Source organism: Rhodopirellula sp. MGV (genome assembly GCF_002251265.1).
GTDB classification, from domain to species: domain Bacteria; phylum Planctomycetota; class Planctomycetia; order Pirellulales; family Pirellulaceae; genus Stieleria; species Stieleria baltica_A.
Genome location: NZ_NPDI01000012.1, coordinates 1 through 115343 on the forward strand (window position 1 = coordinate 1; position 115343 = coordinate 115343).

General features: G+C 55.4%; 88 protein-coding genes, 2 pseudogenes and 1 riboswitch (1 of these 91 running past the window's edge). Of the genes and pseudogenes, 56 read left to right on the plus strand and 34 right to left on the minus strand.

Annotation, left to right across the window (positions count from 1 at the left end):
- From CGZ80_RS28475 to CGZ80_RS04850, 4 genes and pseudogenes are all read right to left on the minus strand, one after another.
- Positions 1-340, minus strand: a pseudogene (locus tag CGZ80_RS28475) (hypothetical protein); the annotation flags it as partial.
- A 368-nt stretch (positions 341-708) separates the two neighbouring features.
- A complete protein-coding gene (locus CGZ80_RS04840; RefSeq protein WP_094411934.1) occupies positions 709-1374 on the minus strand; it encodes a hypothetical protein in 666 nt (221 codons plus the stop codon).
- A gap of 543 nt (positions 1375-1917) precedes the next feature.
- Positions 1918-3765, minus strand: coding sequence for an ABC transporter ATP-binding protein (locus CGZ80_RS04845; RefSeq protein WP_094411936.1), 1848 nt, complete (start codon positions 3763-3765; stop codon positions 1918-1920).
- A gap of 83 nt (positions 3766-3848) precedes the next feature.
- Positions 3849-5630, minus strand: coding sequence for an ABC transporter permease (locus tag CGZ80_RS04850; RefSeq protein ID WP_094412113.1), 1782 nt, complete (start codon positions 5628-5630; stop codon positions 3849-3851).
- Between the two features lie 585 nt (positions 5631-6215).
- Here CGZ80_RS04850 and CGZ80_RS04855 point away from each other — a divergent pair.
- The 8 genes from CGZ80_RS04855 (at position 6216) to CGZ80_RS04890 (ending at position 18889) form a co-directional block, all read left to right on the plus strand.
- Positions 6216-6611, plus strand: coding sequence for an STAS domain-containing protein (locus tag CGZ80_RS04855; RefSeq protein ID WP_094411938.1), 396 nt, complete (start codon positions 6216-6218; stop codon positions 6609-6611).
- A 204-nt stretch (positions 6612-6815) separates the two neighbouring features.
- A complete protein-coding gene (locus CGZ80_RS04860) occupies positions 6816-7262 on the plus strand; it encodes an ATP-binding protein (RefSeq protein WP_143543745.1) in 447 nt (148 codons plus the stop codon).
- A 715-nt stretch (positions 7263-7977) separates the two neighbouring features.
- Positions 7978-9249, plus strand: coding sequence for a DUF1559 domain-containing protein (locus CGZ80_RS04865; RefSeq protein WP_094411943.1), 1272 nt, complete (start codon positions 7978-7980; stop codon positions 9247-9249).
- 206 nt (positions 9250-9455) lie between these two features.
- Complete coding sequence (locus tag CGZ80_RS04870; RefSeq protein ID WP_094411945.1) at positions 9456-10622, plus strand: DUF1573 domain-containing protein; 1167 nt, start codon at positions 9456-9458, stop codon at positions 10620-10622.
- A gap of 86 nt (positions 10623-10708) precedes the next feature.
- A complete protein-coding gene (locus tag CGZ80_RS04875; RefSeq protein WP_094411947.1) occupies positions 10709-12892 on the plus strand; it encodes a DUF1559 domain-containing protein in 2184 nt (727 codons plus the stop codon).
- A gap of 77 nt (positions 12893-12969) precedes the next feature.
- Positions 12970-15189 carry a pilus assembly protein PilM gene (gene pilM, locus CGZ80_RS04880; RefSeq protein WP_094411949.1) on the plus strand — a complete coding sequence of 740 codons (2220 nt, stop codon included), beginning with the start codon at positions 12970-12972 and terminating at the stop codon, positions 15187-15189.
- Positions 15190-15215: 26 nt separating this feature from the next.
- A complete protein-coding gene (locus CGZ80_RS04885) occupies positions 15216-16601 on the plus strand; it encodes a PQQ-binding-like beta-propeller repeat protein (RefSeq protein WP_094411951.1) in 1386 nt (461 codons plus the stop codon).
- Complete coding sequence (locus tag CGZ80_RS04890; RefSeq protein ID WP_094411953.1) at positions 16598-18889, plus strand: tetratricopeptide repeat protein; 2292 nt, start codon at positions 16598-16600, stop codon at positions 18887-18889. The genes CGZ80_RS04885 and CGZ80_RS04890 overlap by 4 nt, the downstream gene beginning before the upstream one ends.
- Here CGZ80_RS04890 and CGZ80_RS04895 read toward each other — a convergent pair.
- Positions 18869-21349: a tetratricopeptide repeat protein gene (locus CGZ80_RS04895; RefSeq protein ID WP_094411955.1), complete on the minus strand. Its 2481-nt coding sequence runs from the start codon at positions 21347-21349 to the stop codon at positions 18869-18871. The two genes, CGZ80_RS04890 and CGZ80_RS04895, sit on opposite strands and share 21 nt — an antisense overlap.
- Positions 21350-21896: 547 nt before the next feature.
- Between CGZ80_RS04895 and CGZ80_RS04905 the strand changes: the two genes are divergently transcribed.
- Genes CGZ80_RS04905 through CGZ80_RS04925 form a run of 5 tightly spaced genes read left to right on the plus strand, consistent with a single transcriptional unit; the run spans position 21897 to position 26194 of the window.
- Positions 21897-22616 carry a glycosyltransferase family 2 protein gene (locus CGZ80_RS04905; RefSeq protein ID WP_094411959.1) on the plus strand — a complete coding sequence of 240 codons (720 nt, stop codon included), beginning with the start codon at positions 21897-21899 and terminating at the stop codon, positions 22614-22616.
- On the plus strand, positions 22613-22984 hold the full coding sequence (locus CGZ80_RS04910; protein WP_094411961.1) for a DUF2304 domain-containing protein: 372 nt from the start codon (positions 22613-22615) through the stop codon (positions 22982-22984). The genes CGZ80_RS04905 and CGZ80_RS04910 overlap by 4 nt, the downstream gene beginning before the upstream one ends.
- Positions 22938-24248, plus strand: coding sequence for a glycosyltransferase (locus CGZ80_RS04915; protein ID WP_094411963.1), 1311 nt, complete (start codon positions 22938-22940; stop codon positions 24246-24248). Before CGZ80_RS04910 ends, CGZ80_RS04915 begins: the two co-directional genes overlap by 47 nt.
- Positions 24249-24255: 7 nt before the next feature.
- Entirely contained in the window at positions 24256-25359 is a 1104-nt protein-coding gene (locus CGZ80_RS04920) for a glycosyltransferase family 4 protein (RefSeq protein WP_094411965.1), read from the plus strand.
- Positions 25360-25384: 25 nt separating this feature from the next.
- On the plus strand, positions 25385-26194 hold the full coding sequence (locus tag CGZ80_RS04925) for a glycosyltransferase family 2 protein (RefSeq protein ID WP_094411967.1): 810 nt from the start codon (positions 25385-25387) through the stop codon (positions 26192-26194).
- 3 nt (positions 26195-26197) lie between these two features.
- Here CGZ80_RS04925 and CGZ80_RS04930 read toward each other — a convergent pair whose 3' ends face one another.
- On the minus strand, positions 26198-27013 hold the full coding sequence (locus tag CGZ80_RS04930; protein WP_094411969.1) for a glycosyltransferase: 816 nt from the start codon (positions 27011-27013) through the stop codon (positions 26198-26200).
- Between the two features lie 148 nt (positions 27014-27161).
- On the opposite strand from CGZ80_RS04930, the gene CGZ80_RS04935 reads away from it, so the two are divergent.
- From CGZ80_RS04935 to CGZ80_RS04950, 4 genes are all read left to right on the plus strand, one after another.
- Positions 27162-28109 carry a hypothetical protein gene (locus CGZ80_RS04935; protein ID WP_094411971.1) on the plus strand — a complete coding sequence of 316 codons (948 nt, stop codon included), beginning with the start codon at positions 27162-27164 and terminating at the stop codon, positions 28107-28109.
- A gap of 7 nt (positions 28110-28116) precedes the next feature.
- A complete protein-coding gene (locus CGZ80_RS04940; protein ID WP_094411973.1) occupies positions 28117-28929 on the plus strand; it encodes an FkbM family methyltransferase in 813 nt (270 codons plus the stop codon).
- Positions 28930-29174: 245 nt separating this feature from the next.
- Positions 29175-30896 carry a hypothetical protein gene (locus tag CGZ80_RS04945; RefSeq protein ID WP_143543747.1) on the plus strand — a complete coding sequence of 574 codons (1722 nt, stop codon included), beginning with the start codon at positions 29175-29177 and terminating at the stop codon, positions 30894-30896.
- Positions 30897-31030: 134 nt separating this feature from the next.
- Complete coding sequence (locus CGZ80_RS04950) at positions 31031-32194, plus strand: aminotransferase class V-fold PLP-dependent enzyme (RefSeq protein WP_094412115.1); 1164 nt, start codon at positions 31031-31033, stop codon at positions 32192-32194.
- 16 nt (positions 32195-32210) lie between these two features.
- On the opposite strand, the gene CGZ80_RS04955 is transcribed toward CGZ80_RS04950, so the two are convergent.
- The 3 genes from CGZ80_RS04955 to CGZ80_RS04970 form a co-directional block, all read right to left on the minus strand.
- A complete protein-coding gene (locus tag CGZ80_RS04955; protein ID WP_094411977.1) occupies positions 32211-33266 on the minus strand; it encodes a ferrochelatase in 1056 nt (351 codons plus the stop codon).
- 125 nt (positions 33267-33391) lie between these two features.
- On the minus strand, positions 33392-33943 hold the full coding sequence (locus tag CGZ80_RS04960) for a hypothetical protein (protein WP_094411980.1): 552 nt from the start codon (positions 33941-33943) through the stop codon (positions 33392-33394).
- A gap of 395 nt (positions 33944-34338) precedes the next feature.
- Positions 34339-35706 carry a sulfatase-like hydrolase/transferase gene (locus tag CGZ80_RS04970; protein WP_158222559.1) on the minus strand — a complete coding sequence of 456 codons (1368 nt, stop codon included), beginning with the start codon at positions 35704-35706 and terminating at the stop codon, positions 34339-34341.
- A 135-nt stretch (positions 35707-35841) separates the two neighbouring features.
- Here CGZ80_RS04970 and CGZ80_RS04975 point away from each other — a divergent pair, with 135 nt between their 5' ends.
- Genes CGZ80_RS04975 through CGZ80_RS04985 form a run of 3 tightly spaced genes read left to right on the plus strand, consistent with a single transcriptional unit; the run spans position 35842 to position 38657 of the window.
- Positions 35842-36579, plus strand: a complete 738-nt coding sequence (locus CGZ80_RS04975) for a TVP38/TMEM64 family protein (RefSeq protein ID WP_094411985.1) — start codon at positions 35842-35844, stop codon at positions 36577-36579.
- A complete protein-coding gene (locus CGZ80_RS04980) occupies positions 36576-38114 on the plus strand; it encodes a mercuric reductase (protein WP_094411987.1) in 1539 nt (512 codons plus the stop codon). The genes CGZ80_RS04975 and CGZ80_RS04980 overlap by 4 nt, the downstream gene beginning before the upstream one ends.
- Before the next feature lie 51 nt (positions 38115-38165).
- Positions 38166-38657: a DinB family protein gene (locus CGZ80_RS04985; protein ID WP_094411989.1), complete on the plus strand. Its 492-nt coding sequence runs from the start codon at positions 38166-38168 to the stop codon at positions 38655-38657.
- A 93-nt stretch (positions 38658-38750) separates the two neighbouring features.
- Here CGZ80_RS04985 and CGZ80_RS04990 read toward each other — a convergent pair whose 3' ends face one another.
- Positions 38751-39626 (minus strand): alpha/beta hydrolase, encoded by an 876-nt coding sequence (locus CGZ80_RS04990; protein WP_143543748.1) that lies wholly within the window; start codon positions 39624-39626, stop codon positions 38751-38753.
- 145 nt (positions 39627-39771) lie between these two features.
- On the opposite strand from CGZ80_RS04990, the gene CGZ80_RS04995 reads away from it, so the two are divergent.
- The 11 genes from CGZ80_RS04995 (at position 39772) to CGZ80_RS05045 (ending at position 56092) form a co-directional block, all read left to right on the plus strand.
- Positions 39772-40902 (plus strand): hypothetical protein, encoded by a 1131-nt coding sequence (locus CGZ80_RS04995; RefSeq protein ID WP_094411993.1) that lies wholly within the window; start codon positions 39772-39774, stop codon positions 40900-40902.
- Between the two features lie 139 nt (positions 40903-41041).
- Positions 41042-44332: a DUF5724 domain-containing protein gene (locus CGZ80_RS05000; RefSeq protein ID WP_094411995.1), complete on the plus strand. Its 3291-nt coding sequence runs from the start codon at positions 41042-41044 to the stop codon at positions 44330-44332.
- 83 nt (positions 44333-44415) lie between these two features.
- Positions 44416-44838, plus strand: a complete 423-nt coding sequence (locus CGZ80_RS05005; protein WP_094411998.1) for a hypothetical protein — start codon at positions 44416-44418, stop codon at positions 44836-44838.
- 3 nt (positions 44839-44841) lie between these two features.
- Positions 44842-49980 (plus strand): DUF5724 domain-containing protein, encoded by a 5139-nt coding sequence (locus CGZ80_RS05010; protein ID WP_094412000.1) that lies wholly within the window; start codon positions 44842-44844, stop codon positions 49978-49980.
- The gene (locus tag CGZ80_RS05015) at positions 49964-51391 is read left to right on the plus strand and encodes a hypothetical protein (protein WP_094412002.1); all 1428 of its coding nucleotides are present in this window, start codon (positions 49964-49966) and stop codon (positions 51389-51391) included. Before CGZ80_RS05010 ends, CGZ80_RS05015 begins: the two co-directional genes overlap by 17 nt.
- Positions 51388-52260 carry a DUF1559 domain-containing protein gene (locus CGZ80_RS05020; RefSeq protein WP_094412004.1) on the plus strand — a complete coding sequence of 291 codons (873 nt, stop codon included), beginning with the start codon at positions 51388-51390 and terminating at the stop codon, positions 52258-52260. The genes CGZ80_RS05015 and CGZ80_RS05020 overlap by 4 nt, the downstream gene beginning before the upstream one ends.
- The gene (locus tag CGZ80_RS05025) at positions 52257-52676 is read left to right on the plus strand and encodes a DUF1559 domain-containing protein (protein ID WP_094412006.1); all 420 of its coding nucleotides are present in this window, start codon (positions 52257-52259) and stop codon (positions 52674-52676) included. Before CGZ80_RS05020 ends, CGZ80_RS05025 begins: the two co-directional genes overlap by 4 nt.
- A 131-nt stretch (positions 52677-52807) precedes the next feature.
- Positions 52808-53164, plus strand: a complete 357-nt coding sequence (locus CGZ80_RS05030) for an ArsR/SmtB family transcription factor (RefSeq protein WP_094412008.1) — start codon at positions 52808-52810, stop codon at positions 53162-53164.
- Between the two features lie 74 nt (positions 53165-53238).
- On the plus strand, positions 53239-53793 hold the full coding sequence (locus CGZ80_RS05035) for a rhodanese-like domain-containing protein (protein ID WP_094412011.1): 555 nt from the start codon (positions 53239-53241) through the stop codon (positions 53791-53793).
- On the plus strand, positions 53781-54611 hold the full coding sequence (locus CGZ80_RS05040) for a sulfite exporter TauE/SafE family protein (RefSeq protein WP_094412013.1): 831 nt from the start codon (positions 53781-53783) through the stop codon (positions 54609-54611). Before CGZ80_RS05035 ends, CGZ80_RS05040 begins: the two co-directional genes overlap by 13 nt.
- Positions 54612-54640: 29 nt before the next feature.
- On the plus strand, positions 54641-56092 hold the full coding sequence (locus tag CGZ80_RS05045) for an MBL fold metallo-hydrolase (protein WP_094412117.1): 1452 nt from the start codon (positions 54641-54643) through the stop codon (positions 56090-56092).
- Positions 56093-56160: 68 nt separating this feature from the next.
- Here CGZ80_RS05045 and tsaE read toward each other — a convergent pair whose 3' ends face one another.
- The 5 genes from tsaE to CGZ80_RS05070 form a co-directional block, all read right to left on the minus strand.
- Positions 56161-56808, minus strand: a complete 648-nt coding sequence (gene tsaE, locus CGZ80_RS05050; protein ID WP_094412015.1) for a tRNA (adenosine(37)-N6)-threonylcarbamoyltransferase complex ATPase subunit type 1 TsaE — start codon at positions 56806-56808, stop codon at positions 56161-56163.
- Between the two features lie 86 nt (positions 56809-56894).
- A complete protein-coding gene (locus CGZ80_RS05055; RefSeq protein ID WP_143543750.1) occupies positions 56895-58757 on the minus strand; it encodes a hypothetical protein in 1863 nt (620 codons plus the stop codon).
- Positions 58732-60216, minus strand: coding sequence for an IMP dehydrogenase (guaB, locus tag CGZ80_RS05060; RefSeq protein ID WP_094412019.1), 1485 nt, complete (start codon positions 60214-60216; stop codon positions 58732-58734). Before guaB ends, CGZ80_RS05055 begins: the two co-directional genes overlap by 26 nt.
- Before the next feature lie 167 nt (positions 60217-60383).
- Entirely contained in the window at positions 60384-61955 is a 1572-nt protein-coding gene (locus tag CGZ80_RS05065) for a hypothetical protein (protein WP_233148235.1), read from the minus strand.
- A 129-nt stretch (positions 61956-62084) separates the two neighbouring features.
- Positions 62085-62723, minus strand: coding sequence for a hypothetical protein (locus CGZ80_RS05070; protein ID WP_094412021.1), 639 nt, complete (start codon positions 62721-62723; stop codon positions 62085-62087).
- A 92-nt stretch (positions 62724-62815) separates the two neighbouring features.
- Here CGZ80_RS05070 and aroB point away from each other — a divergent pair, with 92 nt between their 5' ends.
- Positions 62816-63931 carry a 3-dehydroquinate synthase gene (gene aroB / locus CGZ80_RS05075; RefSeq protein ID WP_094412023.1) on the plus strand — a complete coding sequence of 372 codons (1116 nt, stop codon included), beginning with the start codon at positions 62816-62818 and terminating at the stop codon, positions 63929-63931.
- 129 nt (positions 63932-64060) lie between these two features.
- A complete protein-coding gene (locus CGZ80_RS05080) occupies positions 64061-65545 on the plus strand; it encodes a sulfatase (RefSeq protein WP_094412025.1) in 1485 nt (494 codons plus the stop codon).
- Positions 65546-65558: 13 nt separating this feature from the next.
- Here the strand turns inward: CGZ80_RS05080 and lptE are convergent, their stop codons facing one another.
- Genes lptE through CGZ80_RS05105 form a run of 5 tightly spaced genes read right to left on the minus strand, consistent with a single transcriptional unit; the run spans position 65559 to position 69400 of the window.
- Positions 65559-66116 (minus strand): LPS assembly lipoprotein LptE, encoded by a 558-nt coding sequence (gene lptE / locus CGZ80_RS05085; protein ID WP_094412027.1) that lies wholly within the window; start codon positions 66114-66116, stop codon positions 65559-65561.
- Between the two features lie 9 nt (positions 66117-66125).
- On the minus strand, positions 66126-67484 hold the full coding sequence (locus tag CGZ80_RS05090; protein ID WP_233148236.1) for a tetratricopeptide repeat protein: 1359 nt from the start codon (positions 67482-67484) through the stop codon (positions 66126-66128).
- Positions 67481-68239, minus strand: coding sequence for a DNA repair protein RecO (recO, locus tag CGZ80_RS05095; protein ID WP_094412029.1), 759 nt, complete (start codon positions 68237-68239; stop codon positions 67481-67483). The genes CGZ80_RS05090 and recO overlap by 4 nt, the downstream gene beginning before the upstream one ends.
- Positions 68240-68572 carry a tetratricopeptide repeat protein gene (locus CGZ80_RS05100; protein WP_094412031.1) on the minus strand — a complete coding sequence of 111 codons (333 nt, stop codon included), beginning with the start codon at positions 68570-68572 and terminating at the stop codon, positions 68240-68242. It lies immediately after the preceding gene.
- Between the two features lie 6 nt (positions 68573-68578).
- The gene (locus CGZ80_RS05105; protein ID WP_094412033.1) at positions 68579-69400 is read right to left on the minus strand and encodes a hypothetical protein; all 822 of its coding nucleotides are present in this window, start codon (positions 69398-69400) and stop codon (positions 68579-68581) included.
- A 335-nt stretch (positions 69401-69735) separates the two neighbouring features.
- Here CGZ80_RS05105 and CGZ80_RS05110 point away from each other — a divergent pair, with 335 nt between their 5' ends.
- From CGZ80_RS05110 to CGZ80_RS05125, 4 genes are all read left to right on the plus strand, one after another.
- A complete protein-coding gene (locus CGZ80_RS05110) occupies positions 69736-70371 on the plus strand; it encodes a cytochrome c oxidase subunit 3 (RefSeq protein WP_094412035.1) in 636 nt (211 codons plus the stop codon).
- A gap of 158 nt (positions 70372-70529) precedes the next feature.
- On the plus strand, positions 70530-72119 hold the full coding sequence (locus CGZ80_RS05115) for an ABC transporter permease (RefSeq protein ID WP_094412037.1): 1590 nt from the start codon (positions 70530-70532) through the stop codon (positions 72117-72119).
- Positions 72120-72237: 118 nt separating this feature from the next.
- Complete coding sequence (locus tag CGZ80_RS05120) at positions 72238-72978, plus strand: ABC transporter ATP-binding protein (RefSeq protein ID WP_094412039.1); 741 nt, start codon at positions 72238-72240, stop codon at positions 72976-72978.
- Between the two features lie 38 nt (positions 72979-73016).
- Positions 73017-73892: a hypothetical protein gene (locus CGZ80_RS05125; RefSeq protein ID WP_094412041.1), complete on the plus strand. Its 876-nt coding sequence runs from the start codon at positions 73017-73019 to the stop codon at positions 73890-73892.
- Here the strand turns inward: CGZ80_RS05125 and CGZ80_RS05130 are convergent.
- A complete protein-coding gene (locus tag CGZ80_RS05130) occupies positions 73875-75791 on the minus strand; it encodes a sulfatase (RefSeq protein ID WP_094412044.1) in 1917 nt (638 codons plus the stop codon). The two genes, CGZ80_RS05125 and CGZ80_RS05130, sit on opposite strands and share 18 nt — an antisense overlap.
- A gap of 227 nt (positions 75792-76018) precedes the next feature.
- Between CGZ80_RS05130 and rpmG the strand changes: the two genes are divergently transcribed.
- Together rpmG and recJ are read left to right on the plus strand one after the other, a co-directional pair.
- Positions 76019-76183, plus strand: coding sequence for a 50S ribosomal protein L33 (gene rpmG, locus CGZ80_RS05135; protein WP_094412046.1), 165 nt, complete (start codon positions 76019-76021; stop codon positions 76181-76183).
- Between the two features lie 128 nt (positions 76184-76311).
- Positions 76312-78074: pseudogene (gene recJ, locus CGZ80_RS05140) on the plus strand (single-stranded-DNA-specific exonuclease RecJ).
- A 98-nt stretch (positions 78075-78172) separates the two neighbouring features.
- On the opposite strand, the gene CGZ80_RS05145 reads toward recJ, so the two are convergent.
- Entirely contained in the window at positions 78173-79267 is a 1095-nt protein-coding gene (locus CGZ80_RS05145) for a thiamine phosphate synthase (RefSeq protein ID WP_094412048.1), read from the minus strand.
- Between the two features lie 32 nt (positions 79268-79299).
- Here CGZ80_RS05145 and CGZ80_RS28480 point away from each other — a divergent pair, with 32 nt between their 5' ends.
- From CGZ80_RS28480 to CGZ80_RS05190, 10 genes are all read left to right on the plus strand, one after another.
- Complete coding sequence (locus tag CGZ80_RS28480) at positions 79300-79590, plus strand: hypothetical protein (RefSeq protein ID WP_233148237.1); 291 nt, start codon at positions 79300-79302, stop codon at positions 79588-79590.
- Positions 79587-80000: an SGNH/GDSL hydrolase family protein gene (locus CGZ80_RS28485; RefSeq protein ID WP_409994533.1), complete on the plus strand. Its 414-nt coding sequence runs from the start codon at positions 79587-79589 to the stop codon at positions 79998-80000. Before CGZ80_RS28480 ends, CGZ80_RS28485 begins: the two co-directional genes overlap by 4 nt.
- 311 nt (positions 80001-80311) lie before the next feature.
- On the plus strand, positions 80312-80491 hold the full coding sequence (locus tag CGZ80_RS05155) for a Flp family type IVb pilin (protein ID WP_094412123.1): 180 nt from the start codon (positions 80312-80314) through the stop codon (positions 80489-80491).
- 303 nt (positions 80492-80794) lie between these two features.
- Positions 80795-80872, plus strand: a riboswitch (cyclic di-GMP riboswitch).
- 145 nt (positions 80873-81017) lie between these two features.
- Complete coding sequence (locus tag CGZ80_RS05160; protein ID WP_094412050.1) at positions 81018-81197, plus strand: Flp family type IVb pilin; 180 nt, start codon at positions 81018-81020, stop codon at positions 81195-81197.
- Positions 81198-81516: 319 nt separating this feature from the next.
- Entirely contained in the window at positions 81517-82074 is a 558-nt protein-coding gene (locus CGZ80_RS05165) for a prepilin peptidase (protein ID WP_094412052.1), read from the plus strand.
- 278 nt (positions 82075-82352) lie between these two features.
- Positions 82353-83390 (plus strand): Flp pilus assembly protein CpaB, encoded by a 1038-nt coding sequence (gene cpaB, locus CGZ80_RS05170; RefSeq protein WP_094412055.1) that lies wholly within the window; start codon positions 82353-82355, stop codon positions 83388-83390.
- Positions 83391-83500: 110 nt separating this feature from the next.
- The gene (locus CGZ80_RS05175; protein ID WP_233148239.1) at positions 83501-85147 is read left to right on the plus strand and encodes a type II and III secretion system protein family protein; all 1647 of its coding nucleotides are present in this window, start codon (positions 83501-83503) and stop codon (positions 85145-85147) included.
- A 128-nt stretch (positions 85148-85275) separates the two neighbouring features.
- Positions 85276-86490, plus strand: a complete 1215-nt coding sequence (locus CGZ80_RS05180) for an AAA family ATPase (RefSeq protein ID WP_094412057.1) — start codon at positions 85276-85278, stop codon at positions 86488-86490.
- A gap of 190 nt (positions 86491-86680) precedes the next feature.
- On the plus strand, positions 86681-90703 hold the full coding sequence (locus CGZ80_RS05185; RefSeq protein WP_094412059.1) for a DUF6797 domain-containing protein: 4023 nt from the start codon (positions 86681-86683) through the stop codon (positions 90701-90703).
- Between the two features lie 172 nt (positions 90704-90875).
- On the plus strand, positions 90876-94034 hold the full coding sequence (locus tag CGZ80_RS05190; protein ID WP_094412061.1) for an Ig-like domain-containing protein: 3159 nt from the start codon (positions 90876-90878) through the stop codon (positions 94032-94034).
- Positions 94035-94058: 24 nt separating this feature from the next.
- On the opposite strand, the gene CGZ80_RS05195 is transcribed toward CGZ80_RS05190, so the two are convergent.
- The 5 genes from CGZ80_RS05195 to CGZ80_RS05220 form a co-directional block, all read right to left on the minus strand.
- Complete coding sequence (locus tag CGZ80_RS05195) at positions 94059-94598, minus strand: hypothetical protein (RefSeq protein WP_094412063.1); 540 nt, start codon at positions 94596-94598, stop codon at positions 94059-94061.
- A gap of 390 nt (positions 94599-94988) precedes the next feature.
- Positions 94989-95771, minus strand: coding sequence for a hypothetical protein (locus CGZ80_RS05205; protein ID WP_143543751.1), 783 nt, complete (start codon positions 95769-95771; stop codon positions 94989-94991).
- Positions 95772-95896: 125 nt separating this feature from the next.
- Complete coding sequence (locus tag CGZ80_RS05210; RefSeq protein WP_158222560.1) at positions 95897-97219, minus strand: glycosyltransferase family 4 protein; 1323 nt, start codon at positions 97217-97219, stop codon at positions 95897-95899.
- Entirely contained in the window at positions 97188-98156 is a 969-nt protein-coding gene (locus CGZ80_RS05215) for an NAD-dependent epimerase/dehydratase family protein (RefSeq protein WP_094412071.1), read from the minus strand. Before CGZ80_RS05215 ends, CGZ80_RS05210 begins: the two co-directional genes overlap by 32 nt.
- Positions 98157-98160: 4 nt before the next feature.
- Positions 98161-98958 carry a class I SAM-dependent methyltransferase gene (locus tag CGZ80_RS05220; RefSeq protein WP_094412073.1) on the minus strand — a complete coding sequence of 266 codons (798 nt, stop codon included), beginning with the start codon at positions 98956-98958 and terminating at the stop codon, positions 98161-98163.
- 181 nt (positions 98959-99139) lie between these two features.
- Between CGZ80_RS05220 and CGZ80_RS05225 the strand changes: the two genes are divergently transcribed.
- Complete coding sequence (locus CGZ80_RS05225; protein ID WP_094412075.1) at positions 99140-99484, plus strand: MotA/TolQ/ExbB proton channel family protein; 345 nt, start codon at positions 99140-99142, stop codon at positions 99482-99484.
- Between the two features lie 128 nt (positions 99485-99612).
- Complete coding sequence (locus tag CGZ80_RS05230; protein ID WP_094412127.1) at positions 99613-100104, plus strand: DUF1579 family protein; 492 nt, start codon at positions 99613-99615, stop codon at positions 100102-100104.
- 11 nt (positions 100105-100115) lie between these two features.
- Here CGZ80_RS05230 and CGZ80_RS05235 read toward each other — a convergent pair whose 3' ends face one another.
- From CGZ80_RS05235 to CGZ80_RS05255, 4 genes are all read right to left on the minus strand, one after another.
- Positions 100116-102014, minus strand: a complete 1899-nt coding sequence (locus CGZ80_RS05235) for a hypothetical protein (RefSeq protein WP_094412077.1) — start codon at positions 102012-102014, stop codon at positions 100116-100118.
- 227 nt (positions 102015-102241) lie between these two features.
- A complete protein-coding gene (locus tag CGZ80_RS05240; RefSeq protein ID WP_143543752.1) occupies positions 102242-103156 on the minus strand; it encodes a hypothetical protein in 915 nt (304 codons plus the stop codon).
- 141 nt (positions 103157-103297) lie between these two features.
- Positions 103298-104203 carry a UDP-N-acetylmuramate dehydrogenase gene (locus tag CGZ80_RS05250; protein ID WP_233148240.1) on the minus strand — a complete coding sequence of 302 codons (906 nt, stop codon included), beginning with the start codon at positions 104201-104203 and terminating at the stop codon, positions 103298-103300.
- Between the two features lie 80 nt (positions 104204-104283).
- Positions 104284-104682, minus strand: coding sequence for a thioredoxin family protein (locus CGZ80_RS05255; RefSeq protein WP_094412083.1), 399 nt, complete (start codon positions 104680-104682; stop codon positions 104284-104286).
- 638 nt (positions 104683-105320) lie between these two features.
- Here CGZ80_RS05255 and CGZ80_RS05260 point away from each other — a divergent pair.
- Positions 105321-106331 (plus strand): Gfo/Idh/MocA family protein, encoded by a 1011-nt coding sequence (locus CGZ80_RS05260; RefSeq protein WP_094412085.1) that lies wholly within the window; start codon positions 105321-105323, stop codon positions 106329-106331.
- Positions 106332-106423: 92 nt separating this feature from the next.
- Here CGZ80_RS05260 and CGZ80_RS05265 read toward each other — a convergent pair whose 3' ends face one another.
- Entirely contained in the window at positions 106424-106678 is a 255-nt protein-coding gene (locus CGZ80_RS05265; RefSeq protein ID WP_094412087.1) for a hypothetical protein, read from the minus strand.
- 212 nt (positions 106679-106890) lie between these two features.
- Here CGZ80_RS05265 and CGZ80_RS05270 point away from each other — a divergent pair, with 212 nt between their 5' ends.
- From CGZ80_RS05270 to CGZ80_RS05280, 3 genes are all read left to right on the plus strand, one after another.
- Entirely contained in the window at positions 106891-108207 is a 1317-nt protein-coding gene (locus CGZ80_RS05270; protein ID WP_094412089.1) for a CpaF family protein, read from the plus strand.
- Positions 108208-108285: 78 nt separating this feature from the next.
- Positions 108286-109263 (plus strand): type II secretion system F family protein, encoded by a 978-nt coding sequence (locus CGZ80_RS05275; protein ID WP_094412091.1) that lies wholly within the window; start codon positions 108286-108288, stop codon positions 109261-109263.
- Positions 109264-109348: 85 nt separating this feature from the next.
- Positions 109349-110320, plus strand: a complete 972-nt coding sequence (locus CGZ80_RS05280) for a type II secretion system F family protein (protein ID WP_094412131.1) — start codon at positions 109349-109351, stop codon at positions 110318-110320.
- A 24-nt stretch (positions 110321-110344) separates the two neighbouring features.
- Here CGZ80_RS05280 and CGZ80_RS05285 read toward each other — a convergent pair whose 3' ends face one another.
- Complete coding sequence (locus CGZ80_RS05285) at positions 110345-113143, minus strand: hypothetical protein (protein ID WP_094412093.1); 2799 nt, start codon at positions 113141-113143, stop codon at positions 110345-110347.
- Positions 113144-113292: 149 nt separating this feature from the next.
- On the opposite strand from CGZ80_RS05285, the gene argH reads away from it, so the two are divergent.
- Positions 113293-114675, plus strand: coding sequence for an argininosuccinate lyase (gene argH, locus CGZ80_RS05290; RefSeq protein WP_094412095.1), 1383 nt, complete (start codon positions 113293-113295; stop codon positions 114673-114675).
- A gap of 75 nt (positions 114676-114750) precedes the next feature.
- Here argH and CGZ80_RS27525 read toward each other — a convergent pair whose 3' ends face one another.
- Positions 114751-115343, minus strand: partial view of a DUF1186 domain-containing protein gene (locus CGZ80_RS27525; RefSeq protein WP_103296287.1) — the 3' portion only. 463 nt of this gene lie beyond the right edge of the window; the window shows 593 of its 1056 coding nt (coding positions 464-1056); the start codon falls outside the window, past its right edge — the gene reads right to left on this strand; the stop codon is at positions 114751-114753.

The window sequence follows — 115343 nt, forward strand, 5'->3', positions numbered from 1 at the left end:
CACTTCTTCGCGTGCTTACGGAATAGACTTCGGCGTCATCAGAAAGCTTGTCAAGTTTCAGTCTCGGGGGCTGAGCCAAACGTCGCACCAGATGCATTCCCCGGTCGAATCCTTTACGGCCTTGCTTGCGTTTTCCTTGCAGTCCATCGACTGGTGTTTCGCGATTCGCCATCCCCGCCTCTTTCGTGCTCACTGGCTTGAGATCAAACGCGGCCGATGGGATCTGCTCACCACGCGTTGATTTCGTTTGATCACAAGCACTTGCGTGGAGACATTGGCCGGGGCTCTTTGCCATCGCGGCGCGGACCAGATTGAGATCAACGTACAAGGCGCAGGCCAACAATCCAGCCTCATCCACAATCCGCTTCGCTTTGCAGCGTCCTTCCAAAAATTGCCCCGTGCGATCGGTTCTGACAAGGCACGCATGAACCACGAGAGATCCGATAGGTTACTTTCCCGCAGCACCAAGAACCGCTTTGCGTTTCGCACCATTATGATTGCCCGAGTCCAACGCCTGCCAGCCAAAACGACCGTGGTCGTCGTGGCTGCATCGTGCCGAGACACGGCGTTCTTCGTCGTTGCCAAAAGAATCAATCAGAGAAGCAAAACACCCCTTTGGTTGCGGCGGCAGGCGATCGAATTCTGCAGTCAAAATGCGCGTCTGCCGCTTGAGCCCCCTTTAAGAGTCCTGACACCTTTTCCTGCGACTCATACCCGTTTAAGAACCTGCTCGAGATAACTGCTCTGGGTCGGCTCCACTACGTTTCCGTCAAAGAAGAAAACTACACTATTTTCAATGTGTTCGACGCGTGATTTGACCGGCAGGGCAAGATATGGCAAAACTCTGGGTTCTTTGCATACCACCTCATAAATGGACTTTCTTAGCAAATTCCCGGGGTCGCTATAGTCGAGTTTGTGGTCTTGTGTGCCCAGGAACCAACCAGTGTCGTTTACATTCATACGGGAAGTCCTTTCCATTACCATGCCTCCATCGGCGTTTTCAAAGTCCGCTCCGACGATGCAGCTTTCTCGTACACTACAATAGTCAGGTTCTATCGCATGTAAAAAACTTGCTACGGTGTCTTTCTGCTGACGAAGAATTCTCAGCGATCTTGTTACGCCATCTGTCCATTTGATCGGGATCTCCGAAAAATCTGGTTCGGCCAATCTAATGCTGTCTGCGGCCTTATTCGCAATCAAGAGGATAGAGTCGAAGGCAATAGTTTCGCCATCGTCGAAGCTGTCTCCGTCAATGACACAGTCCTCCAATATCCCCAGAAGCCATTCGGCATCGCATGGTGGTATTGATGAATCGACCGAAAATTCAAACTCCGGGTGACCGAATTTCGCGCATCTCTTGGATCTATATTCCATTGTTGCTCTGCTCGATAAAACCGTTTATTTGTTTTTGTAACTTCTGTTCTATTTCCCGCTGCATTCTTGAAAGCTCGCTCGCGTATTCTGTATCCAACGGTTTCCCCCGATAAGCAATCTCGGGGCTGCCACCCCGAGCTACCGACGCGGACTCCTCCGGAGTCAAACCTGCCGACGCTGAATGAGCCCGCTTCAGGTAATGCGGAAACGATTGGGCAGCTCGATGCGCGGACGGTTCGGAGCACCGAGCGACATTGTCGCTCAGCTCTCCGAGCTGATTGCGTGCCCAGCAACTGGAGCAGGAAAAGGTGTCGCAACTCTTAAAGCAGCCTCCGGCTAATTTGCGGATGATGCCACCCGCAAAACACGACGGGGTCTAGTCAAATCGCGATTGTTTACCGCACCGTGATGGGCTGAGGTGGCGGCAATGCCGTCGGACTTGCCAATTATGGATGCGGGAACGTGAATCGACCAGCCAGTCGCTACACGCTCGATGACGATCGGCTGGGCGTTTGCGATCGCGTCGCCTGGTCAGGTCCACGGCTACTCGGCACGAGAGATTGGGTTGCTCCCATGTGCCGATCGGTATGGGTTGAACAGCAGGTAGTTCATGTGGCGATACAGATCGCTGTCACTCAGCAAGTCCGCGTGGCGACCTTCACCTGCCAAGTCTGCGCCGTTGAGCAGGATCACTCGATCGGCCGAACGCAATGTTTGCAAACGACGTGGTAAAACGACGACCAAGCTGCCTTGTGACACCAGTTTATTAAGTGCCCTCAAGCATGGATCATCATCCAACTGCGTGCTGATCGATGGCGGTTCGCTGACCAACAAAATCGGCGGTCGATGCAGTAACGCTCGCGCCAAGCCGATGCCATAGGTCGCTTCGGTCGACAACGATTTGTCTTCGACCGATGCGTACGTCGACAAGCCTTCTGGTAAACGTGAGATTTGCTCATACACGTCAACCTCTCGCAACGCTTCGACGATGTCAGAACTGTTGAGAGTGCTGTCGCCACCGGCGAGGTTCTCTTCGATCGTTCCGTCCCAAAGCGGCCCCGAAGGATCGATCCACATGACGTTTTTGGAAAGCGAAGCGGGATGGACGTCAAGCAGCTTCAATCCGTCAATCCGCACTTCGCCGGTGGCCGGCCGGCCAAAGCCCATCAGCATTTCGGCCATCGCTTGCGTCGAGACCGAATCCGTCCCCAGCAACACGGCCAAGGACCTTGGCTTAAAACCGGTCGTGATGTGATTGAGGATCGGCTGGCCATGCGAACCGAACAACGAAACGTCGCGGAATTCCACACCGTCGCGCAACCCGGCCAGACCGACACGTTGTTCCGAAGGCGTCGCTTCATCGCTCGTCTTTAGATAGGCATACACGAAATCGCACGCCGGTCCACTGACCGTACGCAGATGACGACCGAGCGAAAGAATCCGCCAGACCGCCGAAAAGGCGCCTGCAAGCGCAAGCCCTAGCACAATCGCCGACGACAGGCTGAGCCCCAAGTCTGTTTCCAACAAGTTCAGCCCAAGCCCGATCACCATGATCGCGATCGCTGCCGAAGCGGCCAAGAAAAGCGTCGGCCAAATACGACCTCGACGTGATTCGTTGTCGTCGAGCGAATGGTACAGCTGGTCGACTTCGTGGCGAAACGACTCTTCGGCAATCCCTTTCGCCTGCAGCCGTGCCATCTGTGGCGCGCGGGCGACCAAACTGGCGATCTGATCTCGCAATTGCGGCTGCTCCCACTTCCCGGCGTCTTCGACATCCGTGCCGCGGACCTTCGTATACAGCCGCCACATCATCACACCACTGATCACCGCAATGATCGCCAAGTAAATGTGGACAACCAATGCGACGGTGACGCATCCGAGCAGCAACAACACGCTACGTGGGACAACGCGATACCAAAGCGACAAGCCACGGCCAAGGGAAGGCAAGTGTCGGCCGATCAACGCCCGCGCACTTGCCGATTGTGCCGCCGCGCCTTCGAGTTCCGCTCGACGGACACTCTGTTTCAAAATCTGATAGTGCAGCGATTTGGTAATCGCCATCGCACGCCGGTCCGCGACTCGCCGATGACGCCAAACGGCGAAACAAAACATCACCGAGATCGCAAATGCGAGCGACGTCAGTTGCGTCAACTGCATCAGGGGCGCCTGATCGATGAACGCTTCAGGCAGCGGGACCGACAAGTTCACGCCTAGGCGTACTGGCGATTGCTCAATTGATTTCGTCTCTAACAAAAACGAAATCAGACCAAAAACCAGCACAAGGACCGGGACCAAGATGCCGGCCAGCAAAGCCCACAAGACAAAGGTCAATGAACCGAATGATGCGTCCGGTTCGTGTCGCGCCGCCGAGAGAGTTCGGAATCGATTCAAAGCTGCAAGTCCCCGCTAGTTGGGCGCCCCCGCCAATACGACGGGGCGTCCGAGTGTCTCTGCGGGGTCAACAGCGACCCCGCCTAGGCCAAATCGCGGTCTTCAAACAACAGCATGGCAACCATCCAGATCGCGACCGCGAATACAACAAGATAGTTAAAGGAGGCCGCCAGGTAGATCCAGGGCACCTGATTTCCGCTGTCCATCGCACTTTGGACGTTAAAAATATTCAGGTTGGGAACCACGATGGCGATCAGGTTACCGACAAAACCCACCAGCGGATTTTCACCGCGGGCTGAAGCCACCAATGGCTGGGTCAAGTTACCGATGACGTAGATCACCAAGCACGTTATCAGATTGCTCAGCAGTGGCAAGCGTGTCGCCAAAGCGACAGCGATTGCGGCAATCGACATCGTCTGCATGAAGTACAGCCCCAGTACCGGGATCGTTGACATGATCTCCTCGAATCCCATTTGCCAAGCCGGCAAAGCACGAGCGGTTTCACGAGCGTCATAAATTGGCTTGTACGACATTAGCAACAACAACACCGTTCCAATGATCAGGAACATGACCGCGATGCTCATCATGATGCCGGCGTACTTACCCAACAGGAACGATCGTCGCGAAACCGGTTTACTCAACACGGTCAACGCAGTCCGCCCTTCGATTTCCTCGCTGACGCTCGTTCCCGCACTCCAAACAGCCTGCAACATCGCCAATACCATGATCAGCGTGACGCTACTGTCCTTGAACATGCGAATGTCGTCGCCGAGCGTATTAAACGGATAGATCGAAAACACGACCACGCCGAAAATGCCGATCGCCAACAAGATCAGATACAACGTTTGTGCCATCTCATTCTTGGCCGTTGACAAGGCGAGCGCCCAAACACGCGGGGCCGCTTGACGGAACGCGACCAATGCGCTGATCAAGAAAAAGATCACGACACCGATCGCAACCGCTTGCGTTGCTTGCGGAACCTTAGGAACCGTCGTGATCGTAAACGTCACGGTCGCCGGATCGAGTTCGCGGTTTTGAATGTGCAATTGTGATGGGTCTGCTGGCAACGGCGGAACGTCGCGATCCTCGTAGCGATAGACCATCCGTTCTCCCGCATCGATCCGAGTCGGCTTTCGCGAAAACTCGGCGATGCTCGAACCATCCCCGAGCATGATCGTCTTGTTCGTTTCGATGATCAATTCCGACATCGAACGCAAGTCATAGTCCAACTTTTGCGGATGGAAGATCGCTTCGTCGGGGCCGACCGAGGCATCCGCCCCGGGCACCGTCAACGGAGTAACCACAGTGCCGTCACTAAAGACATGGACTTGTCGCAGCGACTGGACGAACTGCAACGGGTCGGTGACATAGTACGTCCCCAGCATGCCGATCAAGGCAAAGACACCGAGCGTCGAGAGGATGTATGGCACGATCCCTTCGCCGAGAATGTCAAACCACTCCTGCCGCGTGCGGTACCACATCCCGTAGACAATCGCATAACCCAAGATCACACCCGCAATCAGCAGCGGCAGATAAAGCGACTGGGCATACTCTTCACTCGACGGCGCGAAACGCGTGCAAAGCAACACGCCGATTCCGCCACCGAGAATTAACGAGACGACCGAGCCTCGCGTCGGGTTGCTAGCGAGCGTTCCCAGCGGTGGCAGGAACGACAACAGTGCGAGCACGCCATAAAAGACGGCTGCGACGATCGCCCCGAGCAGCAAGCCAACCGAAATCGCATAGATCGGCGTGGCCCAACTCGGCATCCAATCACCAATTTGCCCAACAAGCAGGCCGCTCGACACCGTGGAAGCGGCATCGAAAAGTAGTCCAGACGAAGCGGCAGTTAGATTCGCAAGCACGGAAGGGATCACCGGGATGGCGTAGCAAAGATGAGGAACCGGAAACAGGGGGTGACACGATGGAATCCCATCGAATCAAACGCTACGCATCCATTTGCAAAATGGTTGTCCCCTTCGTTTTGGATTTTGCAGAGAAAACCAATTTTCGAGATCCGCCGCCGCGTCTAAGCCGCGTCCACCACGAGGTTGCCGACGAGGGCCCCCGCCACTTCATGCTGAATTTTCGGTCATTCTGGCCTGAAAATCGTACCAACCCGACCCTAGCCACGCGCTCGTGAAACCTGATCATTACCGACACAGTCACGGATTAACGTCCACAATCGCCAGTTAGCGTCCGCGATCACAGCCATGCGGTACAAAACGGCTGCTTTGCGCTCTAGCCCGCCATTACGCAAGAGGGCTAACAGCGAAATTTCTTGCTAAATTGACGCCCCTTTGATATCATGCAAACCGATAATACATGCGGGATTGACGTAGATTTCATACGGTGAAACGTATGGAGAACGAATCTCCAGCGTCAGGCGTCATGATCGCCGCTACTCGCCCCGCTATGCGAAAGATCGCCCCTTTAGATCAGGTGTCATCATGGTGCCCAGTCGTCGCGAGAAAACCGATATCCGTCTCGACGACTCCGTTTTGGTCGTGGCCCCGACCACCAAAAGCATCAGCACGCGGAAACATGCGAAGTATTTTTCGGCCGATGTTGCGGAGCATTTGACCCCCACCGCCGTTTCGCGGCTCCGCCGCGTGGTCATCGACCTTTCCGGAGTCCAGTGGGTCAGCAGTGCTGGCCTAAATGAGTTGATTCACTTGCACTCGCTCGCCCGTTCGGCGGGAACAGAAATGCATCTTCTTGGGGTTTGCGAAGCGATTCGAGACGTTCTTCGCATTACTCGACTTGAACGCATTTTTGACGTCGAACTGAGCAGCTGGGAATCCGCAAGTCGCTCCGCCGAAGAATTGAACCCTTCGGCCTCTTAGAATGAAGCGTGCCCGCGAGCTGAAACGACGCGAGACCGCATCTTCGGGCGAGGCAATTGCCCCTGCCTCCGCAAACGCTCTTCCATCTCGAATGCATTGCCCCACAATCGTTAATTCAACGGTATGATGAGGAAGTGGAGTTCACTTGAGCTCACCGCCATTCGAATTCTGTTCCGCAAGCCCTTCTCATGACCGGCACCCGTGATGCCCGCTGACAACGCCGCTTGGACGCTGCGCCGAGAGATTCCCAGTGAAACGACTATCGGCAGCGAGCTTGTCGAGGAACTGATCGCCGCAATGACGGAGCGTGACTGGCCGCCGGCAGATCTATTTCGAACCCAGCTTGCCTACCAAGAGGCGATCGTTAATGCGATCCGACACGGCAATCGCTGTGATCCCAACAAGACCGTGCTGGTCGAAATGAGCTGCGATGATGATCGCGCCGTCATCACGATTACCGACCAAGGCGACGGCTTTGATCCCACGGCCGTTCCCGACCCACGAAGCGACGAATTGTTGGAAGTCCCCGGTGGTCGCGGCGTCTTGTTGATTGGGGAATTGATGAACGAAGTTGCCTACAACGATCGTGGCAACCAAATCACGATGACAAAAATCAAAGGCGAAAACCCTCCAAGCGACGGCAACGAGTAAGCGAGACTGCTCGTCGACCGCCACCTCAGCCTTCCCTGATTCGCCAATCTAACGGAGCGATCCGCAAATCGAATTAGAAGATTCGATGAAGGCAAAATGGGAGAACCATGATCGTCCCCCCACCGCCCCGTGAATCACGGGGATTTCTGCAAGGGCAAGCATGACGCCTTTTCGCCCAATGCGAAGGAACGATGAAGTCTGATTCTTTGCAATTGCGAGAATTCTTTCGCTCGCTTGAATTGTCGTCCGTAACGCGGGCAGAGTCTGCGTGAAAAGCTTTGGCACGGCGGACCAATCGCCGCGAATCAAGCAGATTCGGTTTCATCGAATTCTCATCTTGGTTCCATCAAGGCTTCGCACGCTTCTGCTGAAATGTTGCTCGACGCTGAAAGGACGTCGCTGAACGAGACCCAGTCAAGTCAGCAATCCCTCAGCGGACGCAACTCCGCTCACCGGAGCAAAACCACTCGGCGTGTTGCCGAGACTCCGGGAATAGAAACACAGGCAGTTTCGCGTCGCGTGAATCGCTGCCGTGTCATTGGAGTAATCAAAAAGGGAGGAGCCGGCCGGCGAAAACAGGAGAATGCAGCGCGAGACTTTGCGAGGATCACGCCAAATTCAACTGCCGATTGCCAGCCGACTACCTCAGGTCGTTTTCCCAATTGTGGGCCGGGCAAGACACCCTGTCCATACAAGTCCAGACAAGGATCTCGAAATGTCGCGTATGCGAAAATCAGGTTTCACCCTGATCGAACTCTTGGTGGTTATCGCCATCATTTCTCTGCTGGCCGCCTTGGCTTTGCCAGCTTTGACGAAAGCACGTGAAGCTGCTCGTCGTGCAACTTGCTCGAACAACCTGCGTCAGTTCGGCATCGGACTGTACACCTTTGCCGACCGCGACCCTTTGACCCGCATGTGCTCGGGTGCATCGGACTGGAAGCGTGACGGCGACATGGACACCTACGGGTGGGCCGCCGACTTGGTCAACATCGGATCGGCTTTGACCGGCGACATGTTGTGCCCCAGCAACCCAGCAAAGGGCCTGGAAAAAGTGAATGACTTGATGGGTGGCCAAACCACGGCTACCGCTGGTGCTTCGAGCGGCAACACGACCTCACGTATGACCGAAGGTGCAGGCTCGGTCCTGTTCACCCCAACGTCGGCCACCGCTGGTACCTACAACGCTGCTCTGTCGTACAACTACCAAGGTAAGACCTTGAGCAACGGCGGATACGTCGGTGTGTTCTACGTCGAAAAAGGCTACATGACCAACTACGCATCGGGTTACCACCTGGTCCGTACCGCTCCAGTGATCGCGCAAGCTGGTAGCGACCCGTTCTACTTGGCTGCTGCTACTGGTGGTAAGTTCAAAGAGCGTCAAGACACCGTCGGTTCGCTGACTTCGAGCCTGATCGACACCTCGCGTGTTTCGGCTCAGAACATCGGCCTGTTGGGTGACGCTGGTCCTGGCGACATCGACGAAGCTGTTCTGTTGGCTGACGTTACCAACGCTGAAGGCGACGTTCTGCTGCCAAAGGGCATGCTGTTGGCTGAATCGTTCAACGATGGTCCTGCTTACTACGACAGCAGCACCAACCGCCTGCACTTGCTCGACGCCAGCGTTTCGCTGCAATCGCAAGCAGATTGCGAACGCGGTCAAGCAACCACCATCGAATGCATCCTGCCTGTTTCAAGCGGCACCCGTGCTGCTGGCACTGGCGGAACCTACCTGCAAGACACCCGTGACTGGTTCGCCATTCACACCGACGCTTGCAACATCCTGATGGCTGACGGTTCGGTTCGCTTGTTCTACGACGAATCGGGCGACGGATACCTGAACCCAGGTTTCCCTGTCACCACCGCTGATGGCACTGACTACACCCGCATCGGATACAACTCGGACAAAGTCGAGTTGGCTCCTTCGCAAATGTACAACGGCCTGTGGCTGAACGACACGTACTTCAAGAACGCTTTCGAAGAAGATTGATCGTCTGATGCTCAGGCTTGATCTTGCTTGATTAAACAACGGGTCTCAGTGGCAATTTTGTCACTGAGACCTTCGTTTATTTGCCGCGGATGTAAAGACAAAAACGAATTCTTACCCGCGTCCCTTTCCACGATGTCGTTGCAAACACCAAGCCCCGGTGATCCGCCACGACAAAACTCCAACTGGCGTAGCCACCTAGCTTTCCGATGAGCATGCTAGCGAAACGACTATTGATTTCCATATGTGTCGTGCTCGGACTGTCCGCAGCCGTCTTCGCGCTCTCCCAAAACGTGACTTACAAGCCCTGGGGCGTCCCCGACAGCCGGCGGGCAGAGTACGAAGCCAAGCTGGACGAGATCGACCGTACCGCACAGCTCGACGCGATTCCAACAGCACTCGTGATTCCCCGTGCCGTTGACCACGATTTCAAGTGGGTTACGTCCGATGCCGTCAGCCAGCACGAGTTTCAGATTATCAATCGTGGTGATCGCGAACTAGAACTCACCATCCTTGATTCCACGTGCGATTGCCTCGTCGCGAAACTCGAGTCGGATCGTGTCGCGCCCGGCGAAACCACACAGTGCCAGATCGAATGGACGGTCCCCCAAGGTGAAACCCTTGATACGAATGCGGACCTTTTTATTGCGACCAACGATCCGCGAACGCCGAAGATTCGCTACTCGTGCAAGGGCATGCGGCGGCAAGTCATCGTGGGTCCCCAATCGATCCAACTCGACAAAAACGATCTCGACGAACCCGCAAACAAATCATTCTTTGTCTTCAGTCAACTACATGATCACGTCACGATTGAATCAGTGACTGCAGACGGTTACGACGTCGAATGGTCAAGCGAGCCAGCTGAGATGACAGAAGCCCAACTGGTCAATCACTCTGCAACATCGGCCGCCGTCTTGAACGTCAACCTAAGTCCGCATGACTTCGGCCGATTTGAAGGCGTATTGCAAATCGCCGCCCAAACGTCGGCGGGTGAACATCAGCTGACCGTGCCTTTTTCCGGCAAGGTTCGTCCGCCTATTGGTTTTTATGGTCCTGACATCCATAAAGACACCGGACTGGACATGGGAACGCTTGACGGCGGGAAACGCACTGACTTTTTCGTTTCGGTGCGATCAAGAGTCGATCAGGAACGCAACATCGAAGTCTTACAAACCGTTCCCGACGCACTCGAAACCGAACTGACTTCGACCGCACAGCCAGGCGTCTTCCGATTGCGAATCACAGTCCCCAAAGGCTGCCCTGACTTGCAGTTCAACCTGCCGCAAAACCGTGGGTTCGTCAAAGTTGGCGACCCCAAGTCTGAAACGTATTCAAGTTGGTTGCCCATTTGGGTTTCGGTTTCCAACATCAAATAGCCATAGGCACCAACCGCATTGACGAGTGCCAAGCCGAACTCAGTGTCGGCCGTATCAATGAGATTCTTATCAAAAGAAACAGTTTGATGGACATTAGAAAATCGAATCAACCTGCCCGGCTCTTCGCGTTGGGCTTTCTGCTCGTTCTCGGCACGGCATCCGGTTGTTCCGATGGCAAAGAAGATCTGTTCATGAAAGCGGCCGCAAGACCACGCGGGAATCCCGATGACGTCGCCGCTGCGCCAGCCGCACCACCGCCCGCTGCCGCTGCCGCTGCCGCTGCTGCTGCTGCTGCTGCTGCTGCTGCCCCAGAAAAGAACACCCCGCCCAAAGCCGCAACCAAGCCCGTCGCCCAAGTCGCTTCGGTTCCCAAGAGCGTTGAGCAAGCCGCTGCGGAAACGGCGGTTCCTGATCTTGCAAAAATCGAAGTCAAGCCGATCTCCGAACGTGCGATCAATAACGAACTTTCCGATGAAGAAAGCCGTCGCGCGACAGTCCGGAAAATGCTCAAAATCTTTGATGCGTTGACTGCCTATCAAAAGGACCACGGTGGAAAATTCCCAACTCCATTTACCGTCAACGAAGCGGGCATCCAATGCCTTTCGTGGCGTGTTGAATTGCTACCTTACCTGGGATACCCCGAACTCTATTCCCAATTTGACCATTCGGTTCCTTGGAATTTCGGTGCCAACAAAGAATTGCTCGACCGAATCCCCGATGAGTTCCTCACACACGGCGACACCAAGACCAATATCGTTGCAGTCGCAGGCGAGTTCTCCCCATTTCTTGTCTCGCCTAGCCATATCGGTATCGCCCCCAGCAGCATCCGAGATGGTGCGGCGAACACGCTGGTGTTGATCGAAGTCAACGACGATGTCACCCCGAACTGGACGGAACCGGCTGACTTTCCCGCGACTCGTCGTGTGGCAGCAGAAATCCCCAAACACCTGTTCCGAAAACGCGGCGACGGCGTGATCGCCATGTGGGCCACCGGCTTGCCAACCTTTATCCACAAGGACGTTCAAACCAACCTGTTGATTGATGCCTTTTTCATCAAAGACGAACAGGATTTCAAAGCGTCACAAATCCACCAAACGATTGCCTTTGAAGAGCCCGGCGAAGAAAACACCGCCGGTGACGAAATCATGGCCAGTCAAACGGACGCTATCACCGAGATTGACCTCGCGGTCTCGGCCGATGACTTTGTCGTCGATCGTGTCTTGATCGAAGAAGAAGACTACACCCGCGAACCCGAGCCGTCCGTCGTACAAATCCGTACGGCCCAAACGAAGCTTCGATCGATGTTCTCCACTCGCATCAAAGAAGCGACCACGAATAGCGATCGCAGCAAACTCGGCAAAGAGTTCCTCGAACTGTCGTCCAACATGGAAAGCGATCCGGGCGGCGCATTCGCGCTGCAACAAGCCGCGATGCGATTTGCGATCGAAGCGGAAGACGCAGATCTGTTGCTTCAAGCGGTTGACCAACGCGTGGCTCGATTCGACATCAACGCACTCGAAGAGAACTTGAAGTGGTTCTTGGAGTTCGGCGAAGGCACGGCATCACGAAACGATCGTGTCATCGAAGGCGCACCGCTTTTGAAACGCACCGTTCCGATCGTCTTGACCGCGATACGCGATGACGAATACATGCGAGCCGCTTCGATTTGTCGAATCGCTAGCCGCTACACCGGCGGATCGCGATTCGATGAAGTCTCGCGGATTCTAACACGTATGCGAACCCAGCTCGGTTTGGCAAAAAATGAATACGAAGACGCGAAGCAATACTTAGAAGACTTCCGTTTGAATCCAGAAAACGTCGCCGCCGGTGCCGCCTTCGGTCGCTTCGTGTGCTTTATCAAGGGCGACTGGAAAACCGGATTGCAATTGATTGTTGATGGCCCAGCCGGCGATCTTCGTGACGTCGCAAGGATGGACATCAAAGGTGCGGGAACCGCCCAGGGCCAAGTCGCAATCGGCGACGCATGGTGGGATTTGAGCCGCCGTGCGTCCGGCCCCTATCGTCAAGGTGCACAGGACCGTGCGGTCAAATGGTACGAAAAGGCAATTGAACGATTGCCCGATTCACTCGACAAAATACACGTCAACAATCGCTTGCAAGACGCGCGTGATTCCTCTGGAACGAGCCCGATCGCGCAGTGCTTGCAGCTTGCCGACTTGCTGAACGTCGATGTCTCGCAGAGCCTGACTTCGATCGCCATGGAAGGATCCAGATCGTCAGCTGGCAGACTGCAAAATGACGAGGATTGATCGAAACAGACATAGCGTGGTACGCGATTGACGCGCCGCCCCTTTGCCTGTCTCCGCAAACATTCGGTTTATGATTTATGTCGACTGACAACATCCAAGTTCAACCACAAATTGCTGCCACATCCGGCTCCGTGACCTGCGGAAAGTGCAGCGCCGCGAACACCGCGGCGAGCCAATTCTGTGCCGGTTGCGGGCATTCTCTTTATGAAAAATGCAAGGGATGCGACCGCCCGGTCTTGCTGACGCAGGCATTCTGCGGCAACTGTGGTGAAGACCTTCGCGCATCGATCGAAAAGCAACGCCAACAGCTCGAGCAAAAACTTTCCGACGCCGTCGCGGCGACGAAGCGTGCCGATTACGAAACGGCGAGATCCTTGTTGTCTGCCGTGATCAACAAAAAATCTGACTATCGTTACATCGATATCGCCCGAAACGCCCAAGTCGCACTCGACAAAATCGAACAGATCGCCAGCCAACTGACGAGCAATGCGACCAACGCGATTTCATCGGCACAAGAGGCTTTCGAACAAGAAGATTACAAACGCGTGATCGCCCTTCTTGAACCCGTTCCGGAACGCCTGCTAAATGACGACGCACGTCGGATCCTCGACAACTCACGCTTGGTCATTCGCCAGTCGGAAACATCGACGAACGAATTGCGTAAAGCAATCGAAGCTCGCGATTACGCAACCGCTGGTCAACACCTCGATGTCCTTCTTGACCAACAACCGGCAAACGAAAAGTACCAACGCTTGGCGAAGCAAATCGGCGACAAACTGCAACAAAAAGCGACACGTCGGCTGGAGCAAAATCGCTATCGAGCGGCTATCGATTTATTGCACAGTGTTCCGGGAATCGCCAAAGACGAACCCTATTCGGAACTGCTCGACCGTGTCGAAAAGTTAGTCTGGGTCTCCAACCAGTTCACCGGCGAACCGTTTGCGACGCCCTCACTCGGACGACTTGCGAAACGATGGAACGAACTCGCCCCGGCCGACACCAAGGCGAAAGAAGCGTTATCGATCATTGCCAAACGCATTAAAGCTGATCGAGAAGACCCACGGGCGATGTTCGCGACACGCGGCCCCAAAGCCCACAGTTGGATTGGCGGAAACCTAAATGTCCTCGCGTTTCCGTCACTAATCCGCGGTTTCGACCCTGTCGAAATTCAACGCGGATCTGCGGAGTTCAATGTCGCATTCGGCCTAGCATTACAAGGGCTCGATGAAGTCCCGATCAAGGACCAGTTTCATCAGCCGAAACAAAGTCTACTCGGGCGGCTACGACGAAAGAAATTGTCCTCGTGCTGGGGTTTCGACATTGGATCAAGTGCAATCCATGCAGTGTGTCTGCAACGAAACGAAGAGGACGGCACATTCTCGATCACTGACTGTTTCGTAAAACGGTTCAGCGATGTTGGCGCACAACTGAAAGACCGAGATTTGAATCAGGAATGGCTGAAAGAGGCTATCGCGGAGTTCAGTGCCGACCGAGACCTCTCGGAAGTTCCCGTTTGGGTCAGTTTACGAGGCCGCGAACTGGTCACACGTTTTGTGCAACTTCCGCCCGTTGCCGACAAACAAGCCAAAGCTCTGTTCGAGCGTGAAATCAAAGATCGCATCCCGGTCGAACTCGATGAAGTCGTTTTGGTGAAATGGCTTTGTGAACTGCCAAGCGAAGACGAAGACCACGGTTTCGGCCGTCCATCATTTGTCGCCGCCGCCAAGAAGTCACACCTCGAACCATTCGTCGCGACGCTCGAGGAAGCAGGCCTTCCAGTCAGCGGAATTCAAGCCGCTCCAATTGCTCTCGTCAATTTTGCCGCACTGGAATTCCGAGACCTGCTAGGTGGCAACGACAAAGAAAACGAGGACGAGCAACGCCCACTCGATCCAGATGATCGAAGCGAACAAAAGATCCCCGGTGTTGCCATCGTTGATAGCGGCGCAGAAACAACGACGGTCTGCTTCGTTTCCAAACGCGCGTACTGGTTCTGGACAATCGAATCAGGAGGCGGTGAGTTCACGCGGATGATCGCACGTTCCAGCCAGCAGACACATGCCGAAGCAGAACAACTTAAGCGTGACGTCGCGAGTATCGATCGACCACACCATGTAATGGCCCCCGTCGAACAACGACTCGATGAACTTCGATCTCGTTTGGACAAGATTGTGACTGACGCGAAAAAAACGTCAGCACCATTCGAGATCGTACAAACGTGGTGCTGCGGTGGCGGTTGCAAGATGCACGGCTGGGTCAAGACAATCCTGTCTGATCAAGCATCGATTGACGGTTAGCCACACCCACACGCGAAGCCAACACGATGAACCATCTGCGCTCGCTGTTAGGAATTGTGTCCTGGGTCGGCCTGCTTGGCATCGTCGCAGGTCTGACCATCGTGCTCACCGCACGACAAACCGACAGGAACGATCGGTCGCCGGAACTGCCGCTCGCTGCCGCCGAAAACGTCGATCCGAGCGACGCAATTCACACGGACGTTGACAGCTCACCCCCGTCCACCGCGGTTCCTGATTGGCCGCAGCGGTATGGTGCTAATCGCCGGGCGACGATTGATTGGTCGCTTGGCGATCCACAACTTGAAGTGCATGGTCCACGAATCTTCTGGGAAGCGAACGTTGGAACAGGGTATGGATCACCGGTAACCAGCCAAGGAAACGTGATCCAATTGCACCGAGTCGAAGACTCCGAAGTGCTGACCTGCTATGACGCCCTGTCCGGGCAGATACGCTGGGAATATCGTTACGCGACCACTTTTCGTTGCCAATTCGATTACAGCAGTGGTCCATCCGGAAGCCCCGTCATCGATGGCAACTACGTTTATGTGGTCGGCGGTCAGCATCAAGTATTCTGCCTCGGATTGACCGATGGCAAACTTTGTTGGCAACGTGACCTCGGTGCAGAATACTCGCTCGACGATCTCGATTTCGCCGTTGGGGCCTGCCCGCTGATCGTTGACCAAATGCTGATCTACAACCTCGGCGCCGAAATCAAACAGGCTGGGATCGTCGCGCTCGACTGTGCAACTGGCGAAACGATTTGGACGGCGACCGATCATTCGGCCGGCTATTGCTCGCCGATCGCTGCCAACATTCATGGCCAACCGTTCGTGTTTGTGATGACCAATCGCGGACTCGTCTCGCTCGATCCGTTGTCTGGAATTGTCGATTGGGAACTTGAACATCATCCGCACTCGGACTTGTCCTACAACAGTGTCTCACCGACCGTTGTGGACGACTTGGTCCTTGCCATCACTGGCCCCGGTCCTGGCGCCCTATGCGTACGCGTCAACGCTGACCGGAGTTATTCCGTGAACTGGAAAGACCGCCGCGTTTTAGATTCACAGTTCAACACGTTGATCACCCACGGAAACGACGTGATCGGCTTTACCGCAAAGCGTCAAGGCGGCTCGCGGTTGCGGTGCATCGATATACGCAGCGGCGACCTTCGCTGGGAAAGCGACTGTGACTTGGGCCGTGGCCAGGGATTGCGTTTTAATTCAACTTTATTGCTGACCGGCGAAAACGGTCACTTGGCGACTATCAAACTGGGTGCCGACGGACCGACCAAAACGGTCGTGACAGACACTCCCGTCCTAGATTCCCCGCTCTACACCTCTCCCGCCGTCTTTGATCGATTCATATACGTCAAAAACGAGCATCGACTTGTTTGTTTCGAAATCATCCCATGACCGAAGACCTAGCAAAGGTTCCGATCGATACGGCCCACGCCGACTCGAATCCCACTCCGACAACCGAGACGACGCGAATCCTTTCTCGTCGCAACATCGTTGCGTTCCTGACGCTGGTGATCGTGACCGGAATCGTTTATCTCCCTTCACTTGATGGATGCTTTCTGCTGGACGATTTCCCTAGTATCGTTTCCAACAATCGGATTCAAACCGGAGTGACCGACCTATCGCTATGGACCAGCATCCGTGGCTTAACGATGGGATCATTCGCGGTCAATTACCAAATGACCGGCCTGTCTCCACGAGGGTTCCACTTGGTGAATCATGCGATTCATCTCACAAGCGTCGCACTGCTGTTTGTATTTTTGCTGCGGCTGTTCCGTCACACATTGCTCTCGAATCGGTCTGCCGGATGGGCCGCATTCTGCACCGCTTTGATCTGGGGTGTCCATCCGTTATGCACCCAGGCCGTTAGCTATCTCGTCCAGCGTGCCGAGATTCTGATGGCTATGGCGATGCTGACATTCTTGATCGCGCTCGACCAATCTGCGGTTACAAAACGAAAACGCCTTTGGCACACGATTACGATCTTTGCCTTCGTAGCCGGGATGGCGAGTAAAGAAGTGATGGTGATGGCGATCCCAATTGGGTTGATCTACGACCGCTGTTTCTTGTCCGATTCTTGGAAGCAAACGCTCACAAGACGCGGATTGGTCTGGGGAACTTGCATCGGGTTGATCTGTATTGCCGCGGTCATCAGGGGGCCCAGCGTTTTCGAAACGAACCGCAGCGTTGGCTTTACGATGGATTCCATTTCACCGTGGCAGTACATCGCGACGCAACCGCTAGTCATTCTGCACTATTTGCGTCTTGTCCTATGGCCGGATCCACTTGTGTTTGACTATGGCTGGCCCCCCGAAACCCAACTCGGAAAGATCGCCTTGGGTTTCGCCGCGATGGCAGGAATCATCGGCATTGCGATTGCCGACCTTCGACGCCGACCGGTTCGAGGCTTTTGTGTCTTGGCAGCAATCTTGTTGTTCTTGCCAACCAGCATCATTCCGCTTCAAGATTTAGCGGTCGAACATCGCGTTTACCTTTCATGCGGCTTACTTCTTGCGGCAATCCTTTCCAGCTTATTCCACTGGGCCGAGAATGCCTCGGACGACAACGCAAAACGTTTAGCGATCGGGATGAGTTGTGGCGTGGCACTCGTGTTCTCGCTCCTCACCCTCAACCGAAATGCGATCTACACTTCTCGCGTCACGATGTGGCAGGATGTCATCGAGAAGACGGCGGGACGCGGCCATAAAAATCTTTATCTAGCGCGAGCCTATACCAATCTAGGTGAAGCTCATGCGGAAGACGAAAACTGGGCAGAGTCCATCGAAGCGCTCAGCCAAGCGGTTTCATTAAAAGCCTATCCCAAACAGGTCCACGGCAACTTGGCTCGCGCCTATCTTGAACTCAATCAACTCGATCAAGCAGCCGAACACATCGCCAAAGCAGTCGAAGCGAATCCGAAAGACGCTCGAATTCGGCAACAGGCAGGCCTGTTAGCGACACGGCGTGGTGACTATGAAACCGCAGAAACGATGTTCGCATCGGCCCACGAACAATCGCCTCGTGATGAAGTTGTTTTGTACAACCTAGGCAAAGCACAACTCGCGCTCAACAAACTCGAGCTTGCTGAAACCAATTTCCGAAAAGCAATCTTGCTTCGCCCTTCCGAACCGGCGCCCTACCATAGCCTCATCGCGATACTCGCCCGACAAGGAAAGTTCCAAGACGCCAAGGCGATCGCGTCGGAGTTCATTCAGATGCATCCAGATGATGGGCGTGTGAACGTGCTGTTGGGCAGCATTCATGCGGCAGAGGGCAACTTGAAAGACGCCGTCATATATTGGCAACACGCTACCGAACAGACACCTCCGACGAAACAGGCAAACTTTCTACTCGGCAATCATTTCTTACAAACCGGCGACACACAGCGCGCCCTAGTCCATTTTCGTGCCGAGACAGAAATCGATCCGAAAAACATCGAAGCGCTCGTGAATCTTGGCGGACTGGCCGCGCCGGACCAACCTCTCGAAGCCAAGCGGTACTTTCAACGCGCCCTGTTACTGAACCCGGATTATTTGAGGGCTGACTTCAATGTTGCGGCAATCGACGCAAGACTCGGAAATCATGACGCCGCGATCGAACGCCTTCGCCGCATCATCGGTTCGTCGCCGGATTTTTTGCCTGCTCAACAGTTACTTGACGCCTTAGTCTCCCGAGCGAACTGAGACCTTTGACAACTGCTTTAACATCGTTTCTGAAGGCTGAAACCCTGGACGGACTGCCAAAGCGTTTTGGTAACATTGACGAGCTTCATCATTCCGCCCCTGGCGTACGAGAGCATTTCCTAAGCTATGCCATGCATTGAAATTGGATCGATCAATTTCAATCGCGCGGCGCAGCAGGCGTTCTGCTTCTGATGGATCGGTTGCTGATATCAAAGCTCCCAAGTTATTCAGCGTTGCGCTACTCGGAGTCCCTTGCTTGAGAGCTTTTTGGTAATAGTCGATCGCAGTTTCCGTGTTGCCGATCCAACGATTGACATCGCCAATCGCGGCAAACAAATGCTGGTCCGCAATCCCTGCTTGGGACAGCTTCATTAAGCCTGCCAACCCTTTTTGTAATTCACCTTGCCGTGCCACCAACAACGCGGCCTCCACGCTCCAGTATTGCTGTTGCTCACCTTCTGATAAATCCAACTGCCGCTGAATGATGGCCGAAGCTTCTGGCAGGTTTCCCCTTTCGATTGCGAGTTTGTATTGCTGAACGATCACATCGAAATTGTTGTCAAGAGACTCGCCGATCGTTGCGAGAATCTCCCGACTTTCATCGACCCGGGATGCCTCCATCAACCAACGACTGAGCTGTCGTAGCGATTCTTTCACCGCATCAATCTGCCGCATCGAATCGAACGTTTTTTTCGCCTCGGTAGCCCGTCCCTCCATCCATGCCAATTGTGCTTGACGGAGACGCATCGCCTCATTCGGTGGCTGGATACGTTCAAACGCCGTTTCCATCCATTGCGATGCTTCGCCGAAACGTTTCTGAGCAGCAAGCACCGTGGTCAAGTGCAAGTACAGCTGAGAGCGCGTTGGACGATTTTGGATCGCCATTTTAAGAGCGTTTTCTGCTTCGCCCCAATGACCATGCTCTAGATGGACATCGGCCAAACGGATGAGGTGCTCGCTGCCTCCGGGAGTGAGGGCGATCGCCTGCTCGGCGGATTCGACGGCAGCTTCCCACTGCCCCGTCGCCGACAAGGCACCGGCATAGCCGGAAAGAACATTCGCCTTTTCGTAGTCTGGCTGCCAAACCAAGCCCTCTGCGTCGAGAGCTCTCTTAAAGTACTCCAACGCTTGCTCGGGATCTTCGTCTTCCAATGAATGCCCACCCAAATTAAACAACGCTCGGTAGTTCCATGGTGCTTTGGCTGCGACGTCCTGCCAAAGCGACTCAGGCGACGTGTAAATCGCGGACCGTTGATAAGTTAAAACGCCAAGCAGAACCGCCACGATCGACACGGGAATCCGTAACTGCTTGATACCGATTTGAAAGAATCGGCAGATCGCTAAAACTGCCCATGCAATTAACCAAGCACTGGCAAGATAAACGCGGTGCTCCACCACAATGTCTAACAGTGGCACGATTGCCGTAGTCGCGATGCACAAGAAAAACACAAGAGGAAAAACGCTCCACCACCGTTTTCGCCACCAGGCGGTCAAGCTCACTCCTAAGGCTCCCAAAACAATCGCGTTGGCAACCAAAATGACAACCGGATTGGCCTCTGGTGGCCAAAGGTAGTCAAAGTTCTGCCCGACAGGAAAGAAGATCAACCGCACATACAACAGCGTCGCTTCTGACTGAGTCAACCAATACTGAAGTGGTGTCAGATGCTCGATCGCAAACCCGGAACTTGCCGAATCATCGGCAACCCAAAGCAACGGCCCAACAACAAAGACGCCACCGATCACGACGGGCGCAACCAAGATCGCAAAGTAACGCCATCGCTGACGCAACCATTCACGCAAGGTAAGCGGGCTGATCAGATGATCCAAAATCGGCAGCGCGACCAACGCCACAACCGCAGGTTCTTTTGACCCGATCGCCAACCAGAAGAACAGGATTGATGCGGCCATCCAGACTCGCCGCTCGTCGGCTTTTAGATACAGCCACCATCCCGCCAAGAAAAACAGACTCCAAAGTGACTCAGCCCGCTGAATCGAATAGGCAACCGCCTGTGTTGTGATCGGGTGAAGCCCCCAAATCAACGCAATGGCATACGAAGTCCACAACGTGTTCCCACAGTCATCGACCGGTGATCCACGAACACCGTCCTCAGATGACTTTGCGAACGCCGACTGCAATCGTGAAAGGACTTCAAACAGGACCGCCCATAGCACCACGGTGGAAAGGACATGAATCAACAAATTGAAAATGTGGTAACCAATTGGATCGGTGCCACCGATCCAACGATTGATGCGTAACGTCAGGTAGGTGACCGCTCGTGGCTGTGCAAGCTGTGACAACGATGGCAGGCCATTGAGTGACGAATTCTCAACGATCTGAGACTTATCATCGAATACAAAGGCACCTCCAAGTCCAGAACTGTGGGCTGCTCCGACCAACAAGATGAGCCCCATCCCGGCAAGCAAAATTGACGTCTTCACGTCTCGTTTTTGGGTCTTCATCCGTCGTTGATTAGCTGGTAGTCGGGAGTTCTAAAGTGGCGTCTCGAGCACTTCTTTATTCACAGCGAAAATTGGTACTACTGAACAGGCCATTTTGTTGCCGAAATGCTGTTGAAGTTTGCGTTAACTTTTAAGCATCGAGTCGGGATCACGATCGCTCACGCGGCAGCATTCGGTGCATACAAATCTGCGTCAAACACGGCAAATAACGACGACGCGAGCGTCACCACGCTCGATTTATACGATCGGGACGCCTCTCGCTGCATCGTCGCCTCCCGCTGCCGGGGACTTGATGAAGAGAGGGTACCGAGGTCATCCTGGCTGGCCCTTCAAGCGTAGGTTTAAGGCTCACACTTTACCGGATGACATCGCGTCAACGCCACCGATTCGAACCAGGGTTTAGTGACCTTTAAAACGCGTTATCAAAGCGTCCTCGATCCGGCCAATCCCAGCTTTCATTTTGTTGTGCGGTTCAGTGAACCTGTTAATCGATGCAAGATCAAGTTCGACAACCACAACTTGTCATTCATCGCTGCCTGAAAGCGGCGTGAACACGCAAGTTGCGTCGGCAGAGCCCTCGCTCGATGCGTTTGCGTCGCTGTTTGTTGTGATCCCTGCCTACAACGAATCAGGCCGAATTGGTGCTGTGATCGAAGACCTGCGTCACTGCGGCGTCAAGCATATCGTGGTCGTCGATGACGGATCTGCAGACGAGACCGCTGATCTGGCGGCGCGTACCAACGTTTGGGTGTTGCAACACATCGTCAATCGGGGACAAGGCGCCGCACTTCAAACAGGTATCGACTTTGCGGTCGCCAGCGGTGCAAAAATCATTTTGACGTTCGATGCGGATGGGCAACATGCCGCGGCTGACTTGAAACGCATGATCGCCCCAATCGTCAATCGTACTTGCGACGTCACCTTGGGCAGCCGCTTTTTGGGGCGAGCCGAAAACGTACCGCTTACCCGACGTCTTCTGCTGAAAGCCGCTGTTTGGCTTACACGGCTGACGAGCGGACTCCCACTCACCGACACCCACAACGGTTTTCGCGCGATGACATCGAAAGCCGCGTCGATGTTGCGGATGAGCGAAGACGGCATGGCGCATGCAAGTGAGTTCCTCGATCGACTTGCCGTCTCGAAACTCAATTGGCAAGAAATCCCCGTTACCATTCGATACACTGACGGCACACTCGCCAAAGGGCAGCGTAACTCGGCAGCATTTCGAATCCTCTTTCGGATCTTTCTTTCCAAGGTGCTGCGATGATTCCTTTTCAGTGGCTTTTCGGCGGTCTCCTGTCCGCGGCGCTGGCGATCGAACTCATCCTGCAAATCCGGCACCAAAGCCGACGCTCAATCGGCTTGCTACGCGGCAGCGTTTGGGCGACCGCACTGGTGCTGGTACTCTATCCAAATATCCTGCAAACCATCGCGGTAAAGCTGAGTATCGGCCGTGGCGCCGATTTCCTGCTCTACATGCTCGCCGTCAGCTTTCCGACCGTTTGTTTTTACCTGCTGCACTCGATTGAAAAGCAGCGACAACAGATCACCCAATTGGTTCGTGCGTTAGCACAGAAAACGCCATACCATGAACCTCGCGACGCTTCGAGATCGGATGCAGGTCACGCTGGTTAGCACTCACGATGTGACCGGTGGTGCCGCAAAAGCAGCCTTTCGGTTGCACCAATGTCTGCGTTCCGCTGGCTGCCAGTCCCGGCTACTCACACGCTTCAACCGCAGCCATGCCGCCGGTGTCGAAAGCGTTTGTGATCGGGGCAATTGGATCAGCGCGAAAGCACTTGCCGCGAAGAGCCTGTTGCTGCGTGCCCCCACCTTTCGTTACAAGCTGGGGCGAAACTGCGATCTTTTCTCCACCAGTCGTGGCCCTGTAAAGCATCTCAAACGCTTCTATCAGCCCGCGGATGTCTTGCACTTGCACTGGACAACCTCAATGGTTGATCTGGCGTCGCTGGTAAAGACGCTGCCTGAGAACCTACCAATCGTGTGGACACTGCACGATATGAATTTGATGACTGGCGGTTGTCACTACAACGGCGGATGCCAACGCTTCGAATCTGAATGTGGCAGTTGCCCAGAGCTACACTCAAGAAACGAACGTGACCTCGCCAATCAAAACTTCGTCGCCAAGCAATCTATCTTCGCAAGCCTCGACACTCGACGCCTAATCATCGTCGCACCGTCACGTTGGATGCAACAGAATGCCGAACGCAGCAAATTGCTTTCGCGATTCGAAACAAGGGTGATTCCCTACGGTATCGACACCGACACATTTCGGCCCGATGGACGTATCCAGACGCGAAAACGACTCGGCCTAAAAGATGACGAAATTGCGGTTCTGTTTGTTTCCGACAATGTTGGAAACTATCGCAAAGGATTTGATCTGTTGCGTGAGGCGCTCGGGACGCTTGCGACAAGGAGCCCTATCGCGTTGTTGGTTGCCGGCTCAAACGAAGGCTCAAACCAATTGCCCGAGCTTGGCCCACAAGTTCGTTGCATCCCGCTGGGTTACATCACTGATGAATCCCGGATGGCGGAATCCTACGCAGCGGCTGACCTCTTCGTAATTCCTTCGCGGCAAGACAACTTGCCCAATACCGTTCTCGAAAGCCTTGCCTGCGGAACTCCCGTCGTCGGATTCCGGCAAGGCGGAATGACAGACATGGTGGTCGATGGTGAAACCGGATTGCTTGCCAATGAAATCACTGCCCCATCCCTGAGAAACGCATTGCAGTCCTTGCTGGAAGACGCGAAGCTCCGGCAACGAATGGCATCAAACACTCGCGAATTCGTGATGCGTCATTTCACGATGGATCAATGTGCCAAACGGCATATGGCACTCTATCGCGAACGCATCAACCAACTGACAGCGAGCAACTGAAGACGCCATGCGAATCGCAATCGTCGCACCTTTGATTCACCCCGCACGTATCGGTGGAGCCGAAACGTACGCTCGTGCAATTGTCCGCCGATTGCCAAACATGGGCACCAATCATGAATTCACGATCGTCTTGGCTGAAGGCCATAACGCCGAACTTGCCGATGTTCGGGCTGAGACGCTTAACTTGCCAATCCCCGTTAAGAGCGTTTGGCGACGGGTTGTTTGGGAGCACACCCGACTTGCAATGCTTCTTCGAAAGCACCGTTTCGATCTAATTCACTTTTTGGGGTCGACGGCATCGATCGGCGTCTCAGGCCCGGCCGTCGTTACGATTCACGAAACGTTGCGTTTTCAAGCCCCTGAAAGCACAGGAAAGGCAATCCGACACTACTACTCGATGAATCAAAAATCGATTGTCCGCCGTGGATTTCATGCCATTGGCGTCTCGGAATACGATAGCACTGTCATGCGTGAGAAACTGTCTTGCCCAAGTGATCGCACGCATGTCGTACCATTGGGCGGGCATGAACGGTTTTCGAACGTCGACGATTCCCCGCATGCCAAAGATTTGCTCTGGGTTGGTTTCCCTTATCCCCACAAATCGGTCGAGCTACTTCTAAAAAGTTTTTCGATCGCGACAGATCGATTGAGTGAAGGCACGCGACTGCGGCTTGTCGGAATTCCTCAAGAGAAACACCAACACTACCGCGACCTAGCCATCGCACTGGGCATTGGCGACCGCGTGGACCTATCGGCTCCGTTGCCCGGCGACGGATTGATCGAAAGTTTGCTGCGGACGGCAGTGGTTTGCCTGCCCTCGACTTGTGAAAGTTTTGGCCTACCAATTCTGGAGGGACTCAGTTGTGGGCGAAGTGTGGTGTGCAGTTCGCACCCGGCACTCACTTCACTCTATGGCGACCATGTCCATGCGGCCCCGTCACTGACACCTCAAGACCTTGCCGAATGCATGGTTGCCGCCCAACGGGAATACATTCAAGGCGATCGCCGTCAATCGCATCGTGACTTCGCAAGGAGATACAGCTGGGACGCATGCGCCCGCCAAACGCTGGACGTTTACAACAAGATCCTTCGCTCGACGAAATCTCACTGAACCTCGTGGCAGCTTAACCGAACCGATGGTCAAAGTTTCTTATATTATTCCAACATTGAACCAAGCAGGATTCCTGCAGCGCTGCTTGGACAGCTGCTTCGGACAACAAATCGACGACTGCGAAATCTTGGTACAAGATGGCGGGTCGACCGACGGAACGCTGGACATCCTACACCGCAATCGTGATCGCATTGACGCAGTTTCGAAACCGGACAAGGGACAATCCGATGCGATCAACCAGTGCATCGACCGTGCGAAAGGTGAAATCATCGCCTGGATCAATTCCGACGACTACTACCCCAATCACGACGTCCTGCGAACCATCTGCGAGACGTTTGATTCAGCCCCTGAGCTGGATATCGTTTACGGCGATGGGATGTATGTCGATGAACACGGTAACCCACTACGTCGATTTGCCAGTTTTCCGATTGACAATCCGAGACGAACGCTCATCAATCACCCGACCAGCCCATGTGCACAACCCGCACTGTTCTTTAAGCGAGAACTGTACCAGCGCGTTGGCGGATTACGCCAAGACCTGCACTGGGCGATGGATCATGAACTGTGGTTTCGCATGTTCCTTGCGGCAAAAGGCTGGCAGTACATCCCTCAGGAATTTGCACACCTGACGTTGCATGCCGATGCTAAAAGCGTACGAGCGATTGGGAAACAGATGCGCGAAGTCGCTGAAATCAAACGCCAATTCCTTCACGCCAATCGCGGCGGCTGGAACGAACACCTGCAAGTGGTGCGTGGCACAATGATGGTTCGTCTTTACCGAGTCGCCTATTCAACTGGGCTACTCGACCACTATTGGCGACTGCTGCGTCGCTGAGAATCAGTGGTTGTTGTGATAGAGGAACCTGAACAAACGCGTGATAAGTCGTGGTGGAAACGCCATCAACACCTGCTCACCAGCCAACCGCAATCTTCCCTTTGGCCCCATCGAATCTTTCCAATAAGCTCGCTTGACCCCAATCGTGCCGGCAATTTGGGCACGCAGTTTTTGGCTTTTGATTTGGCCGTTGTGAACACGATACTGCAACAACGTTTCCGGGACGTTATGAAGCTCAACGCCAGCCTTGTGAACACGGCTCCAAAGATCGTAATCCTCTGCGTACGGAAATGCGTCGCGATATCCTCCCAACGACTCCACCAGGCTTTTGCGGAACATTGCACCAGGATGAGCGATTGCATTGCGAAGCCGCATCGTTTGTACGATACGAGCCGCGCCAACCGGGTATGGCCGTTGGGCAACGACATCACCCGCCTCGTCAATGATTTCGAGTTGACACCCCACAACACCGCACTTCGCGTGGCCATCCAGGTAGGCGAGTTGCTGCTCCAACCGTTGCGGCTGACAACGGTCGTCTGCGTCAAGGCGCGCGACATAGGCAGCCTGACAGAGATCAAGCCCACGATTAAGTTGACTCACCAACGACGTTCGCGATTCGTTACCGACATAGCGGATTCTTGGATCCGCGAAGGTGCGAATCAACTCGCGGGCGTTTTGCTCCGACGGGTCTTCCACCACCACCAGTTCCCAATCCCGGATCGTTTGGCGCGCCAAGCTTTCGACTGCTTCGAAAACGTAGTCGTGCCGCGTATTCCAAATCGGCATCAAGACAGAAACGCGAGGCCGACTGGACGACATGAAAACAAATCCGATGATGGAATTCGGGGAAGCCGACTGGCGGACGCGGACGAACAACGTGGGCGCACGTTAGCGCGGACAGCGTCCTCCGAAAAGGGGCTTTCACAAGAAGATTGAATGAAGTTCAGTGCACGCAATTTCGAATCGAATGCAAGTTCCCATCCTCTTCCTGATTTTCAACCGGCCCAGCGTTACAGCCGAGGTTTTTCAACAAATCCGCGACGTTCGGCCACGGCAACTATTTGTCGCCGCTGACGGCCCACGTCCATGGAAACCTAGCGACCGCGAGCAATGCCAAGCTGCTCGCGAGATCACAGAATCAGTCGACTGGGACTGCGAGGTCAAACGGCTGTACCGCGACGAAAACCTTGGCTGCCAGGAGAATGTCCACACCGCGATCAACTGGTTCTTCCAATACGTTGACTTTGGGATCATCTTGGAAGACGACTGCCTGCCGGACCCTAGCTTCTTCAGATTCTGCGAAGAACTCGGTATCCGGTACGCTGACGATGCGCGGATCGGCGTGATCACCGGGAATAACTTCCAACGCGGTCAATCCCGGGGTTCAGCGAGCTACTACTATTCCAAGTACAACCACTGCTGGGGCTGGGCCACATGGCGGCGTGCGTGGCAAGCGTATGACCACGCGTTAATTTGCCCGAGGGGCAGGGTCGATGCAGACATCATCCGAGACTTTGCCGTCGGCCCGATGGAGGTTCGGTATTGGCAACGTATCTTCAAAGGGTGCCGTCGCGGACGAATCAATAGCTGGGCTTACCGGTGGACTTTTTCGGTCTGGAAAAACCAACTGCTAACCATCACACCACAAAAAAATCTGGTGCAAAACATTGGGTTTGGCAGCGCGGCAACTCACACCAAAGGAGACGACGCCGGCACACCTCGGCGTCATCCCATCGCCTTTCCGCTTGTTCATCCGCAAGAACTCGTCCAACATGCCGAAGCCGACCGCTTCTGTGCATACCACTGGTTTGGTATCGGTAATCCCATACGAATGCTTTGGGCGTGCGTTTATGGGGTATCGTCAATGATGCGATCGGTCCTGCGACGCTTCGGAATCGGTTGCCAAGGAGTCTGATACCTAAATGATTGATTTTTGGATTAATGCGATTCGCCAACGAAATCTTGAAGCGTTAGGCGTCGAAAGTTTTCGCATGCATCGATTGCGGCGAAAGCCACGCTGGACCGCCGGTGTGGTCAAGATGCGAGACGGAGAACTGCACTATGTTGACGGGGCTTCGGCTCAATCAGCTTGGCATGCGATCTACCAAGAACACCTCTATGATTTTCCGACCGCATCCCAATCGCCAGTGATCATCGACTGCGGTGCCAACATTGGACTGGCCGTCCGATACTGGCTTTCGCGATTCAACTCCCCAGTAATTACCGCAATCGAACCTGACCCGGCAATTTTTGCCGTCCTTGAACAGAACTGCGGGATGCGTCAGGGCGTAAAGTTGCTCCAAGCTGCCGTAGCAGAAACGGCCGGCACCGCCACCTTTCGCTCCAGCGGCGACGACGCCGGCCACCTTAACTTGGAACGAAAAGACGCGATTGGACCGAACGAAGTGACCGTGGAGACGATCCGGCTATCGGAGCTGATCCGGGAAATCGATCGTCCCATCGACTTTCTCAAGATCGACATCGAAGGTGCCGAAACGCTTGTGCTTAAAGAAGCTTCGCATGAACTAGGCCGCGTTCAAAATTTGTTCGTTGAATATCATGGGTATGAACATTCGTTGCCAACTCTACACGACCTTCTAACGACGATCTCGGACTGCGGCTTCCGCTATCACTTGGTTCCTGAACTTTGGTCGCGATCTCCGTTCCGCCAAATCCAGCCAGACGCCGGAATGGATCAACGAATCAATCTATGTGCGACGAGGGTTCGAAAATAACGACTCGCAATGCGGCCGGTCCACTGAAACGGCTGACGATCGTAAGACTGTCAGCTATTTTTATTTCTTACGACGCGAATCTCTTGAACTTGTTCCCCAGGTGGTCCGTAGTCAGTTCATTGCGGTTTGATTGTCCACCTTGAATTCTTTTCCGCGGGCGGTGGATGAATGCCAACTCCGATTTTCGTAGCGGCGACTACTCGCTGTGGCTATCGGTCTACTCATCTTTTCGCGGGAAAGTGGTTATGGACAATGAAACGGATCCAGCTGAGCCAAACGGTGGCGAGATACCCAAACCCGAATCGACGAGCGTCTCTTTTGCTCGTTTTCTTTACAACCAAAACCCGTTTTATCTGATCAGCTGCTTGTTGGTCATCTACGGCTGCCAAAGCTTCGCTGTTTCCGAAGGTGGGCTCACCGAAAAGACAACCACCATGGTCGGCGGACTGCTCGGATACAGCTTGCTGATGTCTGTCGTCTGTATCGGTGTCGTCAGACTGGCCAAGGTTTGGGATGACGCACGCTCGATTTTCATCGTCGTGATCATCAGCTTGATCGCAATGACGACCGGCTTCGATGAACTGTGTATCGGCTATCAATCGATCGCCCAACAGTTTGCCGGGGTGACCGCTTTTGCAATCCTGATCATTACCGAACTGACGCTTCGGCTTAGTCGGTTACGTTTGGGATTGTGGTACCGCTTGGCATATTACACGTACTTCAGTGCCTTGATCGCCGCGCCACTGTTGCTTGGCGATGCGGTTGCCAATCGCAACGACCCGCTGGCCAACTGGGGTTCAATGCTTTTCTCGATCGCGATCGGAATCAGCATGCTGGTGTTGCTGCCAGCTGTTCGAAACGGCGCAGCGTCGGCCAGGGACAGCGGAACGCCCTGGTCGTGGCCGCTGTATCCGCTGTCCGCATTCTTGGTCATGTATGTCTTGGCCGGAGTCCGTTCCCATGCGATCTGGATGTCATTTGGGTTCTATGGACGGGCCGGCACCTTCGAGCCGATTCTGCTGTTGCCTCTTTTCGCATCAGCACTGATCTTGATCACCGAATACGGATTGGCAACGAAACAAGAGTTCGTGCAACATTATGCGTTGGCGGCAACAACCGCTCTCATCGGCATTGGGCACTTCAACGAAGGACGCACCCTGCTGCCGATCCAAAGTGACTTGCATCACTATGTCGGTTCTGCGGCAACGCTGACAGGCCTGACTGTGTTTCTGATGTTTGGCTACTTTGCCGTTCGCCGTGTGCAGGGCGCAGGAATCGGGCTCCCGCTGGTACTCACGTGGATTGGAATGATGGCGCCGCTTCCACAAGTCGCCGTCAATGCCGGGCTCGAACGCTGGATGCTATTCGCGATGACAGGACTTTGGTGGGCGGTCTTGGCGTTACGATCATCTCGTCCAGATTGGATGTGGTTGCTGCATTCCGCGTCAATGACTGCGACCATCGTCTTGGCAGGACAGAGTGCCGGTTACCTTGATGAAGCCGCTGTCGCAGGTGTGGGTTACGCTACGATCGCACTGCTATGGATCGGCGGGTGCTACAGAACTCAACTGGCGCATAACCTGCGTTATGTGAGCGCAATCCTGGTTTCGTCGGAAGGCGTGGTCGCGATGTATCTAGCAACCATGGAACATCGGCCGGCGCTCACCTACGCAACACTTGCGATCGCGATTTTAGCGTTTGGCTATGCAATCTGGGTCCATCGCCAAGGCTGGGTACTGGTCTCGATCGCGAACCTTGCCCTATTCATCACTGTCGCCTCTTACCAGGGACACCAAAGCGGGCGTCTGTACCGAATCAACTGGCCAATCGCTGCCGGCATCTTGTCGCTTGGGGTGGGGCTCGCGATCACAACGGGAAAGACGGGTGCATATTCAACCCTTTCAACCAGACTCCGCGTTTCTCGTAGCGAAACATCGTCCGCTGGCAAGTTGCTGCCGGGATTTTGAGTCGCTGCAACGACGATCGCATTTAGTCAATACGAATCGAATCAGACTTTCCACAAGCTTGGTCGATTGGCAAGATAGTGTCGCAAGAGGCGATTCCATTGACGAGCGATCTCACCCGACGGGCCCACGATTCGATGCGACAACACTGGCAACTGAACCCGGAAATCGACTACCTCAACCACGGATCGTTTGGGGCCACTCCGACGATCGTTCAACAGGCTCGTATCGAACTGATCGAGCAACTTGAATGCGATCCCATCCGCTTCCTGGCCCCCGAACGCGAACTCGAACCAAAACTCGATTTGGTGCGTGACCGGCTCAGCGATCTGATCGGTTGTGATAGCGATTCACTGGTCTTCGTTCGCAATGCGACCGACGGAGTCAATGCTGTCGTACGTTCGCTGCCGCTGAAAGCCGGAGACGAGATCGTCATCACGGACCACGGATACAACGCATGCAATAACGCCGTCCGATTTGTGGCGGAACGCGCTGGCGTGACAGTTCGAGTCGCAAAGGTTCCTTTCCCAATCGAATCGCCAGAACAGGTCGTCGCTAGCATCGAGTCGGAACTGACAGATCGAACGCGGCTGCTGGTCGTCGACCATGTCACCAGCCCCACCGGACTCGTTTTTCCGCTGCAACGCCTGGTCCGGCTTGCACATTCCCGTGGGGCCAGAATCCTTGTAGACGGTGCACACGCCCCCGGCATGATTCCGCTGGACATGCAACATATTGGCGCCGACTATTACACCGCCAACCACCACAAATGGTTGTGTGCCCCCAAAGCTTCAGGCCTGATGTATGTGGATCGTAAGTGGCACGACGAAGTTCGCCCAACGGTGATCAGCCACGGTGCCAACAAACAAAATGACGGACGCAGCCGCTTGCTGGCCGAGTTCGACTGGCCGGGGACTTATGACGTGACGCCGATCCTGGCCGTTTCGAACGCCATCGATTTTCTGCAGTCGCTGTTGCCGGGTGGCCTGTCCGAATTGATGGCCCAGAACCGAGAAAATGCCCTCCAAGCTCGAACGATCCTTAACGATGCCTTGGACAGTGATCCCGCTGCTCCAGAGTCAATGATCGGCTCGCTCGCCGCAGTCACCCTGCCCCGCGAACGGTTCGCATCAGCGGGCGACCTCACGGTGTTTCAAAAGTACCTTTACGAAAAGCACAAGATCGAAGTACCAACATTCATGGGCCCGAATTCGACACCGATCTTGCGTGTCTCGATGCAGGCGTATAACGATCTGTCACAAATCGAACGCCTGGCAAATATCCTGAAGTCAACGTTCTAACGTGACGGTGCTCGCACTAACGTGACGGTGGTCCGGGACGGCGTGGAGTGTAAGTACAACAGTCCTGCGGACAGACATCATGCCAAGGGCCCAGTCCCCCGACGCATTCCTTTTCAACGCTCCCATCCAATCGCTCCTGAACCAACTTTCGAATCATGGAAACAAAACTTGGATGAACACCGGCCGTAGCGGCACGCTTCATTGAGATTCCACGCTCGTTGCAAAGCGTCGCCGCTTCATCGTCCAAGTCATAGAGAACTTCCATGTGATCGCTAATGAAACCGATCGGCACGATAACCAGATGCCGGATCTTTTTCTCACTGTCCATCGATTCGATTTCGTCACAAATGTCCGGCTCCAACCAAGGTTGCTGTGGGGGCCCACTACGACTTTGGTAAACCAGTTTCCAGTCGACCACTCCGGCCGAATCGGCGACCAATTGGCAAGCCTCCTTCAACTGCTTGACGTAGTCGCAATTGTCAGCCATCGACATCGGGATGCTATGCGCTGTGAATAGCACGGTTGTCTCGGATGCGTCCGAATTCAGTTCATTGATCGATTGCTTCACGCCATCGGCGACCGCATCGATAAAGCCGGGATGGTTGAATCCCATACGAACTTTCTCGACAACCGGCGCACCGCCACCGACCTGCTGCTGCGCATCGATGATGTTCTCGCGATACTGGCGACATCCGCTGTAGCTGCTGAACATGCTGGTAAAGAAAGCCAACGCCCGCTTTCGACCGTCGGCCTTCATTTGCTGGAGCACGTCAGGCAGCAACGGATTCCAGTTTCGATTCCCCCAGTAGATTGGCAAATCGACATCGTTCTGAGCGAATTCAGCTTTCAATGCGTCCAACAATTCCCGATTTTGGTCATTGATTGGACTCACACCGCCAAAGGTCTTGTAGTGTTCGGCGACTTCGAGCATCCGTTCACGCGGAACGTTCTTCCCGCGCAAGACATTCTCAAGAAATGGCATCACGTCCTCGGGTCCTTCGGGACCACCGAAGGACACGAGGAGAAACGAATCGTAGGGAAGTTCGTTGCCGGCTGGGGGCTGATCGGTCATAAGCGGATGTGGAGGCGTACGTGAGCATTTGGATCTTGCAGCCCTATTTTTAACAAGCGTCAATCTCGTCAAAAGGGGGCTCGGCAAGAACTCACCTCCGGCTGCCGACCTGAAACCGGGCCAACTTAGAACAACTGGACGCTACCTGCGGCTGCGGAGGCAGCCTGAGGCAACTTTCGCCATCGATGATCGTAGCCGACCTGCAACACAAACGTGACCCAAATGTTCCCCGCGGCGGTTTCCACTTTCAGATCAAGCTGATCTCCAGGCGAAGTCGTGCTATTGAGCAGGATTCCGCGAGAAGTCAAAGGAATCCCCAGATCAGTGCTGACGCCATAGTCCAAGAGGTTGTTTTTGAACCGCCCCAGCAATTGATTTCCGAGCTCCCCGATCCAATCCGAAGCCAGCTCCATATCCTGACCGCCCAGTTTTGCGATCACACACGCATGCGAGGTCAAACTGAGTGATCCAGACACACCGGGTCCGTCCAATCGCGTAAACGAAGCGATCGTTTCACAACCAGACGTTGGGCATTCGATGGTCTCGTTGAACACCGCTGCCAAGCTATCGCAGTTCGCGTGCTTGATCGTTACCTCGTCGCCCGAGTAGTACTCCAGTACCTCGGCGAGGGCGCTAAAGAGGCCCTCCGTGCAAACGTCTTTTGCCAGCTGATTCATGAAAGCCCCTGCCGCAGCATGTTGATGATTCGAGCTGTCGGGGCAAACAGCTTTGTAAGTGTCTTTGCGGCTGTTCGATCCGTTCCGGATGTCACTTCCGCCTGATAGCCGACCCTGGCCAACCGTCGCGCTCCTGAACGCAAAGCGGAGGCCGCTTTGCACGGGATATCAACTGACATCCCGGGTATCGGAGATAACAATGTTTGAATCTCGTCGTTGCTACAGTTTCCAAAATCATTGTTGCCCAACCAATCGACGCGAACGTCCGCTGACGAATGAAGGAACAACATCTGGAAAGTAGCCTATCTCACTCGGGCGATGCCTGAGAAATCTGGATTGGATGCAAACCCTTGGACGCCCGAGGCAGCGTCCAAAACAACTGACCGACACGGCGACTAAAGTTCCGTCCCATCGTCAACGGCGTAATACGCTGACATCTCCGACCACCACAATTGCAAGCGACGACGCATCTGCTCGACCACTTCCGGGTGCTCCTCAAACAAGTTCTTCGCCTCGCCGACATCGTCATCGAGGTCAAATAATTTCGCGGACGATCCGTCAACGTTCATCAGCAGTTTCCACTTTCCCTCACGCATGGCCAGATCAGGACTGATGTGCGATTCTTTCCCAGGCTTGATGCTGCCGTAAACGCCATATTCCCAGAAAATCGGTGAATCCCGTTGTATCGGTTTTCCGAGCCAAGCGGTCGACAGATCCTGGCCATCGACCGATTCGGGAGATTCCACGCCAACGATCGAAGCGATTGTTGGCAACACATCGATCGCGGCGACCACGGTCGAATCGTCAGTTTGACCAGCCGGTATCGTTCCGTTCCAGCGAACTAGAAATGGCATCCGAATCCCGCCCTCGAACAAACTCCATTTACGACCAAACAATGGCCCGGTAAATCCTGGCGGCTGATGCCCTGCTTTGTAGTAACGTGGCCAATCGGTCGGCCCATTGTCGCTGGTGAATACGACCAGCGTTTCCTTCTCAAGTCCAAGATCATCGATCTTGTCGAGTAGTCGCCCAACCTGGCGATCCATCTCGTCCAGCACAGCAAAAAAATCGATGTCAGGCGGATTGTCAGAACGTCCTTCCCACTTTGCCCGCTGCTCCTCGGCGGGCAGATGCACGTCATGAACATCATTTGGAAAGACGCGGACATAGAACGGACCGTCACGATGCTGATCAATAAACTCGATCGCGCGATCAACATACGTTTCGGTCGTTTTGTGCTTTGGCAAATCCAAAACTTCGCCGCGTCCGTGTTTCCAACTCAGCTCTTGATTCCCCGTTTTACTCCATAAGATCCGGTCCCCGAGCCCCTCGAATGCCACCAAGGACTCGTCAAATCCATAGGCTTGTGGGAGAGGAGCGTCTTTCACATCACGCCCACCGCCCATGTGCCACTTCCCGAAATGCGCCGTCGCGTAGCCTTTTTGTTTCAGCAACTTGGCGAGCGTTGTCACTTCGGGGTTCAACCAATCCGGCATCTTGCGCCGTTCGTTGGCAGCATGAGCAGCAAGGAACGAATGGATGCGGTGACGCTGCGGGTACTGGCCGGTGGTGAGTGCGACACGTGAGGCCGAACAAATTGGCGAGTTGACATAAAAGTTCGTGAACTTGGTCCCTTCCGCAGCCAACCGGTCGATATTCGGCGTCTTCATCGCAGGATTGCCGAAACAACTGGGGTCGGCAAAGCCCATGTCGTCAATGAAAATGACCACAACATTCGGCGGCTTTTTTGTTTCCGCAGACACGGCCGTGCCCACAATGAAGCTCACAAGCAACGTGGCAATAAGAGTGCGTGCAGAGCCCTGCATTACCGAGTTCAGTGCAAATCGAAGTGGCATACCAATGGTCGTGCTGTCGGAATGAAACGTTTCAGGTGACGAATGAACTATCAAAAACAAATCGTCTTCGTCTTTCTTGCCATCACCATCGCCGCCGCTTGGATCGCGGTCGGCGATCAGATCAGTTTGTCTAGTTTAGCCGAACGCGAAACACAACTACGCAACTTTCAAACCGACCACCCCCTGTTGGTGTATGGCGGCACGTTTCTTGTCTACGTCGTTGCCACAGGACTTTCGATCCCGGGTGCGGCACTGATGACGCTGGCGATCGGCTGGTATTTCGAGTTATTGGAAAGCGTCGTACTGGTCAGCTTCGCATCGACGGCGGGTGCCACCATCGCGTTCACCCTCAGCCGTTACTTGTTTCGTCAGTCGATCGAAGACCGCTTCGGTGAGCGACTCAAATCATTCAACGAATCGCTCGAACGCGAAGGCCCGTTTTATCTGTTCTCGCTGCGTCTGATCCCTGCCGTGCCGTTCTTTGTGATCAATGCAGTGATGGGCTTAACGCCGATCCGAACGCGAACATTCTGGTGGGTCAGTCAAATTGGGATGCTGCCCGGTACGATCGTCTATGTTTATGCCGGTTGGAGTGTTCCTGATTTGCAACAATTGGCTGACGAAGGTGTCTCGGCTGCGTTCGGTCCCGGTCAAATGACACAAATCGCGATCGCGTTCACATTGCTGGGGCTATTCCCACTGCTGGCACGCTGGCTGATCAAACGCCTCCATCGCACCACCTCACCGACGCAAGACCAGCCTAGCGAGGACGCCACATGAACGATCACGATAGCGAATTCGACCGAGAACTTCGCGACCAAGTTCATCCGCCGGATTGGCGCAACCCAACGCCCAAGGGTCCCTATCAATTGGTCGTCATTGGCGCCGGCACGGCCGGCCTAGTCGCCGCGGCCGGGGCAGCCGGACTTGGCGCGCGTGTCGCCCTGATCGAAAACGCGTTCATGGGCGGCGACTGCCTGAACTTCGGTTGCGTCCCGTCCAAAGCCCTCATCCGTTCGGCGCGAGTCGCGGCGACGGTTCGTGATGCAGATCGGTTTGGAATTCACGCTGCAGATTGGCAGACCGACTTTGCCGGTGTCATGCGGCGGATGCGAAAGTTGCGTGCGCAAATCAGTCCACATGATTCGGCCACAAGGTTCAGCAAACTTGGTGTCGACGTGTTCTTCGGCCAAGGGTCGTTTGTCGATGACGAATCGATCCATGTCCACACCGATGGTGGCGTCAACCGAGACGCCACATTGACGTTTCGCAGGGCCGTGATCGCCACCGGCGCTCGCGCCGCAGTGCCAAGCATCCCCGGCTTAAACACGATCGACTACTTGACCAACGAAACGCTGTTCTCGCTGACCGAGCTGCCGAATCGTCTTGGAATCATTGGCGCCGGTCCCATCGGATGCGAGATGTCACAAACCTTTTCTCGACTGGGATGCCAAGTTTCTTTGTTCGACCGCAATGATCGGGTCCTTCATCGTGAGGACGCTGCGGCCGCCGAAACGTTGACCGAACAATTGAAGCGTGATGGCATCCAACTGTGTCTTGGATCACGCGATCTTCGGGTCCAATCCCGCGGTGATGAAACGCATGTCGTCTCGGGATGCCCGGGTGGTCAAGAAACGGTGTCCGTCGATCGATTGTTGATCGCGTCAGGACGCACTCCGAATATCGAACGTTTGAACCTGAGTTCCGCTGGAATCACCAGCACTAAACATGGCATCAACACTAATGATTTCCTACAGACCACCAACCCGAACGTTTACGCTGCCGGTGATGTGTGCTCGAAATTGAAATTCACGCACGCTGCCGATTTCCAAGCACGCATCGTGATTCAAAATGCGTTGTTCGCGTTAGGGCCTTTCGGCAGGAAAAAGGCAAGTCAACTTTTGATCCCACGCGTCACGTACACGTCACCCGAAATCGCACAGGTCGGCATCACTGCGAAAGAAGCCGAAGCATCCGGCATTGGCATACAAACGTTTCATCAATCGCTCTCGGAAGTCGACCGCGCAATTTTAGATGGTGAATGTGAGGGATTCGTCACGATTCACGTTGCCAGAAAAAGCGATCAAATCTTGGGCGCTTCAGTTGTTGCCCAAAACGCTGGCGAGATGATTTCCGAAATCACCTTGGCAATGAACACCAAGGTCGGACTGTCTAAACTCGCTAATAATATCCACCCTTATCCGACGCAGTCAGACGCGATCCGAAAGCTGGGTGATCAGTGCAATCGCACCAAGCTCACGCCGCTGAACAAACGCCTCCTGTCATACTTGATGCGATGGAATGTTGGTCGCTAAGCTGACCATCAAGTCTTATCCCATCACAATGCTTTAGGAGCCTACTCTGCGATGTCGACACGTGCCGAAATCATGTTGCCCGAATTTGATCGTGAGATGCCACGGACTCGCAAAATCCTTGCCGCGATCCCGGCCGACAAAATGGACTGGCAACCCGACGACAAGCTGCACACGATCGGTTGGAACGCCAACCATATCGCCGACTGCGCTGGATGGACGAGTCACGTGATCGACTACCCCGAGTTCGACATCCAACCCAAGGATTGCGAGCAGCCAGCAACACCCGAGATGACCGATCCCGCCGAAGTGCTGGCGTTGTTCGACAAAAATATCGCGTCGGCTCGGGAAGCGATTGCAGGGGTATCGGACGAAGAATTGGCAAAGCCTTGGTCATTGTTGATGGGCGGGCAAACGCTGTTCACGATCACCAAAGAAGACTGCCTGCGAACCTGGGTTTTCAACCACCTTGTCCATCACCGCGGCATCCTCTCGATCTACCTAAGAATGGCCGGCATCGACTCAGTCTCCGTCTACGAAGCTTAAAAAAACTTCAGCGACAGGAAGGCAAGCGGCAAGGAATTCCACCAACCGCTATCACACTCCATCGCGAGCCGGGGACCTAATCGAAAAGCCACTTCAGTTCTGCTTGATAAACTCAATTAGCATCGCGGCGACTTCGTCATCCGGCTCGCTCATCAAGTTTGCGACGGTTCCATGGTCACGACCTTGAACCTCGACAAAGCGAATGTGTTGGTGGCCAGCGGCTTTCATTGCCGCGACGAAAAAGCGGTTCTCTTCCGACCGTACCGGTAAATCATTGCTGCCCGCGATACACAAAAACGGTGACGTGTCAGCCGTCACATGGTACGCCGGTGCCGCGTCATCGATCACTTGTCGTGGCCGTGGCACCTTTCGCTCCGAACGCACCGTCGAGTGCGTGACCATCTGGCCTGCGACCGGCATGTACCCGGCGATATCGGTTCGCTTGACACCGTGCCGCGACAACAGCTCTGGATTCAAACCAACCATCGCTGTCAAATAGCCGCCGGCCGAATGCCCCGAGACAAAGACTCGTTGACTCGCGCCGCCCAACGCTTCGACTTCACGGTAAACGAACGCGACTGCTGCGGCTGCATCTTCCACATACGCCGGATAGGTCGCCGCCGGAGAAAGCCGATAGTTGACCGAAGCGACCGCGATTCCGTCGGCTGCAAACCGCTTCGCAATCGCCACGTCGTGCTCACCGGCCTTGTGCCCGTTCTTCAGTCCCCCGCCATGGAACCAAACGATCGTTGGAAAATCCTTGCTGCCCACCGGCAAGTACCAATCCAGCTTGCAACGACTTTGCTCGGCGTCACTGACCGACCCGGTCTTGTACGGAACGTCTGACACGATCCGCACTTCGCTGGCTTTGCTGAGTTCATCCGCAAACGATGAGGGCACCGCGAAACACGGAATGACGGCAAGCAAGAGCACTGGCAAAAGCACAAATCGTATCTGGCGGTTGGTCATTGGTGGGATACTCTGAGGACGGAGAGGAACGGTCTGATCACCCGATAACTTAATGGATCGGACCGTCGCTTGCCCTTGCTTTTTGGTAGCCGGAAAGACAAGTTCTGAAACGCGATTTTCGACACGGCGACAATCCGGGGACGCGATGACCAAGTTCAGCTTAAAAGACCACCTCTTCAATCACGACAAAGTCTGCTATTTGGCAGATCTGTTCGTTGTCGCCGACGCGTCGTTCGATCGAGATCGCTTTGTCGAACAAGTCATGGCCAAGCTGACGGAGCTGGAACTGAAACAGCGGATCGCGCACATCGCAGAAGTCTTGAACGATTACTTGTCGCCCGATTTCAAAACGGCGGCCAAGCAAATCACTGCGGCACTGCCACCGCCATTGGACGAAACCCTGACCGACGACGACTTTGGCGATTTCATCTTCGCGCCGCTGGGTGAGTACGTTGTCCGCAACGGCGTCAGCAAAAAGCACTTGCGAGTTTCGCTGCGAACGTTGAAGGAAATCACGCAACGGTTTTCGATGGAAGACGCGATTCGTGCGTTCATCCGCGCCTACCCCGAAGAAACACTGACCGAACTCGAAAAGTGGTCGACCGATCGGAATTACCATGTGCGCCGGTTGGTCAGCGAAGGCACACGGCCATCGCTCCCTTGGTCAGGCAAGGTGCCCTTGGAGATCAGCACGGCAGTTCCACTGTTGGACACGCTGCACGCCGATGCGACACGCTACGTCACACGCAGTGTCGCCAACCACATGAACGACATCTCCAAAAAAGATCCGGAACTCGTTTTAGAAACGTTGGGACGGTGGAAGGACCAGCAGCGGCAGACCGCCAAAGAGCTAACCTGGATGGCCAAGCACTCGCTGCGAACGTTGGTCAAACAAGGGCACTCGCCGACGCTGCGTTTCTTGGGATACCGCCCCAGTCCCCAAATCGAAGTCCATCCGATCGAGTTGTCTCGACCGCAGTGGCGGCCTGGCGAGACGATGGAGTTTTCGTTCACGATCGAAGCGTCTCGCAAGGAACCGCTGATCGTTGACTATGTGATCGACTTTGTGAAATCCCACGGCGGCACCGCGGGAAAGGTTTTCAAAATCGGTGTGACAACGCTTGATCGTGGCAAATCAAAAACCTTCGCCAAACGGCACAAACTGCACGCGAATGCCACCACCTTCACGCTGTATCCGGGCACCCATCGCATCTCGGTTCAGGTCAACGGCAAAGTCTATCAGACGGTCGAATTCGAACTGGTCGCGTTCGAGTGATTGCGTGATTTGGGCGATGGCGGATGCGTTAAAAAATCGATCCGCTAAGATGTCGCATCTTTTCGCAAGCGACATTTTGAAACTCGCCGTCCGCCCCCAGCGGGGACTCCACGGCGAACTCGGCAGGAAGAATTGAACCGTGGCCTTATCTCCCGAAGAAGCACAGCAGCAAGCGACCCAGTGGATCCTTCGCCCCTCCGAGCAAGACGGCGGTGGCTTGACGTTTGACGAACGCGTGCAAGCGGAGCTGGCCAAGCGACTGGAGCAGGTTCCCGCACGGCTTCGCAAAATTTGCTTCGGGATGTTCGGACGCGATGCGAAAGGCCAGTACATCCATGACTGGGACAAGATCAACGAAGCCGAAGAGGCAGCACACCTGGCACTCGAAGAGTTGCCTGACAAAGACATCTACAAGCTAATTCGTGCGACCGCCGGCAATGCGGCTCCCTTGATCGAGACCGCTTGGCAGTGGCTCGAAACGACTTGCGAAAGCTATCACTACGAAAAGAAAACGATCCGTTCGTCCTCGCTTGGCCCGGCCGTTCAAATCCGCCGTGTGCTGTGGCTGAAAGCGATGATCGAATTGTGCGTCAGCTTCGAAGACGAAGTGTTGACGTTGCCGATGCTGGCCGTCTGGGCACCGTACCTGCAAACAGGTTACATCTCGCGAGAACAGCAACTCGGCCAAGTCATCGCCGCGAACTTGTCTGACGGCCACGAACAGTCTGAAGAAACACTCGAAGTCCTGCGCCAGATCGTTCACGAAGAACACGAAATCGGCGTGCTTGGCGATCACGTGTTTTATGGACTTTGGGCCGGCAATTGCGAAGAAGGCTGGGAACTGATCGAGCGTTTGCTGCTGACGACCGACGAGTCACACGAATCGCTTCGACAAGCGATTTTGGTCGCCGCGTTTGACGCTCACCCCGATGCCTTGGCTCGCCTGTTCGGCATGCTACACGAACAAGGCATGTCGCGTTACACCGCCGTCGTTCATGCGATGGACGAATGGTTGGGTTGGCACTGGTCGTTGCTGGCCCGGCAAAAGATCGTCGCCGGTCTGGAAACGCTCGCACGTTTCGTCGGCGACCCCGAAGACGCCACCGAATTTTTGACCGATCCGGGCCTGGACGCTGACCATGCGTCAGATGTTTACCTGGCACTGTGGGCGATCGGAGTTCGTTTGGTCGAAGACGCGTTGTCGGTCGCACAAACGCTGATTCAACACCCCAGTGCCGAAGTCCGCTATGCAACCGTTTGTTACTTGGCCTGGCTGGAATTCGCACCGGCGATCCCGCTGCTTGCCAGCGTCGTCAATGACGAAGACGAACGTGTCGCTTTGAAAGCCCTGCGCGGCATTGATGCTTTCGAATCGATCGACCCCAGTGAGCTTTGCCGCCACCTGAAGTTCGCCGATGTGGTTTCACTGTTCGAGCGTTTGCCGGTGAAGACACAGAAGTTCATGCCGATCGTTTGGCCATGGACCGAAACGAAGGCTCGTCGAATCGATATCACCGAAGCCTTGTTTTTGGCACTCGGCGATCAGCCACCGACAGCGCTTCTGCCACACCGCGCGGACCTTAGTCCCGAAGGCCGTGAAAAGCTCGCCCGACTGATCGTCCAAACCGACGATTGGTCCGAAGAAGCTCGTACCGCACTGGTCGAGATGGTTGGTGACCTGTCGCTGGATGTTCGCGAAGTCGCCACTCGGGCACTGCGTGCAAAGGGCATTCGCCGCGAAGAGCTGACACAGATTTGCGAGTTCCTTAAACGTAAGTCCGCCGACCTGCGAAACGAGATTCTGAAACTGTTCTTGGTCCAAGACGACGACACCGCCCTGGCGATCGCAAACGAACTATGCCTTGCCAAAAACAAGCAACAACGTTTGGCCGGTCTCGAATTGCTCCGCTGCTTGGCCAAAGAGAACCGCCAGCGAAGTGCTTGTGTCACGGCCGCCAGCCAGTTCCCCGAACACCACAAACGGCTAAGCAAAGACGAACAGTTGCAAATCAATGCGATCCTGAAAAGCTACAAACCGAAGCTGTCGCCTGACAACGGGTTTGGACTGCTTAATCCGAGCGGTCGCACCGCGGTGACGCAGCCGAAGAAAAACCGCCGTCAAACCATCAGCGCCGCTTCACGCAAGCTGCTGCATTCACTTGACGAATTGATCGACCAACATCGTGACACGCCGATTTCGTTTTTGCATGGTGCCCAGGATGTCACCGCCCCGCTGGCACAAGCCGAGGAAGCCTTCGTCGACCTTTGCGATGGAAAAGCACAAGCGGAAGTCCGCGCGAGACTTCCGCTCGCTGAACTGTGGGAATCCTGGTTCGAGAAACGCCCTAAGACGTTGATCGATAGTGACGGATTAGAAGTGATGCGTGCGTTGTTCTTGATGCAAAGCTGCGACGACGAAGAACGCGACGACATCATGCCGTTTCTGGAACAATCTGAATCACGACTCGAGCTCGTCAAAGTCATCGGGCAAGACACCAAGCCACCTACGCTGCGATACCCCGAACTGGTCCAAGCGATCTTGGAATACTTCTTGCTTCCTGTCGCCGAATCCGAGGTGCTGGACTACCTGATTGACGTCACTGAAAATGTAGCGGCCTCGATCCCGCAAGAAGACTTTGTCGGCTTCATTCCGCGTGGCAAGAATTACAGCAACCCGGACGACCAAGAAAGCGCTGATCCGTATGAGCAGTTGCGTACGAACGAATGGCTATGGCTTTGCAAAGTATTCTTGGAAGCCAAGGCCGCGGATCCGAATGTCACACCGACACCGGAACAATGGGATCGGATTTGGAAACTGCTTCGTTGGTGCGACGAGCCGACACCAGGCGCACGCCGTTTGCATTGTGATTTCTCCGTGACCGCGCGAGCTTACTTGGCCGGAGCGGCGACACTCGATGACGTAATCGACCAATTGGTCGGGCCGCGATCTGATAGCGATTCACAAGATGATTTTCCGTCGCTTGCCAAAGTGACCCAGCGAAAGCAAAACGAAACCCTGAGAGACTTTCGCAATCGGCCCGAGATTCATGAACTACTGAAGAAGATTCGTGCACAGCTGCTGGAGATCGAATTGCAACGTGGCGAATCGGAAACAACCGCAACGGGTGCGATCCGAGCGATTCGAAGTTTTCATGGTTCACAAACGCTGTTTCGCATCTTGACCGCGATCGGCGAAACGCCGCTGAAACGCGACCGCGGATCACGATCGAGCGGTCACAAACGCGCTGTCGTGCTGACCGAGCTTGCGGTCGCGACCTACCCACTGGTCAGCGATTTGCCAGGAACGTTTGCGACGCATTTCAAACAGGCAAAGTCCAAACGCCAACTGACCGAAGAACGCCTGATCGAGCTCAGCTCCATCGCGCCGCACTGGGCGGACTACGTTGACGCGGCACTTGAGACTGCCTGACAAACCTGGCGACATCACAAACAGGGGGGCGGCGAATTAGTTACACTGGCTCAACCGATGAACCTTTTCCCCGAGGGTGAACGATGTTGACCGTTTCCGGCAAAGCTTTGGGCCGGCGCAAGCCACTTTTCGATGACTTTTCAATCACTCCTCCTGCGGACCCTGGCGACGGCGGCACGACACTGGCGCAACTGATCGAATCGATCGTTCGCACCGAAGTCACCGCCTATGAAAAACGCCAGCGAGACCGCTCGCTGATCCGTGTGCTGTCCGAGCGACAGTTGGAACTCGCTACCGAAAGTGGCAAGATCGACCTCGGCGGAAACACTTCGACCGTCGACATCGATACCGAACAAGCGATTGCCGACGCGTTGCTCGCGTTTGAAGACGGCTTGTACTTGGTTCTGATCGATGATCAAGAACAAGAGTCGCTCGACGCACAGGTTTACCTGCTGCCGGACAGCCGAATCACCTTCATTCGCTTGACCATGTTGGCAGGAGGCTGAGCGATGGTGATGAAGTACGAGGACGCACAAAAGCATTTCGAGCAGTGGCTGATCGCACCAAGTTCACAACATGGCGATGACGGATCCTCCGACGAAGAAATTCAATCCGAACTTGATCGACGACTGAAAAAGGCCCCGGCAAAACTTCGGCGGCTCTGCTGGGCGCTCTACCAACGCGATGAAGCGGGCGATCGGATCAACGATTGGCAGGAGGCACGCATTCGACAAGATCAGGCGCAAGCGGAACTGAATCAGCTGTCGTCAAAGGACCTGAATAAACTGATCCGCACAGCAACCGGATCGGTCGCGCCGCTGATCGAAACGGCTTGGGATGCTCTGGCGAATCGCTGTGCTTGCGGTGAATACGAACAAAAGCCAGTCCGTTCAAAAACGATCACTCCGACGATGCAGGAGTCTCGTGCAACATGGCTGAGAGTCATGTTCGATCTTTGTGCGTGTTACAAAGACGAGGTCCTGACGCTACCGAACTTGGCGATTTGGGCGCCGTATCTCTATGTTGATTACGGCACCTCCGAAGAAGCGATCGGTTTCCTGTTGGCAGCCAACCTGTCGGCCGGACATCCGCAGGCTGACGAGACGTACGAAATTCTGCGTCAGATCGTCAACCAAGAGCACGAAATCGGTACGATCGGCGACCACGTCTTGCTTGGCCTCTGGGCATCCGACCGCAAAGACGGTTGGGAGCTCGTCGAACGTTTGCTGTTAGCCGCCAAACGCCAAGAAGGCTTGCGTCAATCGATCTTGCGAGTGGCTACCGATGCGCATCCAGACGCATTCGCCAGACTACTCGTGTTGCTGCACGAAAACGATTTGGCACGGTACAGCTCCGTCGTTCAAGCACTCGACGAATGGCTCGGGTGGCAATGGTCTGCGCTCGCAAAAAAACAGGTGCATGACTCGATCGCAACGCTTGCGAATTTCACCACCGACCCGGCTGCGGCAAAGTCGTTTCTGCGCCCCGACAAATTGACTTCCAAGAATGCTTCGGACGTGTACTTGGCTTTATGGACGATCAGTATTCGTTCGGTCGAAGACGCAATCGCCATCGCGGACACACTGATTAACCATTCGGCAACCGAAATTCGCTATGCGGTGGCAAGCTATCTCGCTTGGCTGTATTTGCCAGCCGGAATGCAAGTGTTGGTCAAAGCGATCTGCGACGAAGACGACCGGGTTGCATTAAAAGCGATCGAGTGGGTGGAGCCGTATTTCCTGACCGAAGACCCCGACTATACAAAGTACGTCGAACTGGAAGACGCCGAAGCGTTGTTCGAACGTCTGCCGGCGAAACCCAAAACGCTCGCCCCGATCGTTTGGCCATGGACCGAACGCAAAGCACGACAGTCGGATGCCACCGATGCGTTGTTCTTGGCGTTAGGCGATCAACCCGCGACACGCCTCTTAAAATACCTCCGTGATTTTGATGTACGGGGACGTGAAGCGTTGGCCGGGCAATTGGCCGAACTCAAACCGCGAACTGCGGATGCCCGCGACGCGTTGATTACCTTGGTTGGCGACGTGTCGATGGACGTCCGAGAAATCGCTGTCAACGCACTACTAAAAGACAAACTAACGAGTGAAGCACTCAATCAGCTGACCGGTTTCCTAAAACGCACCTCCGCAGATCTTCGAAGCTCGGTCATAGCGCTGCTGCTCGCACAAAACGACGCGACCGTTCTCGACGTAACACGCGAACTTTGTGACGCGAAGAACAAACCCCAGCGACTCGCCGGACTGGAACTGTTGCGTTGCCTTGCCGAAGGTGATCGGCAACGTGAAACCTGTGTGGCGATCGCAAACGATTTTGGCGGCAAACAAAAACGCATCGGCAAAGACGAGCAATCGCAACTGGACGCGATTCTGGTCAGCCACAAACCGGTGCTGTCGGTCGAAAACGGCTTTGGGCTGCTGGACGCCAGCCAACGAACTCCGGTTGTCGCCCCACGGAAAAACAAGTCGGTCGCAGTTTCCGCTGCCGCGCGAGCCATGATCAAGTCGCTCGACGATTTGGTTCACAAGCATCGCAAGGAGTCCATCACGTTCAAGGATTGGCGTGGGCGAGACGTGACAGCGCCGCTTGGCGAAGCCGATGATGCGTTTTCGGATAAGTGCGATGGCAAAACCGTGGAACAAGCACGAAAGCTGATTCCACTGCCAGAGATTTGGGAAGCTTGGTTCGAGAAACGGCCTAAGTCGATGACCGACTCGGACGGGCTAGAGGTGATGCGAGCGTTCTTTCTGTTGCTCAACGATGACGACTGGGACCGCAACGACATCATGCCCCTTCTCAAAAAGTCGGCCGCACGCAAATCATTGCTCAAATGCATTGGGCAAGACGTGCCACCGCCCAAGTTGCGTTTCCGCGAGCACGTCCAAGGAATCCTCGAGTACTTTTTGATCCCCGTCCCCGAATCCGACGTTTTGGATTACCTGCTGGATGTGACGGAGAACCTCGCCGCGTCGTTTCCCCAAGAGGATATCGCAGACTTTGCCAAACCCGGTGACGACGAAGAGGAGGAATTCGACGACCCTTCCTATATTTTGCGGCACAACGATTGGCTATGGCAGGGAAAGCGGTTTGTCGAAGCAAACGCAGTGGACGCCACCGTTCATCCGACCAAACAACAATGGACACGGATGTGGAATTTGATGCGATGGTTTGACGAGCCGATGCCGGGCCTTCTTCGCAATCGATGCCCTCTCGCCGTACTAGCTGGCGCGTATGGGGCTGGCGTGGCGAACTTGGCCGATGTGATCGATCACTTTGTTGGACCGCGCAACAATGACGATTCGAAATACAACTTTTCGTCTCTGGAAAGCATTTCGCAGCGCATTGTCGAAAAGGGCGTGCGACCGTTTGCCGAACGTGACGAAATTCGCAACCTCGTTGATTCGATCCGAACTCGTTTGCTGGAAATCGAATTGGCTCGCGGAGAATCGGCGACACCGGCAACCGGGGCCGTCCAAGCGATCGGATGTTTCTACGGCACCGAAACGCTGTTGTCGATCTTGCGTGAACTTGGCGATACCCCGCTGAAAAAAGACCGAAGCTGGCGAGCAAACGCTCACAAACGCAACGTCATCTTCACCGAACTGGTTCAAGCGACGTACCCATCCGCCGACGAAACGCCGGCCCAGTTTGGCAAGCTAATCAAACAAAAGGACAACCGCGGATTGTTGTCGCCGGAACGGCTGGTGGAGCTAAGTTTTCTGGCACCGCAATGGGCCGAGTTTGCGGCCGAAGCGTTGGGCTGGAAAGGATTTCTGGAGGCGTTTTATTGGTTCATGGCCCACATGCGCTATGTGTATGGCATGGACGAAGTCCTCGAAAATGAGAACGACGTTGATGATGATGACGACGACGTCGATGCAGACAATGAAACGTCGGAATACGAGAAACCACAAAAGCTGTCGGCGTGGGAGCGGCTCATTCGTCAGCGCACTCCACTGACCGAATCCGACCGCAATGACGGCGCGATCGACGTCCAGTGGTTCCATCAGGTGTATGCAGACATCACGCCCAAACAATGGCAGATGATGGCGAACGCGGCAAAGCTTGCCGCCACCCCCGCTGCCGCGAAACGGGCGCAGCTGATCTCCGACGTTTTACTCGGCAAAGCGTCCAAACAATCCTTGGTTGAAGGAATCGAAAAGAAAAACCTCAAGGAAAACGTCCGCCTGTTAGGCCTGCTTCCATTGGCCAAAGGGAAGGCTGCGGCGAACGACTTACTGGATCGATACAGCGTGATGCAGGCCTATCACAAGTATGCCAAAACACTGGGATCGATGTCGCGTCCCGAAGCGCTGCGTTCGGTCGAGATTGGAATGCAAAACTTGGCAAACACCGCCGGCTATCCTGACCCGATGCGTTTGCAATGGGCTCTCGAAGCCGAGAGCACGCAGGACTTGGCCGCGGGGCCTGTGATCGCCACAAAAGACGACGTCGAGCTATCGCTGGAAATCAACTCTGATGCCGAGCCAGAATTGACGATCCGTCGAGGTGACAAAACGTTAAAAAGCGTGCCGACGAAGCTGCGCAAACACAATGAATTCGTCGAACTTCGTGAACGGGCCAAATCGTTACGAACACAGTCGTCACGAATGAACGCGTCGCTGGAACAATCCATGTGCCGCTGCGATGTGATCCGCGGATCAGAATTGGCCGAGCTAGCCAATCACGCCTTGATGTGGCCCAAGATCCAACGACTCGTTTTGATCGGCGAAGGCATCATGGGCTATCCCGACAAAGGCGGCAAAGCCTTGCGAGATCATGCCGGCAAATTGGAGCCGGTCAAGAAAACGGAATCGTTGCGCATCGCCCATCCATATGACTTACTGAAAAGCCGCCAGTGGACCAAGTGGCAACAAGACTGTTTCACTGGTGAACGGATCCAACCTTTCAAGCAAGTTTTCCGCGAGTTGTACGTCATCACGGCGCAAGAGAAGAAGGACAAGGAACACTCGCTTCGTTACGCCGCCCATCAAGTCAATCCACGTCAAGCCAACCGTCTATGGGCCAGCCGCGACTGGACGATGGACGAATACGACGATGTCTTCAAAACGTTCTATCAGGAAAAGTTACGTGTCGAGGTGTCGTTCAATCACGGTATCACGACGCCGCTGCAGTACGAAGGCCTGACGATTGAAGCGGTCACGTTTTATGACCTGACCACAGGGAAACGCGTTCCGCTGACCAAGGTGCCTCCGGTGATCTTTAGCGAAGTGATGCGTGACATGGACTTGGTCGTCAGCGTTGCACATGTTGGCGAAGTCGATCCCGAAGCCACCGCATCCACTGTCGAACTTCGACAACAACTGGTCAAAGAGACGTGTCGGTTGCTGAAGCTGAAAAATGTGAAGGTACAGGATTCTCACGCAGTCATCGAAGGCAAACTCGGCGACTACAGCGTGCACCTGGGAAGTGCCGTCGTGCATCGCATCCCTGGCAGCAGCGTTTGTATCGTTCCCGTGCATTCTCAGCATCGTGGCAAACTGTTCCTGCCGTTCGCCGACAACGACCCTCGAACGGCCGAAGTCGTTTCGAAAGTCTTGCTGCTTGCCAAAGATGACGAAATCCAGGACCCAATCATCCTGGATCAACTTCGTGACATGGCAAAGTAGCCAAAGCGGCTCAATCGTTTCTCATCCAGCTTTCAACGAAACGGCAAAAGTGCCAATGGCCTATCACCTACGTCGCGTCACACGGACTTGGGGCGCACTGACATGCATGTGCTGCATCGGATTCATTTTGATTGGCGAGCGTCCAGCAAAATCGCAAGAGTTGCTGGCCTATCACTTGCACCGAATTGCTGATGGCGAAATCCCATTGCAAGATTGGTACCCGGATCAACGGCCAGCACTACACGAGCAAACCGATCTGATGAGATCGATTCTTGATCAGCTGGACCAGATTGATGAAGACGCGATCCACGAGATCAATCTTGCCTATGCGAATCGAATCATTTTGATCAGTGGCCATCAGGCCCCAAAATCGCTCGAACGCATCGAAACGGTGTGCGATAAACACCAGGCATTCACCGATTTGGTGAACCAAATCAAGTGGGCAGAAACTCCTGATCAAGGAGTCTCTTTCGACATTGAGCACCAAAGCCGCAAGTTTCAGGCGATGGTCTATCTGATCAATCTAAGGACCTTGCTCGAGTACAAGAACGGCAGGACCGACGATGCCTCCAAAACGTTGGCGAGCGGGTTCGCATTTGCACACAACTTGATGCGAACCAACAACGACATCAACCTGCTCGTCGGATACATGTATCAAACCGTTTTGCTGAATGCCGTCGCCGACCTGCAATCGATGGGCTCACCATACATGACTGGTGTGACAGATCGACTGAACAAAAGCTTGGTCACACGCCATACGGTTGACCAAATCCTATGGAGCGTCACCTGCAGCGACCTACCGATTTTGAGCGATCGGCCACGGCAACCGGACGAATGGGTCCGTGATGTCCGTGCCCTCTTTCGAACTTTCAAACAAACGTCGCGAGCCCCAAAATCGCCCGAACAAGCCGAACTGCTCGGACGCCAATTTCAATCGCTAATTTTGGTCGGTCAAAATTTCAAATCGCTGAGTGAACCGATCCAATACGTTTATGGCGGAACGGAAAACGCCGCACCAGCGTTATCAAAACACCTTCTCGACATCCAACAGTTAATCGTCCTACCGGTGTTTGCGAAGTACGTCGAAACCAGACTTGACCGCACCTTCCTCTCACGAGCTCGTGCACGAGTGACTGCAAGGCTGGTCGCAATTGAATGCGTCGAACAAATTCGCCGACAGTCACAAGCACAAGGCGGATGGCTGACACAACTCGAAGCTGACTTCCAGGCATCGATCCCGTTTGCTTCTGGCGAAAACTGGAAACCCGAGGTCACCGTGATCGAAAGTTTCAACGGCTTTCCCGCATATGAAATTCAATTCCCCCAACACAGTTCGCTGGCTTGGTTCACCGAATCGCCAATGGAACCGCTTGCCGTGTCAGTCAATGTCGCAGAGGAACTCTCACGATGAATCGTTCATTCAAAAAATCGTTCGCCGGACGAAAGCGATTGGCGTCGACCTTTGTTGACATGCTTGCCGGCCTGGCGATGTCGGCAACCCTTGTTTCGTTGGTCGCAATCGACCTGCAATCAAGACGCGAAACGGCACGGAATAGCCAGTGCCAAAACAACTTGCGAAACATTGGAATCGCGATCTTCAGTTACCACCGAACCTATCAACACTTTCCGATCCATGGCACCGGAACCCATCAGGAATCATCCGGTACGGCTGGTCACGGTGACGCCGGCAGCAGGGGTGTCGGCGGCCAGGGCGGAGGAAACAACGGCAAGCAACTCAGTATGTTTGTCGGAATTTTGCCGTTTATGGGCCAGCAAGACCTTTGGGATCAGATCAGCCAACGCTCGTCCGATACGGTCCATGGCAAACTTGCCGAAGACGCCTACTGGCCAGCAATGGGGCCTGCGACGAGCCAACGAAACTATCTCCCCTGGATCACCGATCTGTCACTATTGCGATGCCCGACGGATCCTCGCACTGGCGAAATCACGGGGCGCACGAATTACGCGGCTTGCCTCGGGGACGCAATCGATGCGCAGATGGACTCGGCACTTCGCTTTGATCCTATGACCGCATCGTGGAACGTCGATCCGCAGATGGCGGATCGGGTTCGCGCTGCCGCACGAGGGGCATTTGTCTTTCGCGAACGAATGTCATTTGCGGACATCAGTGACGGCCTTTCCAACACGCTCCTCATCGGCGAGATAGCGACCAGCTTGGTGATCGCGACTGCCGAACGACACCCGCTTTACGACTTGGTGCGACATCGGACAACGTGCCCCTACACGGCGGACTGTTTGATTCGTCAGCCGAAGCAATGATGTTTCTTGATCCGCAGCGACCGCGCTATTGGCTTCCCAACGATTCACCGCGAGCTCCCGTCATTCCCACCGCTGTCGACCGCCATCGCGGAATGCGGTGGGCAGATGCGGCGACGGTATTCTCGGGCTTCAACACGATCAGACCGCCAAACAGCACGATCGCTGTCGCGGGAGATGACATCCGCAACCCAACCATTGCGTCAGTGAGCAGCCATCATCATGGCGGCGCCCACGTGCTGCGATGTGACGGATCAACCGACTTCTTCGCCAACTCGGTAGAAGCGGGAGACGCTTGGGGCGGCAGCGTCCGGCTTGGAATGACGGGGCCCTTGTCACCGGGTAGCCCCAGCCCCTTCGGTTACTGGGGAGCGATGGGAACACGAGCGGCAAACGACAGTGATTCTCCACCGCTTTGAAACAGATCTCGGGCGAACATCGAAACGCTACAAGAGCATGCGTGTGAGCTTCGCGACGTGCGGTGAGGCACGAATCCTCAAAAAGATTAATTGACACCTCGCGAGATCACGATATATTAAATCAGAGGTCAATGAGCATGTCGAAAAACGAAACCACTACCGAACCAGTCGCCGAGAAACCGATCGGCAGTCCAGAAGCGTTTGCGGATGCTGCGGAGTGCCTGAAAACACTGGCTCACCCGGTACGGCTGCGGATGGTGCAACTGTTGCTCTTCGGCCGCTACACGGTCGGTGAGATCGCGAAAGACTGCGGGATCCCCGACAATGTCGCGTCGGATCACCTTCGACTGATGCAGCGATGTGGTTTTTTCACGAGTGAACGCGAAGGTCGACGGGTTTATTACCGTGTCGCCGAACCTCACTTGGCGAGCCTCATGAACTGCATTGAAAGCAAGTTTTTACCCGAAGCGAGCAAGAACGCCGGGTAAAATTTTTTCGGTCAATATATCGCAACCTTTCGAACTGTCTACTTTTCGACACTTTGAATCAATGAGGAAATGTGATGGCGACTTTCGAAACAATCACTGTCAGCAAGCTGGCAGAACTTGACGCCCAGAACGGCGTGGAACTGATCGACGTTCGGACTCCGGTGGAGTTTCGCGAGGTTCATGCGACCAAAGCGGTGAACGTCCCACTTGATGAATTGAATCCAACTGCGGTGATGCGGTCTCGGCAGCAGACCGGCAATCACCCCCTGTATGTGATTTGCCGCAGCGGCAATCGATCTGGCAAAGCGTGCCAAAAGTTTGTCGACGCTGGTTTCGCCAATGTGGTCAACGTCGAAGGCGGCACGACCGCTTGGGATGCTGCGGGTCTGCCAGTCGAACGCGGCAAGCGGGCGATCTCGTTGGAACGTCAGGTACGAATCTGCGCGGGTCTGATCGCGTTTGTCGGATCGGCACTCGCTCTTGCGACGGGGAACGTTTACTGGGCGGGGATCCCGGCGTTCATCGGCGCGGGGCTGACCTTTGCCGGCGTGACGGACACCTGCGGAATGGGAATGATCCTGGCCAAAATGCCTTGGAATCGATGTGGAGGCGGAACGTGTTCGGCCTAGCCATCCTGTTCGGAGCAGTCGTCGGGTTTGCGCTCGGATTGACCGGCGGGGGCGGGGGTGTGTTCGCGGTGCCGCTCCTGGTTTACGGCTTGTCGGTGGCACCCCGTGAAGCCGTCGGCGTGTCGCTGGCTTCGGTTGGCGGAACGGCACTGTTTGGCGTGACACCACGGCTATTCCGTGGCGAGGTTGAATTGCGAACGGGTTTGTTATTTGCGATCGCTGGCATGATTGGTGCCCCGATCGGCAACTATCTCTCGGGCCTGATCCCGGAGAACGTTTTGCTGATCCTGTTTGGGCTGCTGATGTTTGTGGTCGCTTGGCGGATGTGGGCAAAATCGCGCCAAGCGGCCACGGCCAAACCGGCCAGCGATCCGGTGGCCAAGGAAACGTGCGAGCCTTCGACCTGTCAGCGTGACCAAGACGGTCGCCTGCGATTGACGTCGAAGTGTGCAGTGCTGCTCGCCGGAGTGGGACTGATGACGGGCGTGTTGTCGGGCATGTTTGGTGTCGGCGGCGGCTTCGTGATCGTCCCTGCCTTGGTGCTGTTCAGCGGGATGGCGATTCATCAGGCGGTGGCAACATCGCTGATGGTGATCGTCTTGGTCAGTATCAGCGGCGTTTCGTCGTACGTCAGTTCGGGCAGCGAACTGTCCTGGCAACTGGTACTGCAATTCATGATCGGTGGCTTTGCGGGAATGTGGGTCGGAGGCTTGGTCGCAAAGCGATTGAAAGGGGCAACCTTACAAAAGGTGTTCGCTAGCGGGGTGATCTTGGTAGCGATCTTTGTGATTTCAAAATCAATGCTGCTTACCAATTAGGCGAGCGATTTCAGTCGAGGAGAATGACGATGTTGTTGAAATATTTTTACGATAAGAAACTCGCCCACGCGTCGTACATGGTCGGTTGCCAGCGTGCCAAGGTTGCAGTGATCGTCGACCCCGGTCGTGACATCGAACCCTACTTGGCAGCGGCCAAACAGGAAGGCGTCACTATCACCGCCGTCGCCGAAACGCACATCCATGCGGATTACGTTTCCGGCGCACGTGAAATGGCCGATCGAATCGGTGCCAAGCTGTATCTGTCCGACGAAGGCCCGGCAGAATGGAAATACCAATACGCGTCACAGTACGATCACCAGCTACTGCACGACGGCGATTCGTTTTTGATCGGTAACATCAAGTTCGATGTGCTGCACACCCCCGGACACACCCCCGAAAGCATCTCGTTTTTGCTGACCGACCAAGGTGGCGGCGCCGACAAGCCGATGGGGATTTTCACGGGCGACTTTGTGTTTGTCGGATCGATCGGCCGCCCCGATTTGCTCGAACAAGCGGCAGGACTTGCCAACACCGCCGAACCGGGCGCCCGTGATCTGTTCAAGTCTGCCGAGCGTTTTAAGACGCTGCCTGAATACCTGCAGGTCTGGCCGGCGCATGGCGCGGGCAGCGCATGCGGTAAAGGCTTGGGTGCGATTCCTTCGTCGACCGTGGGCTATGAAAAACGGTTCAACCCGGCGTTGCAATTCACCGACGAAAACGTGTTCGTCCAATACATTCTCGATGAGCAACCGGAAGCGCCAAAGTACTTTGCGGTGATGAAGCGAGTGAACAAAGAGGGCCCCGCAATCATTGGTGCCGATTCGAACGTGTCTTACTTGGATACCGCAAAGATCCAATCGGCGATCGCAGACGGCACCGTGATCGACACCGTTGCCTCGGACATCTACCGCGAAAAACACGTCGCAGGCACAGTCAACATCCCAACCGGAATGCTGGCCGCGTGGGCCGGATGGCTCGTCGACTATTCCAAACCGGTGTACCTGATCACCGAAAATGGCGACGCGGACAATCGCGAAGTGGCCGAGGCGATCATGGTGCTGCAAAAGATCGGCATCGACAAAATCACGGGACTGTTTCAGCGTGATGCGTTGATCGACGACGAACTGGTTTCACAGTCCTATCCCACCGACACCCCGGAAAACTTGGCGCCGACCATCGAATCAGGACAAGTCAAGCTGATCGACGTCCGCAGCGACTCGGAATGGCAAAGCGGGCATATCGCGAAGGCCGAACATCGATTCCTTGGGCGATTGCCAGACAACGTTGATGACCTGCCTCAGGACAAACCGATCGTCGTGCAATGTCAAAGCGGTGCACGTTCTTCGATCGCGGCCAGCGTGCTGCAAGCGGAAGGCTATCAAGTGATCAACATGACCGGCGGTTACACGAAGTGGGTCGACTCCGGTTTGGAAGTGGTTCAAGACGACCAAGCTGACTGCGAAGCAAGTTGTCACGTTTGATTGAGGCCAAAACGCTTTTGCACGTTTTCGAGGGCTTTCGAATGAACGCCCTCTGAACCGTCCAAGGTCTAGACGACGAGCGACTGAAGCGCTGTGTGAACCGCTGCCGATTCGCATGCGAAGTGAATCGAACGCGGTTCCGTCGCTTCGATCGTGATCCAAAGCGTCTCAGGTGGCATCACCGCTTGGACCTTGTCCGCCCATTCGATCAAAACCCAAGCGTCGGTGTCGTCAAAGAGTTCTTCGACACCGAGTTCCAAGAACTCGTCTTCATCATGCACGCGATAGGCATCCATGTGGTGCAAGGTGATCTCGCCAGCGCCAATCGTCGCTTGGTAGCTGGACAACAGCGTAAACGTCGGGCTGGTGACGTCGTCGGAATCGACTCCGGCGGCTGCGGCCAAGGCCTGCACGAACGTGGTTTTCCCAGCACCAAGCGTCCCCACCAACCCGACCGTCAACGGCTTTGGCAGATGCCGAACCATCCGCTCGGCAAGTTGATGTAGCTTGGGCAGGTCGATGTCGTTGAGTTGCATGATCAAAACGCCAAACGGCGAGACTCCAACATCGATGTTGCATCCGCCTCCAATGCGTTTGAGGCGGAACGGAATCACAATGTAGTGGATCTTGTGAAAGATCCGGATGAGGTAGTGGATCTTGTGAAAGATCCCTTTGGGGGACAATGCAGAACTGGCGGGATCTTTAACAAGATCCACTACAGTACGCAGCGGGATCTTTAACAAGATCCACTACGGTATGCTGCGGGATCTTTGACAAGATCCACTACGGTGCTCTGACTGGATTAGGGAATCAACCAGAAGGCACCGCTCATGAATGCGCCTTGCGCCAGGGCTCCACGTGCACTGACGGGAACCGGTGGGACGATCCACGGTGCACAGTTTCCGGGTCGATAGTACCCGAGGGCGTAGACACATTCGTCGGGCGGATGGATGCCCATCTTGTAGGGCAGCACTGCGATGTTGGCGAAGAAGTGTGCCGACGAAACGACAGGTTGCAACAATGGTCCGGCCGAATGACCGTAGCGTTCCAAGTTGACTTCTTCGAAGTAACGTGGCTTGCTGCAGGCGTTGGACGCTTTGTACGTCATCGTGATGGGTGCCCAGTTTCGCGGTGTGTACGCGACCTGTTCCACCAAGCATTCTTTCGGTAGGCCCCAGTTCTCGGCCAAGTACCCCAAGTCGCCTTCGCTGAGACGATTGACTGGCAACTCTTGTCGTGAGCCGGTTTCGCTTTCGATGATGACTTGCTCGTAGGCCAAACCGACCAGTTTGCCACGTGCGACTTCTTCGCCACCGAGGTTGCGCCAAGCGCGAACAGACTGACGTCGCTCGAACTTCTCACGCTGCTTTTGGTAGTCTTCCGGATCGAACAGATCGGGACGGAACGGCGGGCTGGGATCCAACGAAATCGTGTCGATCGTCTCGCGTTTGATGCGATCACGAAAGTCTTCGCACGACAACTCGTTCGAACGCAACATCGAAGTGTCGTTGTATGCGCCGTTGTTGAAGCGATCGTTTAGGTTCTCGCGAGTTCGGTTCGGAAACGCGTTGCCCGATGGCAGGTCACTCGGTGATGGCTGGCCATTATCCGATCGGTCCGATTGCATCGGCGGGGTAAAACGGAAGTCATCATCGGGTCCGTCGTTGCCCAAGTCACCCGGCGATTGCATGTCCGCTGGCGGAAGGATTTGCTCGGGCTGTGGCGCGGGCACTTCTTCGGCTGGCTGCTCGGGTGCGATGCTGGGATCACTCAGCAAACCTCGAAGTGACGAATCGTTCCCTGGAGACTGCGACGGCATCGGCAACTCCGGAGCCGGCAACGGGATCTGATCAGCGGCTGGTGCCGATGGGTCAGGCAAGTTGCGATTTCGGAACGGGTTCGCGGGGGTATCGTCGGTTTGTTCAGCCGTACCTGGCAACGAATCGGGCAGTCCGAATCCGCTTGGCGCCGCGGCATCATCGGTTTGCGGATCAGGAACTGGAATCGGTACCGCCGCCAAACGGGCTTGCGCGGGTGCGGCTTGTGTTCCGTCCGCGAACGGATCATTGAAAAAGTCTTCGGGGCGTGGCAAGCGTTCTTGCAACTGATTTTGCTGGATCGGAGCCGCGTCACGACGGTAATTGGCAACCGGCCCGCGCTGCGGCTGGCCGAGACCGCTTTGACCGCTAGCAGTATGTGCGGTTTGCTGAATCGCACCGCGGTTCACTTGGCTGGCGAACGCGTTGCGATCTTGGAAATCGCTTGCAACCTGATGGCTTGCCGGTCGGACAGCCTGTTCGGCACCGTAGCCAGGGCTTGCGTAGGCGGCGTTTGCGACTTGACCGACACCCGTTCGACGGACGATCGTCATCGTCGAATTTGCCGCAGCCTGATTTGCGGCAGGACTTGCGGTACGAGCAGGCTCGGCGAAGACGTCGTGCTGCGGCACATGCACGGGTGCCGGCGCGATTTGAGAGCTTTTTCGCCAGCGAAGATTCCAGCCGGGTTCGGTTTCCGGCGAGGCTTGGCGAGTGTTGGGCTGCTGGGCATAAGCGAGATCGCTGAGCGCCAATTCGCTCAGCGGTGCCAGAGCTACCAATGCGGCCAACACCATGCGAGATGGCCGCGCGAGGCTTTGGTTAGCCTGCGTCGGAAGACCCGACATCGGGACTGTAGTTGGGCGCTTCTTGCGTGATCGCAATGTCATGCGGATGGTTCTCCCTTACCGTCGCGGCCGAAACGCGGATGAACCTTCCATCCCGCTTCAGCTCTTCGATCGTCCTTGTTCCCAAATATCCCATGCCCGCACGCAAGCCGCCGACCAGTTGGTAGACGTAATCGCTGAGCGGACCTTTGTAAGGCACACGGCCTTCAACGCCTTCGGGGACAAGCTTTCCTGCTTGCACGCCTTTCTGGCGGTATCGATCGCTGCTGCCTTTGACCATGGCACCCATCGATCCCATGCCACGGTACGCCTTAAAGGTTCGACCTTGGTAAAGGATCACTTTGCCGGGGCTTTCGGCCAATCCGGCAAACAGGCTGCCAATCATCACGGTGCTGGCACCAGCAACGATGGCTTTCGTAATGTCACCGCTAAAGCGAACGCCGCCGTCGGCGATGACAGGTATGTTTTGTTTCTTTGCGACCTCGGTCGCTCGCATGATCGCGGAGATCTGCGGCACGCCGACACCGCTGATAACGCGTGTCGTGCAGATCGAACCGGGGCCAATCCCAACTTTGATGGCATCAGCACCGGCTTTGATCAGGGCTTCGGCACCTTCTGCCGTCGCGATGTTGCCCGCGATGACATCAATGTCCCAACCCTTTTGTGCCTTAATCTCTTTGACCGTCTCGACCACGTTTTTACTGTGGCCGTGAGCCGAATCGACGACCAGCAAGTCAACGCCTTGCTTGATCAACTGTTCGGCACGGACCAAATCGCCAACCCCGATGGCTGCTCCGACACGCAAACGACCTTGCGAATCTTTGCAAGCACGAGGAAATCGCTTCATCATGTCGATGTCGCGAATCGTAATAAGACCCGTTAGTTTCCTATCTTCGTCAATCAGCAAGAGTTTCTCGACTCTTTTTGCCGTTAAAATTCGCTCAGCTTCCTCAAGCGTTACATTCCCCGTTCCCGTCACCAGATTCTCACAGGTCATGACCTCAGAAACTGGGAGATCTGGGTCTTCTAGGAATCGCAGGTCACGCCGGGTGAGAATTCCGGCGAGCGTACCGTTCTCATTGACGATCGGAATCCCCGAGACGTTTGCTTGATCCATCAGCTCTGCAGCCCGGCCAACCTTTTCACCCGGCGGCAGGGTAACAGGGTCGACGATGATGCCGTTGGCCGATCGCTTGACCTTGAGGACCTCTTCCGTCTGATGCTCGGTGGAGAGGTTTTTATGGATGATGCCCAGACCGCCCTCTTTCGCCAAACCGATCGCCATTTCGGCTTCGGTGACGGTGTCCATTGGGGAGGACAGCAAGGGGATTTGCAGGCGAATGCGTTGCGTCAGATGGCTGCTAACATCGACTTCGCTAGGAACAACTTCACTGTATCGCGGCTCCAGGAGAACATCATCAAAAGTGACGCCGCTGTAGCTGATTTTCTCTTCAAACATGCCGAACCTGTCACGCTGAAGGCCAAGACGTGGGGAAAAGCCCGGCAGTATGACTGTTTCGACGCGATCACGGAAGAGCCGCGTTTCTGTAAGGCCGACAAGACTTCCATTGGCGGGGAATTAATGCCGGGGATGCGTCATCAGTCATCACACCGGTGCCTAATGGACTAGAGTGGAAATTCGTCTTCGGCAGCGACTTCTGCGTAGAGCGGCATGTGCCGGTAATAAACTTCCAGGATCATCGTCGCGAACGAGGTCAAACACAAGCGACCACTATCGGACAGGTGAGTGACGTCGGGAAAGAACCAACTGCCTTTCGCGCCGCGTGTTTGGTCTTGAGTTTCGACCAACCAATCACGGAGTTCCGTGTTGAACGTGTCCCATTCTTTGCCGCCGTTGTGCCGCAAGACCTGGGCGGCATAGTAATCGTAGTACAGGTCGTCTTTGCGGACACCAGTTGTGGCGAGGTGCTGAACGCCAAGCTTGATTCCAGTGTGGTTTTTATCCCACCCCGTGTACATCCTGCAGAGAAGCCCGACGGCAGAGGTCCCGGGGCGAAAGTTCTTTGCCGGTTCCACATAGCCATAGGTTGACCCCTCGTCACTGCTGACGTTCCCTAGAAACACCGTTGCACCGGGAATGGCGTTGGGAGGCAAAATCAAGTGTCCCATGTGACCGCTTTTGAGCGCCATCACCTGCCATCCGACGACCGACGTGTCACCGCCGTCTTTGTCCCGAAAACCGTAACGCCATCCGCCGTCACGGCATTGGGCGAGTCCGATGTAGTTCAAGGCAGCTTGGGCAGGGCCGGCCAACTCCGGATCACCGGTCATCGCATAGGCTTCGCACAAGGTGATCGCGACGAGTCCATGGTCGTACATCGATCCACCACCGCGGTAGTCGATGTACGGCAACCCGCCTTCCTTACCGGGCTTTCCGTTCTGAACCAAGAATCGCAATCCTCCCATCACAACGGGACTGAATTCTCCGTTGACGTGCGTTTGTCCTGCACCGAGAAACGGCAACAGTGCCAGAGCCGTGGCGGCATTGAATTGCTTGGCACGGATTGGGCTTTTACATCCGTTTCCGCAGGCACCGTTGCAAACGATTTCGTGCTGAAACGTCCACGCACCGGCATTCGGACCGACTTTGATTTGGTGACGCGAGAACCATTTAAGAGCTTCGGTTACTGCGGCCTCGCTGCTTTCGGTGCCACCATATTCGCGAAGCAGTTTCTTTTTCATGTCCGCCGAACGACTGGCAGTCGCCTGCATGTTCATCGACGCCATGGACTGCAACGATGTTGCAGCAGGTGCCATGTCGAGTGAGAAGTCACTCATCTCGAGCGGGACAGCGGCGATGTCCATGATCGGCGTTTCCATCGCGACCGGTTCGACAACGTCGACGGGATCGGTGATTTCGACTTCTTCAGAAACCGGTTCGGACTCTTCGATCTCTCCGGGGTCGAAATCTTCGATCGACAACTCTTCAATCTCGGGACCGTTGTCTTGGCTGCTCGAAGCGGTCAGGACATTCACAATTTGGATCGGATCGGCAATCGATACCAAACCCAACACGACCAAGATCAAGATATGAACGAGCGCACTGACCAACCAAGCCGGCATCGCTTGAAACAACACGAATCGTCGGTCGGTACCTAACGACTCGGTGTCATCGGAGCTGGCGGGTGCGGATGCGTCAGAGCGAGTTAACTCGTTCGGATCAGCCGTCGTGCTCACAGAGAGTAGTTCCTGAAAAGATAAGGCAGCAATGGGCGGACACCTCCCCCCATGCTGTTGTTAACGGTTCTCAACAATGAATTGTACTCAACCGCTAAAGAATCTGACGGAATCAATGTGAAGCTGGGGTCAACCTTCAGGCGAAACGATCGGGTCCTTTCGATTCTCTACACGTTGCGGTTCAAAGTCGGCGATCTGTTTGAGGTAGCTTGGAACCGCCTCGCGGAAGCGTTCGTTTAGACGGACCTTCGCCTTACCTGGCAAAACGCCCACCCAGCCATCGAGGGGATCGACTGCAACCTTGAACTCGGGAAACCGATTGCCGGTTGGGTCTGACCACTTCAATACGATCAGTTCCGATTGTGGTTCATGATTGAACCCTTCGTCGACAACGCTGTCCCAGTCATAGCTGCGATCATCAAGAAACATGTGACGTAAATGTCCCAGCCCGGGCATTCCGCTCAAGCGAACCGATGCGACCGGCTCGCCATCATCGTTGGGGGGTGGAAACAGCTCGATCTCTTCGGCCAGTTGAAACGCTGTGACGACCTGTTCCCCCCAAAATTTAGTGGTCTGTTCGGACTTCGTACGACGTGCCCAGATGCTGAGCCCGCCACCGACGATACCGAACGCGATCACGAATAAGCCCAATAAGATCCCTCGCTTGGTGATTTTCACACGAGGGTCGTTGTATTTGTCCGAGTGTGGATCACTACTCGCGACGCCGGACTGTGAATCATCGGGCCGCTCGTCGGATGGAGAATGCATGGGTTAAACTGCCTCGTTTTCAGCCCGTGGGCTGAACTGCCGAATTTCGCTCGACCAATCCTACCGCTTAAAACGCCCAAACGAATTGCAACATGGAATCCAATCTGGCCGCCCAAGCCGGCGAAACGACTGTTTTGGTCGACTTAGAAGATCGTAGTTATCCAATCCACATTGCCTCCTCGGCAACCGGGCGCTTTGCCGCGATGGTCAAAAACGCAGTCGGAGACCTGACGCACGCGGTTGTTATCTACGACGAAGCCGTCACCTCGCTCGCCGATGCGCTTTGCGAACCACTGCAATCGGTTTCTCAACGGATCGACCGCTTTGCCGTCCCCTCTGGCGAAACAAGCAAATCAGTCAAGCAGTACGAAACACTGCTCGAACAGATGCTTCAATGCGGATCGGACCGCAAGAGTGTTGTGTTCGCCGTTGGCGGCGGAGTGATCGGCGACCTTGCAGGATTCGTCGCGGCATCTTTCGCACGCGGTGTCCGTTTCGTGCAAGTTCCAACAACGTTGTTGGCAATGGTCGACAGCAGCGTAGGAGGGAAAACAGGAATCAACCTGTCTGGTGCCAAGAACATGGTGGGCGCGTTCTGGCAACCGGAACTCGTTTGGATTGACACCGAAGTGATGCGAACGCTGCCAGACCGCAGTTACCTCAGTGGCTTGGCAGAAGTGGTGAAGTATGGCTTGATCGATGACGCGGAGTTTTTCGAGTACTTGGAAAGCAACGCCGAAGCACTCGTCAAACGCCAAACCAAAGAGCTGCAGTTTTCAATCGCGCGAAGCTGCCAATCAAAAGCCAACGTGGTCCGCGAAGACGAACGCGAAACCAGCGGACGCCGCGCGATCTTGAATTACGGCCATACCTTCGCACACGCGATCGAAGCGACCGCCGGATACGGAACGTTGCTCCATGGCGAAGCCGTTTCAATCGGCATGCAGATGGCCGCGTCGCTGGCAATTGATTTGGGACTTTGCGACGCAAGCGTTTTAGAACGACAAACGGAATTGCTGAAGCGATGTGAATTGCCGATCCGTTTTCCGGCAGCAGACATCGACGCGATGATCCCAGTGATGATGCGTGACAAGAAAGTCGCCCACGGCAAACTGCGATTCATCTTGCCGCGCGGGATCGGCAAAGTCGACTTGGTTGGCGACGTCGACCAGTCCGCCGTGAAAGCCGCCATCGAAGCCCACCGCTAAGAGCTTGCCAACGATCGGGTGACCCAATGCTGGATCGAGTAGACTGTTGTGCGAGTGAATTCTCGCGCGAGCGGCTTTGGATAGTGTGCCCGCCCGCCAGTCCCAATCGATTTGCCAGATCGGAATGCCATGCGAACGACGCTTGTGATGTTGGTGGCACTGTTGTGCTCGACGCCAACACTTGCCGACCAGCCTGCCGATGAACCACGCCCGAATGTGCTATTCATTTTCCTAGATGACTTCGGTTGGCGTGACGCCGGTTTCATGGGCAGTGACTTTTATGAAACGCCTCACCTGGATTCACTTGCTGCCAAAGGCATGGTGTTTACCAATGCATACGCGGCCGCTGCGAACTGCGCCCCGTCGCGTGCAAGCTTGCTGTCGGGACAATACACGCCCCGGCACGAGATCTATAATGTGGGGACCAAGCGGCGTGGAAAGAAAACGCATGGCCGGCTGAAACATATCCCCGGCACCGACACGTTGCGGCCCGACATCAAAACGTGGGCCCAATGTGCCCAAGATGCCGGATACCGAACCGGCACGATCGGTAAGTGGCACCTCAGCGATGATCCGCTGCCCTACGGGTTCGATTTCAATTTCGCGGGGACTCATGGCGGCGGCCCACCACAAGGTTACTTCCCGCCGCATGGCAACATCAAAGAACTGAAAGACTCGCCCAAAGACGAGTACTTAACGCGGCGTCTAACGGACGAAGCGATCAAGTTCATCAGCCAGGAACCCGACCAGCCTTGGTTTTTGTACCTCACACACTTTGCCGTCCACACGCCGCTGCAAGGCGAACCTGACTTGGTTGCAAAGTACGACAGCAAGCCCAAAGGCACACTGCATGACCATGCGGTGATGGCAGCGATGATTGAAGCGGTCGATCAGGGCATCGGCCGATTGATCGAATCGCTCGATCAATCAGGGCAAACCGACAACACCGTGATCGTGTTCACAAGCGACAACGGTGGCTACGGACCGGCGACATCGATGGATCCGCTAAAAGGCTACAAAGGAACCTACTACGAGGGCGGCATTCGCGAGCCGATGTTTATCGTCTGGCCTGGCATCACCAAACCAGGATCGACTTGCGATGTCCCGGTGATCAACGTCGATCTGTATCCGACGTTTTGTGAAATCACCGGCGCCGAACCGCCTGACCAAGTCATGGATGGCTGGAGCTTAAAACCGCTGCTAACCGGCGAACTGACCAACGAGGGAGTACACGGATTCACGCACCGTTCGCTTTACTGGCACTTCCCAGCCTACCTGCAAAGCTATTCGCGAATCGACGGACAGCGTGACCTGCTCTTCCGCAGTCGTCCGTGCAGTGTGATCCGCAGGGGACGCTGGAAACTACACGAGTATTTCGAAGACCGCGACTTACCAGGTGGTGGGCTGGAGCTTTACGACTTGCAAACCGATGTCGGTGAATCAACGAACCTCGCCAATTCTAATCCAGAGGTCCGCGATCGCTTGCACAAGGAACTTCAACAATGGCGACGCAACTCACACGCACCGGTACCCACCGAACCCAATCCAAACTTTGATGCCGACGCAGAACGCAAGGACATCGCGAAGCTGCTTCAAAAACAAAAACAGGATTAACGCAGCCGCACGATCACCAGCGTGATTCCATTTGCGAAACAATCCGGCCTGCCAACTGTTCGATCGCTTGCAAGTTTGCGGTATCAATCGATTGGCCAGCTTCCGGCACGAAGCGGGCGTTTTGGCTGAATCCGGTCATGTCCACATCGCTGGACACGATGCTGTTTTGCATTAACGACTGGCCGTGGCGGTTGTTCCAATTCGCATGCACAGTGATTGCCGTGTCGAGCGCTCGTGGGTCATCACTGAGCACTTCAGTAAGCACGGTTTTGTTTTGCATGACAATCTTGCACGACAAAACCGAGTCAGCCAGTGGGCTGCTGACGACCTTGTACGGCGTGCGTCGCTCGACTTCACGCACCAATGCTTCGGTCAGCTGTTTCCCCAAGTCTGGCCGAAACGTTTCGTTGCGAACCACGGGAATATGGACCGTACGTACGCCCGCCGGATAAAGTGCGTCCGCACCGAAACGATACGATGCACAGCCGACCGGCAACCACACCAACGCCAAGGCGATCAGCATCAGGCGGCAACGCATCGGCAATGTTGAAGGTGAGAAATGACTGTCCATCGCGACTACCTATCGAAAAATCGATCCGCTGGATGTTGTCTCGTTTTCTTCCGAAGTGCCTTCAGAAGACTGTTGGTTTTCCACCGTGACCAGTGGTGCCGATTGCTTGGCCGAGGGGAATACCTTGGTCATGAACGCCAGCGGGCGATCAGGTGACGTGGGCAGGTCTTCGATTTGAGCCAAGGTAGTGCGTGCCTGTTCGGCTTGCGGTGCGGACGGATGGTCACGCAGCAGCTTGCGATAGAGCTCCGACGCCGCACCGTACTCGTGCTGCTTTTCGCGGATGCCCGCACGGAAGGCCAGCTTTTCGGCCTTGTGATAATCGATTTCCGCCGCGGCACGGGCGACCATGTCGGCGTACTTCTGCTCTTTCAGCTTGTCCGGAAAACGGCGGCGTGTTTGCTTGACCAACGAGTCCGCTTCTTCCAACATTCGCTCGCTATAAAGCGGTCCTGCATAGACTTCCAATTTGCAACGGATGCCGAGCAGGTGTGCCAAGAACAGGTGATCGCTATCGCTGAACGTTTCCCGCAAGTCCGTCAGAAACTCATCGGCTCGTTCATAGTCTTTTCGGCGGATGTACTCCGCAGCCGCAGCCATGGTGGCGTCGTCGGCAAGCTTGCCCGTCGGATCATCGTAGCGGATCTGGTCCAACACACGAACCGCGTGGCTGGCCGCGTCACGCATCGGACGCTTATCGTCAAAGAAGTTCAACGTGTACCATGACTCGTTGCCCGACTTGTCGATGTCGATCCAATACTTGCTGATCGAAAACAGGCGTGATGCGGCACGATCAGTGTGACGGTTGCGAGGGAATTCTTTTTGCAAGTTTTCGAACGCGTCACGTGCGTTGTTCAAATCGTCTGCAAAGAAATACGACTCGCCTTGCATGAACAATGCGTCTTGATGGATCGCCGAACCCGGTGCTTCCTTGGTCGCTTTCTTGAACAGCTTTGCGGCGCGAACGAATTCGTCCGCACGCTCCTCCTCCGGAGCATTCATGGCTTCACGAAAGATTCCATCCGCTTCGCGATACAGCTCTTTGGCTTTGGAAAGGTCTTCGGTGGTCTTGCCGGTGACGAATCCAACGAGGTGGTTGGAACCGAATCGATTGGTGCCGGTCGAGCGTTTTGAGCGTCCCTCGGTTTCGCGGACTGGCTGCTCGGCTTCCTCAGCCGCCGCCTTCTCGGCTGCTGCGGCTGCCGTGAACGGCAATGGCGGAAAGAACCGCTGCTTGCTATCGCTGCTGCCGAAGGTCTGGCAACCGGTGGCACAAGCCAACAGCGTCGCGCAGGCCATCAACACCAAGTCGGCCGGTGCGTGACGATCGATTGGATTTCGGTACTTTTCAATGACGATTCGATTCATTCGTCCGGTTCCATCCGGGCGGGCAGAAAATGTTGCATCCGAGGCATCGTGCCAAGGATTGCTTGTATGTATCGGTTCAGCATGCTGCGCAATTCGCCATAAACTGGTGCGGAAACGCGGACCGGTTGGCGAGTGTGCGGTGCTAGCATTACCTCAAGTTGTTCGATGCTTTCCAAAGCCAAGTTGATAATCGACATTTGGCGGCTTCGACACGATTTGCAAACGACGCCCCCTGCGAACGGTGCGAAGGGCAAACGGCCAAGCCGTGGCACGACGTTTCCACAGTCCGCGCAGCTTCGGGTGGTCGGTGCGTGACCGAGCAACCGCAATGCGGCGCAATCAAACCCCAACAGCGCGGTGGCTGGATTTCCCGTCCCATCGATTTGGCCCAGGGCATCCAGGGCGGCATCGTAAAGTGCCGGGTGAGGATCATGATTGTCTGTCAAAAGTCGAAGCATTTCGGCGATGTAATACCCCGCGTACAGACGCTGCAGTGATTTTTCGGCTCCACGAAAACGCCGTTGGAGCTTGGCCTCGGTCAACAGATCGAGCGCATCGGAACTTTTCCGAATCAGCACTACACGACAGACGGCTAGCAGGTCAAGCGAACCTTCGAAGGAACTCTTCGGCCGGCGAGCCCCTTTGGCGAGGGCCGCGATTTGCCCAAAGTCACGTGTCAGCAGGTGGACGACCAAACTGGTTTCGCTGAATTCGATCGTCCGCAACACGATCGCCGTCGTCTGTTCGGCGGCCATCTAGAGCTCGTCGTCTTCGCCCAACTCGCCAAGGGAGGCGAGAAATTCGCTCATCTCGGCAGCCGCATGGCTGTCGTTTTGGGTGCGAGCCTGATCGATGCCATCCCGCAGTTGTGTCCGTGCCTGGTCAACGCGTCCCAGGTCCACCAGTTGCTGCGCGGCCATGAAGTAAGCGGGAACATAAGGCGGCGAATCGCTGGTCAGTTCCGACAGTTTTTCCAGACTGGCGTCGTGGTCGCCTTCTTTCCGCAGCTCCATCGCCAAGCTGTACCGCAGAAATGTATCGCCGGGTTCATCGGCAAGCATCTCGAGAATTTTTTCTTTGCGCGACATCTCTGTTTAAAACTCCTTCTTCCAGCGTTGGCCGCCGCCGATATGTTCGAATTGCAAGGTTGTAAGCTGTTCGGCAAGCGTTGAATCTTCTGAATCGATGACCGTTTCGACGCGGAACACACAGCGCGTAGCCATCGATTGGACCATCACCGAAACCAAGAACACTTCGGCCGGATTCAGCTCGCCAGGCGTTTCGATCACGGACAAATCCAAAATCGCTTCGCTGCAGCTCATCACCTGGGCTTCGGGGTCGCTGAGCCATAGACGGCAATTGGCCAGGCGGTCACCGTTGCGATGGTTCACCAGCTGGTAATGCTCGATATCCATGTGCGCCATCGCGGACGCATAGCGTGATTGCTGTGGGACAACGCCGCTGCATTCGCTGCGTGTGGTTCGGCGGAACTGCATCATTTCACGATTGACCGGCGGCCGATATGGCGCTGTCGTTACCGCCAGCCGAGTGTAGCTTCCCCAAGGCCGGAAACCGTGACGTGACAGCAACGACGAAACCCGCACGTCATAATCAGGAATGCCGACCCCATGCCCGATCGGTGGTAGGCCGACATAGCCACACTGCTGATCGCGAAGCGGGCCAGCCAAAATGGAATGACATCCCAGCGCCGCCATCCGGTCCATCGCCGCGAGCAGCAAATCATCACAGCATTCCAGACCAGCGGGGGTAAAGCAGATCGCTGAAAGGATCGCAACGTCTTCCACCGGCTCGTCGCTTTCCGATTCGTCGAACCTCCCAGGCCGGGTGAAATGGCACCAGGCTTCGACTTTGCCGTTGATCACCGCAACGAGCAACTCGCGACTGGAAAAAAACATCCGCGAAAGGATCGCCCTCTCAATGATTGTTGTACTAATCGGGGGAGGGGTACCTGTCGCGGACCAATGTTGGCTCCAAACCCTGGCAAGGTCGGGAAGGTCAGCGTTGCAGAAGTCGCGGATTTCGGGCATTTGACGTAAGAAACTTCTCTGATCAGATTACCGAGGCGATCGGAATCCGGTTAAATCACCGGTGTGCAAACGAAAAGCACGAGCGGGGCGGTGGGATGAGCGCGTCCGATTCTCATCAACGCATCACGGTGCTGTTCGGATCGCCACTTAACGGCCAGCATACTGATTTCACATCCATTTGGTTACCGCCCTAGTTCGTCGCGATGACTGTAGATGCACTTCAATCCGACCCGCCCGACAGCCCCGACGATGTCGTCCGCCCGGTTTTGCCGGTCGATGTTCGAGTTCGCCAAGGCGGATGGATTTTTATCGCGTCGTTGCTCGTCTTCTTTGTCACCAGCATTCTACTGTACGGTCTCTATGCCTACAGCCGTTGGGATGACCGCCACAGTCAAATCGAGCTGCCTGGCGCATTTCTGATCAGCACCGTCTGCCTGCTATTGATCAGCGTTTTGGTTCATTCGGCAACAAAAACGGTTCGTCGCGACCGCATTGGAAAAACTGCGATCTTGCTGGCCGCCAGCAGTCTGGCCGCCATCCTGTTTACCGTGCTCCAGTGCTGGGCGATGCTAAAAATGCTGCTCGGCCCCCAGTCCTTTGCCGGAACAGGACAAGGTGTCGCCGGCATGGTCATCGTGCTAGCAGTTTTGCATGCATTGCATGTGCTTGGCGGAATCATCGCCTTGGGAATTGTTTCGGCGCGCACTGCGCTCGGACACTACGATCACGAGCGACATTGGCCGGTCGACTATGCGGCCCAGTACTGGCATTTCTTGGATATCGTGTGGCTTTGCATGATGCTGGCGTTTTGGCTGACAACTGGCGGATTTCAGTTTTAGTTCGGCCGCCGCATCAATCTTTACGCCAACGGCCCGCCTCTCGTACACTCGCGAGGCTTTGATGCAGCAACGGATTCTGCTGGACGCACACAAGCCACTGCCCAGTGGCGTGTTTGTCCGAACTCGCCAAGCACCGGGTCTCGCCAAGGAAGGGCCGAATGTACCGCTGGTTACTCTGCTTTCGTTACCTAAAAACACGCTACATCGCGTTGGCGTCGATCATTTCTGTCACGCTCGGTGTGGCAACGTTGATCGTCGTGAATGCCGTGATGAGTGGCTTTTCGGTGGAGATGCATGAACGGCTTCACGGCTTGGCGTCCGACATCATGATCGAATGTCATGCCACCGGCGGCATGCCAGATCCTGAAGGCCATCTGCGTGAAATCGAACGGATTTGCGGACCTGCGATCGTCGGATCATCGGTCAGCGTCAGTGTTCCCGCGATGCTGGGAATTGATTTCCGTGGCCAACAAATCGGTCGACACGTCAACCTGATCGGCTTGGACCCAGAAACGTACAACCGCGTCAGCGATTTCGGCAAATACCTACTGCACCCCGAAAACAAAACCTCGGCCAGCTTTGACTTACGCGACAGCGGTTACGCCCCTGATCGCGAAGGCCTGGAAAAAGCGGGCTGGGAACATCGTCGTGAACGGGTCGAACAAGACCGCCAGATCGAAGCCATGCTGGCCGAAGAACGCCGCATGATGGAAGAGCTGAAACGACAGAAGATGACTCCAGAAGAAATCGCTGCCGAACAAGCCGCCAGTTCTGCCGCGGCCGCCGGACCGTCGTTTGGTCCTAGCCTAGCGATCCCCGGAATGCCCCAAACCAGCGAAGAAAGTTTGGTGGCGTCGATCGACCCGATGAAGGAACAGTTCGACGGCATCATCCTAGGAATCTCGACCTGCAGCGTCCGCACTCGCGACGCCGAAGGAGAAGTGTTCGATCACTACTACGCCCAACCCGGCGACGACGTTCGCATGATCTTTCCCAGTGCGAGCGAAGACACCAAGGTTTTGAATCAAAAATTCACGGTCGTCGATTTGTATGAATCCGGCATGAGCGAATACGACAGCACGTTCGCATTCGTTCGACTCGATCGCCTGCAAGACTTGCGTGGGATGATCAATCCCGAATCCGGCGTTCGCAGTGTGACAACGATCCAATTGAAAGTTGCCGAAGGCGTTGACCTGAACCTGGTCCGCGACGCACTTCGCCGTCGCTTCCCCGCCGAAGTTTATCCGTACAACATCCAAACATGGCGCGACTTGCAAGGCCCACTGCTATCGGCGGTCCGCCTTGAGACCACGATCTTGAACATCTTGCTGTTCCTGATCATCGCTGTCGCCGGCTTTGGAATCCTGGCAACGTTCTTCATGATCGTTGTCGAGAAGACTCGCGATATCGGCACACTGAAAGCACTCGGTGCATCAGGCCACGGTGTCAGCAGTATCTTTCTATCTTACGGGCTGTTGCTAGGCTTCGTCGGCAGCGGTGCAGGATTGGTTGGTGGGCTACTGTTCGTCGACAACATCAACGGCATTGCCGGAATAGTCGAACGGATCACCGGCCAAGAAGTCTTTGACCCAACCGTGTATTACTTCAGCGAAATCCCAACCATCATCGAACCGCTGACCTTGGTCTGGGTGATGATCGGCGCGATGACCATCGCAGTACTCGCCAGTGTCCTGCCGGCGATTCGTGCCGCTCGCATGCACCCCGTCCGCGCATTGCGGTTTGAATAGAGCCAGCGCATTGCGGTTTGAATAGCGACGAGCTGCCCGCTCTAGCATTCCGACGCGTTTTCGTTGCCAAGTTCCTTGCCCAGTTCCTTCCCGACCATCCCCAACTCACCGTTTCCATATGTCCGACTCGACTCCGTCTGACTCCGTCGTCTTGAGTGCTCGTGGGTTGACCAAAAGCTACCACAAGGATCGCATCGCGGTGCCGGTCTTGCGTGGCGTTGACCTGGACGTCGAACAAGGTCTAGTCACCGCACTGGTGGGACGCAGCGGCAGCGGAAAGAGCACGCTGATGCACTTGCTGGCGACACTTGATCGCCCCGACGAAGGCGAAGTGTGGTTCCGTGGCAGTCGTGTCGACAACGCCTCGCGGTCCAAACGCGATCACTTTCGCAATCATGACATCGGCGTGATTTTTCAGTTCTATCACTTGTTGCCTGAGCTATCGGCACTGGAAAACGTGCTCGCCCCGGCGATGATCGGACAAAGCTTTTTTCGCTACTTGAAAAACCGTAGTGAAAATCGCAAACGCGCCGAAGCGATGTTGGACCGCGTCGGTCTGCTGCATCGAGCGAGCCATCGCCCCAGCGAAATGAGTGGTGGCGAAATGCAACGGGTCGCGATCGCGCGAGCGTTGATGACGGACCCCAAAATGCTGCTGGCCGACGAACCGACTGGTAACCTAGACACCGAAACCGGACACGAAATCCTGACGCTGCTGGACGAGCTGAATCGCACCGACGGCATGACGATTTTGATGATCACGCACGACGACGAGATCGCCGCGGGCGCAGACGTTTGCTGGCGGATGAAAGACGGCTTGATCGAAGACAACCGCATTCAACAATCAGTGGCCGCATAGGCAAACCCTCCGCAACGACTCGGAACCACGGTCAGACGGTGAACCAGGAACCGGTAAACCAAGAACAAACGGGGTCCGAATCACGGAATCCGAAATCCGCTGGCAGCGATGCTACGAGTCGTTCGCAAACGGCACGCCGCACGGTACGACGACTGGCGATCTGCTATCTGGTGCTGACCTTCTTGCCGATCCCGTACTTGGCTTGGCTCGTGTTCAGCGCCCCCACGCCTAGTCAGTACGCCCCTGCCGACCACCGACGTGACGCGACAATGGTGGCCGAACAGATCATCGACGACCTGCGTGGACAATCCGAACGTCTGCCGTTCTTTGACTATCACGACGAGTACTTTCAATTCCTCGCGGACGAGATCCCTGACCACGACGACGGGCCTGATGTGCGTCGACACTGCGACTCGCTGATTCAGTACTACGAAGCCGCGTACGAAGATCATCTTCTCACGGTGAAATACCTATTGGACGCAGCGATCGCAGCCGCGCTACTGGCCATTCTCGTTTACCTGCTGCCCCAAGTTTGGATCGCGGCGTTGTTGGTGCTTGCTTCGCTGGCTGGCACGTCGTTTGTCAGCGAACTGTTCTACGGACGCGACCTCAGCCACCTGTTTGTGTACACGATTCCACAACTGCTGCTTTCGATTCCGATCTTGGGGTTTGCCGTGGTGGGCTACTGGGCGAACCGATTCGAAGCGGAACCACAACAGCGTGAACCGTGGATCTTGATCGTGGCAGGAGTCCTTTGCTTGACAATCGGAATCGCACTGACCGCTTGGGAAATGATCAGTGAAGGCAGATCTAGCCTGCGGACAACACAAGGCCTTGGTGCCGTGATCGCCGCTGGCATCTGGAGCCTTGTCAGCGGCGTGCGGCAACTGCGAAACTTAAAGCCGATCGTTTAAATAGTCCAATCGTCGGATCAACTGTCCGTTCTTGGTAACCGGGATCAGCATTTGCAGATTGCTGGTATCCATCTCGAAGCCATGAAAGTCTCGCAAGAAGACGATTGTGTTCAGGATCCGGAGGGCTTCCGGTTCATTGGTCGCCCGTTCCATCGAACGTCGCATGAACCGCTCCGTTTCGACGTCTGCATACATTTCTAGATACTCGATCGCCCGCATCACCACCAACGGCTCGACGTCGGTACGCAGGTTTTCGATCATCGGCAACAGCGGCTTTGCTTCTTCGCCAAAACAGCTGCATGCGACCAATGCCCAGTAGCGAACCCAACCGTCAGACTCCTTTTCTGGATCCAGTGCGTTTTGCAACTGTGGGTACGCTTCTGAGAATGGTTTCAAACACAGGTTGACGGTATCGATGTAAGTAACGATCTGCCCCGCGTGTGACTGTGCGAATGCGATTGGGTTTTCGGTCGCATCGTCAACCATGACCGCTTCGGTGACAAAGCTCAAATCCGGCATGGACTTCAAGCGGTCATCCAACTGTTGCCGCATCTGCAACAACCGTGTCTTATGTTCTGGATCGGCCGCAAGGTTGTTGATCTCGTGCGGGTCGCTGCTCAAGTCATACAAGGCCTCGGCGGCTTTGGGTTGAAAGAACTGTGCCGCGGGCCCCGAAAGCTCCCCTGCTTGAAACAGCTCACGCCATTGTTGGTAGGCAGCATTCTTGTACCGGTAGTTGTTTTGCAGCGCGTCCGGATAGAACGGTTCGAAGTTGCGGATGTATTTCCAATCGCCGATACGCAATGTCCGAACAAGGTCGTACTTCTCGTCAAACCGATCTGCGTACCCAAACGCTTCATCACGTCGATCGACTTTGTCAGGATCTGCGTCCATCCCCAGGAACGGCTGGCCATCGACGCCTTCGGGTTGCTCAACACCGGCAAGACTTAGCACCGTCGGTCCAAAATCGACGAACTCGACAAAGCCGTTGGTGCGGCTGCCAAGCGAGCGTCCTGCGAGTGCCTTGAACTGGTCCGGAACACGCACGACCAATGGAACGTGCAGGCCAGATTCATAGGCATAGCCTTTTGAACGCGGCAACACTCCGCCGTGGTCACCGAAATAGAACACGAACGTATTTTCCAGTTCGCCGTCCGCTTCCAGTTGTTCGATCACGCTCGCGACTTGGCGATCGATGACTTTCATCCGATCCAGGTAGCGAGCTTTGGTGTAACGGAACAGCGGTGTGTCGGGAAAGTAAGGCTGTAGTGCCACCGTCGACGGATCCGTTTCAGTTGGGCGGTCATCAACATCGCTGGCAGGAAAGTGCAATTGGCTTTCGTGCGAATCGGTGAAGGTCTTCACATGGAAAAACGGCATCGACTTATCCGGCCGGTTTCGCCAGTGGGCTTTCTTGCTCGACTCGCTCCAAACGCCGTCCCCTTTGATCGCGTTGTAGTCCTCTTTATTGCAGTTGGTCGTGTAGTACCCTGCGGCTGTCAGATACGCGGGAAACATCTCCACACCCGGCGGCATCTTTGCCGCGGTGTTCTTGCGATGGAACTGCGTCGCGATTCTCGGGGCATAACATGACGTAATCAACGTCGTTCGCGCCACCGAACAAACGGGTGCGTTGGAAAATGCCCGATCGAAGGTAACGCCATGCGCCGCCATCGCTTCAATCGCCGGAGCGGGAGCCCCCGCTGGGTCAAAGTGCCGGAGGTAGTGAATCGAATTGTCTTCCGACATGATCCACACGACATTGGGACGTCTCGGTGCGTTTTCGGAGGTCGAGTCCTGGGCGGCTACCGGCGCGTGAAACTGAAAAACCAACCCCGTGACCGTCATCAGCAGGGCTATCAGCGTCTTGAAGTCTCGCGAGAGGGGTGATCGATTCATCAAGTTGGCGTTGGTCGGAAGGCAATAAAAGAATACTGGTTACGGCGATTGTGACGCTCTTAGCCAGTTGCGACAGCAGGTCGATGGACCAATTTTACCTAAATTACGTTGCTCTGACCGGGAAGTTCAAAAACACGCCTTGTCGTATCCGGGTGCCAATGGGCATAATTCGCGGCTCGATAGAAATCCCCTAAACGCTGACGACGACCAAATCTGGTTCACCCGCGATGGCAAAGAGCAAGAAGAAAGCCGAAACCGTCTTCCTGGTTTGCGAAGAAACTGGCGATTACAACTACACCCTCAAGCGTAAGCCTGGTGGCGAGAAACTTCGTTTGAAGAAGTACTGCCCACGCGTGCGGAAGCACACCTGGCACAACGAAAAGAAAAAATAAGCTGTCTGCTGCTGGCGTCCGCCGTTTCAACACAACGCGGAGGCTGCAACACAGCTACTTTTCGAGCGCGACGGATTCCGTCGCGTTTTCGCTTGTAAGTTCAACTCCTTTTCGAAAACGGGTCAAGGATGAAACGAAAGTGGCGGATCGTCCCTCATGATTCCGCCCGCGTTGAGCAACTGATTCGCGGCTCCAAGCTGCCTCCTGTTGTTGCTCAACTCTTGGTTAGCCGTGGCGTCTACGATGCCGCTGCCGCCGATTCGTTTCTTTCCACCAAGCTGACCGGTTTGCGTGACCCTGCGCTGCTGCCTGGGGTCCCCGAAGCGACTGAAATCGTCGCCCAAGCGATCGCCGACAAAACGTCGATCGTGATCTATGGCGATTACGACTGTGACGGCATGACCGGCACGGCGATTCTGTACAACGGGTTGAAATTGCTCGGTGCGGACGTGTCTTACCACATCCCCAATCGACTCGAAGACGGTTACGGCCTGAACCCCGAAGCGATCACCAACTTGCCAATCGTGGCAAGCAGATGATCATCTCCGTCGACTGTGGGATCACCAGTATCGCGTGCGCAGAACTCTGCCGCGAACTGGGCGTGAGCTTGGTCATCACCGACCACCATACGATTGACGAGTCCCTCCCGGACGCGGACGCGATCGTTCACCCACGCCTGCCAGGGACCACGTATCCTTTTGGCGAACTTTGCGGTGCGGGTGTCGCGTTCAAACTCGCCTGGGCGCTCTGCCAAAAAATCTGCGGCGCCAAGAAAGTCACCGAGCCGATGCGTCGATTCCTGATGCAGTCACTTTCACTGGCCGCGATCGGAACCGTTGCTGACGTCGTGCCGCTCGTCGATGAAAACCGCATCCTGGTCTCGCACGGCCTACGAATGCTGGCCGCCGAGCCTTCGCCGGGCCTGGCAGAGCTGATGAAGGTCGCGAAGCTGACCGAGAACATGACGCTGAACACCGAAAGCATCGCGTTCTCACTCGCACCTCGATTGAACGCCGCTGGACGACTCGGACAAGCACAACTTGGTGTTGAACTGCTGACCGCCCCCGCAGGCGAACGGGCCCAATCACTCGCCGAATACATTGACGAACTGAACAAGAACCGCGACAGCTTGCAGCGCAGTGTCATGCTGGCCGCACAAAAGCAAGCCAAGGAACAGTTCGATACCGAAAACGATCCCGCATTGGTCCTCGCCGGTGTCGGTTGGCACCAAGGTGTGATCGGCGTCGTGGCGGGACGATTGAGCGACAAATACGGCAAGCCAGTCATCATCCTGTCGATGGACGCCTCCGGAAAAGGCGACGCGGTCGGATCCGGGCGCGCGGGTCCCACGACGATCAACCTCTATGACGCAATGTCCGAATGCAGTGATCGTCTATCACGCTTCGGCGGTCACCGCGCGGCAGCCGGCCTGAGCATTGATGAACGTCAAATCGATGCCTTTCGCGAAGAGTTTTGCGAAGCGGTCTCACAGCAGATCGCCGATTCAGATGCCGAACCGGAAATCATCATCGACGCTGAAGCATCGTTCGGTCAGCTCAGCCTGAACACCGTCAAGCAAATCGAAACGATGGAGCCCTTCGGCGAAGGCAACCCACGACCAGTGCTGCTCTGCCAAGACGTGATGCTTGCCGAGCCAGCGCGACGGATGGGTTCCGGTGATCGACACCTGACCGTCCGCTTGGACCAAGGCGGCAAAGTCGTCCGCGGCGTCGCATTCGGCGAAGGCGATTGGTGTGAAGAACTGAACGATCACAGCGGTCCGATCCAAGTCGCGTATCGCCCCGTGATCAACGAGTTCGGTGGCTATCGACGTGTCGAAGTCCACATCGTCGACTGGCGTCCCTCGCTCGCCCGCCAAACGGTCGGTTAGCACGCCAGCCTGGTTAGCACCTACCGTTGCCGCCCCATCAGCAGCAGTGCGATAAAACGCGGTTAAGTCCCCAGGCACCGTGCGCACACCGTTGCACGCTACTTCGTTCCGGATGATTGCCTGGAACGCAGTTCGGTCAACTGCTGCTTCAACTCTCTCGCTGCGGCAAATGGGTCCGCGGCTTGATGTATGGCTGCCGTGACGGCTATGCGATGAAAACCGGCTTGTGCGACCTGCTGCAAATTGCTTGCGTCGATTCCGCCGATCGCAAAAGCGGGCCGTGGCGTCGACTTGGTTTCGCGGTGCACCGCTTCTAAAAATGCGATTCCGGCATGACTGTCAAAGGACTTGGTTTTGCTTGGGAACGTCGGGCCGCAGCCGATGTAGTCCGCGCCGCTGGCGATCGCTTGATGAACTTGCTCGACATCATGAGTAGACACACCGACGAGTAATTCATCACCGACGATTCGACGCGTCTGCTCGACTGTCAATTCGTCTTGCCCGACATGCACGCCATCGGAACGTGTTAACACCGCCAAATCGGCTCGGTCGTTCATGATGAACAACGCGTTGGTATCACGCAGCGATTCTGCGATGACGAGACCACGCTGAACAAGCAAGCGATCCGGCGCGTTCTTATCACGAAGCTGGATGATATCGACGCCGGCTTCACAAAGCGAAGCCACATACATCCGCAACGACACGTCGCTGTCCATACAATCGACTAATGCATACAAGGTCGCAACGGCAAGTCTTGTGACTCGATCGTTCCTGATCGCTTTCAATTCGCAATCTTTCAGCACCGTGTACGACCGATAGCGGATTGCCTCAACTTGCTTCGCGAACCTGCCGTCGATTGTTTTGCCATACTCTTCGATCGTCCTCAACGATTGTTGAACCCGCTGCGATGCGGCCGCTAATACATCGACCAACTTTGACCGCTTGTATTCCTGCGTGGTTTCAATCGTTGTACCGACATCCGCGTCGGTATCGCGACTATGAAGAAGATCGCGTCGATCGATTTGCTTCATGGCATCGGCAAGCTGGTGCCGCATCGTCTTGATTTGTTCGGTGCCTTCAGCGTCATCGAGCCCAAAGCGATAAAACTCTTCAATCGTACGCAGGCCCTCGAAAACTCGATTCGCCGAAGCGTCCAGGATACGATAGGCGGTTTCGCGAGAATGACTGTCCACGTGAATTCCAGGCAAATCCGATGAAGATGAAAATGAAACGACGTACGGCGATTTTGTTATCCGCTGCGATGTTGTCGATCACGATGGTGAACGATGCGTCGGCCCAGCGAAAAAAGAATCCTGCTTTCGCCGAACCTGAAATCGACAAAGGCCTACCCAACGTCTTGCTGATCGGCGATTCGATTTCGATCGGTACATGCTCGATGCGAGAAAAGCTTTGGCGGGCAAAGCCAATGTCTTTCGGCCAGCCACCAACTGCGGCCCGACAACCAATGGCATTAAGAACCTGGACGCTTGGCTCGGCGACCGTCACTGGGATGTGATCCATTTCAACTTCGGCCTCCACGATCTGAAATATATGGGGCCGAACAATGAAAACCTAGCCGCCCCCGATTCACCGGGTGCACACCAGCAGGTCTCGATTGACGACTACACCGAGAACATCCGCAAGATTGCCGAACGACTAAAAAAGACTGGTGCGACGGTTATCTGGCGCGAGACCACCCCAGTTCCAGAGGGAGCCGCCGGCCGTGTGCCTGGCGACTCGGTCAAATACAACGAAGCGGCAGCAAGTGCGATTGCGAAGGTCGGCGACATTCAGACTGACCCGTTCTTTGCGTTTGCCGAATCGATCAGCGAGCTGCAGCGTCCGGCGAACGTGCACTACACGCCAGAAGGCTCCAAGAAGCTGGGCGAACATGTCGCGGCACAAATCGCCAAAGCACTTTACTAACGGGGCAACCGAACCGCTCGAAAGCGGTATTCGATTCGATCGGCAAGCAGTTTAGTGCAAGACTAGCTCAGCGAGGGTTTCCCCTCTCAAGAGAGGCTACTAAGAGCATTGTAAGCACTTGCCGCATCTCTTAATCGCGACAGTCCCTACGATCGCACTGCTTTCGATGTTCATGAGTTTGCATCCGTGCACTTTTCCGGCAAACCGAAGGAATCTGACATAGTTTCGTTGTGAGGGAGCTACTGAATGGCTCGCAGCCATCGGGTGTGACCTCAACTACTTAACTTGATTAAATGATTTTGGAGTTTGAGATGAAAAAGTTCGCTAATAGCATCGTTGATTTTCTGAAGGAAGAAGACGGACCAACCGCAGTTGAATACGCGGTCATGTTGGCTCTGATCGTCGTCGTCTGCTTGGCAGCCGTCGGAACGATCGGTACCGAATCGAACAAGAAGTTCCAAGAAGTTGGTGCGGCTATCTCGGCTAACTAGTCGAACGGCGCAGCCCTTCAAAGGAATCCTGTATTCCGGATGACCCCGACGTCAGCAATGACGCCGGGGTTTTTCTTTTGCGCTTCAGGCATGAAACCGTTCACGACACGCCCGACCGTCACGCACGACGCAATCGCTACAGCTGGTTTAACGCTATCGCCAGCACGACCAATGAACTTTGTTCTGTCCGAGTTTTTTGACAAGGACCTTTCGTGACATAGGTTTCATTCGAGAGCGGGTTACGAAACCCGCTTCCGAGGACCAGACCAATGAGGGTCAGCACGGTTGTCGGACAGCCTACATCCCAGATAAAGGCAAACCGTCCGCAAGGTCGGGGCGCAAAGCTACGGGCCCTTTCGCGAGGGCAGCCGGGCTGCCGAGGGAACGATCGAAAGATCACCGAGGCTTGAAGGAGACGTGGCTGCTTCTTTCTAGGGACCTTAATTCGCGTTGAATTGGCCCATTAAGACAAACGTCGAAAGTCGAACCTGAGAAGCATTCGGCTTTCAACTGAGGAGTTTGAAATATGAAAAAGTTTGCAAATAGCGTCGTTGAATTCCTGAAAGAAGAAGATGGCCCAACCGCAGTTGAATACGCGGTCATGCTGGCTCTGATCGTCGTCGTCTGCTTGGCAGCCGTTGGAACGATCGGTACCGAGTCGAACAAGAAGTTCCAAGAAGTTGGAACGGCTATCGCCGCTAACTGATCGAGTGATTGGCGGCCTGACGGCTTGCTAATGACTGTTTGAGAGACTCTCGACGTTTGATCGGTGAAACGCGCAATCTTTTCACCGGTCACGTCGAGTTCTTTTTGCGCAAACGAAAAATCATGAACTATCCACTGCTTCCCGCTGATGCGACTGAACATGTGTGGCAGCTCTCTTGCTGCTTGATCACGTTGCTGTTCGCGATGTTCAGCTGGGTCTTGGGTCCGCGTTGACGCGCCAGCAGATTCTACCCCACGTCCGATCGAAGCAACCCAACCACCAACTACCAAACATCTTGTTCGCTACGGGGAGTCCCTTCATGGAAACGCTAGTCCAAGGAATCACAGAAAACTGGACCGTCTGGTTTGTCACCGTCGTTTTGATCGTCGCCGCGGTCATCGACGGCAAGATTTTGAAAGTGCCGAACTGGCTTACCTTTCCGTTCATCATCTGCGGATGGATCAACTGCACAATCGAAGGCGGCATGCCTGGCCTCGGCTACAGCCTTCTTGGAACCTTTGTCGGCATGATGTTGCTGCTGGTTCTGCGTAACGTCGGTGGCATGGGTGGCGGCGACGTCAAACTGTTGATGGGCGTCGGTGCTTGGCTCGGAACGGTCGTTACCCTGTATGCGTTCGCCGCGACCGCCATCGTTGGTGGGATTATGGCGGTCATCATGGTTTGGCGAAGTGGCGAGTGGACGAAGCACTACGCTCAGGGGATGCAAATTTTGGAAGAATGGAAAACCATCCGTAAACCTTCGGAGCTTTCCAAGATTGCACGTGAACGCAAGCCGACCATGTATCTCCTCCCATACGGCATTCCCATGGCAATCGGCTCAATTCTCTATTTTGCCTACGCCGGAATGTTGGTCTGAACGTAAGCTCAGCCATCCGCACTCGGACACTGCAAAACCCGCTAATTTCGGGGGCAACCGCTCTGCCCCCCGGTGCCAAAAATGGCAAGGCTTGCCGATTACAGCGAGCCTGCGAAACACGTCGCGATAAACCGTTGTATCGATCCTGAGCCTGCAGCCCCTGGTGTTGTAGGCAATGGCCTCCGAAGTCCGAGTGATAAGAGCGAGCCGAAAGCTTCCTCCCAGCGACGTCCTCTGCACGCAAACCGCCTTTTCCTGGTCTAGCACCAGTCTGAACTATGCGAAACAAATCACTATTCTTGTTGCTTGCCGGTATCTGCGGCACGATCGCGGCCGTCGGGGTCGGGCAATGGATGCAAGCGCAAAACGGCAATGCTCAGATCCAGATGGTGGAAATCCTGGTGACGACCCAGGCCGTGAACGCGGAAGAGCAGATCACGCCGGACAAGCTGCGTCTTGAACAGTGGCCCGTCGACCGTGTTCCGACGGGTGCGTCGTCTGATTTGACCCAGTTCGAAGGGCGATTTGCGAAGGTTCCCTTGTACGAAGGCGAACCGATGCTCGACGTCAAATTGATGAATGAAGTTGAAGATAAGGTTGTCCCGCAAGGGTATTCCGTCGTTTCACTTGAAGCTGGTCGCGATGGAACGGTCAACTTGGTCAGCCCAGGTGACCGAGTAGATATTCGGGGCTTCTTCACCAAGGGCGAGTTCTTTCCACGGGACACCGCCCTTGACGTGTTGACCGGTGTGAAGGTTTACGGCATCGACGGGATCACGAAGTTCGATGAAGAAACCCCCCGACCACGTAACGCACGAAACATCCAACTGTTGATCCGACGCGCCGACGTCGACGCCTTTGACTTCGCCAAGAAACTCGGAGAGATTTCGCTGTCACTTGGCAGTCCCTCCGCCGACGAAGGCAAACTGGCAGAAGGCGAAATGAGCGTCTCGGCGAAAACGTTCCTCCAAGACCTGCAAGAGCGACGCGATGAGCAAGAGCGGCTTCGCAAACTGGCCGAACAGGAACAACAGAACCAAGGCACCTCCGAACCGGTGCAAACCAAGTCAAACGGCAAGAAAGTAATTCACCGAATGGTCAAATTGGAAGCCGGACGGCTCGTCGAATACGAATGGTTGGAAGGCGAAACGTTGCCGCGGATTAGCGGCGAACTGAACCCGACGAACGATTCGGCTGGCGACGCGACCCCATCGACCGACAGCCAAGACACACAGACGACAAGCGGCGGTGACGATTTTCTCCGCGGTGCGAACAGCCCATTCTTTGCCCCCCCGACGGGCGAAGGTGGCGAATAACTCGCCTTGTCACTTGACGATTGAAAACAGAATGCACGCGGTCCTCGCGCCGCGAGCTTGATCCAAACTTTTTTACTTAACGTTACTCGCAACGAACTGAAACGAAACGGATGTCTTCGTCTCTCGGGACCTTCCCGATTCAGTTCTGCAAGGATGCATCTGCGATGGAAATGTTCCGATTTGCGGTCCGCCCCGCCGCGCTGAAGTTAATCGCTCTCGTCTCGGCGGCTTATTGCGCCTCGGGTGCCGGATTCCAAAATGCCGGAGCTCAGGAGCCCGATCCCGCCACGCTGACTTCGGTGATGGCCGCAGGTGCGGAGAACCACACAATCACGCGGCAGCTCGAGCAGATGCAGATGCTGGTCAAATCCAGCTCGATCTTGACGCTCGAAGCAAAGATCCCCCGCTTCCAAGTTCACAACGAGGAAGTCCTCAGTGCCAACCCGATTTCGCAAAACCAATTGCAAGTCGTGGCCAAGACGCCGGGTACCACCGCGATCAATCTTTGGGACACCGACGACAAACAATACACCGTGAACATTACGGTCGTCGCTGATGCTCGAGAGATCGAAGGGATTCTTGCTTCGCAGTTGCCGATGGCGACGCTGAAAGTGATTCCGATCAACGCGTCGGCAGTTGTGTCCGGCTTCGTGACCAGCGTTGACGACGTTGACCGTGCGATCGCAATCGTCGAACAATACTACCCCACTGTCGTCAATAACATCCGTGTGATCGGCGTTCAGCAAGTTTTGCTGCACACCCGAATCATGGAAGTCTCACGTACCAAGCTGCGTGAACTCGGCGTCGATATCTCATGGACGGACCAAACCCGTTCGATTTCGAGCAGGCCGCTGTCGATCAGCCAGAGCGCCGCTTCGAACGTGTTTGATGGCGAAGAGTTCCTGACCTTGGTGAAAGCACTTCGTCAGCAAGACTTGATCAAATACTTGGCCGAGCCAACCGTTGTCGCGACACACGGTCGCCCCGCCCGCTTCACCGTCGGTGGTAAAGTCCCTTACACGGTTCCATCGGGTAACGGACAAGTCACCGTCGCATACGAAGAATACGGCACCTCGGTCGACTTCCTGCCTTTCGTTGTCGGCCCAGGCCGCATCCGCTTGGAAGTTCGCCCCGAGGTGAAAGAACCCGACGACACTCGTGCAATCATCGTCGGCAACACCAACGTCACCGCGTTCAGCCAACGGTATGTCGAAACCGCCGTCGAACTTCAAGCCGGTCAAACATTCGCGATCGCAGGTTTGTTGCAAAGCCGCACCGAAGCGACCACACACATGACACCTTTCCTGGGTGAGCTGCCCGCAATCGGTATGCTGTTCCGCAATGTTCGCGAACAACGCAACGACGTCGAATTGCTGATGACGGTGACGCCTGAATTGGTTGACGCGATGGATCCCCATCAAGTCCCACGTGGCGGCCCAGGCTTGAACAGTGTTTCGCCTAACGATCACGACTTGTACTACAACGGGCATATCGAAGTCCCCAACTTGCTGGGCGGTGACGGATGCTCGATGGAAACCGGCCCCGGCCGTTCGGCAAATGAAAGCCTGATCCACAGCAACGTGATGCAACACGGGGCAATGATGTCTCGCGGTAACCTGAGCTCGCCAGAACTGATGGGGATGCCAGCCGGTGCAACGATCACCGACAGCAACCTTCCCAACGGGGCGGTTATCCCTGGCACCCAGCCAAAGGTTGTCGGCGATGGCGTCGTGATCAGCACTCCAGACGGCTTCTGATCCGGCCCAGTCACATCGTGGTGTCGCCCCAACGGGCAGACACCACACTGCGGTTGGCCTTGCTGACGACGGACGTTCGCGAGGCCAGCGTTAAAAGGTATTGAAATGATCCATCGGGTGAATCCGCAATGACAAACGTTCTTCGAATCGCATTGGTTGACCCCAATGATGATACTCGTGAATCACTCAAAGGCATGCTGCTGAGCATGGACACTGTCTGGTTGGAGGCAGATTGTTCACGCTACGAGTTTTTCCCAGACATCATCGAACAAACCGCACCCGATGTCGGCGTCATCTCGCTGGACAATGACAGCGAAAAAGCGATCCGCCTGATCTCGCGTTTGGCTGCCGATGCGCCCGACACAGTGTTGCTGGCCGCCAGCGAGAGCACCGACGGTCATCTGATCCTACAAACCATCCGTGCGGGAGCTCGTGAATTCCTCACCCTGCCGATGTCGCACGAAGACCTCTCGGCGGCACTCGGACGCGTTAGCCAACAAAAGTTCGGTAGCAGCGAAGGCGGCAACCGTGGTTGCGAAGTCATTGCAATCGCCGGGGCAACGGGCGGAGTCGGCACGACCAGCACCGCGGTGAACCTGGGTTGCATTTTCGCCTCTGACAATCGAAACAGCGTCGCGTTGTTGGACCTGGACCTAGCACTCGGCGATGCAGATGTCTTCTTGGACGCAATCCCGGATTACACACTCGCCGACGTTGTTCAAAACGTTTCTCGACTCGACATTCAGCTGCTCAAGCAATCGCTGACGAAACACTCCAGTGGACTGTATCTGCTGCCGCGTCCTGTTGAGCTTCACGACACCCAAGGCATCACCGACGAAAGCCTGCGCAAAGTGATCGGCTTGCTCAAAGCAACGTTCACCCACCTGGTCATTGACCTGTCGAAAACATACAGCCCCGTCGACATGGCTGCGATCGAAGCGGCATCGCGAGTTCTGCTGATCACCCAGCTAGACCTGCCCTGCCTGCGTAACGTCGTGCGTTTGATGATGAGCTTCGAAGAAATCGACGGGCTACAAGACAAAGTCGAAATCGTCGTCAACCGTGCCGGATTGGAATCTGGCCAAATCAGCTTGAAGAAGGCCAAGGAAACTCTGGGCCGAGAAATCTATGCCCTGTTGCCGAACGACTATCGCACCATGGTCGAAGTCCGCAATAACGGCGTCCCATTGATCAACCAAGCTCCGAAATCCGCAATCACCCAAGCGATGAAGGATTTGGCTAGCAAGCTGATGGGCGTCGAAACGACCAGCCAAGCTCCGGAAACGGCGAAGTCATCGGAAAGCAAATGGAAAATGTTTTGGCCGGGTTCGGCCAAGTCCTAGACGGTCCATCCCACCGATCAATCAACGAACGCCGTGAAGCACACTCTTCACGGCGTTTTTTGTTTGACCTTCAACGCACAGCCATGACACCACTTGCCACGGTCCCGGTCGCATTTGGGTTATCATTGAACTCAGCGTTCTCCCGCGTACGCCCTCCCCCCTTCCCTCCCCCGCTCGCGCCGCTTGTCCCATGCGAAACTGCCTCGTTCTGCTGCTGTGCGTCATTGCATTTGCTGACGCACACTCCCAGGCCCCAGCCAAGAACCCAGCCCAGCCACCGACCGAAAACACATCCGATGTCCCCGAACAGTTGCGCGACGAAAACTTGGTCGCTTGGTGCATCGTGCCGTTTGATTCCAAAAATCGCACGCCGGCAGAACGCGCCGAAATGCTTCGCGAAATCGGACTACGCCGCGTCGCCTATGATTGGCGCGAACAACACATCCCCAGTTTCGAAGAAGAAATCCTTCAGTATCGAAAGCACGGAATCGAATACTTCGCCTTTTGGGGTGTTCACGATGCGGCATTTGACTTGTTCGCGAAATACGACCTGCACCCACAAATCTGGCAAACCCTTCCCTCGCCAAACGCACCCAGCCAAGCCGCTAAAGTCGAATTGGCGGCGAAGCAACTTCTGCCACTCGTCAAGCGTACGCAATCCATGGGATGCAAACTCGGTTTGTACAACCATGGCGGCTGGGGTGGCGAACCAAACAACATGGTCGCCGTTTGTGAATACCTGCGAGACCACCACGCTGCCGATCACGTTGGCATCATCTACAACCTTCATCATGGCCACGACCACCTTGATGGCCTCGGTGCTTCGCTGCAGGCGATGAAGCCTTATTTGCTGTGCGTGAATCTGAACGGCATGATCGCAAGCGGTGATCAAAAAGGCCAAAAGATCATCCCACTTGGCGAAGGCGATGATGATGTCTCGGTTGTCAGGACCATTCTCGACTCTGGCTACAAGGGTCCGATCGGTGTCATCGGCCACACCCAAGACGACGCTAAGCAAAGACTGCAAGATAACCTGGATGGGCTGCATTGGATTTTGCCGCAATTGAATGGACATAACGCGAGCCCAAAACCTTCGCTGCGGACCTATCAACGTCCGCCCGAAACGAAGTCGTCGCTACCAACCGATCAGTCCAGCTTCACAACACCCGAGTATTCCGCCGAAGTCGTCAACGCGATTGTAGATCGTGCCACCAACGAAGGCGTCACCAGCCAAGGCCTGCTCTCATTCGCCAACGCGAAAGCAGCGTGTGCGTCCTGTCACCGGATCGGCAACCATGGCGGAACTGTTGGGCCAGATCTAAGTTCACTTGGCAAACAACGTAAGCTCGCCGAGATCGTCGAGTCTGTCCTCTGGCCAGGAAAGACGGTCGACAAAAAGTACGTCGCACACGCAATCCTCGACCAATCGGGAAAGACTTTTCAAGGCTACATTACCCACGAAGACGACGACTCCCTGACCATTCAAAGCACGTCCGACACGCAGCAGAGTGTCACCATTGACCTGGATGAGATCGAAGCCCGCCGTGAAGTCGGAACGTTGATGCCCGATAACTTGGTCGCCACGATGTCGGGCGCGGACCTGATCGACATGATCTCGTTCCTGAGCACCCTCGGAACCGAACGATCACTCAAACAAGACGTCATCGATTCAGTAATGTCGCATGCGCAAGGTCACGCGCATGCACCAGAAACGTTTCCATTTGATCGCGATCCGCTTCATCCAGAGCATCACCCCGCATGGGAACACAACGTCAATCGTGACCGCGTCTATGATTTCTACTCCAAGCAAGCAGACCACTTTCGCGGGCAATCGCCGCAACCGCCTTTGCTGGCCGAATTCCCAGGACTTGACGGCGGAACGCTTGGTCACTGGGGAAACCAAAACGATACCGTTTGGCTAGACGGTCGTTGGAACGAAACAAACTTAGGGTCATTGATCGGCGGTATCTTTCGCGGTCAAGGTAAAACAATCCCACGTGGCATCTGCGTCGCACTTGGCGGCGACCAACAGACCAGCGTTTGCTTCAACCCGGAAACACTGCGATTCGATGCCGCTTGGCAAGGCGGCTTCGTTAAATTCTCCGACCATCGTCACGGCTTCCTTTCCGGAATTGTCCCCAATGGCACTCCCATCGAGTTGCCTGAACAAGCACACGCAGAGACTGGTGAATACCTCGGATACTACCGACTGAATCAGCGTGTCCTGTTTGCCTACGACCAAAACGACCAGACGTTCCTCGTCGAAGCAAGCTTGCGAGACGGCCGTGTTTCGATCGAAACGACAACGTTTGAATCGCTACTGCCGAAACTGAAATCGGCATCGCAACGATGGCCTGACCAGATCGAGACGAAGATCACGTTGGGCTCGCATCACCCCTACGCGATCGACGAAATCGCATTGCCGATGGAAAACGCCGACAATGCATTGTTGTTTTGCGGCGGGCATGCTTTTTTGCCCGATGGTGCGGCATTGGTCTGTACCATGCAAGGTGACGTCTGGAAGGTCACGGACTATGAAGCACCTTCGACCAAAGCGACTTGGACACGTTTCGCATCGGGATTGCATCATCCACAAGGGATGGTGATCGACGAAGATGGCATCTTCGTATTGGGCCGTGACCAGATCACGCGGTTGCATGACTTGAATGACGACGGCGAAGCAGACTTTTATGAATGCTTTTGCAATGCCTACGAAACATCGCCTGCCGGTCACGACTTTATCTGCGGGCTGCAACGAGACTACGAAGGCTACTTTTACATTGCGTCCGGCAATCAGGGGATTGTACGTCTGACGCCTGACGGAAAGCACGCCGAGATCATCGCCACGGGCTTCCGTAATCCGGATGGACTTGGTTTGATGCCCGACGGAACGGTCACCGTTCCATGCTCCGAAGGAACCTGGACCCCTTCATCAATGATCTGCGCATTCCGACCGAACCACCCTGGGAATGCGGCGCAAACAGCAACACCACATTTCGGTTATCGCGGTCCGATCAATGATCAAGTTCCAGCCTTGCCGTTGGTTTACTTGCCACGAGGCATCGATAACTCCAGTGGAGCACAAACGTTCGTGGACAGCGATCGCTGGGGGCCGCTCGCCGGACAGATGCTGCACTTCTCGCATGGAACAGGAACTTACTTTCTGGTGCTCCGTGATGAAGTCGATGGACAAATGCAAGGAGCGGCTGTTCCCTTACCCGGTGAGTTTCGCTCCGGTGCCCATCGCGCAAGGTTCAGCCCTCATGATGGACAGCTTTATGTCAGCGGCATGCAGGGCTGGGGATCTTACACGCCCGATGATGGCAGCTTTACCCGAGTGCGATTTACCGGGACCCAAAGCAGTGGAAAAGCAATACAACTTCCGATCGGCTACGAGGTGCATGAAAACGGGATCGCGATTCGCTTCTCAAGTAAGTTAGATCCGGCGATTTGTTCCGAGCCGACCAGTCACTTTGCCCAAGCATGGAACTATCGCTATAGCTCGGCGTATGGCTCGCCAGAGTTCTCAACACGACACATCGGCGTTCGTGGTCACGACACACTATCGGTCAAATCGGCAAGTGTCTTGGACGAAGGGCAAACGCTTTTCTTGGAACTGCCAGAACTGCAACCGGTCAATCAATTGCATTTGCGCGTCCAATCTTCGGCTGGCCATTTCCATGACCTGTTTGCCACGGTTCACCGATTGAATCGACCACGCTTGGACATCCCCGGATACGTAGCCGCGCATAAGACGATCAATCCTCATCCGATCATACTCGACATCGCCATGGCCACGCGAAGCATCCCCAACCCGCATGCCAAGAAGCTGAAAGATGCTCGTCAGGTCACGATCGAAACGGCAACCAACCTTTCCTATCGCACAGGTTCCTTTCGCGTTCGTCCAGGTGAAACGATCGAGTTAACGCTCGTCAATCCAGATGTCGTTCCACACAACTGGGCGCTTGTCGAACCGGACTCGTTGGAGCAAGTCGGGCAGTTGGCGGACAAATTGATTTCCGATCCTGATGCATCGCTTCGGCACTATGTTCCCGAAACCTCAGACGTCATCGCGTACACCAATGTGGTGGTCCCACGTGACCGATTTACGATTTACTTCCGAGCCCCGAAGGCATCTGGCCGATATCCCTACCTATGTACGTTTCCCGGTCACTGGAAGGTCATGAACGGGGTGATGATCGTCGAGCCGTAATTGCTATACCGGTTGGCGGGTTTGCACGGGTGTTGCCGTGCCATTGCGGCCCGCAGGTTGGCACATTTTGTGGACGAGGGCGAGATTGCCATTTAGCCTGGACTGTCCGGTCATTGGGGAACTTTGCCGTCCACCGACCGTCTAACGCTGACGCTTTCGCAATCGGTACCAGATGAGTTCACAACGAAAACGAACCGACCGCCGCCGCACCCGCCGTGGGATGCTGCTCGAATCCCTGGAAAATCGTGTCGTCATGGACGCGAGCTTGTCCGGGGTCGTCTTCATTGACAGCGACGGCAACGGCAGCCAAGGCAGTAGCGAAGACGGCCTGCCCGGTGTCGAAATCACCCTGACCGGCACCACGACCGGTGGCCAATCGGTCGAAGAATCGATGCTAACCGACGGCAACGGCAACTTCCGGTTCGAAGGCCTCGCCGCCGGTACCTATCGCTTGGTCGAGCGGCAACCCGAAGCCGCCGTCGACGGTGAAGAGTCGACCGACCACGCCAACGCGAATGTTGGCAACGATCAAATTTCGAATCTCGTCGTCACCGCAAATCAAAACGTCAGCGATTTAACCTTCGCCGAACGTGGTCTAAAACCAGGCTACGTGAACCTCGCCTGGTTCCTCGCGTCGACGCCTTCTCAATCCGAAATGCTTCGTGAGAGTGTCGCCAAGGGCGAAGAACGTGCTGGGAACTCCGACCTCGCCGATGCGATTCGTGATGGTGCTTCCGATTCACCGGGGACGACTGACCCTGGTGATGGTGGTGACGGCGGTGACGGTGACCCAGACCCCGATCCAAACACCGCCCCCGTTGCGACCGCTGACACCTACACTGTCGTTCAGAACCAAACGCTGAGCGTCAGTGCCAGCAACGGCGTTTTGAACAACGACACCGATGCGGATGATGACGACTTAACGGCAGCATTGGTCACGAACCCAAGCCATGGCAGCGTCACCTTTGATGACGACGGCTCGTTTGTCTATGAACCCGATGCGGACTTCTTCGGCACGGACTCGTTTACCTATCGCGCCAATGACGGAACCACCAATTCGTCAAACGTGACTGTCACAATCACCGTCACACAAATCAATTCCACGCCCAACGAATTGAGTGTCGACGAAAATGCCCCTAACGGAACCGTCGTCGGGGAAGTTGAAGCGTCAAGCAGCTTGGGCAGCGACGTTGTCTTCGAGATCAACGATGCGTCGCTCGCATCTCAACTACGACTGCAAGCCGATGATCACTTTACCGGCGCTGCCGACGGCACCGTCGTCTTGATCGAGTACCTTGACCTGTCTTGCCCGCACTGTGCGGAAATCCATCCGATCGTCAAGCAACTGCTTTCCGATTTCCCAGATGACCTACTGGTCGTTCGTCGGCATTTTGTGTTGGAAAGCAACGGCACGGCAATTTTCCCCAACAGCATGGCTGCGGCGAAGGCGGCCGAAGCGGCGGGACGCCAAGGCAAATTCGACGAAATGGTCGACTTGCTGTTCACCAATCAAAGCCAATGGAGCAGCGCATCCGACCCAACCTCGCTGTTCAACAGCTACGCCCAACAACTGCAGATTGACCTGACGCAATTCACAAGTGATCGACAAGCTCAAACGATCGAGAATCGAATCGAGCGCGATCAGGCCGATGCGTCTGACCTGGGCTTGAACTCGACACCATCATTCTTCGTCAACGGGACCGCGACGTCTAACCCGGAAACTCTTGCCGCGTTCAGGCCGATCATTCAAGCCGAAATCGACGACTCAGATCGCGCCTTCGCACTCGATCGCCTGACCGGTGAAATCACGGTCGCCGATTCCGGCCAACTCGATTTCGAGACCACCCCGACGTTCAACCTTTCGGTTCGGGCGACCGGTGACACATCAGAAGTCATCGCGGTTTCGATCGATTTGTTCGACGCGAACGAAGTCGCCCCCGTGGCTCAAAATGATTCCTATACGACAGGTGCGGGGACCGAATTGGTGGTGAGCGCCGCCGAAGGTGTCTTGGCCAACGACAGTGACACTGACAGCGAAACGCTTTATGCAAACCTGACGGCGAACCCAAGTCACGGCACGGTGACGTTGAACGAAAATGGTTCGTTCACGTACACGCCCGATGCCGGCTTCTCCGGAACCGACTCCTTTACGTATCGCGCTGACGATGGAAACTTCGCCACCTCGGATACAACGGTAGAGATCGAAGTCACCAGTGCACCTGTCGGAAGTGCCGATGCCTACACCGCTAGTGAAGACACCGCACTGACCGTCAACGCAAGTAACGGCGTGCTTGCCAACGACAACAATTCAGGCTCGGCAACCTACACCGCCCAAGTCGCACAGAGCGCGTCGCACGGATCGTTGACGTTGAACTCCGACGGTTCGTTTACCTACACCCCAGACGCGAACTTCTCGGGAGACGACCAGTTTACCTACCGTGTCTCTGACGGAAACGCTCTATCCTCCCCGATCACCGTTTCGATTACTGTCACGGACCAAAACAGTTTTAGTGTCGACGAAAATTCGGCCGTCGGAACACTAGTCGGTACGCTGGACCCGGAGGGCAACCTCGGCAGCAACGTCATCTTCGAAGTCGACGATCCAGACCTAGCCGACGAACTGCATCTGGTGGCCGATGACCATTTCACCGGCGACACTTCCGCACCGGTTGTGCTGATCGAATACATGGACCTTTCGTGTCCACACTGTGCCAGTCTGCATACGGTATTGAAACAACTGGAAACCGAATTTGCGGGTGAACTGCTAGTCGTTCGACGGCATCTGTTGTTGTTCAACTCGTCGACGAATAGCTTTGTTTTCCCAAACAGCCAGGAAGCGGCCCGTGTGGCCGAGGCGGCCGGCCAACAAGGCAAGTTCGACGAAATGGTCGATCTGTTGTTTACCAACCAGGACGCATGGCGTTCGCTTGCGGATCCGACGTCCGTATTCAATGGCTATGCACAACAGCTCGGTTTGAACATGTCACAATTTGCCAGCGACCAAGCTGATTCGGCGATCGAGGCAAGAATCTCTCGTGACCGAAACACGGCGTCCTCACTTGGCTTAAATTCGACCCCGTCATTCTTCTTGAACGGGCAAGCCATCTCGAATCCAGAAACGCTTTCGGCATTCCGCCCCATCATTCAGGCCGAATTGAATTCGGTCGACGAAGTCTTTTCAATTGATCGATTGACCGGCGAAATCTTTGTGGCGGATTCGGCAGAGTTAGATTTCGAAACGACACCGACATTCGGTCTCGATGTCAACGCTCGCGGGACTTCGACCGAAGCGATTGATGTGGTAATTGAATTACTGGACGTTGCCGAATAAGGCACACCGCATCTCTTTTCGCGATTAGAACAACTCGATGCTTCCCTCTTCGGAAGCAACCGAGACAGCGTTCCGTGTCCAGCGCAGATCAGGATCAATCTCCGCTTTAAAGATCGCTTCGACACACCCGGCTTTGGTATTTACCACCAACGTCGAGGCACCATCACCACAGGCAAGACACGTTTTCTGAACGCCTTCGCCCGCTATCGGAATACCGAGTTCACAGTCCACTCCGTATTCCACCAGATGGTTTTTGAAGCGGCCAAAGAGTTGATTTGCCAATTCGCCGATCCAATCCACCGGGTCGCTAGCACCGCCTCGACACAGTCCCTTGGCGACTCCCATGGTTGTCACCATGCAGACGAAGTAGCGAACATCTTGACCGACCAGTTCGATCGTCGACGAAACAATGTCAGATTCAAATTTGCACTCTTCGGCGATGACCTCTTGATCCTCACCGGAAACAAATTCGACCTTAACACTTTCGCCGGTATAAAACTCAAAGAGATTTGTCAGCGATTCAGTTAAGCCTTGCAGACAAATGTCTTTTGCGAGTTCGCTCATAGTGGCTCACCTCGGAAGTGACGCATGGTTAGTTCTGATCGGTTCCACTCGGCATTCGAGCGGAGTTCAACCTTGCTGACCATCAACGGCCAACGGGGCGATCCGGCCACTGAAGAACATCCCCAATCGATGTCTGCCTTTACTTTCCCGATGCATGTTTGCCGAACATTCGACTCGGGAAACGCGACATTCGAACGGTCGCTGGCGTGCGTGATCAGTGTCACCGCACCTGCCAAGCGAACTGCCCTCTGGCCGTATCACCAGAAGATACCCCCAGTCTTGTGGGGCGAAAATTCGTTTGAATCCTTTGAGTAGAAACCTTCACATGATGCAAATCGACGCAGCAGACTGACGCGTCAGCATCGCATCACGGCTCGTGTCTTAATCCGTCTACTGCAGATCGATCTTCTCACCTGTAATACGAAAAATCCGTTCACTCAGTGGATGACTTTGCCGCTGCGAATCCAAGATCACCGTCTCGACAAGTTGAGCATGAATTGGTGGTGCAATGTCGGTTGGCCAAGCGATAAAGAAATCGCGATTGGGGACCGCTGCATAAACCTCCCCTGTCGGCTCGCCGGTTAGTTCTTGAATCAGCTGCAAGCGAACTTCGGGAATCAAGATCCTTGCCGCGTCATACCCATCGCCCGTTTGAATCACAGCCAAGCGAACCTCACCAGGCATCACGGCCAATGGCAATTGTGGCATCGAAGCGACGATATTCCGTTTGCCGAGCTCGATTGCGTCGATCGCCGTTTGTTGCCAACGATCCAAGTCAACTTGTCGTATGTACGCATAGCCGCCTTCGCTATCGATCACCAAACTGGCATGCACATCGTCAGCAAAAGGGAACGTGATCGCGTTAGAAAGATTGGTTAGCTTCGCACTCACCAATTGAACCCGCAATCGATCCTTGGCGTCTTCCCAGCGTTCGGGAATCGCGTCCGACGCCGAATCCAGCAACTGCAGAATCTGGGTAAACTTCTCGCAAATCGCTTCATCGAAGTCCTCGTCAGTAAAGACGCCTTGTCGATACTGTGCGAAGAGATTCGACATCCCATAGGTAACCGTGCCGTCGGTGATCACACCGGGCTCATCACCGAGTTCAAATCTGCGTGAAGCAAACTCCCGCTGCAAGATTCGAAGCACTCGTTCGGTGAAGCTTTCAATCATAAGAACCGAACACGGAAATTCGTTGCAAAAGTCAAGGGACGTCGACAACAGCGTACAACCCGTCAACTGAAATCGCAATCATTGGGAACAGTGCTGTCGATGCGTCAGCGTTTCAGGCTGCCGATTTATTTTGCTCGTTGCCAGAACCAGCGCCGTGGCGCAAGCCCCGAATTTGGATTCCCTTGCCCAACTTGTTGTTTTAAATGCTCGATCACTTCCAGTCGTTTTGCCGCCTCGTCCTGCACGGCGAGCAACAGTGGCAGGACGCTCGCCGAGACAGGGAGACGTGAGTCATTCATCGTCGATTCAAACAGCTCGATCAGCTCACGACCAAAGGTCTGCAAGTTCTCCGTCGTCTGGAGCTTCGCGTTCGCTTCGGCCTGCAAATCATGTCCCGGTCCGGCAGCGGAGAATCGCTCAAGCAGTAGCGCCGCCAATCGGTCCGCATCGTTCGGATCGAACAGGTTGCCTTCCGATTCACATTGCTCGCGGTGGACGGGAATGTCCGACATCAAGACAGTCTTTCCCAACGTCCGAGCCTCTTCGACAGAGGTACTCCAACCCTCAAATAGCGAAGGCTGAAGAATCAACGTCGCGTTGCGATACAACTGCCATTGCTGGTTCCGTGGCACCATTCCCAAGATCCGAACACGCTCCTGCAGACCGTTTGATCGAATAAACGTTTCCAAGCTTGGGAAATGATCCGGGTTGCGTCCATCGACTGTCGCCCCAGAACAAATCAGTAGCGGAGCTTTGCCACTAGCGTGTAATCGCTTCCATGCTTCAAAGACAACACGATGGTTCTTGTGCTGCCAAAATTGATACGGCAAATACACATAGGGCTGGTCAATTCCCAATTCCGCCATCACGGTTTGGGGCTCGATTGCCAAAGCGGATGAAGGTGGCTGTGTGCGGAAACGCAAAACAAACGTTCGGTCCTGAACCTCAGGATAAAAACGCTGCATATCCGTTTCCACCGAGACACTGCTGCATACGATTCGGTTACAGGTCGCCGACAAAAACGAGAACAACTGATCGCGATGGGCCAGCTCCGCCTTGGAAAAGAACTGCGGATAGTACTTGTGCTGCAGATCCGTGATCCAGCCAATGCACTTGCCGTCGAACGGAACCGCGGGCGGAGTGATCGCTGGAAATAACAGATCACATGCCTCGTTGCGAACCAGCTTGGTCAACTCGTCGCGACGTGACAGATCCAACAGCAAGCGTTCGTCAATCGTGCGAAGCGTCAACCAGCTCGCGTCGGCAAAGCCTGCCTCTTGAAGAAACTTCTCGCGCAGCGGTGTGGGCACGAAGGCGACGATCTCGGGAACTTCCTGCTCTGGCAAACTCGCCAGACCTTCGAGACAGTTGCGAACGTAATGCAGCCCCGCGACCCACCCCGACCACTGGCGAATACTATCCTGCAGCAGCCAAAACGCGATCCGCATCCGTACTCTCCGTGATTGCTCGAACCCAAGTTGCATAAATCGCCAGACCGTCTTCCAAGCGAGTTGTGTCACTCAGCTGATAGGCGTTGTTCGCCGGCAACTCGACTGACCAGTGCGGCGGATCACCCGATGCTCGCTCGCCCGAAAATCGCAACGTCCGATGAAGACCTAGTTGTTTCAAGAATAGCCGAGCAATCGTTTTGATTTCGACCGACTTCCCGGTTGCCACGTTGATATAGCCCGGCTGATGTTGAACCTGTGAATTCGGCGTCGTTACCAACTCACAGATCAGGTTCGCGATGTCACGCGAAAAAACAAAGTCGCGGGTCTCGGTACCATCGCCAAACAATGCGACTTCAGGACCTCGCTTCGCCTTTTGAAAGATGTCCCATAAGACCTGCTTTCGCAGGCCCGGTCCATAGGAACTAAAGATCCTGAGATTGACGGTATGGATTCCGAACCGGCTTCGATACTGTTCCGTTAACAACTCGCATTGCCTTTTGTGCTTGCCGTAGGGCGACACCGGACTAACAGGCGTTGATAAGGTGATCGGCAACCGAGCCGGTTGGCCATACACAGCAGCGCTCGAAAGGTTCACCACATTTGTATTGGGTGAATGCTTGGCGATCGCATCATAGAGCGACTCCGTCACCAAGACGTTGTTCCGGAAATCCGCTTTGGGATCTTCGACGGACAAACGGACGCTCGCCGATCCCGCGCAATGGATCACCCACGTCGGTTGTTCCGTAGCCAACACGGATGCCAACCGTTGATCGGGCAAGCGGAATGCGCACTGACGATCCGAGAGACTGGCCGAAGTAGGATTTTCTGATCCGGTCAAATAGATCAATCGATCGCAATGTGGCCGCAGCACACGTCCGATCGTTGCACCTAAAAAACCAGATGCCCCCGTCACCAGAACCGATTTCGGTGCCATTGAATCAGCCTTGCTTACGGACCGCGACCGCGACACCGTATCCCAAGTCGTCGTACTTCGCCGAACTAAAGTCCGGATGATTCCCAATCACATCGTCCCAAACATTTTCCAAGTAACGATGCTGGGGGTGGGTGATGTCGTCGAGCACGATCACGCCGCCAACAGATAACCGGGGCAACACCGTTTCCAAGTCAGCACGCGCGCCGTCTTCGGAATGGTCGCCATCGACGTTGATCAAGTCGAACATGTAACCAGGGTTCTTCGCAAAAAACTCTGGTACCGTTTCATGGGAGTTGCCTGAGATTAGTTCCAATGACCCACGATGCCCGAGGTTGCTGATTTCTTCGGTGACAAAGTCGGCACCCGGATTGGCCATCCCGGCATAGTTTTCCATCCACAGGTCAAACCCTTTGATTTCGCAATCAGGGGCGACCGCCGAAACGACAGCCAAGCTTCGGCCACGACGTACGCCGATTTCCAAATACCGGCGTGGCTGAACCACAGTCGCCGCCGCATGTAAGAACGTCAGCAAATCTGCGTAGTACCAATTGTTCCCGAATTTGGCTCGACCGTTGTCGTAATACTCTTTTAGAAAGACGAGGTAATCGTCGACCGTCAACTGCTCCATGATTTGACGAACAGAACCTAGCGTCTGGTCGTTTGTCGCCAATCGCTTCACAGTTTGGGCACTGATCTGTACCGGCTCCAACCACTGCGTTCCTGCCGTCTGAAAAACAGTTCGGCAAGCCGTCGCATCGGCTGCTTGGTCACATCGCAAGACTTTGTTTTCGGTTTGCAGCATTGATCGGAATCCGTTCCAGAGTTATCGCCAGCCATGGCATCACAGTAACCGCGTCGCGCACCTCGGCCGGACTGTAGCAGGGATGCGAAACCGCTATCAAGGCAAATCGACGGAAGAAAACGCGATGGGCTAAACTGCGGATGCAAGCAAACCAACTCGTAACGCCGACTCGCCTTACCCGATGACGATTCACCAACCCGACCGTAACGAATCTCCATATTCACCACTAACTGAAACATCGATCGACGAAACGAGTAAAACACACCCCATCGGCCTGAGACGCGTCCGCTTGGCCTGCGGAATCATCATGGTTGCGGCCATCTTTATTGCCATCATTGGACCGATAATTGGGATCAGCCGCACGTTCTCCCAACTGGCCGAACACGAGTCCGTCAATCCGAGCGATATCGCAGCTGGTATTTCGCGATCACTTGCGATCGCAGCAGTCTGCATTCCGATTGCGATCGTTGCGTTTGTAGTCCGTTCCTGGGCCCAAATGCGACTTCGCCGAGATGGCTTCGAGTAACACCGCAGCATACACAGCGTTTAAACTGAACGAATTCCCCCTCGGACGCACGGCCAGCGCACGCGACGTTTCCCCCTTTGAACATCGCAACGGTCGTGCAGTTGGCAAGTTCAGTGAGACGTCTGCTCATGTCGTACGAAATCAACGAGCTGTATCGGCGGTTGCCTGGCAAATGGCAAGGCATTTGCCAAACCTGGTTTCAGCCGGGCAAATTGGCTGACCAATCAGAAATTACCGGCACGATCGAACTAGCAATCAACGGGCATTTTTTAAAGCACAGTTATTGCAGCACGATCCGAGACAAAACACGCCGCGGCGAAGAACTGTTCGCGTTCAATCCGACCTCGCATCGTTGGCAATGCTCGTGGATCGACAGTTTTCACATGGCCGATGCGATCATGTTTTCAGAAGGCAAATCGCTCGACAACGGCTTACAGGTGATTGGCCAATACGATGTCGGCGAAGGTGAACCGGCATGGGGCTGGAAAACCGTCCTCGAATTGGTCGACGACAACCAACTGGTCATGACCGCTTACAACATCACTCCCGAAGGCAAAGAAGCGAAGGCTGTCGAAACGACCTATCAGCGTGTTTCGATCAGCCCAGATGCTTGCTACTAGCGAACCCAACGCTACAGCGACGCTGGTCCCACACCAACGGTCAACCAACCGTCGGTCGCTTCGATCGCCTTCACACGGTACGCGGCACCGGCAAAAGCGGGGAGCTTGGCGTATTCGGGAATCCGAATCGCTTGATTCAACAGTGCTTGTGGGAACGCTTCGGCAAACCCTTGTTTGATCGAACTGCGAATTCCCGTTTGTGCGACCGACAACCGTTTGGTCCCAGGAAAGTTGATTTCGACTTCGTCAATTCGCTCCAGCACGACTTCGCCGGTATCGGTTTTCGCCGGCTGATAGGTCGCAATGATTTCCAACGGACGACGGAGTTCGCGAGAACCTTGCGAGAAACGCGTACCACGAATTCCGACGACCAACTTTCCGTCGCGGGCTTCAAAGATGATCGGACGCGAGCGATCAAAATCGATCTCGAACGGCTCATCACTGGCCGCGTCTGACTCGGCAGATTTTGGACGGCCAGACTGCTCGATCATTCGATCCAGATCGGCCTTGCTTAACGTGCGGCCAGCCAAAAACGATCCCAACGTGTTGTCGATCAACGACTCGTGGACTTGAACCGTAATATCGCTTGGCGAAGAGACCGCTGGCGGTGCCGAAGGCGAACCGAGTTGGTTTCCTTGACGAATCAATGATGTCACGGTGATGAGGTCTGCTGTCGAAGCCAACCGGTGCTGTGGTTTGTCCATGTCCAACCGGTAAAGCCACGTCTGGATCTCGCCTAGCAATCCAGAATCTGGCGACGCCACCGCTTGGTCGGTTTCGAGAGCGAACTCTTCGCTAATTCGCCGAACCAATTTGCGGTGCGCGATGCGATCGGCAAGCGGCTTCTGTTCGGCCGCTTTCTTTCTCGCGATCTTTCGAACCAGACGCAGTTTGTGCTCGATCGAATTCAGGTTTGTGTGCAACGACGCATCGGTCGATACCTGGCCGAGCCGAATGCCCTTTGCATCCACTTCCAACATCCGAGTCGCGTAGACCTGCGCATCGCTTGTCGTCCGAACGCGTACGCCGCGGTTGTAGCCGACATTGCTAGTCGTCACCGTCCCGGTCAAAGCCAAGCGGATTCGAATGGCCGCATCAGACGGCAGCAGTTCCGCAACGACGTCACCGTTCATCGTCGCGCTACCGAAGATGCTGGTCCCCAGGATGCAATCACGTACTGGCGTGGTTTGCGATACGTCACGGCCGACTGCTTGCTGAACGACGGACTCGTCGACATGGACTCTGATGTTGGGCGAGGAAAACAGCCGGCGCGAATGCTCGACCAAGTCAACCGTCTGGTTCGTTCGTTCCAGCAAATCCAATAGCAAGCGCAAAGTCGCGATGTTGTCTGGCGAAGGCGTCGCTTCGATTTCGTCCCATTGATCTGAAAAACGCTCCAACTGCTTGCCCAGCGCGTTGGTGATCACGTCATGGCGGCGATATCGCAGCGCATCACTGAAACGTTTCGCGGCCGCACGGACACGTCGAACTTCGGCGACCTCCAGTCCCGGATAAACACCAGTCGCACGCCGAGCGATCTGATCCAAACTTTCTGCGATGTCGCGATCACTCACGTCCGATTCGATCGCTTCCACAGCACCGTCAATCGCCAAGTACTGCAACCATGCGGCGCCATTCGCCGCATCAGCCGATCGCGTCAAATGGGTGCGCAGCGCTGCGACTGCGGAAAGGAACGCTTCACGCGACTGCTCCACGGCTACGATTCGCTCCGGAACCAACTGTGCGACCGAGTCACGCGCCGCTCGGCTGATCGGCAAGTACCAGTCCTGTGCACTGGTTTGCTGGCAATTCGAAAGCGAAAAACTCGTCGCAAACACGACGCCAGCGACAACCGCGCGAACGTTTCTGCGACAGAGTGATGAACAAAATTGGCTGAACTGACCGACCATGGAGTTGTTCCCAACCGCGAAATGGGATCGAAAGATAATCCAACAAGAGAAGATAGTGAATTTACAAGGCTTTTGCAGGCGGCCCTGTTAATGGAATAGGAATTTTCGCCCGAGCGTGAAACGCCGGCCCGGCTATGTCACCTGGTACGTTTTTCGCGGCTCATCCGGCGACGGAACGCCCGCATTGCATGTCGCCACCAGGGTGATTCATCACGACAACTGACGGATCAATGAATTTGCCCCGGACCACCGGTGGCGATCCGCAAGTCTCCGTCGGGGACAAAGTTCCCGCTCAGCAAGTCGGTTAGCTTTGCCTTGGCACCGCGTTCATTCGGTTGTTCCATTCCCGGCGGACTGCCCCAAAGCAACTTGGTATTCGTTCCCGTGACCAAGCTTAATTGTGGAACGATGTTCATTCGCGGGTCACCGCTGACCATGATTTTGGCGATCTGAATACGATCACTCACCGCGGACAGCAAGTTCGCCAGCGTCGCCGCCGACTCCACACGTTTGTCACCAAACAACGTGCCTTCAACGCCGGTGGGATAGATATTCTTGACTTCGATTTGGATCAGCCGCCGAACCTCTTCGGTGGAAATATTTTCGGTCGGCAACATGTGGCCTTCGCCATCCAGCGGGAAATACATCTCATCCGCTTTGCCATGCGTTGGCATCCCAAGACTGGAAAGGTGCGATTCGATCTCGCGCATGTATTGCGGATCACCGGTGACGTGGAACGAGGCGACCGGTCGTCGATAGTCGACTTCGACGCGGAACTTGCCACCAGGCAGTTTCACGACTGAGCGAACATCACGAATCCATGGATGGTTTTTAAATGCCGAAGCGATCTTCGGCGTGGCTTCGCGATCGAGCGATGACAACTCGCCGAAGTGCGCCCAACGGTTAACGTCTTCCACGACATCGGTGCGAACGTACTCATGCGGCGCAGTGATTTCGATGTTGGCGGGATCGATGCCTTGATGTTGTGCCGCAAAGTACGCGGAAAACCAATGCGAGTACGCAAAATAGGATGTGACCAACAGCGCCATCGGCCACACCAAGGCCCACGCTGCGGGCGCTTTGATCAGCCGACGCAACAGCCTTCGAATGGGCCGAGGATCAGCATCATCCTTGCGTGCCATTGATCCGTCCCTTGAAATCCTAGCGAAGCAAAATGCGGACGTTCGTCGAACAACGACACGTCAATCCAATACGGATGATCGCCAGAATGACAGTGTTTCATGAACTTGAAACACCGACGCACGATCACACACCTGCACGCTCTACCAAATCTGGAGATTCAGTTGCAAGTCGATCCCGGTTTGCAACAGAACTTGCTCGCGAACTCGGTCGATCAGCTTCAAACACTGATCGCTGGTCGCCCCCTGATGGGCGATCATGTAATGCGGCTGGCTGCTATCCAGCGAAACATCACCTTCGCGAATCCCTGCCAACCCGACGTTCTGGATCAACTCCAACGCCGAGATCGTGTCTGGATCGATAAATGGCATCGCGATTCGTTCCATATCCGCCGGGCGGGTGGAGTTTCGCGAGATCCACAGCTTTTGCAAACGCTTGGTCAGGGCAACCGGGTCACCCGGCTCCAGCTGGAAGACGACTTCGACGATCATCGCTCCCGTCAAAGAAGTCTTTCGGTAGGTGAATCCGATCTCTTCTTGCGAGATTTCGCGGATCGATCCGTCCGCTTCCATCACACGAATTGCTTTGACAACCGGGCTAATATCACGACCGCCGCTAGACACATTGCCGACGACCGCCGCACCAACTGTTCCCGGAATGCCCATGAGGTGTTCTAAACCACCCAGTCCGGCACCGACCGATTTGACGACCGCGTGTGACAGCTTGCCGCCCGCACCCGCAGTCAAACAGTCGCCTTCGATTGACAAACCGCTCGTCGCAGCGGCAGCCAACGAAATCACGACACCATCAAACCCCGACTCGCGGACCAGAACATTGCTGCCCGAGCCAAGAATACGGAGCGGAAGGTCATTTTCAGCCGCCCACACCGTGATTTCGGTGATTTGCTCGATATCGACAGGTTCGGCAAAAAAGTGAGCCGGACCGCCGATCCCCAGCCAAACCAGGGGCGCGAGCGATTCGTCGGAGCGGACGACGTGTTGAAGGCGTTCAGGAATCATGCACCGATAATACCGCAGCGCCCGATTCATGCCAGTGGACCTACCGCTGGCATGCAATCGAGATCACTGATCAACGGGTGATTACGTGCTCTATGACACGCAGAAGAAGGTTAGCCGCGTGGGAGTGCGACCGAGCGAATCAGGTTCCGCACGGGCTGCTTGGATTGAAATCCCTTCAGCAGATGACGCTTCCACTCGCCAGCGTCATTTCGTGAGAAGACGATGATCTGGGGCAACATTTTCTCGCCCTTGGTCAATTGCTCAACCAATTCGGAGTTTTCATCGCGATTCAAAACCGCAACACTGACGTCGTCCAATTCACCGGTTGCCGCCATGGGCTCCAAAGTAGTCTGTTTCAGGACATTGCACGCCGGGCACCATGGGGCGCTGACGACGACCATCAGAGGCTTGCCTTCCTTAACAGATTCCTTGTACGCCTCGGCGTAGTCGGTCTTAATTGGCGCTGAAGTGACACTTCCAAGCAATACAGCTAACAGCAACGAAACCATTCCGAGTTCCTCGAATTAAAGCATGGTTACCGATCGGCGGTACACAATCGTCGTTCCGTTCGAATGAACAGTCATGCGTTCGAAATCGATGTGTTCGAATGAATACGCTGATGAGTCTTTCAATTCATTCGAACAAGCCGCCGAGGGCGAGTCATTCGTTGTTGTCCACGAAGTTCCATTCCAGTTTTGATGCGTCCCAATTCGTGGGCGCCATGGTGGCCAACAAATTGCCCTTATGGGAGATCGTCCAACTTCGGATCATTCCCACATCGGTGGCCCCCAGAACCATTCTGGGGAACCTGGGGCAACCCTACCGAAACTGCGGCTTCGGAAGGTTGGGCGGAGTATATGGATGCCCTGACCGCCATCAAGCCGTTCGGGTCAGAAATCTGTAAATAACGTGGATCAGCACCCGCGGAAAATTTGAAATATGTTTGGGCGGCGACCATCGAAAGTCGCTAAGCTTCGATCTAGCAACCATTTGAAGCATGCCAATCGCCGCGACGAAATTTCATCGGCACTGTACACACATGTACTCACTCCACTGAAGGTAAGGTCTGCCCCCAAATGTTTCGAGACCTAAAGACCGATCCAAGACCTGCGATTTGGCACTCGCATGACGCCTTGAGGACCTGGTGATGAGATTGCGTGTCGGACTCATTGGACTCGGCGACCAGTGGCAATCCAGGTACCGGCCAGCATTGCGAATGCTGGACGATCGCTTCGACGTTCGCGCCGTCTATAGCACGATCTCAAAACTCGCCGAATCGACCGCCGAAGAATTCCAGGCCGACCCCATCGACGGCTACCGCAGCCTGGTTTATCGCTGTGACATTGATGCCGTTCTGATTCTGAAACAATGCTGGCTTGGTTGGTTACCAGCACTCGCGGCCTGCCAAGCGGGCAAAGCGGTGTACTGGGGCGCCGGACTTGATTTCGACCCCGTCGGCCAACGCTCTGTTCGCAGCACAATCGAAAACAGCGGCGTGGCATTCATGGCCGAACTGCCTCGCCGGTTCGCACCAGCCACCCTGCGGATGAAAGAACTGATCGCAACGCACCTGGGTGCACCGCGATTGACTGGCGATGAACTCGGATCAATCGCCCCCGAGAACGCTCCCCACCCCGGCCCCGGTACCTGCAGGACGGACGACAGCGAATTAGTCGAACTTGTTGATTGGTGCCGCTACATCGTCGGGCGCTCTCCCAATGCCGTCAGCTCGGTTTGCAAAGAGAATCTGTTCCAATCACTGATCCTCAATTACGAGGGAAACTCAGGGCAACCCTCCAAGTCCGGGCAACCGATCGGTGCGATCGCTGAAATTGCAACCGACAGCACGCTGCCAAACCAATGGAAAGAATCGGCTAGCTTCCGATCACCGGCAGCCATGAAGGTCCAGTGTGAAAATGGAGTCGCCTTCATCGACTTGCCCAGCACGCTTGTCTGGTTTGATGACGCCGGACGACATGTCGAATCGCTAGAAACTGAATCGCCGGTCGGCGAACGCATGTTGCGTCAATTCCATCGTTCAGTCACCAGTTTAGTACGTGACCTCAACGGCTTGGTCGACGCTTATGAAGCGGCAGCGGTGGTTCAAGCCGCACGGCAAAGCCATGAAACAGGTTGTCGCGTCGACCTGCCATCTTAGATGTCACCTTCTCATTGATCGCTGTCCATCCTGGACACTTTGGGAACCTGAATCAGGACCTCTATTTGTCGACGTTCTTAGTGGACGCTGACTTAGTAGACACTGATCGCTCTCACGACTTCACGCTTACCGTTGTAATAAACATGTTCGTCTGGCCGGATCCGACGGATCGGTTTGCACAGACAGTCGGCCGACCATAAACGGATCGGGCCATCGTGATGAATGACGACGATTTTCCCAGATGCCAACAATATCATCACGGCATCGCAATCCTCCAAAGTTTTTGAAGGTTGCAGGGTCTTCGGTCGTTCCGTCTTCGGACGTTCTGGCAGTGTGGCGAGGCTCATGTTCGGATTCTTTCCCGCCCCGTGACACGGTTGGTCTGCCGTGTTTTGCCGAATTTCTATCGCTGTCAATCCGGCCTCAACAAATTCCATCCTATGTTTTCCCAGGGTCCGCGCCAGTTTCCCGGTGCCTCCGGGGGTCCCCGGGCGCGTAACCCGAACAATCGAACAAAACGACACGGGTTTGCCGAAGGACAGCAGCGAGAGAACGAACGATGGCCACGCGCACAATGCCAGGACGAGCGGACAACCGCCAAGATCAATTCGAACAGATCAAATCGCGCATTCACGGCAAGCTGGTCGACAAGCTCGACCTGTCTCGTGTTGGTGATATGCAAGGTGAGACACTGAAACGCGAGATCCGCGTTGTCATTGAACACCTTTGCGATGCCGAAGAAACACTGCTGAACCGTCAAGAACGCGAACGCATCGTTGACGAAGTTCTGGACGAAACCTTTGGCCTGGGGCCCTTGGAATTGATCCTCAAAGATCCCAAAGTCAGCGATATTTTGATCAACGGTCCGAAGAACATCTACGTCGAAAAAGGCGGCCAGATGCAGAAGACCGACGTCGAGTTCCGCGACGGAAAACACCTGCTACAAATCATCGACCGAATCGTCAGTAAGGTCGGCCGTCGTGTCGACGAAACCTGCCCAATGGTCGACGCGCGTTTGGAAGACGGCTCGCGGGTGAACGCGATCATCCCGCCACTCGCACTCGACGGCGCCGCGGTCAGTATTCGTCGCTTCGGTAGCAACCCACTGAAACTCGAAGACTTGCTGAACTACAAAGCCTTCACGCCAGAAATGGTGATGCTCTTGGAAGGCTGCATCAAAGCACGACTGAACTGCATCATCGCCGGCGGTACCGGTTCTGGTAAGACGACGCTGCTCAACACCCTGTCGTCCTTCATCGGTCACTCCGACCGGATCGTCACGATCGAAGACGCGGCCGAATTGCAGCTTCAACAGGATCACGTCGTTCGCTTGGAAACCCGCCCGCCAAACATCGAAGGCAACGGTGCGGTCACGGCGACGGACCTCGTGAAAAACGCCCTGCGTATGCGTCCCGAACGAATCATCATCGGTGAGTGTCGTGGTGGCGAAACCTTGGACATGTTGCAAGCGATGAACACCGGTCACGACGGATCGTTGACCACCATTCACGCCAACACCCCGCGTGACGCGATCGCCCGTTTGGAAACGATGGTCATGATGGCCGGCTTCGAACTTCCTGTCAAAGCGATTCGTCAACAGATCTCCGGTGCGGTCGACGTCTTGATCCAAGCCAACCGTTTGCAGGGTGGCCCACGTCGAGTCACGGCGATCACCGAAGTCGTCGGTATGGAACAAGAAACGATCGTCCTCCAAGACATCTATCGATTCGAACAAAAAGGCATTGGCGAAGACGGCAAAGCATACGGGACGTTCGAATGCTCCGGCGTTCGCCCCAGCTTCATGGACAAACTCGAAGCCGCCGGTGTGCGTCTGCCATCGAGTGCCTTCCGTGAACGCACCATGATGCACGCCTAAACGACTTCACCGAACCGCGCCGACGTTCACTCAAAACGTCCCCCTGATTTTGCACCCCATCAGCCTCACCATAGTCCCATGACAGCGACCGTCATCCTCATCGCCGTTGGCATCTTTGTCGCATCGTTGGTTGCCTTGGCAGCCAACATGCTCGTGCCCGGCAGCGACAACACGGCGACCGAAGATCGGCTCGCCCAGATGGCTTCTCGCCGTCGTGGCGGCGGTGGCGCCGCCGGTGATCGCGAAGAGTCGGGTTCACTGCTGCTCGATGGCGGATTTGATGACGCCAAAGGCTTCTTCGGCAACCTCACCGAAAACCTGCCCGGGATCGGTGACTACCTCGATCAAGCCGACGTGCGAATGCCGCCAGCCCAGTTCGTCATGATCTGCTTGGGTGCGTTCGGTTTTGGCGTGGCCCTGTGCTTGGCATCACCCTTTAAAATCCTCGCCGTCTTTGTCGGACCGATCTTTGCCGCCGTGCCTTTCGGATGGCTGATGCTCAAGCGACGCAGTCGACTGAACAAGTTCGGCAAGCAGATGCCCGAAGCACTCGAATTGCTCGGCCGATCACTACGTGCCGGTCACTCGCTCAACGCCGGCTTCGGTCTGGTTTCCAAAGAGATGGAAGACCCGTTGGCCCGTGAATTCGGACGTGCTTTCGAAGAACAGAACCTCGGGATTCCGCTGGACGAAGCGATCGAAGACATGGCCGACCGCGTTCCCAACATGGACCTTCGCTTCTTCGCCACCGCCGTGATTCTTCAGCGGCAAACCGGTGGTGACTTGGCCGAAATCCTTGACAAGATCGGTCACCTGATTCGCGAACGATTGCAGATCCTGGGACAGATTCAAGCACTCACCGGGGAAGGCCGAATGAGTGGTGCGGTGCTTCTCGCCCTGCCACCGGTCTTGTTCCTGGTCATGCTGAAGCTGAACTACGACTACGTCATGATGCTGTTCACCGACGAAATCGGTCGCTACATGTTGGGCTTCGGCCTGATCACACAAATCATTGGCGCACTTGTGATCAAGAAGATCATCACGATCAAAGTTTAATTCGCCCCCACCATCACTCCCACCACCGCAATCGTCGGCACGCACGGCCCCTGATGTGGGCGAAACAAACGAACTGGACGAAACAATGAACCTTTTACTCGCCGTCTCGATCGACCCGATTTACCTGATCACCGGTTCGATCTTTGCCTTCGTCACCGTCGGCATGTGGTTCGTAATCAATCGAGTCACTGGCGACGACAAGCCCCGCGCCGAAGCACGTTTGGACATGATGCGCAAGCGTCGCGCCAACGGACAAGCGGCTGGCGGCGACAACGCCAAAACCAAAAACGAAGCCCTCACCGCGTACCTCGAACGCGCCGCCACGCCCCTTGCCGACAAAGTCAGCGGCAACGAAAAGGAAATGGGCCAGCTTCGTGAAAAACTAATGAACGCCGGCTTCCGACGTGAAGCCGCTCCGGTCGTGTTCAAAACCATTCAGCTCGGAACCGCCGCGTTCGGACTGTTCGTCGGCAGTACCTACGGCTTCTTTGCCAACGGTTTCGGACAAGACATGATCATCAAAGTCGGTGGCGGATTGATCATCGGCTTCATGATTCCCAAACTGCTGCTCGACTTCACCGCCAAAAAACGCATGGAGAAGATCTTCCTCGGACTTCCCGATGCATTGGACTTGATGGTTGTCTGTGTCGAAGCCGGCTTGGGGATGGACCAAGCCTTGCGAAAAGTCGCCGAGGAAATGGAAAAGAGCCACAAAGAGATCGGCGAAGAATTCGGCATCGCAAACAAGCAGCTTCAACTCGGACGTACCCGCAGCGAAGTTCTCCAAGCCCTCGGCTTCCGCAGCGGTGTCGATGACCTGAAACAGCTAGCATCGATCCTGATTCAAGCGGACAAGTTCGGCTCGTCGATCGCGTCCGCACTTCGTGTGCAGAGTGACGCGATGCGTACACGCCGCCGACAGATCGCAGAAGAAAAAGCGGCCAAGACCGCGGTCAAGATGATCTTCCCACTCGTCTTGTTCATCTTCCCTGGGATCTTCGTCGTCCTCGTCGGCCCTGCCGGTATCAGCATGTATCGCAACATGCTGAATCAGTAACGGTATCCAGAAACGGCTCGTCCTTTACTCGGGACGAGCCGTCTTTCGTGCTACCGTCATCCGGCCATCAACGACCAAGCGATCGGCGTACTGCGTCATCGTGAACTGGCCGCCGCGGAACCAATGCAACAGCGGCGAGACATAGTCGATCGGTGGCTCCTCTGCTGGCTCCGGTCCGTTCCACGCGGTGCTCTCCCAACGATGCGTCTGCGGATTGTATTGGTACTGTCCGCCTAAGCTGCACTGCAAATCGGCGTCCAAGACCTGGCGAACACGCTGGAACGCTTCCTCTGGCGGAACGTCCAATTGCCGTGTCATCAGCGTCAGAAACTCTGCACCGGCAACACTGCTCCGTGCCGCACGCTGATACAGCTGATTGTTGACCCAATCTTCAAGCTGACTACCGAGCAGACTCCCGATCCGGCCACGAACCGTTGCCGCTTCCGAAACGTCGCTCGCTTCCAAAAACGGCAGGGTCGACGTCAACACTTCGTCTTGGAACGACAGCACACTGAACCCGCCACCGGTGTATCGATACAGCCCACCCAACAACCGACTCATCCCCGGCCCGACGGGACGCCCACGTCCCAGTCCCAGCGGCAATCGATCGAGCGCACCAGGCTGTGGCCAAGCACCCAAATACCCCGGTAAGCTTTTCAACGAACGATAGATGTTCAACAGTCCGTCGAAGTCTTCAGGTTCGGGCGGGAAGTTATCTTTGATGCCAACAAACAAATGCGTCGGCGGACCAAGCTGTTCACTCGCCACGTGTGCCTGAAGCGTCACGATATCGTCTGGCGCCGATCGGATCGCGACCTTGGTTGGCGGCCCTAACTGCTTCGCCCATTTGCCATACTTTTCAGGCGTCAGCGGCGCGATCTCGGCATGAACGGTAATCCGCTCCAGCGATGGACTGCCCGGAACATCTTCACGCCGAAGCGCGACAATGATCGGATCCATCTGTGGAAACCGTTCGCTGTATTCATTGGCAATCGTTTGATACCACTCCGCCTCTTGCAACGTCACGTTGTCGATCTCGACATCAGCGATCGGCAAGAACGATCCTCGCGCACCACGCATAGTGTCGATGACGCGGTCACCGATCGCAACAATGCCACTGCCATCGGGGCGTTTGCCAAATGAAAGCGGCAGGAACCCTTGCTCGATCAGCTCTTCCACGCCAAGCGGCGCGCCGCCAACCGAGTTGGCTTCCGCCGCTGCCGCCAAGCGGGCCAAATGCACCAACGACACATCGCTTTCCGCAGCGGATCGCCGTCGCAACTCGATCATGTACTCCGGCGACACCAACCCTTGTAACATCTCAGGCGAAAAGTATGCAAAGATCGTGTCCTCGCGATCGACAGGCACCAGCGAACGTGACAACCGAAACGATTCGGTCGCCGCAAGCGACTCGCGACTCTTGCCGACTTCAAAGAACCGCTTTACCAACGTCTTGCTGTTGGTGATTAAAAAATACCCGTTGTCTTCGGCCAGAAACGAACGAATCGAATTATCCGTTTTCGAGAGCAGCGAGACTTTGTGACCGTCCACATCGACTTGCTTCAACGTGATTTTGTCGTCACCGGACGCACGTGAAGAACGGTCATTGTTCAATGACGACCGCAACAAGAACGCGTTGCTGGCCTTCAAGATCACGCCCATCGACGCGCCGTCGTTGGTAAACAGGTCACGACCGATGACCGCTTGGTCTTCCACCACGCTAGCCCCCAACATCCGCGACAACTGGTTAATCTTCGTCGCGATCTGATTCTGGAAACGTTCCGTCGATTTGTTGACGGTTCCTCGCAATGTGATCATCCGACCGATGTCGCCGCCGTACTCCTCCGCCAAGTCCAAAAACCACAAGTAGTTATTGAACGAACCGAACCGAATATAAAAACATTCCGGCGGCACACGATCGGCGATTCCTTCTGTCACAACCGACTCATCAACAGGTGGCAATGCCGCTTTCTGCCAACGCGGCGGCTCTGGCAATGGCACGGTCGCGTCGGGTGATTCACTCGGCCTTGGCTCGTTGCCATCGGTCAGTCCCGCGGCCGTCCGCCGAAAGATCGCTTTGGTCACTTCCTCTGCACCGGTCAGGTACTTAAGTGTCTCCAGCAGCGGATCGGATTTTTCGACCGGTGCGATGAACCAGTCCGGTAAACCGTTGCCGGTTCGTCCGCTCAGCATTGCGACCAAGTAGGTTTCGACCCAAGGCGGGTAGTCACCTTTGTCAATAAACGATTTTGCTCGTTCGATGTAGGCATCCCACCACTGCTTCAACGCCGTCGCATGCATCGCCGCGTCAGCTTTGGGAACCAACTCGTACGTCCCGATCGGCCCACTGTCATCGGCGATCTCAATCGTCAGCGGAGCATCGCCGGTAAACAAAAACGTCGCGCGACGTGACACGATTTGCGTCTTGGGCATGTCATCATCTGTCAGCTCACGAATCAGCTTGCCGATCCGTCCCAACAGCCGACCGTTGCCTGGCTGTGGCACCGGACGTTCGCTCGTCGGTACGATTGGAACGTCGATATCCTCCGTCACGGGATAGTGCAACCTGCCCGATTGACTGGTCACCGAGAGCGGCCGAGGATCTTGCCCGACCAGCGGAACGGCCAACGGAATTTCGACGATCGCCACACCGTAGCGATGCGGTGCCGGGCCAACCCCCTCGACACTGGGGGCGGCAATTGCCGATGCCAACACCTCGACCGCATTGGCGGAGTTCGATGCAGAAACGACGGAGAAAACGATCGCACCGAGGGCGACAAACGCCGTCCTTACGTTGCGATGATTCGATTGATGACAGAACATTCGATAGCTTGTAACTGACGTATTCGAGACGACCGCTCGTCAGAATTCACGCTCTGGACGATACTAACGAGGGCGTACTGGCGGCACCGTTTACCGCTGGCATATCGACAGCATTATCCCCCAGCACACCAACTTTGGATAGGCAAACCGTGGACAGTCCCTCTCGCAGTGGTGTTTTTCAGTCCAGCACCGACGCCCGTTTAGAAGCCTTCGCCGAGTCGATTAGCTTCGACAAACGGCTCTATCGCCAAGATATCCGTGGCTCGATCGCCCATGCCGAGATGCTGAAAAACGTCGGACTGATCAGCGCCGATGATTTTGCCAAAATCCGCGACACCTTGCGTGAAATCGAATCCGAGATCGAAGCCGGTGACTTCCCGATTCGACTGGAACTCGAAGACATCCACATGCACATCGAGTCCGTCCTGATCGAACGGATCGGTGACGTCGGGCGAAAACTGCACACCGCCCGCAGCCGCAATGACCAAGTCAGCACCGACGCCCGCATGTGGGTTCGCGAACAGCTCGAACATGTGTCGGCGCTGCTGGAAGAACTCCAAAAGGCATTCCTCAGTCGCTGTGAAGGCGATTTCGATGTCATCTTGCCGGCGTACACCCACCTGCAACGCGCCCAGCCCGTCCTCGCCCCCCATTACTGGCTGGCCTACATCGAAAAATTCCAACGCGACCGCGAACGCTTGGCCGACTGCCGGGAACGGGTCAACCAATGCCCACTCGGTGTCGCCGCTGTCGCCGGCACCACCCTGCCCATCGACCGCGAACAAACCGCCAAAGCACTCGACTTCGCCGGCGTCACCGCCAACAGCTTGGACACCAGCAGCGACCGCGACTTCATCATCGAAAGCGCGTTCGTGTTGTCCATGATCGCTTCGCACCTGTCCGGCTGGGCCGAAGAATGGATCTTGTGGAGCACGGTCGAATTCGGCTTCATCAAGATGCCACACCAATTCTGCACCGGCAGCAGCATCATGCCGCAAAAGGTCAATCCCGACACACTAGAACTCACGCGTGGAAAATCCGCCCGCGTGATGGGCAACTTGCAAACGTTGATGTTGTTGGTGAAGAACTTGCCGTTGGCATACAACCGCGACCTACAAGAAGACAAGCCACCGTTGTTTGACTCCTTTGACACCGTCACCGCGATGCTGGAATTGGCAATTCCAATTGTCGCCGGCAGCGAACTGCAACGCGAACGCATCGCCGGTCGGATCGAAGAAGGCTACCTCGACGCCACGACTCTGATGGAATGGCTGATCAAGAAAGGCATCCCACAACGAACCGCCCACCACGCCGTCGGTGCGATCGTCGGTGCAGCAATGGCCAAAGGCATCCCACTGGCAGAACTGCCAATCAGCGAGATGCAAGAACACGCACCACAAGTCGACGAGTCGATCTTAGAAAGCCTCGGTACAGCGAACGCAGTCGCCGCGTTCGTTAGCTACGGTTCAACGGCACCTGCCCAAGTCCGTCAGCAGATGAAACGTTGGGAACAACGCCTGCTGTCCCGCTGATCATCTGCTGGCCAACCGATCGGACTCCATCAAGAAGCCTGTCTAGCGGTTTGTCGATCAACCGGCAAACCGCTCTCAGCGGCCACAACACTTCTTGTATTTTTTTCCGCTCATGCATGGACACTTATCGTTACGGCCAACTTTCTCGCCGCTGTTACGAATCGTCGTGTCATTGACGTGAATCGTGTCCATCGAGTCTCCGCCTTCTAGCTCATCACCGAAGTCGCTGCCGATTTCACCGAACACATCATAATCGTCTTCGCAGTCTTCAAAGTCTTCGAGCCCATCAACGCCGTCGAGCCCATTCGATAACCCTGCGATCATCTCCGCAAACCGCACCATCTCAGTTTTGAATTCGGAAAACTGCTCCCCCAAGACGATGAGGTCGCTCGGATCGGGCAGGTCTTCCAACAATTCCGCAAGGTCCGTCTGCCGCTGTTCGATGCATTCGCTGATGTAATCGAATGGCAACAATTCGCCGTCAACGATGCCGGATTCGTAAGCCCGTTCGATCTGCGGCATCGCCGAATCTGCAGACAGAGCCGCCAGGACCCGAATTAACTTCTCTGGTACCTCGTCAAACTCACCACCGCCTTTGTTGACGCCAGTCTGAACCAGATGGTCGAGCCGTTCACAGAAAAACTCGATCGCCTCCTCCCGCGTTTTCT

Bases quoted from the DNA above. Each gene is read 5' to 3' on its own strand.
- CGZ80_RS04995 (WP_094411993.1), top strand. From the start codon at position 39,772: ATGACCAAGTTCAGCTTAAAAGACCACCTCTTCAATCACGACAAAGTC.
- CGZ80_RS04855 (WP_094411938.1), top strand. From the start codon at position 6,216: ATGGTGCCCAGTCGTCGCGAGAAAACCGATATCCGTCTCGACGACTCC.
- guaB (WP_094412019.1), bottom strand. From the start codon at position 60,216: ATGTTTGAAGAGAAAATCAGCTACAGCGGCGTCACTTTTGATGATGTT.
- CGZ80_RS05180 (WP_094412057.1), top strand. From the start codon at position 85,276: ATGACAAACGTTCTTCGAATCGCATTGGTTGACCCCAATGATGATACT.
- CGZ80_RS04975 (WP_094411985.1), top strand. From the start codon at position 35,842: ATGAACTATCAAAAACAAATCGTCTTCGTCTTTCTTGCCATCACCATC.
- CGZ80_RS05025 (WP_094412006.1), top strand. From the start codon at position 52,257: ATGATGTTTCTTGATCCGCAGCGACCGCGCTATTGGCTTCCCAACGAT.
- CGZ80_RS28480 (WP_233148237.1), top strand. From the start codon at position 79,300: ATGAAACGACGTACGGCGATTTTGTTATCCGCTGCGATGTTGTCGATC.
- CGZ80_RS04955 (WP_094411977.1), bottom strand. From the start codon at position 33,266: ATGACCGATCAGCCCCCAGCCGGCAACGAACTTCCCTACGATTCGTTT.
- CGZ80_RS04930 (WP_094411969.1), bottom strand. From the start codon at position 27,013: ATGTCGTCCAGTCGGCCTCGCGTTTCTGTCTTGATGCCGATTTGGAAT.
- CGZ80_RS05010 (WP_094412000.1), top strand. From the start codon at position 44,842: ATGGTGATGAAGTACGAGGACGCACAAAAGCATTTCGAGCAGTGGCTG.
- recO (WP_094412029.1), bottom strand. From the start codon at position 68,239: ATGGCCGCCGAACAGACGACGGCGATCGTGTTGCGGACGATCGAATTC.
- CGZ80_RS05155 (WP_094412123.1), top strand. From the start codon at position 80,312: ATGAAAAAGTTCGCTAATAGCATCGTTGATTTTCTGAAGGAAGAAGAC.
- aroB (WP_094412023.1), top strand. From the start codon at position 62,816: ATGGAATCCAATCTGGCCGCCCAAGCCGGCGAAACGACTGTTTTGGTC.
- CGZ80_RS04915 (WP_094411963.1), top strand. From the start codon at position 22,938: ATGAACCTCGCGACGCTTCGAGATCGGATGCAGGTCACGCTGGTTAGC.
- CGZ80_RS05105 (WP_094412033.1), bottom strand. From the start codon at position 69,400: ATGTTTTTTTCCAGTCGCGAGTTGCTCGTTGCGGTGATCAACGGCAAA.
- CGZ80_RS05160 (WP_094412050.1), top strand. From the start codon at position 81,018: ATGAAAAAGTTTGCAAATAGCGTCGTTGAATTCCTGAAAGAAGAAGAT.
- CGZ80_RS05285 (WP_094412093.1), bottom strand. From the start codon at position 113,143: ATGTTCTGTCATCAATCGAATCATCGCAACGTAAGGACGGCGTTTGTC.
- CGZ80_RS04950 (WP_094412115.1), top strand. From the start codon at position 31,031: ATGCGACAACACTGGCAACTGAACCCGGAAATCGACTACCTCAACCAC.
- CGZ80_RS05210 (WP_158222560.1), bottom strand. From the start codon at position 97,219: ATGCGGATCGCGTTTTGGCTGCTGCAGGATAGTATTCGCCAGTGGTCG.
- CGZ80_RS05120 (WP_094412039.1), top strand. From the start codon at position 72,238: ATGTCCGACTCGACTCCGTCTGACTCCGTCGTCTTGAGTGCTCGTGGG.
- CGZ80_RS05275 (WP_094412091.1), top strand. From the start codon at position 108,286: ATGACAGCGACCGTCATCCTCATCGCCGTTGGCATCTTTGTCGCATCG.
- CGZ80_RS05215 (WP_094412071.1), bottom strand. From the start codon at position 98,156: ATGGCACCGAAATCGGTTCTGGTGACGGGGGCATCTGGTTTTTTAGGT.
- CGZ80_RS05005 (WP_094411998.1), top strand. From the start codon at position 44,416: ATGTTGACCGTTTCCGGCAAAGCTTTGGGCCGGCGCAAGCCACTTTTC.
- CGZ80_RS05185 (WP_094412059.1), top strand. From the start codon at position 86,681: ATGCGAAACTGCCTCGTTCTGCTGCTGTGCGTCATTGCATTTGCTGAC.
- CGZ80_RS04945 (WP_143543747.1), top strand. From the start codon at position 29,175: ATGGACAATGAAACGGATCCAGCTGAGCCAAACGGTGGCGAGATACCC.
- CGZ80_RS04910 (WP_094411961.1), top strand. From the start codon at position 22,613: ATGATTCCTTTTCAGTGGCTTTTCGGCGGTCTCCTGTCCGCGGCGCTG.
- CGZ80_RS04925 (WP_094411967.1), top strand. From the start codon at position 25,385: ATGGTCAAAGTTTCTTATATTATTCCAACATTGAACCAAGCAGGATTC.
- CGZ80_RS05020 (WP_094412004.1), top strand. From the start codon at position 51,388: ATGAATCGTTCATTCAAAAAATCGTTCGCCGGACGAAAGCGATTGGCG.
- lptE (WP_094412027.1), bottom strand. From the start codon at position 66,116: ATGGACAGTCATTTCTCACCTTCAACATTGCCGATGCGTTGCCGCCTG.
- CGZ80_RS05220 (WP_094412073.1), bottom strand. From the start codon at position 98,958: ATGCTGCAAACCGAAAACAAAGTCTTGCGATGTGACCAAGCAGCCGAT.
- CGZ80_RS05195 (WP_094412063.1), bottom strand. From the start codon at position 94,598: ATGAGCGAACTCGCAAAAGACATTTGTCTGCAAGGCTTAACTGAATCG.
- CGZ80_RS05035 (WP_094412011.1), top strand. From the start codon at position 53,239: ATGGCGACTTTCGAAACAATCACTGTCAGCAAGCTGGCAGAACTTGAC.
- CGZ80_RS04885 (WP_094411951.1), top strand. From the start codon at position 15,216: ATGAACCATCTGCGCTCGCTGTTAGGAATTGTGTCCTGGGTCGGCCTG.
- CGZ80_RS04960 (WP_094411980.1), bottom strand. From the start codon at position 33,943: ATGAATCAGCTGGCAAAAGACGTTTGCACGGAGGGCCTCTTTAGCGCC.
- CGZ80_RS05045 (WP_094412117.1), top strand. From the start codon at position 54,641: ATGTTGTTGAAATATTTTTACGATAAGAAACTCGCCCACGCGTCGTAC.
- CGZ80_RS05280 (WP_094412131.1), top strand. From the start codon at position 109,349: ATGAACCTTTTACTCGCCGTCTCGATCGACCCGATTTACCTGATCACC.
- CGZ80_RS04935 (WP_094411971.1), top strand. From the start codon at position 27,162: ATGCAAGTTCCCATCCTCTTCCTGATTTTCAACCGGCCCAGCGTTACA.
- CGZ80_RS04920 (WP_094411965.1), top strand. From the start codon at position 24,256: ATGCGAATCGCAATCGTCGCACCTTTGATTCACCCCGCACGTATCGGT.
- CGZ80_RS05090 (WP_233148236.1), bottom strand. From the start codon at position 67,484: ATGAATCGAATCGTCATTGAAAAGTACCGAAATCCAATCGATCGTCAC.
- CGZ80_RS04980 (WP_094411987.1), top strand. From the start codon at position 36,576: ATGAACGATCACGATAGCGAATTCGACCGAGAACTTCGCGACCAAGTT.
- CGZ80_RS04870 (WP_094411945.1), top strand. From the start codon at position 9,456: ATGAGCATGCTAGCGAAACGACTATTGATTTCCATATGTGTCGTGCTC.
- CGZ80_RS05260 (WP_094412085.1), top strand. From the start codon at position 105,321: ATGAGATTGCGTGTCGGACTCATTGGACTCGGCGACCAGTGGCAATCC.
- CGZ80_RS05235 (WP_094412077.1), bottom strand. From the start codon at position 102,014: ATGGTCGGTCAGTTCAGCCAATTTTGTTCATCACTCTGTCGCAGAAAC.
- CGZ80_RS04875 (WP_094411947.1), top strand. From the start codon at position 10,709: ATGGACATTAGAAAATCGAATCAACCTGCCCGGCTCTTCGCGTTGGGC.
- CGZ80_RS05270 (WP_094412089.1), top strand. From the start codon at position 106,891: ATGGCCACGCGCACAATGCCAGGACGAGCGGACAACCGCCAAGATCAA.
- CGZ80_RS05030 (WP_094412008.1), top strand. From the start codon at position 52,808: ATGAGCATGTCGAAAAACGAAACCACTACCGAACCAGTCGCCGAGAAA.
- CGZ80_RS05070 (WP_094412021.1), bottom strand. From the start codon at position 62,723: ATGCATTCTCCATCCGACGAGCGGCCCGATGATTCACAGTCCGGCGTC.
- CGZ80_RS05250 (WP_233148240.1), bottom strand. From the start codon at position 104,203: ATGAATCGGGCGCTGCGGTATTATCGGTGCATGATTCCTGAACGCCTT.
- pilM (WP_094411949.1), top strand. From the start codon at position 12,970: ATGTCGACTGACAACATCCAAGTTCAACCACAAATTGCTGCCACATCC.
- CGZ80_RS05240 (WP_143543752.1), bottom strand. From the start codon at position 103,156: ATGGCACGCAAGGATGATGCTGATCCTCGGCCCATTCGAAGGCTGTTG.
- CGZ80_RS05265 (WP_094412087.1), bottom strand. From the start codon at position 106,678: ATGAGCCTCGCCACACTGCCAGAACGTCCGAAGACGGAACGACCGAAG.
- CGZ80_RS05175 (WP_233148239.1), top strand. From the start codon at position 83,501: ATGTCTTCGTCTCTCGGGACCTTCCCGATTCAGTTCTGCAAGGATGCA.
- CGZ80_RS05205 (WP_143543751.1), bottom strand. From the start codon at position 95,771: ATGATTGAAAGCTTCACCGAACGAGTGCTTCGAATCTTGCAGCGGGAG.
- CGZ80_RS05080 (WP_094412025.1), top strand. From the start codon at position 64,061: ATGCGAACGACGCTTGTGATGTTGGTGGCACTGTTGTGCTCGACGCCA.
- cpaB (WP_094412055.1), top strand. From the start codon at position 82,353: ATGCGAAACAAATCACTATTCTTGTTGCTTGCCGGTATCTGCGGCACG.
- CGZ80_RS05100 (WP_094412031.1), bottom strand. From the start codon at position 68,572: ATGTCGCGCAAAGAAAAAATTCTCGAGATGCTTGCCGATGAACCCGGC.
- CGZ80_RS04890 (WP_094411953.1), top strand. From the start codon at position 16,598: ATGACCGAAGACCTAGCAAAGGTTCCGATCGATACGGCCCACGCCGAC.
- CGZ80_RS05190 (WP_094412061.1), top strand. From the start codon at position 90,876: ATGAGTTCACAACGAAAACGAACCGACCGCCGCCGCACCCGCCGTGGG.
- CGZ80_RS05130 (WP_094412044.1), bottom strand. From the start codon at position 75,791: ATGAATCGATCACCCCTCTCGCGAGACTTCAAGACGCTGATAGCCCTG.
- rpmG (WP_094412046.1), top strand. From the start codon at position 76,019: ATGGCAAAGAGCAAGAAGAAAGCCGAAACCGTCTTCCTGGTTTGCGAA.
- CGZ80_RS04860 (WP_143543745.1), top strand. From the start codon at position 6,816: ATGCCCGCTGACAACGCCGCTTGGACGCTGCGCCGAGAGATTCCCAGT.
- CGZ80_RS04940 (WP_094411973.1), top strand. From the start codon at position 28,117: ATGATTGATTTTTGGATTAATGCGATTCGCCAACGAAATCTTGAAGCG.
- CGZ80_RS04990 (WP_143543748.1), bottom strand. From the start codon at position 39,626: ATGACCAACCGCCAGATACGATTTGTGCTTTTGCCAGTGCTCTTGCTT.
- CGZ80_RS05165 (WP_094412052.1), top strand. From the start codon at position 81,517: ATGGAAACGCTAGTCCAAGGAATCACAGAAAACTGGACCGTCTGGTTT.
- CGZ80_RS05055 (WP_143543750.1), bottom strand. From the start codon at position 58,757: ATGTCGGGTCTTCCGACGCAGGCTAACCAAAGCCTCGCGCGGCCATCT.
- CGZ80_RS05115 (WP_094412037.1), top strand. From the start codon at position 70,530: ATGTACCGCTGGTTACTCTGCTTTCGTTACCTAAAAACACGCTACATC.
- CGZ80_RS04840 (WP_094411934.1), bottom strand. From the start codon at position 1,374: ATGGAATATAGATCCAAGAGATGCGCGAAATTCGGTCACCCGGAGTTT.
- CGZ80_RS05110 (WP_094412035.1), top strand. From the start codon at position 69,736: ATGACTGTAGATGCACTTCAATCCGACCCGCCCGACAGCCCCGACGAT.
- CGZ80_RS05230 (WP_094412127.1), top strand. From the start codon at position 99,613: ATGTCGTACGAAATCAACGAGCTGTATCGGCGGTTGCCTGGCAAATGG.
- CGZ80_RS05225 (WP_094412075.1), top strand. From the start codon at position 99,140: ATGACGATTCACCAACCCGACCGTAACGAATCTCCATATTCACCACTA.
- CGZ80_RS04985 (WP_094411989.1), top strand. From the start codon at position 38,166: ATGTCGACACGTGCCGAAATCATGTTGCCCGAATTTGATCGTGAGATG.
- CGZ80_RS04895 (WP_094411955.1), bottom strand. From the start codon at position 21,349: ATGAAGACCCAAAAACGAGACGTGAAGACGTCAATTTTGCTTGCCGGG.
- CGZ80_RS04865 (WP_094411943.1), top strand. From the start codon at position 7,978: ATGTCGCGTATGCGAAAATCAGGTTTCACCCTGATCGAACTCTTGGTG.
- CGZ80_RS05255 (WP_094412083.1), bottom strand. From the start codon at position 104,682: ATGGTTTCGTTGCTGTTAGCTGTATTGCTTGGAAGTGTCACTTCAGCG.